Below are 112870 nucleotides of genomic sequence, written 5' to 3' on the forward strand. Positions count from 1 at the left end.
CAAGCGGCGGCACCATCGCGACGAGTGCCGCCGCGTCGATCGCCACGTGGCCCGATACATGGGCCAGCAATGAAAACAGCATGTCCTGCGGCGCCCAGATCAACAGGCCGGCCAGCAGCCATCCCCACACTTCCCGACGGCGCAACCTGTTGCCGAGATGCACGAGCGCCAGCATCCAGACCGACGCGCATTGCACCGTCGCGCCCATCAGCGACATCCACCAGATCTGCTGCGCACGCGCCGGTTCGGGTGCCGTTCCGGCCCAGAAATGCTGTTCGATGACGCGGTGATACGCATCGAGCCACGGCGCGCCGGCAACCCAAGGAATGGCGATGCCGACGAGCAGGTGTGCGATCGCGGCGCCGTACATCCAGGTCACGACGTTGCGTCGCGCAGCGTCACCCGCCGGACGATGTGCCGTGGGTGCGGCGGTACGGTCGCGACCGCTACCGCACGCCGCCCCATCGCACGGCGCTTTGGCGCGATAGCCGAGCCAGCGCGATACCGCATGCCGGTTGCGCGCGAAGCGGCGATACAGCGGCGCCAGCGCACGGCGCACGACCGGCACGCGAAGCAGCCGGACGAGCCAGCGGCGGCCGGTCAGCGCATGGGCGGCCAGGATGCTGTCCACGCCGGTCAGCATGCGTCCGTCGGGCAGGCGCGCGTGCAGCTCGCGATTCAGCGCGGGCAGGTCGACGCCCAGCGGCGCGGGATCGAAACCCGGCGCGGCGATATCGACGAAGGCCAGCCGGTGTCGCGCGTCGCGGGCCCCGAGACGCTCGATCTCCGCCACGCATAACGGACATCGTCCGTCGAAGTACAGCACCAGTTCACTTGATTCCATGATTCGTATTCCTTCTTATTACCCGCCGCATGCGTCATGAATCGGTCGACTGCTCTCCGCTGTGCTACAACGCCGCTTCTGCGCAGCGGCGGCAACGCAATTACATCGGCTTGAGGACCATCAGGAAGTAGACGGTCAGCATCGCGAAGAACGCCGGATAGCCGAGCAGTTCCCAGCGCTTCGCGTAGAGCCAGTACCGCTCGGGCAACGCGGCATCGCCATTCGCATGAGCGAGCTTCGCCATCGCGGCCAGTTCGACCTGCAGCCACACGACCGGCAGCCAGCACGCGCCGGCGACCGCATACAGCACGATCGACGCGACGAGCCACGGCGTATCCCACGGCCAGCCGGCCGTGTGCGCGAGCCACAGCCCCGATGCCGGCTGGAAGATCACGGCCGGCGTCGTGAACCACCAGTCCGCGCGCACCACGAGGCGCGACACGGCCGCGATCGCGGGCACCGAGCGCGTGCGGTTCGCGAAGAACAGGTAGAACGCGGTGCCGAACCCCGTGCCGACCAGCAGCACCGAGGACAGGATGTGAAGCGCCTTGATGACGAGATAGGTGTTCATGATTGTTCTTCTTCTGAAAAAAGGATCAACAGGATCGCGAGAATCGGCACGTTCTTGAGCACGGGGCCGAACGGTTCGGCGAGCAGGCCCGGCATCGTGACCGCGATGACCGCCGAATACGCGACGATCAGCGCGGCTTGCGCAGCCCACAGGCGGCGCGACGGCGCGACGACGGTCGCGACGCCGAACGCGAAGTCCAGCGCGCTGGCCGCATAGAGCGCGATCCGCGCGGGCAGCCCCGTCAGGTGCGCAGGCGCAAGCAGCGCGAGGCTCGCATGCAGCGGATGGATGAACGCGCTGGCGATGGCCGTCCAGACCCACACGATCGCCAGCGCACCCAGCAGCAGCGGACGACGCCACATCGCGAGCGCGTCGCGACGCAACGCGGCGGCTTCCGCGCCGATGAAGCCGTCGATCCCGCGCGGCGGCCGGCCGAGCATCGCCGTGGCGGCGGCCGGATCGCCGGTGTTCCCGCCACGCAGCATCGTCCACGTGTCACGCGTGAAGATCGCGCCCGGCAGCGTGCCGAGCAGCACGGCCGCCACACCGGCCAGCGGCCCCGGCAATGCAATGCGAGCGGCCGGCGGAAACCCCAGCGCGGCGCGGTAGCGGGCCAGCATCTCGCGGTATTCGACTTCGTCGGTGCCCACCACGTCGATCACCGGGTGGTCGCCCGCCGGCGCATCGACGCACCGCGCGACGACTTCGGCGAGATCGTCGACGTGCACGGGGCGCAGCCGCTGATGGCCGCCCGCCGGCAGGACCTGCACCGGCAGGCTCGCGAGCATCCGGAAAAAGCGCGCCGACGCGCCGTCCGTGCCGTAGACGAGCGCGGGACGCACGATCCGGAAGTCGATCGGCAGCGTCTGCAGGAAACGGTCGGCCGCGGACTTGCTCGCGAAGTAGCGCGTATCGCCACGCTCGACGCCGAGCGCCGAGATCTGGATCACGCGCCGCACGCCGGCGCGGCAGCACGCGGTGAAGAGCGCGCACGGCGCGGCGCGATGCACGGCGTCGAGCGTCGCGCCGCGCTGATCGGCAAGGATGCCGACCGCATTGATCACCACGTCGACGCCTTGCAGCCGCGCGAGCCACGCGTCCGGGTCGACGTCCTTCGCGAAGTCGATCGCGACGTCGGACGGGCCGGCCGCCTGACGCACGCCGCGCAGCACGCGATGGCCGCCGGCTTCGAGCTGCGCGCACAGTGCCCGCCCGATGAAGCCGTTCGCACCGCACACGAGAACGGTCATGCTGCGCGCCCCGGTGCGGCGATGCGGGCGGGTCGACGGCAAGACGGTGTCCATTTTCATCCTCTATTTACAGTTATTTCTGTATGGACAGAAATAACCACTCCAAAAAAAGCGGGCTGGCTGCCCGCACTGCGTGTCCTGCTTACTTCGACGGCTTGCGCCTGACCGTCTGGCTGATCTTCGCGCCGATGCCGAGCGCCTTCATCAGCGTATCGGGCTTCAACCGTAGCATCTCGTCCGACCAGGTCGTGAGCGTCTCGACGAACTGCAGCGTGTCGCGGATGCGCTGCTCGGTCTCGCGGCTCTCGTTCGCGATCTCGGGATTCGTCAGGCAGTCGCGCAGCACCGTGAGCGTCGGCTCGATCTCGCGCTGCCGCCGCCCTTCGACGATCAGCTTGAACAGTTCCCAGATGTCGGTCGACGTCTCGAAGTGGTCGCGGCGGTCGCCCAGCACGTGCACGACTTTCGCCAACCGCCACGCCTGAAGCTCCTTCAGGCTCGTGCTGACGTTGGAGCGTGCCACGTTGAGCGTCTCGGCGATCTCGTCGGCCGCGACCGGCCGGCCGGCCAGATAGAGCAGCGCGTGGATCTGTGAGACGGTGCGGTTGACGCCCCACCGCGAGCCCATTTCGCCCCAGTGGAGAATGAATCGTTCGGCAATCGGTGTGAGTTCCATGACGTGAAATTTAGGCATTTCAGTTATTTCTGTCAAGAGAGAAATAACCGGACGATCCGCCCGGTTCCGGCGGCGCCCGCCCGCGATCGGCCGCTTCCTTTACAATGCGCGGGATTTTCCCGAATTCAGGCCGTCCCAGCCTTTCTGACTAGAGGTTCCCATGATCATCAAACCGCGCGTGCGTGGCTTCATCTGCGTGACGACTCATCCGGTCGGCTGCGAAGCCAACGTCAAGGAACAGATCGACTACGTGACTTCGCACGGCCCGATCGCCAACGGCCCGAAAAAGGTGCTCGTGATCGGCGCGTCGACCGGCTACGGCCTCGCCGCCCGGATCTCGGCCGCCTTCGGCTCGGACGCGGACACGCTCGGCGTGTTCTTCGAGCGTGCCGGCACCGAGACGAAGCCGGGCACGGCCGGCTGGTACAACAGCGCCGCGTTCGAGAAATTCGCCGCCGAAAAGGGGCGCTATGCGCGCAGCATCAACGGCGACGCATTCTCCGACAAGGTGAAGCAGGTCACGATCGACACCATCAAGCAGGATCTCGGCAAGGTCGATCTCGTCGTCTACAGCCTCGCGGCACCGCGCCGCACGCATCCGAAGACGGGCGAAACCATCAGCTCGACGCTCAAGCCGATCGGCAAGACGGTCACGTTCCGCGGCCTCGACACCGACAAGGAAGTGATCCGCGACGTCACGCTGGAACCGGCGACGCAGGAAGAGATCGACGGCACCGTCGCCGTGATGGGCGGCGAGGACTGGCAGATGTGGATCGACGCGCTCGATGAAGCCGGCGTGCTGGCCGACGGCGCGAAGACCACCGCGTTCACGTATCTCGGCGAGCAGATCACGCACGACATTTACTGGAACGGCTCGATCGGCGAAGCAAAGAAGGATCTCGACAAGAAAGTGCTGTCGATCCGCGACAAGCTGGCCGCGCACGGCGGCGACGCGCGCGTGTCGGTGCTGAAGGCGGTCGTCACGCAGGCCAGCTCGGCCATCCCGATGATGCCGTTGTACCTGTCGCTGCTGTTCAAGACGATGAAGGAAACCGGCACGCACGAAGGCTGCATCGAGCAGGTGTACGGCCTGTTCAAGGACAGCCTGTACGGCGCGACGCCGCACGTCGACGAAGAAGGCCGCCTGCGCGCGGACTACAACGAACTCGATCCGCAAGTTCAGGCGAAGGTCGTCGCGCAGTGGAACCACGTGACGAACGAGAACCTGTACGAGCTGACTGACTTCACCGGCTACAAGACCGACTTCCTGCGGTTGTTCGGCTTCGAGATCGCCGGCGTCGACTACGACGCGGACGTGAACCCGGACGTGAAGATCCCGGGCATCATCGACACCACCGTCTGACGGTACGGCCCGCCACCCACGCTGCCCGAGCAGCGCGGGTGGCAGGTTCGAGATACCGGCGACGTCAACGCGGCGCCGGTTCTTCCAGATAAACGCCCGACGACAACGTGGCCTTCACCTGCCGCGTGAATTCGTCGGTCGACACCTCTTCTTCCCCCGCTTCGATCGCTTCGTACGCCTGGCGCACGACGTCGGCCGGCGTCGCCTTCGGCACGTCGAGGCCGGCCGTCAGGTCGGTATCGATGAAGCCGGCATGCAGCCCGACGACCTGCGTGTGCTGCTCGCGCAGCGAATGGCGCAGCCCGTTGGTCAGCGCCCACGCCGCCGATTTCGACACGCCGTAGCCCGACAGGATCGGCCGGTTCACCCAGCTCGCGACGGACAGGATGTTCAGGATCGCGCCGCCGCCATGGCCGGCGAGGATGCCCGCGAACGCGCGCGACATCGCCAGCATCCCGAACACGTTGGTTTCGAAGTGATCGCGTAGCGCGTCGGGCGCGCCATCGTCCGTCAGGCTGCCGAGCCGCGCGATGCCCGCGTTGTTGATCAGCAGCGTGACGTCGCGTGCGGCATCGGCCGCCGCGGCGACGGCCGCCGGATCGGTCACGTCGAGCTTCACCGGCACGACGCCCGGCAGCGTCACGGTGGCCGGATCGCGCGCCGCCGCATAGACCTTGCGCGCCCCTCTCGCGAGCGCCTGCTTCGCGAACTCGAGCCCGAGCCCGCGGTTCGCGCCCGTGATGAACACCACTGCACCTTCGATCTTCATGTTCGTTCCTTTCGCATGATGAATCGCATGCGCGCCGGCTCGCCGCGCGCGTGAGATCCGGTGGAAAACCAGCCTGCCCTTGCTTACCGAACCGTGACGCCGCCGCCGGCAGACGGCGAGCCGCCCGCTGCCCGTGACCGGGCGGCGCCCAAGACCCCGACCGATTGCCATCCGGTGTCCCGGCAGCGACTTTGCACCCGCCGCCAAGTCGGCTACACTAAATGTCAATGTCGATCACCATTGTCTTTGCGGTGCATTGTGTTCTCGCGCCCCGGGCATGTCAATGGTGATCGCCATTGTGTTTTCCAATCGACGCGATCGACAAAATCAGGGAGGGATCGATGGGCGTGTCAAGACAGCAGGCTGCCGAGAACCGGAGCGCGATCGTCGCGGCCGCCGAGCGGCTGTTCCGCGCGCGCGGCGTCGACGCGGTCGGGCTCACGGAACTGATGAAGGAGGCCGGCTTCACGCAGGGCGGCTTCTACAACCACTTCAAGTCGAAGGACGCGCTGGTCGCCGAGGTAATGGAAAAGGCGATGCAGGACCGCGCGGATTCGCCGAATGCCGGCAGTCTCGACGCGCAGGTGGCGTTGTATCTGTCGGCCGCGCATCGCGACAACGTCGAGGCCGGATGCCCGCTGTCCGGTTTCGCCGGCGATGCGCCGCGCCTGACCGACGCGGCGCGTGCGTGCTATGCGCACGGCCTCGCAACGTATCTCGATCGGCTCGAACGGATGGTGGCCACGGAAGGCGCGACGCCGGCGCAGACGCGTCGCGATGCGGTCGCGGTGTTCAGCCAGATGGTCGGCGCGCTCGTGTTGTCGCGCGCGATCGCCGGCACCGATCCGGCGCTGGCCGACGAGATCCTCGCCGCCGGGCGGGAGACACTCACCGCCGGGCGCGACGATCCGGGCACGCCGGCGTAGCCGTGCCATGACGTCGGTACGGGTCGGCTTGCGCTGTGTGTGGGTGGGTCGACGTGCGCGCCGACGTTTCGGCGTCTTGCCGCTCTATTCGACCGCGCGTGCGGCATCCCACAGCGGCTGTGCACCGCGCGCCGCATTCCAGGCGGCAAAACGCGTGCGCCACGCTTCGAACGGCTCCGCCAGCGGGTGGCGCGGATCGTCGCTGAGCGAATACGCCATCCCTTCGATCAGCCAGCGCGGCCTGGTCGCGACGGCCAGGTTGCCGAGCACTTCGGCCTGCCGGTGATGGATCAGCTCGTGCGCGAGAAAATAGGTCTGCCAGCCGCGCGGTGCGACGACCACGCCGAAATTCCCGAGCGTCAGCGCCGCGCGCTGGCCGAGGCCGAACGCATCGGCGCACGCCCGCGTCGAGCAGAACACGACGCGCGGCGCCGCCTGGAATGCACCGACGGCCGCCGCCGCGCGCGCATAGCCGTCGCGATAGAGCTGCTGCGCGTCGCCGAGCTTCGCGGCATCGTCCGTGCAGATATCGGCGCTCGGACACGACACACCGGGGACCAGCGCGGGCGCGACGACGCGCAACGGCTTGACGAGCGCATACGCGGCAATCGGCAGCGCGACGAGCAGGCCCGTGAGGGCAAAAGCGACATGGGAGCGTTTCATCGGGGCGGTGGTTCCGGGGCGTTCTCGTTCTGCTGAAGTCTTCCTGCGTGAATATATCGGACTGGAGATGTCTCCGGCCCTGCTTGATTCCCGGACGGAGCCCGGCCGCCAGCCTGCGCTCGTCGCGATCAGGGAGACGTTCCGGCGCTTGCCATTGCGATCTGCCGTTTCGTCGAAAGACAAACCTTTTGCGACCTGATGGCCCGCATGGCCTTGAGCCTCGCCAGCCGGCGGCTAACGGGAGAGGCGCCAGCCATCCGACGGCCGAACCCCGCCGCACATGGCTGAAACGAGCCTTGCCAATCAGGCAACATGCCCCGTGCTGGCCTCGCCGGCACCCGTCATCCGGCGGCTCCAGCGCAGACCCAGCCACAAAAGCGCGACACTGCACACGAACAGGAGCGCCTCGACCAGCACGGTATCGACATGCCAGTACCGCGTCAGCAGCACGACGGCGAGGTCGAGCAGGAAATGAAACGCGATCGCATACGCGAGCCAGCGCTTCGTGCCACGGACAAACGTCTGCAGCACGATCAGCGACAGCCCCACATGCGCGGCCATGGCACTCGCGCGCTCGAACAGCGCGAGAAACGGCCACGCGAGTGTCATGCCCGAGAACTGCGACCCGATCAGCGACTGCGCACCTTCAGGCACCACGACGCCCGCTCGCGCGAGCAGGTAGCCGGTACCGAGCGCGATGAATCCGACGCCGACCAGCAGCATTGCTTCCAGTCCGCCGTGCCCGAGCCCGAGCATCACGGCCGTCGGCGCATCATGTCGCTTCGGCAGCAGATACCGGAAAGCGACCCAGCGCCCGCACTCCTCGAAGAGCCCGGCCGTCAGCGCCGCGAACACGAGCATCGGCAGGTGCCAGCGGGGATCGTTCCCGAGCCAGTGGAACAACGGCACCTGCCACGACAGGCGCAGCACCGGCTGGAACACGAGAAAGGTCAGCATGCCGTAGGAAAACACCCGCAACGGCACCTGCGTGCGGCGCCGCCACGCGGCCGCGAGCAACACCGGCGCGATCAGCGCCACGACACCCGCTGCGAGTGTGAGACACAGGAGCGCCGGGGCGACGGGATGCATGACGAATGCCGTTACGCGAGTTGCTTGTGGAAATACGTCGTCGCGCAGAGCGTGCCGTCGGGCATCAGCGCGTAGTTCGGCACGACACCGACACGCTGCCAGCCGGCCCGCTCGTACAGCCGCTCCGCGTCGCCGCCCGTCACGGTATCGAGCACGAGCACGGTCTTGCCCGCGTCGCGCGCGGCCGCATCGGCCGCCGCCATCAGCCGCGCGGCAATCCCCTGCCGGCGCGCACGCCGCGACACGAGCATCTTCGAGATATCGGCGCGATGCGGCTGGTTCTCGGGCTGCGCGGTCACGACCTGCACGGTGCCGACGATCCGGCCGGCCGCGTCCTCGGCAACGAGCAGGATGCGCTCGCCGTTCGCGACGCCGTCGGCGACCTTCGTCCAGAACGCGACGGCGGTCGGCCGCTCGATCGGCAACATGAAGCTGACGGACGCGCCGCCCTCGACGCAATCGATCAGCACGTCGGCCAGTGCTTCGACACAGCGCTTCGCTTCGCCCGCGTCGACGCGGCGGACGGTCACGGATTCGGTCATGCCAACTCCGGTAGTCAGTTGGGCCGCACACGCGGGTTCGGCGTGCGTCCGGATGGGAAGGAACACCGGCCGGCCGTCGCGGCTCGCGCAACGGCGGCAGGCGCGCGGCAACGCCGCACCCGGTCTGCGCGTGTTACCGCCCCATCATCCTACGCGACGAAAAATTCCGTTGCATCGCCGTTCGCCTCTCCTATACTTAGCCGCATGGCTAACTTTCAACCCGGCATCAGCGACGTTTTCCACGCCCTCGCCGATCCGACGCGCTGCGCGATCGTCAGCGCGCTCGGCCACGGCGAACGGACCGTCTCCGCGCTGGCCGAACCGTTCGACATGGCGCTGCCGTCGTTCATGAAGCATGTCGCCGTACTCGAGCGCAGCGGTCTGGTCCGGACCCGGAAAGCCGGCCGCTCGCGCACCTGCACGCTGGTCGGCAGCCGGCTGACCGAAGCCGAGGCATGGCTCGCCGCGCAGCGCGCGCTGTGGGGAGCCCGATCCGATCGTCTCGTCGAATTCGTCGAACGCCGTCACCAGGAGGAGCACGATGTCAGCAAGCCCCGTCGACCCCGTTGAAGCCCACGATCTCGTCATCACGCGCACGCTGCGTGCGCCGCGCCACGCGCTGTGGCGTGCATGGACCGACCCCGAACTGCTGAAGGAATGGTGGTGCCCGAAACCGTGGACCACCGAAGTGCGCGCGTTCGACCTGCGGCCTGGCGGCGCCTTCCACACATACATGCGCGGCCCCGATGGCGGCACCAGCGACAACCCCGGCTGCTTCCTCGACATCGTGCCGGAATCGCGCATCGCGTTCACGTCGATGCTCACGGGCGGCTGGCGGCCGCAGACGCCGTGGATGGGCTTCACCGCGATCATCACGATGGCCGACGACGATGCGGGCAGCCGCTACGAGGCGCGCGTGATGCATCCGGACGCCTCCACGCGCGAACGCCACGAAGCGCTCGGCTTCTTCGAGGGCTGGAACACCTGCATCACGCAGCTCGACACCTTCGCGGCCGCGCTGCGCTGATCCGACCGCGGCCGCATGTGTGGTCATTGCATGCCGCCTCTCGCGCGCCTAGGATTCCTGAAGGAAGCCTGACGACACGCCGGCCGCCGGCGTGCACCGTCGCGCGCGCTCCGCGGGAGGCAACATGTTGCACACGCACACGCATTCGACCCGGGTCAGCCGGCACCTGAACGCCCCGCGCGGCCGCGTCTACCGCGCGCTCCTCGATCCCCACGCGGTCGAACAATGGAAGGTGCCCGACGGCATGACGTGCCGCGTGCATGCGTACGACACCCGCGAAGGCGGTGCGCTGCGGGTATCGCTGAGCTATGACGCGCCGTCGGCCGGCACCGGCAAGACCACACCGCGCACCGATACCTATCACGGCCGCTTCGTCACGCTCGTGCCGGACGAGCAGATCGTCGAGATCGACGTGTTCGAGACCGACGACCCGATGATGCGCGGCGCAATGACGATCACGATCACGCTGTCCGACGAAGCGGGTGGCACGCGCGTGGACGCCGTGCACGACGGGGTGCCGCCCGGCGTCCCGGCCGCCGACAACGAGACCGGCTGGCAGATGGCGCTGGCGCGGCTCGCGGCGCTGGTGGAGGCCGGGTGAGCAAGGGCCGGGCCCGCCGCGGCGCGCGTCAGCCGAGCCGGTAAGCGTGCGTGACCGTGCCGCGAAACAGCGCGTCGCGCTCGTCCGGGCTCGCCTGCGCGGTCAGCCGCTTGAACGCATTCCAGCCGTTCACGAACGAATACGAGCCCTTGTCGACCGGGAAATTGCTCTCGAACATGCAACGCCCGGGGCCGAACGCGTCGATGCAGGTCATCATCCACGGCTTCCACGTGTCGGCGAGCTGCGCGGAAGACGGCGGCCGCTCGCCCTTCTCGAAATCGAAACCGTTGATGCGCATCCCGAGGCCGCCAACCTTCACGTACACGTTCGGCAGTTGCGCGAGCGTGCGCATCGACGCCGACCAGCGCTCGAACACCTCCGGCCGCTTGTCGGCATAACTGGCGATCCGCACGACACCGCCGCAGTGATTGACGATGACGCGCGTATCGGGGTTCGCCTTCGCCAGCTCGAACAGTTCGGGCAGCTGCGGAAAGAACAGCCACGCGTCATACGAAAGCCCGAGCGGCGCGAGCTGCGCGACGCCCGCCCGGTACGCGGGATCGAGCAGCAGCCCGCGCGGCACCGCCGACAGCGGATTGGCGAGCGTCGGATCGGCGTCCCATGTCGTCAGGTGACGAACCCCGCGGAAGCGCCCGCGACCGGCTTCGAGATGCGCTTCGAGCACCTCGCGCACGCGTTCGCCGAGACGCAGGTCCGCGTGGCCGACGATGCCTTTCGCGACCGCCACCGGGCCGTGCTGCAGCGGCTCGGTCACGCCCGCGACGTAGGCCGTCTCGCCCACCGGTTTCAGTTCGGCAGGCCCCGAATCGCGATAGCGCGTCTGCGCCTGCATGTAGACGGACGCCTGGATGTTGTGGCCCGAGCGCGCATCCTGCAGATAGTCGTCGAGCAGGTAGATCCAGCCCGGCCGTTCATAGAAATGATGATGCGCGTCGACGATCGGCAGGTCGGGCTCGAGCGCGGGTTCGAGCGCCGACGCGAGCCAGTCGGGGCGGACCGCGAGATAGTTGCTTTGCGTCGTCATGCGGGAAACTCCTTCCTGGGTGGCCGCGCGCGCTCCGGTGAACGCGGGCAGCGCGAGCGATGCGGCGGCCGCACCGAGCAGCCGGCGTCGCTTGATCGACATCGTCGTATCCATGTCATTCGTTCCGGTCGAACGCATAAAGCGACAGCGTGAGCAGCGTCGTGATCGCCAGCACGATCGCGAGGCCGAGCATGCCGGCGGTAAAGGTGCCGAAGCTGTCCTTCAGGTAACCGACGAGATACGGGCCCGCGAAGCCGCCGAGCGCGCCGATCGAGTTGATCAGCGCGAGCCCGCCGGCCGCGGCCTGGCCGGACAGGAAGCGCGAGGGCAGCGTGTAGAAGATCGTGCGGCCGGCGATCGTGCCGATCAGCGCGAGCGTGATGCCGACGAGTGCCGGCCCGAGCGTCAGGAAGTGCGTCGACACGCCGAGCGCCACCGCGCCGATGAACAGTCCGATCGCCAGGTTCGCCACCGGGCCGCCGCGCCGGTCCACGCGCTTCGCCCACCACAGCAGCGCGATGGTCGCGAAGAAGTACGGCACCGCGGACAGCCAGCCCGTCTGCATCGTCGACATGCCGTGCGCCTTCAGCATCTGCGGCAGCCAGATGCCGATCCCGTAGGAACCCATCGTGAAGCCGAACGAGATCAGCGCGAGCAGGTACACGCGCACGTCGCGCAGCGCGACGCCGAAGCGCTTCTTGCGGCCGGCGGCCGCGCCGTCGCGCTCGAACGCACGCTGCAGCGCCGCACGCTCGTCGTCGGACAGCCACGCGGCATGCGCCGGCGAATCGGACAGCAGCTTCAGCACGAGAAAACCGAGCGCGCACGCCGGCAGCCCTTCGACGATGAACATCCATTTCCATCCGGCAAGCCCGAGCGCACCGTCGAGCTGCAGTAGCCATGTCGACAACGGACCGCCGATCAGCGACGACAGCGGCGTCGACACGGTGAACCACGCCAGCACGCGCGTGCGGTAGCTCGCCGGAAACCACACGGCGAGGAAGAAGATCACGCCCGGAAAGAATCCGGCTTCGCCGATGCCGAGCAGCAGCCGGATCGCATAGAAGCTGGTCGGCCCGGTCGCCAGCGCGGTCGCGGCCGCCATCAGCCCCCACGTGATCATGATGCGGGCGAGCCAGCGGCGCGCGCCGAAACGGTACAGCGCGAGATTGCTCGGTACCTCGAACACGCAGTAGCCGGCGAACATGATCCCCGCGCCCCAGCCGAACTGCGTCGCGGTCAGCCCGAGATCGCGGTTCATCGTGAGCGCCGCGAACCCGACGCTCGTGCGGTCCAGGTAGTTGAAGAAGTACGCGAGCGCGAGCAGCGGGATGAAGCGCCACGCGGCCTTGCGCACGGCCCGTTGCTCGATCGACGCGTCGGTGTCGCGATCGTCGGCCAGTACCGGGGAAGCGGATGTCATGGTTGTCTCCGTGGATGGGGCGGCCGCGCCCGTGCGTGGCACGGCCGGGACGCCTTTGTTCGTTCGGTGGATCTCGGCCGCGCTACGCGCTCGCCAGTTCGTTCGGTGACGGCGCGCTGCCTGGCGCAGCATCGTCTGCGCCATGCTGCCCCGCGACGACACCGGCTTCGATCAGCGCACGCGCGTCGTCCGGCGTATAGCCGAGCTCGCCGAGCAGCGCGCGCGTGTCCTGGCCGAGTGCGGGCGGTGCCGTCCGCAGCCGCAGGCGTTCGCCGGCAAGCGTCAGCGGCAACAGCGCGGTGCGCGTGTCGACCGGCCGCCCGGCGCTGCTCGCGTCGGCCGGCAGCGTCACGGCCTCGAGGCCGCCCGTGGCGAGCAGGTGCGGGTCGTCGAACAGGTCCTGCGGTTTCGTGATCGGCGCGTACGGCAGTCCGTTCGATTCGAAGATCGCGCCGATCTCCGCGGCCGAATGCGGCGCGAGCCGCGCGCGCAATTCGGGCAGCAGCCACTCGCGCGCCTGCACGCGCAGGTTGTTGGTCGCGAGGCGCGGATCGTCCTTCAGCGCAGCCAGGCCGAATGCGTCGCAGAACAGCGCCCACTGCGTGTCCGATACGACCGCGAGAAAGATCTGTTCGTTATCCTTGACTGAAAACACGTCGTAGACGGCCCACGCGGAAATCCGGCTCGGCATCGGCGATGCGGCCTGCCCGGTCACCGCGAACTGCATCATGTGCTGCGCGACGAGGAACACGTTGTTCTCGAACAGCGAGCTCTGCACCTGCTGGCCGCGGCCGGTGCGTTCGCGCTGCGCGAGCGCGGCCATCGCGCCGATCGCGCCGAACATGCCGCCCATGATGTCGTTCACGCTCGCGCCCGCGCGCAGCGGCCGCCCTTCCGGGCCCGTCATGTACGCGAGGCCGCCCATCATCTGCACGACCTCGTCGAGCGCGGTGCGATGCTCGTACGGCCCCGGCAGGAAGCCCTTGTGCGACACGTACACGAGGCTCGGATTCAGCGAATGCAGCGCCGGATAGCCGAGGCCGATCCGGTCCATCGTGCCGCTCTTGAAGTTCTCGCTGAAGACGTCCGCCGTCGCGACGAGCCGCAGCACGATCTCCAGCCCGCGCGGATCCTTCACGTCGACGGCAAGGCTCTTCTTGTTGCGGTTGAACATGCCGAAGAAACCCGCGCCGGAACCGCGCAGCGCGCGCGTGCTGTCGCCCGCGATCGGTTCGATCTTGATGACCTCCGCGCCGAGATCCGCGAGCAGCATCCCGCAGGTCGGGCCCATCACCATGTGCGTCATCTCGATCACGCGCGTGCCTGCATACGGCAGCGCCGAAGCCGGTTGGTGGTCGTTCATTGCGCCACTCCTGTCAGGCATCCTTCCGGTTGCACCGCGGTCGGAGAGCGGCCGTCCGCATAACGAAAGCCCTTCGGCAACCCGGCGTCCGGCACATGGCCGTACAACGCCTCGGCCGGCAGCGCCGCGTGCAGGATCGCGCGCGCGGCGAGCAGCGCGTCGACGTCGATACCCGTGTCGAATCCCATCGACTCGAGCAGGAACACGAGATCCTCGGTGACGATGTTGCCGGTCGCGCCCGGCGCATACGGACAACCGCCGAGGCCGCCCTGGCTCGCGTCGATCGTCGTCACGCCCGCGTCGAGCGCCGCGACGGCGTTCGCGAGCCCCTGCCCGCGGGTGTTGTGGAAATGCGCGCCACCGGCCTTGTCGCCGACTTCGCGCTGAAGGCGCACGAACAGCCGGCGCACCTGCGCCGGATTCGCATAGCCGCTCGTATCGGACAGCCCGATCTCGTCGACGCCGCATTCGGCCATCGCCACTGCCATCGCGATCGTCTCGTCGTCGCTGACGGCGCCCGCGATCGTGCAGCCGAACGCGACCGACACGCCCGCCTCGATCTGCACCGACGGAAACCGCGCATCGCGCAACGCGACGATCGCACGCACCTCGTCGATCATCTGCGCGGGCGTCTTGCGGATGTTCGCCAGCGAATGCGCTTCCGTCACCGAAACCGGCAGCGTCAGCTTGTGCACGCCAGCCTCGAATGCGCCCTCGGCGCCGCGCAGGTTCGGCGCGAGCGCGGCGACGTGCAGCCCGGGAATCGCCAGCGCGTGCGCGACGACTTCGCGCACATCGGCCATCTGCGGCAACAGCCTGGCCGGCACGAACGACCCGACCTCGATCTCGCGCAGGCCAGCCGCGGCCAGCGCGGTGATCCAGCGCAGCTTGCCGGCCGTCGGCATCACGGCCTGGATGCTCTGCAGGCCGTCGCGCGGCCCGACCTCGCTGACCAGCACCTTCGGATATTCGGAAACGCTCATTTGACACTCCATCGTTCTATCTGAAAGAACATCGTTCTGTTTGATAGAACTCTATGCGTGCGCCAAATGGACTGTAAGCGGGGTATACCCGGGAAAATTGCGTTTTTTTGGAACTTGAGTTCTGCCAGACAGAACGATATAGTCGATCGATCATCCTCGGAAGGAAGCTGGCAGTGCCCAAGACTCAAACCGATCACGCTGGCGGCGAACCCGATTCGCCGGTCGAAGAAGCGTCCAGCGGCGTCGCCGTTCTCGATCGCGCGTTCGCGATCCTCCGTGCGTTCGGGCAGACCGACGACCGGCTGTCGCTCGCGGAGCTGTCGCGCCGCACCGGGCTGTACAAGAGCACAATCCTGCGCCTGCTTACGGCGCTCGAACACGGCGGCTTCATGCGCAAGCTCGACGACGGCCAGTACGCGATCGGACACGAGCCGCTGCGGCTCGCCGCGCTGTATCAGCGTTCGTTCCGGGTCGGCCCGGTGGTCGAGCCGCTGCTCGAGACGCTGAGCCGCGAACTCGGTGAAACGGCGTCGTTCTACGTGCGCCAGGGCGACATGCGCTCGGTGCTGTACCGGGTCGAGCCCGCCCGTGCGGTGCGCGTGTCGATTCGTGTCGGCGAAGAGTTTCCGGTGCGCCAGGGCGCGTCCGGGAAGGTGCTGCTGGCGTTCACCGACACGCAGGATGCGCAATGGCAGGAGGTGCGCGAACAGCTGTGGGCCGCGTCGTACGGCGAGCGCGACCCCGAGACGGCGTCGGCATCCGCGCCCGTGTTCGGCGCAGCCGGCGAGTGTGTCGGCGCGCTGACCGTATCGGGCCCGAAATCACGGCTCGCCGACGCACCGGCCATGGCGGCGGCGCTCGCGATGCTGTTGCCGCTCGCGCAGAAGGCGACCGTGGCGCTCGGCGGCTCAGGCGCACGCTACGACGCGGCGGCCGTGCGCGACAGCCTCGCGCGGCTCGCATCGCCAGCCGACCACGACGACGCGGCGTCGTAACCGGCGGCGAGCGCCTGGCCACGCAACACCGCAAAAGGCGGCCGCGTGCGACACTGGCCGCCGATGCATGCATCGCGCGCCGCCTGCGGGCGTGCCGCGCGAGCCCCCGCCAACCGGACACGCTTGAGGGCTGCCACCATGAACGCCGCGCGCACCGCCACCTGGTATTTCGATTTCGTTTCGCCGTTCGCCTACCTGCAGCAGGAGCAATTCGACCGGTTGCCGGCCGCCGCCGCGTTCGAGCCGAAGCCCATCGTGCTCGGCGCACTACTCACGCACTGGGGCCAGAAAGCGCCAGCCGAGATCGCGGCGAAACGCGTCTTCACCTATCGCCACGCGCAATATCGCGCGGACAAGCTCGGCATTCCGTTCCGGATGCCGCCCGCGCACCCGTTCAATCCGATCAAGCCGCTGCGTCTCGCGATCGCGATGGGCAATTCACTCGACGCGATTCAACGAATCTTTCGGCATATCTGGCGCGACGGCAACGACGTGTCGACGCCGGAAGGCTTCGCCGCGCTGTGCGAAGCGGTCGGTTTTCCGGAAGGCGTGACGGCCGTCGACGCCCAGCCGGTGAAGGACGCGCTGCGTGCGAACACCGACGATGCGATCGCGCACGGCGTATTCGGCGTGCCGACCTTCGCACTCGACGGCGACCTGTTCTGGGGCGAGGATGCGACCGACATGTTCGCCGACTGCGCGACGTCGCGCGCATGGCTCGATTCGCCCGAGGTACGCCGCATCAGCGCACTGCCCGAAGGGATCCGGCGCGGCTGACGACACCGTAGCCGCCCGGCGCTCGCGGCACATCCCGCGTCGGAGGTCAGGTATCGCGCCCTTCGACGAGCCCCGGCACGGCCTCGCGCATCATCGCGGCGAACCGCACGAGCCGCGACGGATAGAACTGCGCATGCGGGTAGGTCAGGTAGACGGGCAGCGGCGCGGCCTGCCACTCGGGCGCGAGGTGCACCAGTTCGCCGCGCGCGAGGTCGTCGGCCAGCATCCATGACGAGCCGACGCACGCACCCACCCCCAGCAGCGCCGCACTGCGCAGCGCGTACAGGTTCGCGGTCGTGATGCGCGGGCGAATCGCGATGCGCCGCGTCTCGCCCGTGACCGAATGCGTGAGCGCCAGCTCCGTGCGGTAGTACGTGCGCAGCGCGAGCCACGGCAACTCGGCCAGCGCATCGGGGTCGGCCGGCACGTCGGCGCCGTTCAGCACGGACGGCGCGGCGACCACGAAGCGCGGCACCTTCGAGAGCCGGATCGCGACCACGGCCGGATCGGTCGGCTCACCCACCTGGATCGCGCAATCGATGCCGCTGCCGACGAAATCCCGCACCTCGTCCTGCAGCAACCACTCGACCGACACGCGCGGATAGTCGCGCAGGAACTGCGCGAGCGGCTCGACGAAACGCTCCTGCCCGAACGCGTGCGGCACCGCGACCCGCAACAGCCCGTCAGGCTCCTCCTGCGCGCCGCGCAGATCGGCTTCGAACGCCGCCCAGTTCGCCAGCAGTTCCTTCGCGCGCTTGAAGCAGCGCTCGCCGTCGACGGTCAGCCGCATCGTGTGCGTGGTTCGCTGCAGCAGCCGCATGCCGAGCGAGCGTTCGAGCGCCTGCAGCCGCCGGCTGATCGTCGGCTGCGACGTATGCAGTTGCGCGGCCGCGGCCGACAGGCTGCCGGCTTCGACTATGCGCACGAAGGTTTCCATCAGCTCGAAACGATAGCCGGCGCCGTCCACCGGCACGGCATGAATGCGCGGAGACCCGCCTGCAGCGGGAGAAAAGGGAGATTTTTCGGTCATGCGTGGAGCGTATAACAAATCTGCGCAGGACGGCACTACCGTGGCCGGCCGCATGCCGCCACACTCGCGTCCATTCCTTCATCGCACCCAGGATGCACGCCATGTCCACTCCGTCCCGTCTCGATGCCGCGCCCCGCGCCGCACATGCCCCGGCCCACCCGGCCGAGCATTCGATGCCCGATCGCCGGCTCGTGCTGCTGCTCGCGGCCGCCGCCGGCCTTGCGGTCGCGCCGCTCTACTACGCGCAGCCGATGCTCGGCGCGCTCGGGCCCGATCTCGGCGCGTCGGCACGCGCGATCGGCTTCGTGCCGACGCTCACGCAGCTCGGCTATGCGCTCGGCATCCTGCTGCTCGCGCCGCTCGGCGACCGCTTCGACCGCCGCCGCGTGATCGTGACCAAGGCCGCGACGCTGGTCGTCGCGTTGCTGCTCGCCGCCATCGCACCGTCGCTCGGGCTGCTGCTCGCGGCGAGCTTCGCGATCGGCCTCGCGGCGACGATGGCGCAGGACGTCGTGCCGGCCGCCGCGACGCTCGCGCACGACGCGCATCGCGGCCGCATAGTCGGCACGGTGATGACGGGGCTGCTGCTCGGCATCCTGCTGTCGCGGGTCGTGGCCGGATTCGTCGCCGAAACGGCCGGCTGGCGCGCGATGTTCGCGCTCGCGGCCGCCAGCGTCGCCGTGATCGGCGTCGTGGCCGCACGCGGGTTGCCGCACTTCGAGCCGACCACGCGCCTGCCGTATCGCGCACTGATCGGGTCGCTCGGCGCGCTGTGGCGCCAGCATCCGGCACTGCGCCGCGCCGCGCTCGCGCAGGGGCTGCTGGCCATCGGGTTCAGCGCGTTCTGGTCGACGCTCGCGGTGATGCTGCACGGCGCGCCGTTCCACCTCGGCAGCGCAGCCGCCGGCGCGTTCGGCCTCGCAGGTGCAGCGGGTGCACTGGCCGCGCCGATTGCCGGGCGCCTGGCCGACCATCACGGTCCCGAGCGCGTCACACGCATCGGCATCGGCATCGCGACGGTGTCGTTCGCGTCGATGGCCGCCGCACCGTTGATGTCGGCGCATGCCCAGCTCGCGCTGCTCGCGGTCGCGACGATCGGCTTCGATCTCGGCGTGCAGGCCACGCTGATCGCGCACCAGGCAATCGTCTACCGGATCGACCCGGCGTCGCGCAGCCGCCTCAACGCCGTGCTGTTCGTCGGCATGTTCATCGGGATGGCGGCCGGCGCCGCGATCGGCAGTGTATTGCTCGCGCAACTGGGCTGGAATGCGGTGACCGGGCTGGCCGTCGTGACGTCGCTCGCCGCGCTCGCCGTGCGGATCTGGCGCCGCTGAGTTTCCGCGTCGCACCCATCTGGCGGGCAGGCCCACACGGGCTTGCCCGCCTTTTCTTTTATTTTCGATCGGCGCACGCATGACGCGGCGCAGCCTGGCAGATTCGTGCGCATTCGGCAGGAAAAGCCCCCATCCCGCGCAAGGTCCGCACCCGCTCGAACGAATGTCCAGTTCAACCGATTATTTTTCCGGCGGCCGTGCGCGTCGACGCGAAAACGTCGGACGATTCGATGCGCCCCGCCACGTGGCGCCCGGCCATCCGGCCCCACCGCGCAGCCCCGTTTTATCAGGGGATTCCCGGTATTTTTTCGCATTTTCTTCGAAATAACGGGTGACATACTTGCCCCCCGTTGCGCTCCGGTACGAGCGCGCTTTCCGATCCTGCCGGCCGCATGTCATGCACTGAGCGTTCGCCCGGGTCGCACAGAACATGAATGATTTCGACACCACGATCCAGACCTTCCTCACCCACATCACGTTCGGCCCGCTGATGAATCACGCGATCCGCGTGATCGCGGGCCTGTACACGTTCAAGGGCTTCGTGCTCATTCCCGTGCTGTGCTGGCTGTGGTTCCAGCCGGGCCCGAACCGCGAGCGGCAGCGCGAGCTGGTCGTCGCGACGATCGCGAGCGGGCTCATCGCGCTCGCGATCGGCCGGCTGCTCGCGCAGGTGCTGCCGTTCCGCGTGCGGCCGATCTACAACCCCGACCTGCACCTGCACTTTCCGTCGGCGGGACTCCGCGCAGCCACACTGCAGGCATGGAGTTCGTTTCCGAGCGATCACGCGATGCTGTGGATGGCGATCGCCACCGGCATCTTCATCATTGCGCGCCGCGTCGGTGTGTTGGCACTGGTGTATGCGGTCGTGTTCATCTGCGTGCCGCGCGCGTATCTCGGCTTTCACTATCCGACCGACCTGATCGCGGGCGCCGCAATCGGCATCGCGCTCGCGTGGCTGCTGACGCGCGATGCGATCCGCTCGCGCTTCGCGCCGCAGGTGCTCGCGATGATCGAGCGCTTCCCCGCGCCGGCCTATACGCTCGCGTTCCTGCTGTGCTTCGAGCTGATCACGCAGTTCGACGAACTGCTGACGCTCGCGCAGTCGGCCACCCACACGATGTGACGGGGAGACGCCGCGATGCTGCCGCTGCTCACGTTCCGCCGCCGCCCCGGCACGCGTTGCCGGCCATGCGCAGTGGCGGCGCGCCGCGCGTCGCCCGCGCCGATCAGTCGCGATCAGGCGCACCCAACGGAAAGAACGGGCGAAACGGCCGCGCTTCGTCGACCGCGCGCGCGAACGACGGCCGCGCCAGCAGACGCTGGCGGTACGCCGTCACGTTCGCGAACGACGGATCGATCCGGTGCGTCCAGTCCGCGTAGAACAGGAACGGCGCCGCGCCGCAGTCGGCGAGGCTGAAGCGGTCGCCGGCCGCCCATTCGCGATCGGCCATCTTCTTGTCCAGCCACGCGTACGACGTTTCCAGCATCGCGCGCGCATCGGCCACACTGCGCGCATCGCGCTCGGCCTCCGGCCGCAACGCGTCGTGCACGACCTTCTGCTGCGGCGTCGACACGTAGTTGTCGAAGAAGCGATCCATCGCCCGCACCTCGAGCGCCGCATGCGGATCGTCGGGCAGCAAGCGCACGGGGCCCGGGTGGTTCAGGCCGAGATACTCGATGATGATCGACGCCTCGACCACCGTGCGGCCGGCATCGACGAGCACCGGAAAGCGCTTCAGCGGCCACAGCGCGGCCAGTTCCTGCATCGGCTTCGGATCGTCGTGCGCGAGCACGCGATACGCGAACGGGGTGCCGTTCTCGTACAGCGCGGTCAGTACCTTCTGGCAGTAGGACGAAAAGGGATGGGCGTATAGCGTCGGCATCATCGTGCGGTCTCTCAGGGTTTCGGCGCCGCGTGATGCGGCGCCACGTGATCGGATACCTTGACGACGAACGGCACGCGGCCATTTCGACAGCGATCCGGAATTTTTTTTCATGCACCTTGGGGCGTTACGACCGGCCGTCCATCACGACGCGCCCTTCGGCACGCCAGCGCAGCATCCCGCCGCCGAGATTCGCCACCGTGTCGAAGCCGGCCTTCAGCAGAATGACGGTCGCCTGCGCGGATCGCCCGCCGGCCCGGCACACGGTCACGACCGGCCGGTCGCGTGCGATCTCGCCGGCGCGCGCGGCCAGTTCGCCGAGCGGAATCGGCGTCGCGCCGGGCAGGTGGCCGAGCGGGCCCGTGAATTCGTCCGGCTCGCGCACGTCGACGACCTGCACCGCCGGCAGATGATCCTCGAGCCATTGCGGATCGATTTCCCAGAAGCCGGCGAACGTATAGACGAGCGGCGCCCAGTCGGGCGCAGCCTGTACATCGGGCGCGTTCGCGGCGACGCCGCACTGCAGGTTCGCCGGCACCGCGACGTCGATCTGGCGCGGATGCGCGAGCCCGAGGTTGCGCATGTAGCCCGCGAAATCGTCTTCGCTCAGGTCGCCGCCGAGACGCGGATTGAAGCGCCGCTCCTCGCCGACGCTCGTCACCGTGAGCCCGCGATAATCATGCGCCGGATACAGCAGGCACGCGGCCGGCAGCGTGAAGAGCCGGCCGTGCACCGCGCGATACAGCGCGCGCGGGTCGCCCTGCTGGAAGTCGGTGCGGCCCGTGCCGCGAATCAGCAGGCAATCGCCGGTGAACGCCATCGATTCGTCGTCGAGCACGAGGCTGATGCAGCCGCTCGTGTGGCCGGGCGTCGCGCGCACGGCCAGGTAGCGCGCACCGAACGCGCAGCGATCGCCGTCGTTCAGGTAGCGGTCGGCGCCCTGCGCGCCGCTCGCGGCCGAGATCGCGATCGTGCTGCCCGTGCGCTGCTTCAGCAGCCACGCGCCCGTCACGTGATCCGCATGCACGTGCGTGTCGACGGTCGCGACGAGCCGCAGCCCGAGCTCGTCGAGCAACGCCGCGTCGCGGCGCACCTGCTCGAACACGGGATCGATCAGCACCGCTTCGCGCGACGCGCTGTCGGCAAGCAGGTACGTGTACGTCGACGATTGCGGGTCGAAGAGTTGCCGGAAGATCATCGCGAAGTCGCTCCGTCGCTGGTTGAGGCTTGTTTGATGCGGACCTGATGCTGTCGTCCGGCCCGCGCCGCGACTGTCGCCGTCGCGCGGGCCGCCCCGTCGTGGTCCTGCATGGCCGGCATCCGGCCGGCACGGTGCGTCAACGCGGCTGCGTCACGTAGCGCAGGTACGGCTTCAGCGTCCGGAAGCCGTCGGGATACTTCTGCTTCGCCGCATCGTCCGACACCGACGTCGGAATGATGACATCGTCGCCGGGCTTCCAGTTCACCGGCGTCGCCACCGTATGCTTCGCGTTGAGCTGCAGCGCGTCGAGCAGGCGCAGCACCTCGTCGAAGTTGCGCCCCGCGCTCATCGGATAGACGAGCATCGCCTTGACCTTCTTGTCCGGCCCGATGATGAACACCGAGCGCACGGTCGCGTTGTCGACCGCCGTGCGCGGGCCGCTGCTCGCATTCGGATGAATCATGTCGTACAGCTTCGCGACCTTCAGCTCGTCGTCGCCGATCAGCGGATAGTTGACCGCGTGACCCTGCGTTTCGGCGATATCCGTCACCCACTTCCGGTGATCGCTGACCGGATCGATCGACAGCCCGATGATCTTCGTGTTGCGCTTGTCGAATTCCGGCTTGAGCCCGGCCATGTAGCCGAGTTCGGTCGTGCATACGGGCGTGAAATCCTTCGGATGGGAAAACAGGATCGCCCAATGGTCGCCGATCCATTCATGAAAGCGGATCGTTCCCTCAGTGGTCTCCGCGGTGAAATCGGGCGCGTCTTCGCCTAGTCGAATCGACATGTTCGTCTCCGTGAAAGGGGAATCGTCACGACGCCCGCGCCGCGGCTTGCGCACGACGCGCGATCGTCCGCGCGCGAAGGGCCGGCATGGCACATGCCGGGTTCCGCGCGTTCATATAGCGTAGGTCAAAATGCGCGCGCCACCGGCATGCGGTGAGCGGGATCCGGCGTGCCGTGGCCGATTCCGGCGACGAATGCGGGGCAGCAGGACGCTGCGCCGGGTCCGGCCGCTCGCTGATACGCACTGACTTACACTACCGGCTGTTCTCGTCTTACGTTCACAGGAATTCCACCGGCATGTCGATGACGATCGATCCGAAGCAGGCCGCCGCGCTGCTGGCCGTCGCCGACACGGGCAGCTTCGAGCAGGCAGCCGTGCGCCTGCACGTGACCGCATCCGCCGTCACGCAGCGGGTCCGCGCGCTGGAAGCAAGCCTCGGCACGCCGCTCGTGCTGCGCACGCGGCCGTGCCGACCGACGGTGGCCGGACAGCGCGTGCTGCAGCACCTGCGCCGCGTCGCGCTGCTGCAGGCCGACCTGCAAAGCACGCTCGCGACCGAACGCGAATCGCCGATCTCGGTCACGATCGCGCTCAATTCCGACAGCCTCGGCACGTGGTTTCTGCCGGCGCTGACATCCGTGCTCGCGGGCGAGCGCATCCTGTTCGAGCTGATCGTCGAAGACCAGGATCACACGTTCGCGCTGCTCGAAAGCGGAATGGCGGTCGGCTGCGTGACGACCGAGCCGAAGCCGATGCGCGGCTGCCTCGCGACGCCGCTCGGCACGATGCGCTACCGGCTGCTCGCGGCCGCCGCGTTCGCGGTGCGCTGGTTTCCGCGCGGGCTGAACCGCACGAGCGCGCGCAAGGCGCCCGTCGTCGCGTATTCGCGGCGCGATACGCTGCAGTCGTCGTTCCTGAAGGAGAAGTTCGGATTGCTCGAGGGTGCCTATCCGTGCCACTACGTGCCAGGTACCCATTCGCATTTCGCGGCAGTGCGGCACGGGCTCGGTTACGCGATGGTGCCGGAGCCGCTGATCGGCAGTGCACCGCTCGACACGCAGGGCCTCGTCGATCTCGCGCCCGCGCATCCGACCGACGTCACGCTGTACTGGCACGCGTGGACCGTGCAGTCGCCGACGATGGCGTCGTTGTCCGAGCGGGTCGTCGAAGCGGCGCGGCGGCTGCTCGCGCCGCTGCCGTGACACGCGTGTGAGCGACACCGTCGACGCCGAGTGCGATGCGCAATGCGCGGTGTGCGGCGCGGTACACCTAAACGAGGAGAATCCCCGCCGCGCCGCCTATACTTTTTCCATCGGCCCCGCGAGCGCGCCGCGCGGCCGATTACGCACATCCGGTCGTTCCCTTTCCTGCAAGGAGAACATCATGTCTCGCCGCTACATCGATTGCCGCGAGTTTCCCAGCGCGACGAATTGCTCAGTCGCGATTTCTGCCGACTCCGACAACGAACTGCTGGAGGCCGCCGTGCAACACGCGGTTCAGGTGCACCAGCACACCGACAGCGCCGAACTGCGCACGCAACTGAAAGCGCTGTTCCACGACGGCACACCCCCCGCCGACGCACCCCGGCAAGCATGATCCGCCGGCTCGCCCGATATCGACAGACGGGTTGCCACGTCGCCCCCGTCGCCTCTACGCTCCCTGCTTCGCGCCACATCGGGCCGGCGTCCCCGCCGGCCGGCGCATTCCACCTTACGCGCGGCGCTGCGCGAAATACGCACCGACCGCGTCGATGAATGTATCGATGTCCGCACGCGACACGTCGCAGTGCGTGACGAAGCGCGACGCGTACAGCATCTGCGTGAGAATCCCGCGTTCCTTGAGCCACGCCTCGAGCGGCGCGCAATCGGCTTCGGGGAATTGCGCGAACACCATGTTCGTCGCGTGCGACAGCACCTTCACGGTATCGATGCGTGCGAGACCTTCGGCGAGATGCGCGGCATTCGCGTGATCGTCCGCGAGCCGCTCGACATTGTGGTCGAGCGCATACAGGCAGGCCGCCGCGAGAATGCCCGACTGCCGCATCCCGCCGCCGAGCATCTTGCGCCAGCGCTGCGCGCGCTCGATCAGCGCACGGTTGCCGACCAGCACCGAGCCGACCGGAGCGCCAAGCCCTTTCGAGAAGCAGATCGACACGCTGTCGAACGGCGCGCACAGCTCGGCGATCGACCGGCCCGACGCGACGGCCGCGTTGCACACGCGTGCGCCGTCGAGGTGCAGCGACAACCCGCGGCTGCGCGCGAACGCGGTGGCTTCCTGCACATAGCCTTCCGGCAAAACCTGGCCGCCGATCGTGTTTTCGAGCGCGAGCAGGCGTGTGCGGGCAAAGTGATTGTCGAGCGGCTTGATCGCCGCGGCGATCTTCGCGAGCGGCAGCGTGCCGTCCGGCGCGTTCTCGATCGGCTGCGGCTGGATGCTGCCCAGCACGGCCGCACCGCCGCCTTCGTACTTGTAGGTGTGCGCGAGCTGGCCGACGATGTATTCGTCGCCGCGCTCGCAATGGGCCATCAGTGCGGCCAGGTTGCTCTGCGTGCCGCTCGGGAAGAACAGGCCGGCCTCCTTGCCGGCCCGCTCGGCCGTCACCGCCTGCAGGCGCAGCACGGTCGGGTCGTCACCCCATACGTCGTCGCCGGTTTCGGCGGCAGTCATCGCGGCCAGCATTGCCTGGCTCGGACGTGTCACGGTATCGCTGCGTAAATCGATCATCTTCGTGCCCTGAGTGAACGCGGACCGGATCCGATGCGCCCGGCCCTGCCGAAACGAGACTCAGAGTGTACGCAAATCGTGCGGCACGTGCCGATGGCCGGATGCGCATCACGTCCGGCCATCGGCGGCCGGACCAGATGCCCGGCGACACCGCGCCGCGCGCCGCCGTCTCTGCATCCGCCGCATCGTTCCGATGACGCGACGCGCCATATTGCCGCACGTGCGTCAGACCGCCACGCCGCGGCCGCGCGCGCCGCAAGCAGCCTTCTTGATACGAATCAACGATTTACCCCGGAATCGCGCGCGGCGGGCTGGACATCTGCGACGAGTTGGCGCATTTCGCGGTGCAACATCGCGGCACATACTCCAGCCAACCCCGACGCCCTTCCGCCGGGGTCCGCCGGCACCCGCCGGCGGGTATCGTCAGCCTCGGTCAACTGGTATGGACACCGCTCTTTCGGCCCTCGATCTGGCCCGCCTGCAATTCGCGTTCACCGTCTCCTTTCACATCGTCTTTCCGGCGCTGAGCATCGGCCTCGCCAGCTTCATCGCCGTGCTCGAATATCGCTGGCTGAAAACCGGCAAGCAGTACTACAAAACCCTCTGCCTGTTCTGGTCGAAGATCTTCGCGGTCGCGTTCGGGATGGGCGTCGTCTCCGGCGTCGTGATGAGCTACCAGTTCGGCACGAACTGGTCGGGCTTCTCGAGCTTCGCCGGCGCCGTCACCGGGCCGCTGCTGATGTACGAGGTCATGACCGCGTTCTTCCTGGAGGCCGGCTTCCTCGGCATCATGCTGTTCGGCTGGAACCGCGTGAGCCCGCGCGCGCACTTCGGCGCGACGCTGATGGTCGCGATCGGCACGCTGATCTCGACGTTCTGGATTCTCGCGTCGAACAGCTGGATGCAGACGCCGCAGGGCTTCGAGATCGTCGACGGCCGCGTCGTGCCGACCGACTGGTTCGCGATCATCTTCAACCCGTCGTTCCCGTACCGCCTGTTCCACATGGCGATCGCCGCGTTCATCGTCGCCGCGCTCGTGGTGGCCGCGACCGGCGCGTGGCACCTGCTGAAGGGCCGCCGCGACAAGGGCGTGAAGAAGATGTTCTCGATGGCGCTGTGGCTGCTGCTCGTGCTCGCGCCGCTGCAGGCCGTGATCGGTGACCAGCACGGCATCAACACGCTGAAGCACCAGCCCGCGAAGATCGCCGCGATCGAGGGGCTGTGGGAAACCGAGAAGGGCGGCACCGCGCTGAACCTGTTCGGCATCCCGGACATGCAGGCGGAAACGACCCGCTACGCGGTGAAGGTGCCGCACCTCGGCAGCCTGATCCTCACGCACAGCTGGGACGGCGAGATCCGCGGGCTGAAGGAATTCCCGCCGGAAGACCGCCCGAATTCGACGGTCGTGTTCTGGAGCTTCCGGATCATGGTCGGCCTCGGCTTCGCGATGATCGGCCTCGCCGCGCTCGCCTGGTTCCTGCGCCGCCGCGGCCGCCTGTATGAATCGAAGTGGTTCCAGCGCTTCGCGCTCGTGATGGGCCCGACCGGCTTCGTGTCGCTGCTCGCGGGCTGGGTGACGACCGAAGCGGGCCGCCAGCCGTGGGTCGTGTATGGCGTAATGCGCACCGCGCATGCGGTATCGCCGCTGTCGGTGCAGCAGGTCAGCCTGTCGATGATGACGTTCGTGATCGTGTACTTCCTCGTGTTCGGCACCGGCGTGTACTACATGCTGAAGCTGATGAAGGCCGGCCCCGCGCTGCCCGACGTGAAGCACGACGACACCCCGGACACGCGCCCCGACCACACCGCGCGCCGCCCGATGTCGGCCGTCGACGAGCCGCTCGAGACCGTCTGAGCCCACCCTTTCCGCATACGAGAAAACCTATGGACGTCACCGTAATCTGGGCCGCGATCATCGCATTGGGGCTCTTCATGTACGTCGTGCTCGACGGCTTCGACCTCGGCATCGGCATCGTCTTCCCGTTCTTCCCGGACGAGAAGGAACGCGACCTGATGATGAACACGGTCGCACCCGTGTGGGACGGCAACGAGACGTGGCTCGTGCTCGGCGGCGCCGGGCTGTTCGCGGTGTTTCCGGTCGTCTATTCGACCGTGCTGTCCGCGCTGTACCTGCCGCTGATCTTCATGCTGGTGTGCCTGATCTTCCGCGGCGTGTCGTTCGAGATCCGCGCGAAGGCGCGGCGCACGAAGCAGCTGTGGGATCTCGCGTTCATCGGCGGCTCGGCCGGCGCGACGTTCTTCCAGGGGATCGCGCTCGGCGCGTTCCTGCAGGGCATCAATGTGAAGGACGGTGTATTCGCGGGCGACGCCTTCGACTGGCTCACGCCATTCAGCCTGCTGACCGGCCTCGGCCTGATCGTGACCTATGCGCTGCTCGGCTGCTGCTGGCTCGTCGCGAAGACGGAAGGCGACCTGCAACGGCGCCTGCATCGTGTCGTATGGCCGCTGACGGTCGTGTTGCTCGGCTTCATCGCGGTCGTCAGCCTGTGGACGCCGCTGCAGGATCCGGCCATCGCGCAGCGCTGGTTCGACTCGGGGCTGTTCTGGCGCCTGCTGCCGGTGCCGTTCCTGGTCGCCGGCTGCGCGGTGTGGATGCGCCGCGCGGTGCGTGCCCGGCACGACATGACCCCGTTCGTGCTCGCGCTGGCGCTCGTGCTGCTCGGCTACGTCGGGCTGCTCGTCACGCTGTTCCCGTATGCGATTCCTCAGACGATGACGATCTGGGAAGCCGCGGCGCCGCGTTCCAGCCAGACCTTCACGCTGGTCGGCGCAGCGGTTATTCTCCCGATCATCATCGCCTACACGACGATGGGTTACTGGGTATTCCGAGGCAAGGTGCGCCATGAAGACCAGCATTACTACCACCACTGATTCCGCCGACCGCCAGCCCGATGCGCCGAAGCCGCGCATGCGCGGCTGGATGTGGTTCGTCGTCCTGTGGGCGGGCGGCGTGATCGGCGCCGTCACGCTCGGCTATGCGTTCAAGATCTTCATGAACCTGACGCTGTTTGCGGTGAAATAAGCCGGTCGACCGACCGGCATTCCTTCCCTCCTGACGCCTCGCGCCTCTGTCGATCGACGGAGGCGCCGTTGCCGCGACGCCGGGAATCGCTGTCGCGGCGCGCGCCGCACGACGCCGAGCGTCCATTCCGGCATGGCGAAGTTGGTCCATGGTGTCGCGTCTGCCTGTTCACCAGAACAGTGTCATTTCGGCAGAAATCCATACGAATCGTGCCCATGGAGGCCGGCAATCCATGTAGATCCCTGCCGAAACAGCTACTTCGCGCGCTCGACGGCAGCCTACCGCCGCTCGCCCAACGCCGCTTCGATCTTGCGATCGGTCTTGTACTGGCTCAGCGCATACACCGACCAGATCGCGGCCGGCAGCCAGCCGATGATCGTAATCTGAAGGATCAGGCAGATGATCCCGGCGATCGGGCGGCCGATCGTGAAGAACTGGAACCACGGCAACAGCAGGGCAAGCAAAAGGCGCATCGGGAATCCTCCGGGGGCGTCGTTGAAAGTTCAGGCGCAGACAATATGACGGGCCGCGCGCCTCATTTCAAGTTCGAACCGGCATTCGCCCGCCGACGCAGCCGGCGATCGGCACGCGCGCCATACGACCTACGCCGCGTCGGCCAGCCACCGCGCAACCCGCGCGACGAGCCGATCCGCTTCGTCGAAGCATTCGGCGCCCGCCACGCGCGGCGCGTCGCAAATCGCGAACACCGGCTTGCCCCACTGCAACCCGAGCGCGATCTCGGACAGCGTCCCGAGCCCGCCGCCGACCGCGACCAAGCACAGCGACGCACGCGCGACCAGTGCGTTGCGCGTGATGCCGAGCCCGGTCGGCAGCGCGACGCTCAGATAGGGATTCGCGAGCGTCGCATCGTCTTCCGGCAGCAGCCCGATCGCGCACCCGCCGGCCGCATGCACGCCGCGCGCGGCCGCCTCCATCACGCCCTGCTTGCCGCCGCCGACGATGGCGACGCCCGCCGCCGCGAGCGCATGCGCCACCCGCTCCGCAACCCGCATCTGCTCATCGGTCGCCTCGCGCGGACCGATCACGCCGACCGGCATGCGATGCCGCCGCGTGCCGCGCTGCCGCTGCGCGAGTTGCGCCAGCGCGCCGCACGCCGCTTCCGACCACTCATCCATGACGTCGTTGCCGTACAAGGCCTTCCCCCAATGCAAGAACGCAGGTGCAGATCGCCGTCAGCAGGATCGACAGCACCGCCGCCTGCGAGAAATCGGTTTGCCCGTCCGACAGCTTCAGATACATCAGCAGCGGCAGGATGTTGATCTGCGTGCCGGCCAGCGCGAGCGCCGTGCCGTAGGTGCCGAGCGCGATCGCCGTGACGAGGCACCACGCCGACGCGACCGACGGCCACAGTTCGCGCCACGCGACGTCGAGCCACGCACGCCACGGCCGCGCGCCGAGCGTCAGTGCCGCCTCGAGCGGCCGCCGGTCGAGATTCGCGAGCGCCGGGTAGATCATCAGCGCGACCCGCGGGATCAGGTAATACGCATACGCGACCGCCAGGCCCGGCATCGTATAGATCGCGCCGCCGAGCACGGTCGGGTCCGCGCCCAGCGACGCTGCCAGCGTGGTGACGAAGCCGGCGCGGCCGAACGCGAGGATGAAGCCGTAGGCGATCACCAGCCCGGAGAACGCGAGCGGCACGCCGAGCAGCGCGAGCATCCAGTGGCGGCGGGCGGGCGACTGCCCCGCCAGCGCGAATGCGACCGGCACGCCGACGCCGACCGACAGCGTGCCGGCGCCCACCGCCAGCGCCAGCGAACGTGCGATCGCATCGGCGACGAGCGGATCGCGCAGCACCACGCCGAACGCGCGGCCGCCGTCCGTGAAGGCCGAGCCGACGAGCGCGGCGAGCGGCAGCGCGAAGCACACCGCCAGCAATACCGCCGCCGGCACCGCGCCGAAGCGGCGCAGCGCGCCGCGTTCCGCCAGGGAGGTCTGCATCGTGTGCCCCTTACTGGCCGAGCGTCGCCTGCGACCAGAGCTGGTCGATCTCGGCCTTGCGGGCGGCCGCCTTCGCCACGTCGAGCGGACGCACCTGCGGCGCCTTCGGCAGCTTCGCCGCGACGTCCGGCGCGACCGGCGTGCCGGGCACGGCCGGCCGCACGAAGCCCTGCGCGAACAGCCCCTGCCCGACGTCGCTCATCACCAGGTTCAGCCACAGCTGCGCGGCGGACGGGTTCGGGCCGTTCTTCACGAGGCTCATCGCATACGGTGCCGATACGCTGCCGTCCTGCGGAATCACGACGTCGGCCGCATCACCCATGCCGTCGACGTACTTCGCTTTCAGGCCGTCGTTCTCGTAGCCGATCAGGATCGGAATCTCGCCCTTCACGAACTTCGCGTAAGGCGTCGTGCCTTCGACACGCAGCACGTTGCCCGCACGCTTCAGCTTGCCGAAGAATTCCGCGCCGGGCTTCGGGTTCTCGACGCTGCCGCCGTTCGCATACGCGGCCGCGAACACGGCGACCTGCCCTTGCCCGGTCGAACGCGGGTCGAGATAGACGACCGCGTTGCGATACTCCGGCTTCAGCAGGTCGGACCAGCGCTGCGGCACGTTCTTCACGAGCTTGCGGTTGACGAGGAACGCGATGTTCAGCGAATGCACGGCGAACCAGCGGCCGTCCGCCGAGCGAAACACGTCCGGCAGCTTGTCGAAGTTGACCGGCTTGAACGGCGCGACGACATCCTTGCTTTCGGCGTCGAGCGCCGACGCGGCGAAGTAGTACGCGGTATCGGCCTGCGGACGGCGGCGCGACTTGTCGAGCGAGACCACGGTCGCGGCCGAGCCGATGTCGTTGTAGGTGATCTCGACCTTCGGATAGCGTTTGCGGAACTCGGCGAACAGCGCCTTCCAGTTGGCCCATTCGGGGCCCGTGTCGAACGACACGACGAGCCCTTCGTCGGCGGCCTTCGCATACAGCGCGTCCTCGCCCGGATACAGCGGCGCGGCGTGCGCCGGCGCGACAGCCAGCGCCGCGAACGCGCAGAGCGCCAGCACGCCGGCGCGCATGGTTTTCACAAGAGGGTGGCCTGCAAGCATCGGGGATCTCCGTTAAATGAAAGGGGTCATTGCGCATCCGGCGCGGCCGGCAGCACGAGCAGATGGCGCGGGTCGATCGCGATCCGCCGGGTGGCCGGCACGCGGCCTTCGCACAGCAGCGGGTCGGCCGAGCCGGCGGGAATGAAGTCGTAGCGTTGCGTCGCGCCGAAGTAGCGCACGTCGCCCGGCGCGCCGTCGATGCGGTTCACGCCGTGCGCCGGCGGATCGGCCTCCACGTGCTCGGGCCGCACCAGCACCTCGACCTCGGCGCCCGGCCGGTGCCCGCCGGTCTCGACGCGCAGCGTCGCGAACCGCACGTCGACCGTATCGTGCGCGATCACGCGGCCGCGCAGCAGCGTCGAATGCCCGACGAAACGCGCGACCTGCGCGGACGCGGGCCGCTCGTACAGGTCGCGCGGCGTGCCCACCTGCAGCACCCGCCCACCGTCGACGATCGCGACGCGGTCGGCCATGCTCAGCGCCTCGTCCTGATCGTGCGTGACGAGCAGCGTCGTCGCGCCACACGCGCGCTGCAGCGCGCGAATCTCGTCGCGCAGCTGATGGCGGATGCCGGCATCGAGCGCCGCCAGCGGCTCGTCGAGCAGCAGCAGCTTCGGCTCGATCACGAGCGCACGCGCGAGCGCGACACGCTGCTGCTGCCCGCCGGACAGCATCGCGATGCCGCGCTCCGCATGCGCCGCCAGGCCGACGCGCTCGAGCATGTCACGCGCGCGCCGCCGCCGCGCGTCTGCCGCGACGCCGCGCATTCTCAGCCCGTACGCGACGTTGTCGGCCACCGACAGGTTCGGGAACAGCGCGTAGTGCTGGAACACCATGCCGACCTCGCGCCGCCACACCGGCACACCCGCCATGTCGGCGCCGCCGATCGCGATGCGGCCGCTGCCGCCGTCGAGCAGGCCGGCCGCGAGCCGCAGCAGCGTCGACTTGCCGGACCCGCTGCGCCCCATCACCGCGAGCAGTTCGCCTTGCGCGGCGGACAACGTGACGTCTTCGACGCCGTGTCGCGCGCCGGGATACTGGAAACTGACGTGTTCGAACTCGAGACTCATGACGGACTCACTTCATACGTTGCACGGTGCCGACCGATACGAGCGTCGCGAGCACGGCGAGGACGAGCAGCACGACGGTCGCCGCGCACGCCATCCCCGACGCGCCGTAGAACGCCTGCAGCAGCACGATCGGATAGTTGCGGTAGCGAAAGCCGGCGATCAGGTTCGAGATCTGGAATTCGCCGATCGACAGCGCGGCCACCATCACGAGCCCCGAAAACAGGCTGTGCCGCAGGTTCGGCAGCACGATCGTGAAGAACTGGCGCAGCGGCGTCGCACCGAGGGTCGCCGCGCAGGCCTCGAGGCGCGCGAGCCCCAGGTGGCGCAGATCGCTGAGTAGCGTCTGCAGCAGATACGGCAGCGTCAGCACCGCGTGGGCCCCGATCATCAGCGGCAGCGTGCCGAGCCATGGCAGCGTGTCGCCGCTGAAGATCGCGATATAGCCGAAGCCGAGCGTCAGCGCGGGCACGGCCACCGGCATCAGCATCACGACGCGCGTCGCCATGCCGCGCCCGGCCTGCGCACGGTGATGCAGCGCATACGCGAGCGGCAGGCCGACCGCGGCGTTCAGCGCACAACACGCCAGCGCCACCGTCAGGCTCACGCCGAATGCGCGGGTGAAGCTGCGATTTCCGGCGAGATCGGCGAACCAGTGCCAGGTGAAGCCGGTCGGCAGCAGCGTGTTCGTCCACGACTGGCCCACCGAGCCGATCAGCAGCAGCGCGATCGGCAGCAACAGGTAGAGCCCGAACACCGCGACGAGCGCGTGCAGCAGGAAGCGTCCGGCACTCGGACGCACCGGCCTGTTACGCGAAATCGGAACACCATCGGCCAGGGCCGGGGCGGTAGACGCAGGCATGAAAACACTCGCGAGCAAGAGACGAAGACACCGCGCAACGCCCGCCGGGCAGGGCTGTCACGCGTTTTCTGGATGGCTGGAGTGTGCGGATTCGACATGGCATCGTCATGAAAAAAACGTACAAAGCCCGCATCGATCTGTGCGCCGAAGGAATAGTCGCGATGAAGCACCTGTATCCGAACGTCTCGGAACTGCACGCATTCACCTGTTCTGCGAAGACCCTGAACTTTTCCTACGCGGCCCGCGAACTGGGCCTGACGCCCAGCGCGGTCAGCCGGCAGATCGCGAATCTCGAGGCGCTGTTCGGTGTGAAGCTGTTCGCCCGCGAGGGGCGCACCCTCGTGCTCACGCGCGCCGGGCAGGTGTACCACGCACGCGTTGCCGGCCCGCTGCGCGAGATCGGCAACGCGTCGATCGAACTGCTGAGCGCGCGCGAAAACGGCGACCTGCTGACGATCGCCAGCGTGCCGACGTTTACGACCAAGTGGCTCGTACCGCGGCTCTCGCGTTTCCTGGCCGTCGCGCCGGGCGTCACGCTGAGCTTTCGCCGCCATCTCGCGCACGGCGACATCTTTCCGTTCGGGCTCGACGCGGCGATCCGCTACGGCGACGGCGCCTGGGAAGGGGTGCGAAGCGATTACCTGGACGGGCGAACCTTCGTACCGGTCTGTACGCGTGAATTCGGCGAGCGGCACGCGTTGCGCACGCCCGCCGACGCCGTCACGGCGCCGCGCCTCGTGCACGAGCAGGCGGAAATCGCGTGGTCCGCGTGGGCGGAACGTCATCGCGCGACGCAAATGAACGCGCTCGCCGGGCCGCGCTTCGAGCAGTATTCGGTGCTGATTCAGGCAGCCCAGGCCGGGCTCGGGCTCGCGCTCGTGCCGCGTTTCCTGATCGCGGACAATCTCGCGGCCGGCACGCTCGTCGAACCGTTCGACGCGCCCGTCGAGGTCGACGCGCAGGGGCACTACCTGTGCTATGCGCCGGAGCGCCTCGAGACGAGCGAAGCGTTGCGGCACTTCCGGGAATGGATGCTGGACGAATGCGCGCCGGCGTAAGCCGGCCCGCATACGTCATGCGGCGGGACGCGCTCGGCCGCGCGCCCCGCCTTGCCGGACACCACCGGGCAGCGGCGTCCGGCAACCGTCGTCAGTGCTGACCGATGCCCAGGCCCGGCAGCACGCCGGTATTCTCGGCCACCACCGCGTGCAGCAGGCGCGGGTTCGCGCCGAGCAGCCCGAGGATCGTCGGCGCGACCTGCTTCGTGCCGACCGTGTCGGTCACCGTGCGTGCGCGATGCAGGCCCGGATACGACACGAGCAGGCCGAGGTGGCTGTCGTCCGGCGCGTTGCCGCCGTGCTCCTCGTCCTTCTTCGTGCTCGACGTGTAGATCACGCCCGGATTCGGCTGGACGACGATGTCCGGCGTGCGGCCGTTGGCCGGATCGCCGAAGCGCTCGGCGAGCGCCGCGCCGTACAGGATGTACGCCTGCGAGCCGTCCGCGCAGATCCCCGGTGCGTTGCAGCCCAGGTTCGCCTTCAGTGTCTGCACCACGGCCGTGCGCTGGTTGCGGTCGCGCAGCCAGATCAGGCCGACGTCGTCGGTCTGCACGAAGCCCGTGTCGACCAGGCCCGAACCGTCGTTCAGGTTGCCCGTCTTCGTGTTGTTCTGGCCGAAGTTGCCGTTCGGGTCGATGTAGTTGTTCGCTTCGAGCAGCTTCGTCAGCGTGTCGCCGTTCTTCACGAGCTTCGTGTGATCCGTCGGCGACTGGCCATGCTTCGACGTGACGATCACGGCCGTCGACGAATACAGGTTCGCCTGCTTCAGCGCCGCGACGATATGACCGATCGAGTTGTCGACGTACGTGATCGCGTTCGCGACCTGGCCGTTCGGCGTGAAGTTCGCATCGAGATAGCCGCCGCCCTTCGCGACCGACGCCTTCTGCGCGACGCTGAGCGTCTGGAAGTTGCCGCCGAACAGCGTCGGCACCGGCGCGCTCTTCGTGCCCGTCGAGTCGCGGCCGTTGATCTGGTTGATCAGCGCCTGCACGTGCAGGTTGTCGAACTGCGCGGTATGCGAATAGACGTCGGTGTAGTCCGTCTTCGTCACCGGGTCGATCGAGTTGATCTCGGTGCGCATCAGATCGTCGACGCCGGTGCCCGACGGCCCGTTCAGCCAGTCGTAGCCCCACGCGTGCTTGTCAGCCCAAGCGGTGGTCGCGTTCGGGATGCCGGCCTTCACGGCCTCGAACACGGTGTTGGTCTTCACGTAGTTGTGCGGATAGACCGGCACGCACTTGCCGTTGACCTTCGCGTTCGGGATCGCTTGCGGGTTGAACGCGCCGCCGCCGTCGAGGTGGACCAGCGCGCCGCCGTTCTGGGCATCGATGCCGGTCGTCTCGTCGAACACGACGTTCCAGCCCTGCTTGCCCGAGCAGCTCGTATCGCCCGGTGCGTACAGGTTGCGGTCGTACGACACGTCGTAGAACAGGCCGGCCGTCTTCGGCGAGCCGCCCGTCACGAGCGCGGCGAGGCCCGGGAACGAATCCGACAGGCCCGGCGTATAGGCATTCGTGTACGTCACGCCGTGCTGCGCGAGCACCGCGATGTTCGGGCACGTATTCGCGCCGATGCAGCGCGCGAGATCCTGCTCGTGCAGGCCGTCGACGCTGATCAGCAGCACGTGCTTCACGACGCGGCTCGCGTGGCCGCGGTCCTCGCCCTGACTGTTGCCGTCCTGCTGCGCGGCGTGCGCACCCGCACCGGCGAGCGCCAAAACGCCCGCCACCATCACCACCACCTTCCGCTGCTTACCAAGGAAAGACATGATCACCCCACCTCATCGATTGACGTTGAACTGCGTGACTTGCCATCAGGCGCGCACGAATATGGCTGCGCCGTGGGTCGCTCGCATGAAGCGGGGCTTTCTGTTTTCTATCAAACGTAACCAATCGCAAGTGACACGAATCGGTCGCAAAGCAAGGTGGCCTGGCGCACATTGCGATGGGCGCGCGCACCTGCCGGCACTGCTACGGTGCATCGGTCAACCCGTCCGAAGCGTCACTTGCCACACGATTTTTTTTCCGGCTTGGCGCGCGACTATTGGCGTGTGATAAAGGGTTTTCCCTGACCCGGAGCACGAGTATGTCGACCCTGGAAGCCCTCCGGTTCGTGCTGGACGATGCACGCACCCCCGAAATCATTCGCCACCACGTCGTCGACGCGTTGCAGTACGCGTTGCGCAACTACGGACAGGTGTTCACCGCGAAGGAAGTCGAATGGCTGGCGCAGTGGGACGACGCGCGCCTGCCGCTGGCTGCCAAGAAGGAGTTGGGCAAGCGCGAGGAACCGGCGATCGCCGCGCGCTGAAGGAAACGCGCCGCCGCGCCCGAACGGATGAACGGGCGCGGCGGCGGATGGCCTGCTTACTGCAGGCCGAAGTCGACACGGGTGGTCGCGCCCTTGTCCTCGATGCCCTTCGCGTCGAGCTTCGGCGCGACGACGAACACGCGGCTCGAATCGATCTTCCCGTCGAGGTATTGACGCACGGCCTGCGCGCGCTGCTGCGCGAGCGCACGCAGCGCGTTGTCGTCGGCCGGCGCATGTTCGGCGAGCGCCTTCTTCATGTCGGCGTCGGGCAGCGTCTTCTGCAGGCCGATCACGTTGCGCGGCTTCTTGAAGTCGGCGCCCTTGTACGCGCGCGTCAGGTACTTGCTGTACTCGGCCGGCTCGACCTTCACCGACATCGGATCGATGCTCTCGCCCTGCCCGACCACGTCTCTCAGCTTCTGCTGGCGCACGAGCCGATCGACGTACGCGTCACCCAGCCCCGACGTGTCCTTCGCCGGATCGACGCGGCCGATCAGGTCGAGGCGGATCGACGGCTTCTCGGTCAGCATCTTCACGACGGTGTCGAGCTTCTTCTGCTGCGCGTCGTCGAGCTGGTACGAGCCCGGCGCGAATTCGACGTAGCCGAGATCCTCGCCGCCGCCGCCGAACGCATGCGCGAGCAGCGAGAACGGCGACGTGACGGCCTTCGCGATCAGGTTCAGCACCGCGCGCCAGATCAGCCCGCCGACACTGAACTCCGGATTCGACAGCGAGCCGGACACCGGCAGGTTCACGTCGATCTGGCCGCGCGTGTTCTTCAGCAGCGAGATCGCGAGCTTCACCGGCAGCCTGGTCGCCGTGTCGTTCTCCACATGGTCGCCGAACGTGAGCTGGTCGATGAAGATGTGGTTGTTCGCCTTCAGCTGGTCGTTCGCGAGCTCGTAGTGCAGGTCGACGTTGAGCTTGCCCTTCGTGATCGGGTAGCCCGCGTACTTCGCCGAGTACGGCGTCAGGTTGGTCAGCTCGATGTCGTGCGCGGTCGCGGTGAGGTCGAGCGCCGGCTTCTCGATCAGCGGGTTCACCGAACCCTTGATCGAGATCGGCCCGTTGCCCGCGAGATTCGCGGCGACGTCGACCGGCGCGGACGTCGTCGAATCCGTGCCGAACGCGCCGACCGTGCCCTTGATCGCGACGAGGTTCGCCGTGTAGTTCGGCTTGATGAAGTTGTCGGTGTACGTCACGCGGCCGTTCTGCAGCAGCAACTCGCCGAAATGCATGCGCACCGGGTTCTGCGGCGGCGGCGCGGCCTTCACGACGACCGTCGCCGAGGCGGCGGCCGGCGCCAACGCCTGCTGCGCGGCCGCGGCCGACGCGGCCTGGGCGGCAGCCGGCGGCGTCATGCCCGGCGACAGCGGCACCGGCTCGCCCTTGCTCGCGTCACGCGTGAGCGACTGCGCGGGGCCCGTTTCCTTCGCGACCACGTCCTTCAGGTTCAAACGCCCCTGCGCGTCGAGCAGCACGCGGCCGTAGAAGTTCGAGAACGTCACGCGCGCGGCGTCGACGTCGGTGCCCTTCTCATCGTAGTTCGCCTTCAGGTTCGTCAGCGCGAGCGAGCGCCAGCCCGCGAACGGGTCGGAGGTCGCCTTGTCGAGCATCCGCACGTCGACGAGCGCGACGTCGCCGCGATAGGTCGCGCGCGGCGCGTCCTTCACCTGTGCGAAGGTCAGGTTGCCCTGCGCGTTGAGCAGCGCACTGGCGATCGTCGCGTTCAGCGCGCTGCCGAAGTACGGCTCGAACGCGGCCGCGTCGAGACGGTTGCCGTTGATCTTCAGGCCGAGCTTCAGCGGCTGCGCGGTCACGTCGCCCGTCACGTTCAGCGAACCCTTGCGGTTCAGCGTCGCCTTCAGTTGCACGGGCAGCGGCTTGGTCATGTCGTCGCTGATCTTCTGCACCGACAGGTCCAGCGGCTTGATCGCCAGCTTCACCGGGCGCGGCGTCGACAGATCGGTGAAGTTCGCGGAAGAATCCTTCACGTTCAGCGCGTCGATCCGGTAGTGCCACGACGGCGCGGCGGCCTCGGCCTTGCGCGCGACCGTGCGCTTCGGCACCGACGCCTGCGCGGGTTCGGCCAGCGCCGCGAGGTCGATCTTGCCGTCCTTCAGGCGCTGCACGTCGAGCGCGAGCCCGCTGACGTCGACGCTTGCGATCTCCGCGATGCGCGTGGCCACGTCGACCTTCGCGATCTTCGCGCTCGCGTCGGGCAGCACGATCGCGGGCGCCTTCGCGTCGGGCGCCGCGATCTTCAGCGACTTCAGGCTGACCGTGCTGTCGGCAACCTGCGCGGCGAGCGGCGTCTTGCCCCAGTCGGCCTTCGCGTTGACGGTCGCACCGAGCGTGCCGTCGAGCACGCGCGCACGCGTCGCCTCGCCGAGGTACGGCTGCAGCGCCGGAAGCGCGAGTGCGGCGACCGTCAGCTTGCCCGCGACCTGCTTCTCCGCGAGATTGAACGTGCCTTCGGCGGTCATGTCGCCGCCGCGCGACAGCGACGTCGACAGCGTGTATTTCGCAGGCGTCTTGCCCTGCATCGTGAAGCCGTCGAGCGTCGCGGCGAGCTTCGTGAGCGACAGCGCGGTCGGCGTCGCCGGCACGCGGTCGTCGACGTTGACCGTGCCGCCGTCGATCGCGAAATGACGGATCGTCAGGTCGAGCGGCGGCGCCTCCTTCGTTGCGGCTTCGACCTTCGCGCCGCTGGCGGTGGCTGCGGCAGCGGCGGAAGCGGCGGCGGCGCCCGACGCCGCCGGCTTGCCTTCGGCGGCCTTCGATGCAGCGGCCGGATGCGCGGCGAGCTTCTCGACGTTCAGCACGCCCTGCTTGTCGCGCGACAGGTCGACCACCGGCTGGTCGATCCGGATCTCGTCGAAGTGCATCGCGTTGCGCAGCGGCTCGAGGCTGGCCGCCGCGACGTGCACGCCGCGCGCGGCGAACAGCGGCGCGGACGCGTGGTCGGTCACCTTCGCGTCCTTCAGGTCGACGGTGCCCGACACGCGCAGCGCGGGCGTCTCGCCGCTCATCACGAAATTGACCGCGAGGTCGCTGCTCAGCAGGCCGCTCGTCACGGCCACCGGCAGCTTCGCCGGCACGTACGAGATCAGCTTCGGCACGTCGAGGCCGTCGAATTTCAGCGCGATCTCCGATTCGCGCGACTGCGCGAACGGCTTGGTCTTGCCGTCGATCGCGATCGCGCTGCCGTCGAACCGCGCGCGCAGCTTCGGCTCGACGAAGATGTCGGTCTTCGAGGCCAGCGTCGCGATGTACGGAATGCCGAGCGTCCAGTTGTCGACGACGTGCTTTTCGTTCAGCAGGCGGTCGTCGAAATCGATCCGGCCGTTGTTGACCTGGATGTTCGACACCGAGAACTGCGTCGGCTTGCTTTCGGGTTTCGGCGACGGCGTCGAGAACTTCTCGATCAAGTCGGTGAAGTTGAAGCGCTGCGCGTCGTAGCGGACGACATGAAAACGCGGCGAGTCGAGGCGGACTTCATTGACGATCGGCGCGCCGCGGAACAGCGACGACCACGACGGCCGCACGACGAGCTTCGCGATATCGATGAAGTCGCCCTGGCCGCCTTTGTCGGCGAGATGGATGCCGTCGGCTTCGAGGTTCAGCGTGTAGGGGTTCAGCGCGATGCGCTGGATCGTGGCGGGCCGGTCGAGCTGCTTGCTCAACTGCTGTTCGGCGATATGGCGGATCAACGGCGGCGCCGCGAAGAACCCGAGCAGTCCGAATAAAACGATGAAGATCAGCAGGCCGATGCCGATGCGCCGCGCCCGGCGCGAGCGTGCAACGCCACCGAGGGCATGGAGGGAGGTCGAGGGTACGGTTTCTTTGTCTGCGCTTGCCATGCTTGAATGCCTCGGGATGGAATGCTGGTCCGCGCCGGACAACCGGGCGGCCGCGCACGCTATCCCGAAAGTATAGGCTCAGGAGGTGACGGGTCGGGGTTCGGGCGCCGTCGCGCCCGCCGGTCGGACAGCACCGCCGGTCATCCGTTCATTTCCGGACGACGACGGGCGGCATCCACGAGCCGTCGCTCGCCTGCGGCTTCGGCGCATACAGGCGCAATGCGAGTGCGAAATCGGCGCGCGGCGCCGGCAGCCAGTTGGCCGCATGCGTGCCGCCCGGCGACGCCGACACGACGATGTCGATCGAGCCGTCGTGGTTGCGGCGCAGGCGGTCGCGATCGCCGAGCGAACGACGCGCCGACCCGACGTCGGGCAGCGCGCCGTTCGTCGAATAGGGTGTCAGCGTCCAGAATGCGCGCACCGGCGGCAGCGCGCCCGGCGCGAAATGCAGCACGTAGCGGTTCGCGCCGTTCAGCGGATGGCCGTCGCTGTCGACGCGGACGACCGCGAGCGTTTCGTCGTCGCGCGTCGCGGTGCCGAACTGCGTGTAGGCCGCGTACGCGCGCAGCGTATAGTCCTGACCGTACTTGCCGGCCGTATCGCCGATCCAGCTCCAGCCGTTCGCGTTCAGCAGGTTCGACGGCGGGGTCGAGAGCCGTGCGCGTGCCTCCGCGACGCCGGCCGTCGCGGCCGTGAGGCGGTCGCCCGTCCACAGCACCGGGTAGCCGGCCGACACGCCGATGTCGCCGAGCAGTTCCTGTGCGTGCGCATCGTCGGCCGGCGCCGGGTTGTCCTGCAGCGCCTGCGCGAAGCGCGTGAAGAACGCCTTCGGATCGAGTGCGGCCACCTGCTCGGCCGGCGTGCCGCCGCCCACCGCTTCGGACGGCGCGCTGCCCGCATGCACCGCGACCGACGCGCCGCGCGCCGCGCCCGTGTAGACGGACAGCGGCACCACGCGGATCGCGCGCTGCAGTTTCTTTACGTTCGTGAGGTCGCGCCCGCCGCTCGTCTGCAGCCGGACTTCGAGCCACGCATTGGCCGACGGCACGTCGATCCGGACCGCGCCCTTCGGCAACGTGCCCTGCCAGTCCTTCGCGGCAAAGGCAATCGTTTGCGATCGCGCGCCGCCGCGTGCGGCCACGCTCGACGACGACCACAGCACGTTCGTCCACATGTCGAGTGCGCGCGCATCCCAGTAGCGGCCGCGCGTGTCGGGCAACGTGACGATCACGGGTTCGGTCGCGACGTCGAGCCAGCCGGTCGAGTCGAGCGTGTCGACGCCCGGCAGCGGCGGATTGACCGCGCCGACGGGCGGCAGCGCCTGCGCATGGCGCAGCGTGTTGAGCGGCGCCTGCCCCGGTTGCGCGCCGTCGCCGCCCGTCGCCGCTTCCTTCGCGACGTCCATCAGCACGAGCGGATACGCGTAGACGTAGGAGTCGGCGACTTCCGCGCGCATCCAGCCGGTCTTCCGCTGGATGGCGTCCGGTTGCGACGCGCACCCCGCTAGCAACGCCGCGATGGCGAGCGACGCGCACGCGCGCCGCAGAGAAACTGATTCCTGCTGGTTTTCAATCATCGATTACTGGCCGAATATCGTTCTTTTCAGTCAACGCCTTGTTCGACTTGCGAATGGCGAAAGCAAGGCACCCCAGCCTGCCCGGACAACCGTCTCGCTACGGTTCATAACGGTGGGCGCTGATGTCAGGCCGGTATCATAGCGCCTCAGGGCATCCCCCAATATGCCGATTAGCGGGTGGCGCGTATCCGCGGGCCGACCGGTCCCGAATGTTTCGCCGGATCTTCAGGGAAATTGGGGCGGCATCGAGGCGGTTTCGGCCGGCTTCGGATCGGTCTCGGCGGCGATCGAGTTGCCATCTGGATTGACAAGTGGTGTCACTATTGACACCATTCAGCATGGCAAGCGATTGGAAGATCCTCGAGCAAATGAGGCGCGAGCCCGCGAATGTGCGATTCAGCGATCTGTTCAAGGTCTGCGAGACACACTTCGGCCAGGCCCGCCAATCCGGTTCAAGCCATGCCATTTTCAAGACACCGTGGCAAGGCGATCCTCGAGTGAATATCCAGAACGATCGCGGGAAAGCCAAGGCCTATCAGGTGCGGCAGGTTCTCGACGCGATCGACCGACTGAAGGAACAGAAATCATGACTCAAGACCACTTTACGTACCGCGTAACGTGGTCCCCGGAGGACGGGGAGCACGTCGGCCTGTGCGCGGAGTTCCCGTCTCTTTCGTGGCTCGACGCGACGCCGGAAGGCGCGCTCGCCGGGATCCGCCGGCTCGTCGCCGATGTCGTGCGCGACATGACCGCGAACGGCGAAAAGGTGCCCGAACCGATCGCCGACCGAACCTACAGCGGTGAATTCAAGGTCCGCATCCCGCCGCAAGCCCACCGCGCGCTGGTGATCCAGGCCGCCGAACAAGGCGTCAGCCTGAACCGTCTCGCGAGCGCCAAGCTCTGCGCGTAACCACACGATCGCGTGCAAGCACGTGGCGCCCGGCTTTCCTCGCAGAAGCCGGGCGTTCGCTTTTTCCGGGCCGTGGCACCCTGTGAACAGGGATGGCCTTGAGCCGATCCGCCCGCCTTGCCTCGCATGCATCGCGCACCGCTTGACCTTACCATCATGGGAATGTTGATACTGTGATCATTGGCGGCATGAGCCGCGCATTCAGGGAATCCGACATGACTGAATCACTTGCCTCCGCAGCGCTGCATACGATCGAGCTGAGCATCGACGGCATGCATTGCGGCGGCTGTACCGGCCGCGTGCAACGGGCGCTGGCCGCGGTACCGGGCGTCGTCGAGGCGGCTGTTGACCTCGACACGCACACGGCGACCGTGACTGCGCAGGAAACGGTAGAAACCGCACAACTCTTGGAGGCGGTCGGCGCAGCCGGCTACCGCGCCGCCGTGCGCGGCCCGCTGCTCGAAGACGCCACGACGCCGCATGCCCATCCTGCCGAAGCATCGCCCGCGCCGATGGCCGCAGCCGCTTCCACTACCCGCCAGCCGCTTCCGGCCGACAGCACCATCATCGAACTCGATATCGACGGGATGACCTGCGCATCGTGCGTGTCGCGCGTCGAAAAGGCGCTGGCGAAGGTGCCGGGCGTCACGCGCGCGTCGGTCAACCTCGCGACCGAGCGCGCCACCGTCGATGCCGCGGCGAACGCTTCCGCCGCGCAACTGGTGGACACCGTGAAGCAGGCCGGCTACGGCGCGACGCCGACGGTAACGGATGTCGGCGTCGCCGCGTTCGCACCTTCGTCGCCTGCCGCGCCTGCCGCGCCTGCCAGCATCGAACTCGACATCGACGGGATGACGTGCGCGTCCTGCGTGTCGCGCGTCGAAAAGGCGCTGGCGAAGGTGCCGGGCGTCACGCGCGCGTCGGTCAACCTCGCGACCGAACGGGCCACCATCGACGCCGCGTCCGACGTGACCGCAGCCCGGCTCGCCGAAGCCGTGAAACAAGCCGGCTATGGCGCGACGCCGGTGGCCGGCGCCGCGATCCCGCCGGCAGCCGCCACCGCCCCCGCCGATCTCGAACTCGACATCGACGGGATGACTTGCGCGTCCTGCGTGTCGCGCGTCGAAAAGGCGCTGGCCGCCGTGCCGGGCGTCGCGCGCGCTTCCGTCAACCTCGCGACCGAGCGTGCGTCGGTGCACGGCGCCGGCGCGCTCGATGCCGCCACGCTGATCGCTGCCGTCACCACAGCCGGCTACCGCGCGTCGCTCTCCGCCACATCATCAGCCGGTGCCACCGCCGGGGCTGACGCGCAACCGACCAGCCCCGCGCAAGACCCCGACGCCCGCAAGCGCCTCGAAGCGATTCGCGAACGCGATCTCGTGATCTGGTCCGCCGTGCTGAGCGCGCCCCTCGTCGCCCCGATGCTCGTCGCGCCGTTCGGCATCGACCTGATGCTGCCCGGCTGGCTCCAGCTCATGCTCGCATCGATCGTCCAGTTCGGCTACGGCGCGCGCTTCTATCGTGCGGCCTGGCATGCGGTGAAGGCGCGCACCGGCAACATGGACCTGCTCGTCGCGCTCGGCACGTCGGCCGCGTACGGGCTGAGCCTGTGGATGCTGCTGCGCGCCCCCCTGCATCCCGGCCACCTGTATTTCGAGGCGTCGGCCGTCATCGTCACGCTGGTGCGCTTCGGCAAATGGCTCGAATCGCGCGCGAAGCGCCAGACCACCGATGCGATCCGCGCGCTGAACGCGCTGCGTCCGGACCGCGCGCGCGTCATCGAGCACGGCGTCGAGCGCGACGTGCCGCTGGCGCAGGTACGCGTCGGCACCCGCGTCAGCATCCGTCCCGGCGAGCGCGTGCCGGTCGACGGCCGGATCGTGTCGGGCCGTTCGCACATCGACGAATCGCTGATCACCGGTGAAAGCCTGCCCGTGCCGAAGGACGACGGCGACCCCGTCACGGCCGGCTCGATCAACGGCGAAGGCGCGCTCGTCGTCGAAACCACCGCGATCGGCGCGGAGACGACACTCGCACGCATCATCCGCCTCGTCGAATCCGCGCAGGCCGAGAAGGCGCCGATCCAGCGGCTCGTCGATCGCGTGAGCGAGGTGTTCGTGCCGGCGATCCTCGGCATCGCCTTGCTGACGCTGGTCGGCTGGCTGATCGCCGGCGCCGGCACGGAAACCGCGATCCTCAACGCGGTCGCGGTGCTCGTCATCGCGTGCCCGTGCGCGCTTGGCCTCGCGACGCCCGCCGCGATCATGGCCGGCACGGGCGTCGCAGCCCGGCACGGCGTGCTGATCAAGGATGCGCAGGCGCTCGAACTCGCGCAGCGTACGACCGTGATCGCGTTCGACAAGACCGGTACGCTGACCGAAGGCAAGCCGTCCGTGACCGCGTTCGAAGCGGTCGGCGTGCCGCATGACGAAGCGCTCGCGCTCGCGGCGACGGTGCAGCGCCAGAGCGACCATCCGCTCGCGCGCGCCGTGGTCGCCGCGCACGAAGCCGACATCGCCGCACGCGGCGGTGCGGTGTCGTCGCCCGTCGCCGCCGATGCGCGCGCGGTGGCCGGACGCGGCGTGGAAGCACGTGTCGGCGGACAGTTGCTCGCGCTCGGCAGCACGCGCTGGCGCGACGAGCTCGGCATCACGGTGGCGCCCGCGCTCGACGCACGCGCAGCGGAGCTCGAGCGCGCGGGCAACACGATCTCGTGGCTGATGCGCGCCGATGCGCCGCGCGCGTTGCTCGCGCTGATCGCTTTCGGCGACACCGTGAAGCCGGGCGCCCGCGACGCGATCGCGGCGCTGTCGGCGCGCGGCGTCGCGAGCGTACTCGTGACGGGCGACAACCGCGGCAGCGCGGCGGCCGTCGCGGCGTCGCTCGGCATCGGCGAGGTGCATGCGCAGGTGCTGCCCGACGACAAGGCGCGCGTCGTCGCCGAGCTGAAGCGCACACACGGCGGGATCGTCGCGATGGTCGGCGACGGGATCAACGATGCGCCCGCGCTCGCTGCGGCCGATGTCGGCATCGCGATGGCGACCGGCACCGACGTCGCGATGCACACGGCCGGCATCACGCTGATGCGCGGCGACCCGGCGCTCGTCGCCGACGCGATCGACATCTCCCGACGCACATACCGGAAGATCCAGCAGAACCTGTTCTGGGCGTTCGTCTACAACCTGGTCGGCGTGCCGCTCGCGGCGCTCGGCTGGCTGAACCCGGTGATCGCGGGCGCGGCGATGGCGTTTTCGAGCGTCAGCGTCGTGACCAACGCGTTGCTGTTGCGGAGATGGAAGGGGCGCGCGCGGTGATGTGTGGCGGTGATGTGTGCCGAACGGCCGGATGGCCGCTCGGCGCTTGGCGTTCGGCGCTTGGCGAGCAGGAAGGATCGTGAGGTCGGCCGGCATTGGCCGATCGCGGCGAGTCGAATCGCTAGCGCACGACGACGCGGCACCGGCCGATGGCTTCAATCCGAAATAACTGGCTTGATCAAAGTCGTCGTGATCGGCACGAAGCCGCACGCACGATACAGCGCACGGGCCGCCGCGTTGTGATTGAACACCGACAGCCCGATCTCGGTGACGCCGTACCGGCGTGCCTCCGCATCGAGCGCCTCGAGCGCACGCGTGGCCCAGCCCTGGCGGCGCCGGGACGGGGCGATGTCGAGGTCGTAGATGAACAGCGTGCGGTTCGGCCCTTCGGGCACGATCGCGTACCAGAGGTCGCCCACCGCGTCGCCGCTGGCGCCGTCGATGAGCACGACGAGGGTCTGGCCGGAGGTACGCAGGCCGTCCGGCAGCAGCGTGTCGAAACAGGCGCGCGCCCGGCTGGCCGCGTCTTCGACAGCATTTTGTCCGGATGAAACGAGATCGCTCGCGTAGCCGTCGATGGCTCGCGTGCGGTACGCATGGAATTCGCTGGCCGTCATCGGCCGCATCTGCAGCATGGCCCGGTCACCGTGAACGGAATCGGACTTCCAGTGTAGCGGGACGGTCGCGCCGGCGCGTGATGCAGCGGCGGAAAGCGGACAGGCAGGTGCGGCGGGCGCCGCGCTGACAGCGAATCAGCGAATCAGCGAATCAGCGAATCAGCGAATCAGCGAATCAGCGACGGTACAGGACGATCGGCACGAGGTGCGCACGGCGCACGCGCTCGGCTTCGGCACGACGCGCAGCGTACGAGTATTCGGCGTCGAGCGGCAGGTGCGGGGACACGAAAAGGTCGTCGATCTTTTGCAGCAGGGCGAGGATGAAGCTCATGTGAGACTCCTGACAGATGTGGCTAGGGTTTTCCCTTAGATGGACTCCATTCTAAGGGTTTTCCCTGAACTCTGCCAGCGCACAGCATCAGTTCGCCGCATGCGCGCGACGGCCGATCGCCGATACATCACGGCGATCCTTGCTCCGTCTGGCTCCCATGATAGGGTCGAAACGATTAACGCATGCGGCGAGCACGCTTCGCGACGGCCGCCTCGCGGTTCGCGTTGCGCTGAAGCCGGTCGACCTGCGACAGAAGCGCCTCGTGATGCTCCTCGAGCGTCATCAGCGTTGCCTGCTGCGTCGACAGATCGGCCGCGAGGCGATCGATCCGCTGCTGCTTCGCGGCGACGTCCTGCTTCAGGTGCGCGATCTGCCGCGTCTGCATCACCAGCGCGACGAGCCCGGCCAGCACGACGACGGCCAACGCCAGCAGCAGGCGGTTGACGCGGCGCATCTCGCGATCGGCCGTACGCGTCAGGCCGTCCACATCGGCCTGCAGTGCGGCCAGCCGGTCGGTCAGCGGGCGCAGGTGCGTATCCGGATCGAAGGCCGGCGTGGGCGGTTGCGTGCGCTCCGCCGACGGCTTCGTGACAAAGGAGGCAGCGGAAGCCTGCGGCTGGGTGACGGGGGATACGGTGGCGTCGGCCCGCGGCGCGGCGTCATGGGACTTCGCGGTGTTGGCGGTGTTGGCGGTGTTGGCGGTGTTGGCGGTGTTGGCGGTGTTGGCGGTGTTGGCGGTGTTGGCGGTGTTGGCGGTGTTGGCGGTGTTGGCGGTGTTGGCGGTGCCGACCGTGTTCGCGGCAATCACCGGCTTGGCCGGCTGCGCCGACGTCTGCGGCTCGACCGTCGTCACCGGGTCCGACACGGGGCTCGCCCCGGCCGCCGTCGGCGCCGTGTCAACGCTCGTCACGACCCGCGCGGATTGCTCCGTTGTCGCGTCGCTTGCGCCGGCAGCCGTCCGGCGTTTGCCGCCCGACGACGCACGGCGTTCCTTCGCAGCGTCACCGGAGGACCGCCCTTCGCGGGATTTAACGGCGGCGGCAGCCACAACAACAGCCTTCTCGACTGCACCATCAGCCGCTTGAGATCCGGTCGCCTTCGCCGCAGCACCATCGGCTGCTTGCAGCTTGGTCGCCACCGTTGCGGCGCCATCGCCCGCAGGCACGTCGGCGGCTTTCGTTGCAACGCCATCGGCCAGGGGAATATCGACTGCCTTCATCGCAGCCGCGCCAGAAGCCGGCACGACATCGACGTTTGCGTCACCACCACCTTCAGGCGATGAAACGCCATGCGCCACCGTCGCGTCTTCAGGCGTCACTGCACCTTCTGCCGCTTCCACATGTCCTGCCGCGGCCACCCCCTCCGGCGCACTGAACCCGTCCAGCGCAGCCTGCCGCCCGGACGCCACATCGTCCGCGACATCGACTGCCGCCTCGGCTTGCGCAACCGCGTCGTCACGCGCCGCGGCCGGCACGCGCTCACCCGGCTCGAGCACCGGATCGCCGAACAGGTCGAGCGTCCGTTCGTCCCGCGACGCGTCGCCGGCCGGCGTACTGCCGGACCGCACCGTTGCCCTCGCGGACGTACTGCCCGCGGCAGCAGCGGAACGCGGGCGCGAACGGGCCGACGAACGATTGGAACGGGAGCGGGAGCGAGGCGAGGAAACAGATTCGGTCATGTCTGCCAAATTAAAGTCCGGGAACATCCATCAAAATCCAATTTTCATCAAGAAATTCAATAGCTTGCAACACCAAACCATCCAATTTACTCTAACACCATCCGGCCCTATCCAGCGATTCCCATGTCTTTCCCAAGCTCGGTCACCGTAAGCTCGATGCGATTAGCCCCGGTGACTGTGCAGACATCCTGCGCCCCATCTGGCTGACGAAGACTGCTACAGCCCGCCGCACTCGTCAACGCATGCAGCAGTGATGCAGTGGGCTTGGGCACACGGGCACATCGTTGCGAATCCCGTCATGGCGGTCACATTCTTCCCGAACAGTCGACCAAGACGACACACCCGCCCGCAATGCCGTGGAGCCATGTGCCGCGATGCGTCGAGAGTCACTTGGCAAAGCACACGCCTGGCGACAGCACGCGTGCTGCCTTGCTGTTCCTGATACTTACCGCAGCCCGCGGCGGTGAGGTACGAGGCGCGACGTGGAACGAACTCGATCTGGCTGAGTGTGTTGGGAACATTCCGGCCGCACGCATGAAGGCCAAGGAACCGCATCGCATCCCGCTGTCCGAGAAAGCGCTAACGCTGATCAAAATGCTAAAACGACATCAACTACATGAAACTCTGGTCTTTCCTTGCCCCCGTGATCAGGTCGAGGCCGCTTATCATCGGACCGACCTACTGGAACAGCGACGGCCGCTGATGGAAGCGTGGGCGCAGCACGTCTACGCCGGCTGAACGAATCACGCGGACGAGGGAGCGCCCATACGATGACGGTTCGTATACGCCACAGCGTTTCGTGTCTTCTGGCAACGCTGGCCGCGCTAGCCGCGCTCCTGATTCCGGGATACCAGCTTTCCTTCCCCAGCAAGTCATCGATCAAAACACCGATGCCGCAAAGTGTTGATATCCTGGTAGTTGACCGTAAGAATCAATTCCATTTTTAATATAACGAGAATATCGAATTTCATGGATACCAAGGACAAAAGAAAACTTGAAGCACTTTGGGTCGAGCATCGTGAGGGAGATGTCTGGCCAAGTACAGTACCAGCGTTTGAAGCTCGGTTAAGAGAAATCCAGCAGGTGCATCAAGATTTTCCCGAAGAAAGGAAACAGAGCGACTTTGAACGGGCCTATGCTGCCAATGGACAGCTCCAAATTCTCGGGAAAGAACAGGCTCGATCGTTCTTCGATGACACCTGCGCCACCCACGGCTTTCCCATCGACGTCGATTATCTTCTATCGATCGGCATCTATCGTGCATTCCATGAGGCCGATATGAGCTTGCTCAAGGATGCTTTGCACACGTGGAACCGACTGAAGTTTGGAAATCGCCTACACACCCCCACCGGTAGTCACGGCTATCATTTCCGCGAACTCATGTACGCTATGGCCGATTGCGACATCGGCTTGGTGAAGCAATACATTCCGAGAGAACTTGGGTTGGCAGAGCGAGACTGTTTCCCTTTCTTCCGAGTCGGAAGCAACCTCGTTGCAGTGATGGTATACGACAACCCAAGGCAAACCGCTGTGGAAAAATCACTAGCACTCGCGGAGACCTATGTGGGTCGGAAAGGTAGTCCCAAGGGCAACGTACTTGTCGTCCGCTACTTGATGGCCTTGCTTAACGGGCAAGTGGACGAGGCGTCCCATTACCTGCAATGTATTGCTAACGAATACAGAAAAATGACATGGCTGGTTGAATTCCATGAATTTCTGAAGTATTTCGGCGCCTTCGTGCATGGCTTGTATAACCTTGCGCACTACGTATTGCCGGAAGCACATTTTGCGCTTTTAAAAACCCCAGAGCACAGTGTGTTCTGGGGCGACTTTGATCGCTTGACCAAGGAGCGAAATTTCGGGACAGGCGCGTTGATCAAAGGACTTAATCTGACGGACAATCTGGGCGGTTTGCGGCGCTTGCTCGTTGACCTGCCATAGGAAACAAGACGCCGGGATCATTTGCGTTAACTCGGACAAGAGCGCTCGTGGATGCTAGCCCGGTAATAACGAGCGGACAGCAAGCAGGGTGCCTGCGTTGCATCGCGCCGGTCAGCGAAGCGACGCTGAAGACCCATTGCAAGCGACTCGCCTCCTGCGTCGTGGCGTGAACAGCGCTCTGTCTTCGTTATGAACAGCATCGCAACTGAGCAAGCACCCGTCGCTCCTTCCCCGGACATTAATCCGAATCGCTCAAGAGCTGGCCTCTCGCATCCATCGCAATCGTCTTGTCAGGCCCAACGAGGAATGCAGTCCGCTCCTCAGACCATTCCAGCGAATGCCACTGCGGTGCCGATAACCACTGACCGCTTGCAAGCTCCATCAGCCCCCACTGCTCTCCCGAGCGCATCGCGGCGGAAACGCCCCAGCAAATATCGCCTATCTCTTCATATTTCGGGGGCACCGACCATTGACCATCCTCACCCAGAAAGCCGTAGCCCTTGCCCACGGCCGCCCACGCATACCCTTCCTCATAGTCACTGCACTCATCGAGGCAAGGCTCAAGCAACCAAACACCATCCACACCAATCAGGCCGATTTTATCGCCAACTTGTACGAAAGCAGTTCGACCTTCAAAGTACCAAAAATCATCGAAAGTGGGCTCGCAAATGGTGATAACGCCCGTTTCTTCAGGGCGAATCAGACCATATTTTCCATTACGCTTCACCCAGCACAAGAAATAAGTAGCATCCCCTCTCTCTTGCCACATGCCGTCCCATGTCGCCTCTTGAACGATACGCCAATTTTTCTCGTCGGCATATTGAACGCCCCAGCGCCCCTCCGAATGAAAGCTGTACAAGCCATAAGCCAATTGATGGCCCAACTTACCACCCGATGTTGCCATGAAATCTTTAAAGGCTACCGTCCTCGGAGCCTCCCCATAGGCACGATTGAAATAAGCATGATCGAAACCACTCACGCCGAATGTCCAGGCCCAATAATCCCAAGTTACCGGCACCGAGCAATCAACGCGAGTAACTTCCGCCTCCAGTAGAAGTTCTCTCACGCCAACCGTGTCTCTTTTAGACATACTAACCTGCAACTGCCCCCATAAGGCATTGCATTTCCCAGCCTCCCTTCTGATAAATTCGTCAGAAGCGTCTGCAAAGTATCGCCCGGAATATTCATCATCCGATGCAAGCTCTTCGTCAAAATCCGAGAAACCTTCCAGTGCAAACAACTCATCCAGGTTTGCCGAAAAATCAGGCACGCCATACTCGGCCAGATCGTCCACCTCATTCTGCAAATAATGGATTGCAGCATCAAGCTGACGAACAAGCTGGCTTTCTTCGTCACTGAGATGAGGTGGTTTGGCAATAAAGCGCGTAAACACGTTGCCAGCAGGCTTCGCGACAGGATTACGCTCAAGATAACTCAACAAGGTCCGCAAACGATCCAGCGCGGCTCGGGCATCACTGACGAGATTATCAGAATTGGCATCACCAAACACGCGCTGATCTCTAATTGCCTCACCCGCGGCACTTGATGCCAACAAGATTCGCCACAAGGTCGGAAAGTTATTGTTCGCGTCGGCAACCTCAATTGTTTTGGCTTCTTCGCCCGAGCCGGCTTGAATATACAGAAATGAACGATTTCCCAAAGAATGCCCCCTAATTATTTTTCAGAAAACAACCTCGAAACGACACGCCCTCACCACCCCGAATAAATTCATCTGCAGCCTTCTCAAACCGACTACCCGAAGATCCCTCGGAGTTTTATCGAGACACTCCGTTTACATCAAGTGCGCGACTCTACGGCAACCGATAAATTGCGACATTATCACCACGTCTACCGGAATCTTTTCGGGCAACCACCATACCTCGACGTTGATCATCCCATCCAAGAATCTCGGTTGAGTAGGATTCCTCGCCCGATGAAATTGGCAAGACGAACGGAATCCAATTTTTCCCCTGATCCTTGCTGTAAAAATAGGCTTGCGCCGACGACATACCGCAATTGCGTGTGTTTCCAAAATAAGGTGGCATATAACAGGCCACAACATTCCATATTGTCTGGCCACTGGCCTTAATGATCCAGATACCATTTCCCAGCCATACGCCATCGTGGTAAACATTGCTGGAGACTCCATGAATCTCTGGAATGGCAATTTGGGCCCACTGCTTGGTCGTCGGATCGAGGGCGTACAAACCTCCGTTGTACGACAACAGGGCCTCCCCGGAAGCATTGCTGACGATCTCAAAGTTGGACAAGCTGCGCTTACCCCAATCAGGTGCGGCGGAGACATTGCGGACGACAACCTGCTTGCCGCTGAAGTCCAGTTCGAAGCGACGGGATTCCAGGAATTTTTGGCTTTTCTCATTCCCCTCGTCGTCGATCACAATCGAAGTCAGCGATGACCAGCCTAGCGCATTTCCAGCAGGACCAGGCAGAACGGTCCAACTCGCATCGAGTACCTCGTTCTCACGCTCCTGCCGATCCGACCAGACCGCCTTGCGCAGGTCCATGCTCTGCCACGATTGGCCATGATCTCGCGTCACCCAGATTTTTTCTTTATCGGAGCGTTCGGTGGCCCCTTTATCCAGAGTGAACGCATTGTTATTCGAGAGCCGGCCTTGAAACTCAGTCCAACGAGACACTTTTGTCTTGGGATCGAATTTCCATGTGCTCCCCCCATCAAGGCTGACGAATGCGATCTCGTTCGGGCCAATCCGGGCGTTATTCTCCTCGCGTTCATCGGAGTCAAACGCAAGCCACTTGCCTCCGGGCGCTGTCATCAGATGCGGATCGGAATCACTCTCGATCGGAGCCTGAATAGTCGCCAAAATATTGATCTTGCCTCCATCCTCCATTCGAGCAATGAATTGCCGCGTCTCTTGGCGAGACAGGAAGTTGAGCAGAGTCTGTGCTGCCAGCTCTTGATGGCCGGCGACGATCATGGTCGAGGCCGATGCTGCCGCCATCCGTTTTTGTTGCTCACGCAAGTGCTCAGCCCGGGACGGAACCTGCAGGTCCAGCACCATACCCGGTAGTGAAGTCGTGTCGTCTTCTTTTCGGCCGTCCAAGAGCTTACCGGTCAAGAGGCTTACGCCATGATCATTGACCCATTTGATGTCAGTGATTCCAAAGGGAACGTTCCCATCAATCTTGAATATCTGCTCTGGCGCGGAAAGTGTCTCCCCCAGCGGGCGCAACTGCCGCTGGTCGATCACTGTGATCACCCCAGCCAGCACCGCAAACCCGGCCCCTGCAAGCAGCAAGAAATACTTGTTTTTCGATTTCATTTTTTTCCGAATTCCATTTCGCGGCACGGAACAACTAACAGACTTTTGAGGCACTTTGCCGTTCGGGAGACAAAGGCGATGATCCCGAACAGAGAAAACGACACGGCGATACGGCGCGTGCAAACACTTGATGAAAAGCCGAGTGTCTATGCTATCGCGACGAGGTTAGGCAAGCGTCGAAGTCTACCGGAGCGCTGGCAACGCTTCGATTGTCGTCGACGTGACGCTCTTTACCGAATATCCGAAACCAGTCGGCATTTGATTATTTTTCGTCGCCGAAAAATTGCTGATGCATCTTCGAGAATGCAGTAGGGTTGGGTCACCTTTTCAACCATGTCAGTACGGACTTGCCGCAATCAAGTGCGCCTGACAATGACGTGTCCACGATGTAATCGTAGTGCCGGTCAGCATGAATCGAGTCGAATTGCGACTTGGCCAATCCGATCTTGCGGTTACCACGGGCAAGCTCGCGCTCGATCAAAATGTCGAGCGAACAAAAGACACCTACGATAAAGACCGGGAAACCGACCAAGTCTTCGAGCATGTAGTACCAGACATCGGATGAAAGGACATGATCAACGATCACCGGCTGACCGTGCCTGGAAAAAGTGGCGGCAGTGGCATTGATTGCTCTGCATAGGGCGGCCACCCGAACCTGTGCCACAGGTTTCTCGACTTCCCAGTAGTTTGCGGGCTCCATGCTTCGGAACACATCCAGCTCGATGTGCAAATGATGCTCAATCAATTGCTCGCACAAATATCTGCCAAGCGTACTTTTGCCGGCACTGCTCGGACCGTTGAGCACAATAATGGTCCCGTATCGCAGATGCGGAATTTCCGTGATCGGCATCGAGGTACCCGTCGGTGGTCTGCCAATGAAGGAGGCGGCTCGATCGTCGTCGAACTGACACTCGATGTCTAACGGAATCGGCGGTCGGCCATTGTCGCATGCCCCGTCGCCGATTCCGCCTATTCGTCGCCCGACAACCCGTTGCCCTCTTCGAAACGCGTGACGCCCTTCAGCGCGCGCAGCTTGTCGCAGATCGCCCGGTATTCGAGTTCCGATACCCGCGCAAGCGCGATGCGCACCTCGTCGTGCTCGCCCGTGTCGTCGGCGCGCTGCACGATGAACTGCTTCACCCGCGCACTGTCCGGGCCCAGCGCCGCATGCAGCGAATCGAAGTTCAGCGTGCCGCCCACGACCGTCAGCGCGAGCTGGCGCCGCTGGCGCACCGTGAAGTAGCGCCGCTCCAGCGGCTTGATGCCGGCCAGGATGATCAGGATGATGATCGTCGCCGAAATCGACGCGACGTAGAGCCCGCCGCCCACCGCGAGGCCGATCGCGGCGACCGACCACAGGCTCGCGGCCGTCGTCAGCCCCCGCACGATCTCGCCGCGCAGCAGGATCGAGCCCGCGCCGAGGAAGCCGATGCCCGACACGACCTGCGCGGCGATCCGCGACGGGTCGAGCACGATGTGCTCGCTGCTGCCGAGCACGTCGGCGAACCCGAACGCCGACACGATCATGATCAGCGTCGAACCGACACAGACGAGCATGTGCGTACGCAGGCCCGCCGCCCACGACAGACGCTCGCGCTCGAAGCCGATGACGCTGCCCAGCGCCGCCGCGAGGACGAGCCGCATCACGAGTTCCAGGTTGCTCAGCATGCGATTTATCTCCTTTTCTGGTGCCGGCCGTGCGGAATGTTTTATCCTTGGCCCCGGCCGCGCCGATCCTCCGGGCCGCGCCGACACGTTTCGAACCTAGCGCTCAACCCCGTCATGTCCGTTTCCGACTCCGCTTCCGCCCAGGCCGCCCAGCTGCGCCACCATTTCGCGCACGTCGTCTTGCCGATCTGGCGGGGTTCAGGGTTCGACCAGACATTACAGTTGCCGTTCGAAGCCGTCGATCCGGCCACCCACGCGCCGCTGCCCGTGACCCGTTATCGCGCAATGGCCTGCGCACGGCAACTGTTCGTGTTCGCGCAGGCCGGCGACACCGCGCACGCCGCCACGCTGTTCGACGCGCTGGGCCGCCACTTTCGCGACCCGCGCCACGGCGGCTGGCACTACAGCGTGGACGCGCAGGGCGCACCGCTCGACACGACCAAGGATCTCTACACGCACGCCTTCATCGTGTTCGCGTGCGCCGCGTGGTATGCGGCATCGGGCGACGCCGCGGCGCGCCAGGCGGCCGAAGAGACCGCCGCGCTGATTCAGGACCGTTTCGCGCCGCACCGCGGCGACGCGCTGCTCGACGCGGCGCGCCACGCCGATTTCTCGTCATCCGGCAGCGGGGCGCTGCAGAATCCGCTGATGCACCTGACCGAAGCGTGGCTCGCGGCGGCGGCTGCATTCGGCGACACGGCGTTCGACGACGCGCTCGCGCACACCGCGCAGGCCGTCGAGCGCACGTTCGTCGACGCGGCAACCGGCTGCGTGGCCGAGCTGCCGCTCGGCGCGGCCGACAACCGTTTCGAGCCCGGCCATCAGTTCGAGTGGTTCTATCTGGTCGATGCGGCCGGCGCGCGGCTCGCGCAGACCGGGCTCCCCGGCGCGCTGGCGCGCGCGTTTGTGTTCGCGGAGCAATACGGCGTCGATCCGCAGACGGGCGGCGTCTGCGCGGCGCTCGACGCGCAAGGCGCGTGCATCGACGGCACGCAGCGGATCTGGGCGCAGACCGAATACCTGCGCGCGCTCGCGACGCACGGCGGCACGCCGGCCTCCGCGCCGCTCGCGCGGCAGATCGAACGCTTCGCCGCGCGCTTCCTGCATCCGCGCGGCTGGTTCGAGTGCAAGACGGCGGACGGGCAGGTGGCGCGCGCCGACATGCCGTCGACGACGCCCTACCACCTCGAGACCGCCTACGCGGCGCTGCCGGCCGGCGCGTAACCCGCGTCGTCGAACGACGGCGCCGCGTGCTCGCCGCGTGCGGCGCGGCCGTCGCCGAGTTCGAACACCGACACCGCCTGCATCAGGTGCGCGGTCTGGTCGTTCAGCGACGCGGCCGCCGCCGCGACCTCCTCCACCAGCGCCGCGTTCTGCTGCGTGAGCTGATCCATCTGCGTGACGGCCTGGTTCACCTGCTCGATCCCGACGCTCTGCTCGACCGACGCCGCCGTGATCTCGGACATCGTCTGCACGACGCGCGTGATCGACGCCGACACCGTCCGCATCGCATCGCCGGCGCGCTCGACGAGCTCCGCGCCGCCGTTGATCTGCGAGACCGAATCCTCGATCAGCGCCTTGATCTCCTTCGCCGATTGCGCGCTGCGCTGCGCGAGCGAGCGCACCTCACCCGCGACGACCGCGAAGCCACGCCCCTGTTCGCCTGCGCGGGCGGCTTCCACGGCCGCGTTCAGCGCAAGGATGTTGGTCTGGAACGCGATGCCGTCGATCACCGAGATGATCTCCGCGATCCGCCCCGAGCTCTGCGCGATGCCGCGCATCCGGTCGATCACGCTGTCGACCACGCCGCCGCCGTGGCTCGTCGCCTCGAGCGCCGCGTCGGCCAGCGCGCTCGCCGCACGCGCGCTGTCGGTGTTCTGCCGGACGGTCGCCGTCAGTTCCTCCATGCTCGCGGCCGTTTCCTCGAGCGACGCGGCCTGCGTGCCGGTGCGCGCCGACAGGTCGGCGTTGCCGCCCGCGATCTCGCCCGCGCCGAGGTGGATCGCGTCGGACGCCTGGCGCACCGTGCGCACGGTGCCCGCGATGCTCGTCTGCATCGTGGCGAGGCCGCGCAGCATCCGGTCGATCTCGAACACACCGCCTGCCCGCACGACTTCATCGAGTCGGCCTTGCGCGATCCGCTCGAAATGGCGGCCGGCTTCTTCCAGCGGCGCGACGACCGCGCGCCGCGCGGCCACGTAGATCGCCGCGCTCGCCACGAGCATCGCCACCAGCAGCACGATGCCGACCGACTTGAACCAGAGCATGCCGCCGTCGATCGTGTCGAACGCCGTGCGGCTCGATGCGCCCCCATAGTCGGTGAAGCGACGCAGCTCGGCGATATAGGCGTCCTGGATGCTCTGCGTCGGCTGGTCGAGGAAGGCCTGGATATTGTCGGCGTCGAGGAACTGCACGAGTTCGCCCAGCGCGCCGCGCAGCGCGCGATAGCGCTCGGCGAGCGCCGCGACGCGCGCGCGGTTGGCATCGTCGACCGGCTGCGCGGCCGTCAGCGCGGCGAACGCCTTGTCCGCCTCCGCGAGCGACGCGCCGGCATGGCGGATGATGTCTTCCGGCTTCGGGCCGCCGCGCACCATCCGCGTGCCGGCGCGCGACAGGTTGATGCGCGCGTCGAGCAACTGCTGGGTCGCCTGGCTGGCCGCTTCGACCTGCGTGATCGCGATGTTCGACAGATCGTCGACGCCGCTGCGTGTCGACTTGAGCGCCCAGAAGCCGAGCGCCTCGATCGCGAACAGGAAGAGGCAAAACACGGTCAACACGCCGAGCAGACCCGACGCGAGCTTGATTTTTCCGAACATGGGGGAGATTCCTGGAAAGCGGACGATGAGGCAATGCCCCGGCATTAGCGGCATTTCTTCGTCGGACTTTAGGTGCGGACGGCAGCGAAATTCACGTTGCCCGCGCATTCCAGCGGAATCATCCGCAAACAGGGAAATCTACGGCATTCGACGCAATAATCGCGTCGCATCGCGCTGGAGATTGCATGAAATGCGGACGAATTTCCTTGCTTATCCGCAGCCCCCTTCCTAGAGTTCAGCGCAAGCGGGCACTCATTTCGAGGAAAGTCGATGACCGACATCACGGACCACGCGCGCGGCGCATTGCGTGCGCAACCGTTCAGCATGCTGCTGGGCACGGAGCTGATGCATATCGGCGACAACGAAGTGTCGCTGTGCCTGCCCGTGCGTGAGGAACTGCGGCAGCAACACGGTTTCGTGCACGGCGGCGTCATCAGCTACCTCGCGGACAACGCGCTGACGTTCGCCGGCGCGCTCGTGCTCGGCCCGCGCGTGATCACGGCCGAATACAAGATCAACTACCTGCGGCCGGCCGTGAACGGCACGCTCGTCGCCCGCGCGAAGCTCGTCTACGCGGGCCGGCACCAGGCGACCTGCCAGTGTCATGTGTTCGTCATCGACGGCGATCACGAGCGGCTCGTCGCGATCGCGCAGGGCACGATCAATCGGGTCGGCGACGGCAAGATGCCGGATGCGCCGGAGGAAACGGCGTGAGCGGTTCTCCGCACCTGAAGGACCGCCCGTCCTTCCAGAAGACGATGAGCGCGTAGCGGAGCCAAGCGTCAGACATGCGGAAAGCTTGCCGCTCCCATGTGCGGCGCATCGGGATCTAACGCTTCATCGCGGCAAGATAGACCGCATCGCGCTCGCGTCGACCGACCGCCACGACCAGTACGAGCACTTCCGAATCGCGCACTTCGTAGGCGAGCCGATAGCCGACGCTGCGCAGCTTGATCTTGTAACGATCCGGGTGACCATGCAACTTTGCAGACGGAATCCGAGGATTCTCGAGCCGCTCGGCGAGCCGGGATTTGAACTGGTCGCGAACGGTGCGATCGAGCTTCTTCCACTCTTTCAACGCAGGTTCGAGGAAGGCAAGCTCAAAGGTCATTCAGCTTGACCTTGACGACCTTCTCCTTGGCGCGCTTGTCGGCGAGCGCGTTGTCTTCGATATCTTCAAGGCGTTCGACCATCGCCTCCCACGTCTTCGCCGGGATGCAATAGAACGCGGGTTCATTGTGATTCAGGATCGCGACCGGGAAACCCTCTCCCGCCGCGACCGTGCCCATCGGGTTCCGCTTCAGTTCCGAAACACTCGCGGTAACGCTGGCCAGGATGGTATGAGGCATGCCGACTCCTTCTTCAACAGGAGATCGATTGTACTCTATTTAATACCAAATTCAGCACCAATATTGGCACCAAATATTCTCACAATCTTTCGTTAAAGTGCATTTCGCCACTGGTTCAACGACCTCGACATGCTGGCGTTCCTACTCTGCCCCGTCCCCCGCCAGCGGCAAAAACCGCGGCGCCACGCGCGCCCGCACGTTGCCGTTCTCATCCGTCCGATAGATCCCACGCGCCGCGTTGTGCGGATGTGCAGCCGCGTCGGCCACGCTCAGCAGCGGCGCGAAACACGCGTCGGTGCCTTCGAGCAGCGCACGCCAGTGCGCGGACGGCTGCTGCGCGAACACGTCGGCGAAACGCGCTTTCAGCGCGGGCCAGCGCGCCCGGTCGTACTGCGACGCCGGATCGACGTCGGTCAGCCCGAGCCGTTCGACCAGCAGCGCATAGAACGGTGGCTCGAGCGCGCCGATCGTCACGCATTCGCCATCCGCGCAGCGATACACGTCGTAGAACGGCGCATCGTGAAAGAGGCTCGGCTGCGCGCCGTCGAGCTGTCCGTTCGCGCGCGCCCACAGCGCGAGCGAGCCGAGCATCGACACGATGTCGACGATCGCGCCGTCGACCACGCGCCCCGGCCCGCCGCCACGCACATCGAGCAATGCGCAGACGATCCCGAACGCGAGCCCGAGCGCGCCGCCCGCATCGCCGACGACGGTCGGCGGCACCCCCGGCCGGCCGTCGCGCGGCGCGGACAGCGACAGCAGCCCCGTCAGCGCGACGTAGTTCAGGTCGTGTCCGGCCGCGGCCGCGAGCGGGCCGTGCTGGCCCCAGCCGGTCATCCGCCCGTACACGAGCGTCGGTTTGCGGCGTGCGCAATCGTCGGGCCCGAGGCCGAGCCGTTCCATCACGCCGGGCCGCAGCCCCTCGATCAGCGCATCGGCCTGCGCGACCAGGTCGAGCGCGGCGTCGCGGCCGGCCGGCGACTTCAGGTCGAGTTCGACGATCGTCTTGCCTTCGCGCAGCAGGTCGCCGTCACGGGCCTGCAACGCATCCGGCGCGCTCGTGCGGCCAGACGGGCGCGCGATCAGCGTGATCCGCGCGCCCATCCCGGCGAGTATCCAGCCCGCGAGCGGGCCGGGGCCGAGACCTTCGAATTCGACGATGTGGATGCCGGAAAGCGGCGCGTTCAATGGCATGACGACCTCGCTGAAATGCAACCGGGAAAGGCGCGGCAAAACGTTCCGATTCTATGCGAATGCGTGCGCACGCCAGCGTCGCACGACCAAGGTCCGGTCACGCTGACAACGGGCTTGCGCGGGCCCTAGCGCTGCCCGTCCCCCGCACGTTCGGCCAGCGCCGCCCGCATCGCCCGCACGATCGCGTCCCGATGCGGGTCGATCCGCTCGACGGGCCCGGCCACGCCCATCGCCAGCGGCAGCCCGTTCCAGCCGTCCGCGATCACCATCGAGATCATCGCGGCGCCCTGCGTCACCGTATGCGCCGAATACGAATAGCCGAGCCGGCGCGTCTGTTCGACCTTGTCGAGCACGACGTCCTCGTCGATCGTCCTGCCCGACTTCCCGAGCCGGCGGATGCTGCGCGACACGAGCCGGCGGATCGTGCTGTCCGGCTGGAGGCTCAGCAACGCCCAGCCGAGCCCCGACATGCAGATCTCGCGACGCGTGCCGATCGGCGCGTAGAACTGCACCGGAATCGAATGCGAGCCTTCGACCGCATCGATGTACTGCACGTACAGGTCGCTCTGCACCGCGATCACGACCGCCTCGTGCGTGCGCGCCGCCAACCGCTTCGCGACGGCATGCCAGTGCCGCCGGCTGCCGGCCGCCGAGTCGACCAGCGCTTCGCCGAGATTGACGAGCCGCGCGGTGGGCGCATACGCATGCGTGGCGTCGTCGTACGCGAGATAGCCGAGCGTCTTCATGCTGGTCAGCAGCGCGGCCGCGCTCGACCCAGGGTAACCGCAGCGCGTGGCGATCTCGCGCACGCTCAGCGGCCGCTGCAACGCGCTGAAGAGTTCCAGCACCTCGAACACGCGCGCCGCGCTCTTGACCACGTTTCCGCTCATCCCGCCCTCTCCGCTACGACCGGCACGGGCCTTCCACGTATGTGGAACGGAATTTCCCGCCGCCAACCGTCATGACGATACTAGGCTTCGGCCCGCGGCGTGAAGTCCCGCGGCACGAACACACGGAGACACCATGGCAGCTTTCCTGACCCGTGAACGGCAAGGCTCGATCCTGACCGTCACGATGAATCGTCCCGACACCCGCAACGCCATTTCGGATACCGATGCAATCGACGCATTGACCGAATGCTGCGACGAAGCGAACCGCGACGAATCGATCCGCGTGCTGATCCTGACCGGCGCCGGCCCGACGTTCTCGTCGGGCGGCAACGTGAAGGCGATGCGCGCGTTCGTGGAATCGGGCCCGCCCGACCCTGCCGCGATCCGGACCAGCTATCGCCGCGGCATCCAACGGCTCGCGCACGCGTTCCAGCACCTCGAAGTCCCGGCCATCGCGGCGGTCAACGGCCCCGCGATCGGCGCCGGCACCGATCTCGCATGCATGTGCGACATCCGCATCGCCGCCGACAGCGCGCGCTTCGCGGAAAGCTTCATCGCGCTCGGCCTCGTGCCGGGCGACGGCGGCGCATGGTTCCTGCCGCAGATCGTCGGTGCCGCGGTCGCCGCGGAAATGTCGTTCACCGGCGATGCGCTGGACGCGCATGCCGCGCTGCGCTGCGGGCTCGTGTCGCGCGTCGTGCCCGATGCCGACCTCCTCGCGCATGCGCACGAGCTGGCCGGCCGCATCGCCCGTCACTCGGGCACCGCGTTGCGCCTGACCAAACGGCTGCTGCGCGAAGGCCGCCACGCGAGCCTCGACACGCTGCTCGACCTGTCGGCGTCGTACCAGGCGTTCGCGCACGCCACCCCCGAACATCGCGCGGCAGTCAACGCGCTGTTCGCCGCGCGCGGCTGACCCCGCGACGCACCGCGGCCGCGTGCGAGCCGGCGCCCATGCCGGCCCGCGGGCCCGTCGAATCCACATCGAAGGAGACATCGTCATGACCAGCAGCAACGAAGGCGCACTCGCGGGCGTGCGCGTGGTGGACCTGAGCCGCGTCTATGCGGGGCCGTTCTGCGCGCAGACGCTCGCCGACCACGGCGCGGACGTCGTCAAGATCGAACCGCCGCAGGGCGACGAAACGCGCGACTGGGGCCCCGCGATGCCGAGCGGCATCTCCAGCTACTACTGGGGGCTCAACCGCAACAAGCGCAATCTCGCGCTCGACCTGTCGCATCCCGACGGACGCGACGTGCTGTTCCGCATGCTCGAGACGGCCGACGTGCTGATCGACAACTTCAAGCAGGGCACGCTCGAACGCTGGGGCATCGGCTACGAAGCCTGCCTGCGCGAGCGCTTTCCGCGCCTCGTGCACTGCTCGATCTCCGGATACGGTACCGACGGCCCGCTCGCGCGATTTCCGGGCTACGACGCGGTCGCGCAGGGCCTCGCCGGCTTCATGTCGATCAACGGCGAACCGGGCGGCATGCCGCTCAAGGTGCCGTTTCCGGTCGTCGATCATGCGGCCGGCCTGAGCGCCGTCTCGAGCATCCTGCTCGCGCTGGTCGAACGGACGCGCTCCGGCCTCGGGCAACACGTCGACATCGACCTGTTCAGCACCGCGCTGTCGATGCTGCATCCGGTCAGTACGACGTGGATGGCGACCGGCGACGTGCCCGTCGCGACCGGCAACGTGTATGGCTCGATCGCGCCGTACGGCGTCTATCCGTGCAAGGACAAGCCGATCTCGACCGGCGCGGGCAACAACCGCACGTTCGCGCGGCTCGTCGACGCGCTCGGCGTACCCGAACTGGCGCGCGATCCACGGTTCGCGACCAACGCGCAGCGCGTCGCGCATCGCGACGCGCTCGACACGCTGCTCGGCCAGCTGACCGCCGAACTGCATGCCGACGACGTCGTCGAGCGGCTGCTGAAGGCCGGCGTCGCGACGGGCCCGGTGAACACCGTCGCCGATGCGTTCGGCCATCCGCAGGCGGCGCGCAACGCGATGTTCGTCGATACCGAGACGTACACCGGCGCGGGCATCCCCGCCAAACTGTCCCGCACGCCGGGCTCGATACGCCGGCCGCCCAGGCCGTTCGCCGCGGACACGGATGCCGTGCTCGATGCCTTCGGGATCGACGCGGCGCGCCGCGACGCGTTGCGGCAGGCCGGCGTGCTGCACGACACGCGGGCGGGTGCCGCCGGGAGCGCGTCATGACCACCCAGCGCTCGTTTTCTTCGCTGACAGGCGACGACGCCCGGTCGATCCTGCGCGACGACGCCGACGGCATCGCGTGGCTGACGATCCATCGCCCGCACGTCGCCAACGCACTGTCCGCCGAAGCGATTCGTCGCCTGTGCGACGAACTCGTCACGCTCGACGACAACCCCTCGATTCGCGTCATCGTGATTCGCGGCGCGGGCGAACGCGCGTTCAGCGCAGGCGTCGATCTCGGCGACCCCGAGATACGCGGCATGCAGCCGATGCGCGGGCTCGCCCGCAACGTGCACGAGCTGATCCTGGAGCTGCGCAAGCCGACCATCGCGGCCGTCAACGGCTACGCGGTCGGCGGCGGCTGCGAAATCGCGCTCGCGTGCGACCTGCGAATCGCCGCCGATCATGCGAGCTTCGCCCTGCCCGAAGCGCTGGTCGGCATGGGCGCGAACTTCGCGAGCGTGCTGTTGCCGCGCCTGTTGCCGCGCGCGATCGCGATGGAGCTGCTGTTCACGGGCCGCCGGCTCGACGCGGACGAAGCGCAGCGCGTCGGCCTGCTGAACCGCGTCGTGCCCGGCGCCGCACTCGACGACGCCGTACGCGAACTCGCGCAGACGATCGCGGCGAACGCACCGCTCACGATCCGCCGCATCAAGGAAACGGCGACGCGCAGCCAGGGGCTGCCGGTGGCCGCCGCGCTGCGGCTGGACGTCGGCCCCGACGTCTACGCGAGCGAGGACCGGATCGAGGGCGCCCGCGCGTTTCTCGAGAAGCGCAAGCCGGTGTTCAAGGGACGCTGAGTCCGGCGCGGCATCGCAGCACCCGGCGCGTACCGCTCCCAGAACGCGGGCGCCCAAAAAACATGGACGGAGACACCTTCATGCAACGGAAAGCATTCCTGGTCGGCGCGTGCGTGCTGTATGCCACGTCGGCACACGCGTCGTCGGTCACGCTGTACGGGATCGTCGACAGCTACGTCGAGTTCGACCGCATCGGCAGCCTGTCGAGCCTGCGGCAAAGCGGCGGCGGCGCGTCGACGAGCCGCTTCGGACTGACGGGTATCGAAGCGCTCGGCGGCGGCACGTCGACGAAATTCGTGCTGGAAAGCGGCTTCTCGCCGGCCGACGGCTCGTTCCAGGGCGGCACGCTGTTCTACCGGCAGGCATACGTGTCGCTGCAGAACACGCGCTACGGCGACGTGCGGCTCGGGCGGCAATACACACCCGCGTTCTACGTCGTGTACGAAGGCGATCCGTTCGGGCTCAACGAACGGATGTCGCCGCTCGCGCTGCTCGCGACGTCGACCGACACGATCACGAGCAACACGACGCAGCCGATTCCGCGCTTCAACCAGGCGGCGTCATACCTGAGCCCGGACTGGAACGGCCTGCGCGTGATGGCCACGTACGGCTTTCCGACGCCGAATGCGCTGTCCACGCAGGCCGGGCGCAACTACGGCGCCGGGCTTCAGTACCGGCTCGGCGGGCTCCATGTCGGCGCCGGTTTCCAGGGCGACACGTCGGCCGGCAGCCTGGCGCCCGTCGTCGCCCCGTCGACGACCCGCCACTACGTGTTCGCGGCCAACTACGCGTTCGCCCAAGTCAGGCTGTATGCCGCATTCCTGTACGGCGTCGGCACGGCGGCGCACCTGCCGGCGTTCTCGACCGCGAGCGTAGGCGCGTCGATCAGCGTCGGCGCGCTCGATCGCGTGCTCGTGTCGGTCGTGCGCCGCGACGTGAAGGGCTCGGCGAACGACGCGACCGCGCTCGGCGTCGGCTACGACCATCCGCTGTCGAAGCGGACCTCGCTGTACGCACGCTATCTCTACATGAAGAACGGCGGCGACGCCCGCAACACGGTCGTCGTCGGCCTGCAACCGCAACCGGGCGGCACCGGGCAGGTGTTCGCGCTCGGCATCGCTCACCGCTTCTGACGGAATGCCCATGCCCCCGACCCTTTCGACCCACCCGGCCGCCGTCGACGATGGCGCGACGCAGGCGCTCTACCGCCGGATCTCGCGCCGGCTGCTGCCGTTCCTGATCCTCTGCTACACGCTGTCGTTCATCGACCGGATCAACATCGGCTTCGCGCACGCGCAGATGGCTGCCGAACTGCACTTTTCCGATGCCGTCTACGGGCTCGGCGCGGGCATCTTCTTCATCGGCTACATGGCGTTCGAGATTCCGAGCAACGCGTGGCTTGCACGGACGGGCGCGCGCCGGACGATCGCCCGCATCATGGTGCTGTGGGGCCTCGGCTCGGCCGCGACGATGTTCGTCACGACACCCGCGCAGTTCTACGCGTGCCGCTTTCTGCTGGGCGTGTTCGAGGCCGGCTTCTTCCCCGGCATCCTGTTCTATCTCGGTGCGTGGTATCCGCCACGGCAGCGCGCCAAGGCGTTCGCGCTGTTCATGACCGCGCTCTATCTCGCGGGGTTGATCGCCGGCCCCGTGTCGGGCGCAATCCTGTCGTACTTCGACGGCGTGGGCGGCCTGCGCGGCTGGCAATGGCTGTTCGTCGTCGAAGGGCTGCCGAGCAGCGCGCTCGGCCTCGTCGCGCTGCGCTTTCTCGACGACCGGCCGGACGACGCACGCTGGCTGTCGGACGCCGACAAGGCCGCGCTGCGCGCTGCGCACGCGCAGGCCGAAGCCGACGCGCCGCATGCCCATGCGGCGCGGCCCTTGCTCGCGCATCGCGATTTCTGGCTGCTGTGCGCAGCCAATTTCGCGATCGCGGCCGCCGGCTACGCACTCGTGTTCTGGATGCCCGTGATCCTGCATCGCGGCGGCCTGCATGGCGCGATGCAGATCGGGCTGCTGTCCGCGCTGCCGTACCTGTGCGGCATCGCCGGCATGCTCGCGATGGGCTGGCGCACCGGGCGCCGGCGCGAATGGCGCAAGCACGGGGCAGTCGCGATGCTCGCGTGCGCGGCGGCGCTCGCCGGGCTCGCGAGCACTAGCGGCACGTCGCACCTGATGATCGCGCTGTGCATCGCGGTCGCCACGCACGCCGCAGCGCTGCCGGCGTTCTGGGTGCTGCCGGGGCTCGCGCTGCCGAAGCGCTCGATGGCGGTCGCGATCGCAGCGATCACGATGACCGGTGCGATCGGCGGCTTCGCGAGCCCGTTCCTGATGGGCGTGCTGAACACGGCCACCGGGTCGATGCGCGGCGGGCTCTATTTCAATGCCGCGCTGCTCGCGGCCGGCGCGATCGCGTTGCTCGGCACGCTGCGCGAGCGTGCCGCACCGCGCGCCGACGTCGGCTGACGGCGCGCGCTCCTTCCCTTCTGAATGGACCACCCTCATGAATTTCGAACTCGAACTCGAACACCGGATGATCCGCGACCTCGTCGCGCGTTTCGTGAAGGACGAACTGATTCCGCTCGAAGCCGCGGTGATGGCACGCGAGGCCGACGGCCAGCGCTTCGGGCTGCTCGCCGACGAACGTACGCGACTCGACGAGCGTTCCCGGCAGCTGGGCCTGTGGGGACTCGACGCGCCGCTCGACGCGGGCGGCTCGGATCTGCCGGCCGTCGCGATGGTCGGCGTGAACGAAGCGATCGGCACGACCGTGACCCCGTACATCCTGCCGCCCGATTCGCCGAACCTGCGGATGCTGTGCGACGCGGCCGACGACGCGCAGCGCGCGCGCTATCTCGACCCGTACGCACGCGGCGCCACGCGTGCGGCGATGGCGATCTCCGAACCGGGGGCCGGCTCCGATCCGGGCGCGCTGTCGACGACCGCCGTGCGCGACGGCGACGGCTGGGTGCTGAACGGCCGCAAGATCTGGATCAGTCACGCGGCCGAAGCCGACTGGACGATCGTGATGGCGCTGACCGATCGCAGCAAGGGCAAGCGCGGCGGCATGTCGGCGTTCATCGTCGAGCGCGACACGCCCGGCTTCGTCATCGAACGCCGGATTCCGATGATCGCCGGGAGGTCGACCTACGAAATCGTGCTGGACGACTGCCGCGTTCCCGCCGCGCAACTGCTGGGCCGGGAAGGTGCCGGCTTCGCGCCGATGCAGGCGCGGCTCGCGAACCGGCGGCTGGAGATGGCCGCGTGGTGCATCGGCCGCGCCGAGCGCGCGGTCGCGCTCCTGTGCGACCATGCGAAACAGCGCACGACCTTCGGCGTGCCGCTCGCGGAGCGCCAGGCGGTCCAGTGGTGGGTCGCCGACGCGCTCACGCAAATCCACGCGTGCCGCCTGATGACCTACGAAGCGGCCGCGCGCGTGGATGCCGGGCAGGATGCCCGCACGCAGATCTCGATGGTCAAGGTGTTCGCGACCGAAATGGCGTCGACCGTCATCGATCATGCGATGCAGACGCTCGGCGCGATGGGCATGACGAAGGAAATGCCGTTGCAGCAGATGGCCAGCGAGGCGCGGCTGATGCGCATCTTCGAAGGCCCGACCGAGGTGCACCGCTGGGTCGTCGCACGCAGCGTGCTCTGACCGCGGCGCACCGCACACTTCCATGATGGAGCCCTGCGTTGAACACCCTGCATCTCGTCGATCCCGAAATCCGCCCGCTGCTCGAGACCTGGCCGACCATCACGCTCAGTGCCGACAATCTCGCGCAGTCGCGCCAGCGGGTACTGCCGCTGCCGCCGCCCGACCCGGCCGGCAGCACGCTCGAACACCGCACGGTACCCGGCCCTGCCGGCGCGCCGGACGTCCCGGTACTCGTCTATTTGCCTGATGGCCACGCGCGCCCGCTGCCGGCGATCGTTCACATGCACGGCGGCGGCTACGTGCGCGGCGCGGCGAAGGATCTCGAAGCGGTGCACCGGTCGCTCGTGACGCAGCTCGGCTGCGCGCTGATCTCGATCGACTACCGCCTCGCGCCGGAAACCGTGTTTCCCGGCGCGATCGAGGACTGCTACGCGGCGCTCGCATGGGTCTTCCGCCACGCGGGCCCGCTCGGCATCGACACCGCGCGGATCGGCGTGGCGGGCGAAAGCGCGGGCGGCGGGCTCGCCGCCGCGCTGGCGCTCCTCGCCCGCGATCGCGGCGAATTCCGGCTCGCGTTCCAGCACCTGATCTATCCGATGCTCGACGATCGCACCTGCACACGCACGCCGCATCCGCATGCCGGCGAATTCGTCTGGCACGCGGCCAACAACCGGTTCGGCTGGACCGCGTTGCTCGGTCACACGCCGGGCATCGACGGCGTGTCGCCGTATGCGGCAGCCGCGCGCGCCACGCGGCTCGACGGCCTGCCGCCCACGTTCCTGTCGATCGGCTCGCTCGACCTGTTCCTCGACGAAAATCTCGACTATGCGCAGCGCCTGCTGCGCGCGGGCGTGCCGACCGAGCTGCACGTGCTGCCCGGCGGCGTACATGGTTTCGACATCGTGCCCGGCGCGCGGATCGCCGAAACGGCGCGCCGCCTGAGCCACGACGCGCTGCGCCGCTTCCTGCACGGCTGACGAAAACGACGCGGGCGGCCGCAGCCGCCCGCATCCGCACCGCCACAACCGGCAACGCTCAGAACGCGTCGCCCGGCACCCTCACCCAGCCTTCCATCAACACGCGCGCACTGCGGCTCATGATCGCCTTGGTGACGGTCCACTCGCCGTTCTCGAGCTGCGCTTCCGCGCCGACGCGCAGCGTGCCCGACGGATGCCCGAAGCGTACCGCGTTGCGTTCGCCGCCGCCCGCCGCCAGGTTGACGAGCGTGCCGGGGATCGCCGCGGCGGTGCCGATCGCGACCGCCGCCGTGCCCATCATCGCGTGGTGCAGCTTGCCCATCGACATCGCGCGCACCAGCAGGTCGACGTCACCCGCGTTCACGCGCTTGCCGCTCGATGCGACGTAGTCGGCCGGCTTCGCGACGAACGCGATCTTCGGCGTATGCTGCCGCGTCGCGATTTCATCGAGCGTGTCGATCAGGCCCATGCGCAGTGCGCCGTGCGCACGAATCGTCTCGAACTTCTCGAGCGCCTTCGCATCGCCATTGATCGCGTCCTGCAGCTCGGTGCCCGTATAGCCGATCGCTTCCGCTTCGACGAAGATCGTCGGAATGCCCGCGTTGATCATCGTCGCCTTCAGCGTACCGACGCCCGGCACCGCGAGATCGTCGACGAGGTTGCCGGTCGGGAACATCGACCCGCCCGCGCCTTCTTCCTCGGCGGCCGGATCCATGAACTCGAGCTGCACTTCGGCGGCCGGGAACGTGACGCCGTCCAGTTCGAAATCGCCCGTCTCCTGAACCGCGCCGTTCGTCACCGGTACATGCGCGACGATCGTCTTGCCGATGTTCGCCTGCCAGATCCGCACGGTCGCGACGCCGTCGCGCGGCACGCGCGCCGGATCGACGAGCCCGCCGCTGATCGCGAACGGGCCGACCGCCGCCGACAGGTTGCCGCAGTTGCCGGTCCAGTCGACGAACGCCTTGTCGATCGACACCTGGCCGAACAGGTAGTCGACGTCGTGGCCGGGCCGCGTGCTCTTCGACACGATCACCGTCTTGCTGGTGGACGACGTCGCGCCGCCCATCCCGTCGATCTGCTTGCCGTACGGATCGGGGCTACCGATCACGCGCAGCAGCAGCGCATCCCGCGCGGCGCCCGGCGCCTGCGCGGCGTCCGGCAGGTCCTGCAGCCGGAAGAACACGCCCTTGCTGGTGCCGCCGCGCATGTAGGTCGCGGGAATCCTGATTTGAGGAGTGTGAGCCATGTGTGCGTTATCCCTGTGTGACGCGATCAAGCCGCCTGCGACGATTCGAGGAAGTCCTGCGCGAAGCGCTGCAGCACGCCGCCCGCTTCGTAGATCGACACTTCCTCGGCCGTATCGAGCCGGCACGTCATCGGCACCTCGACGCGCTCGCCGTTCCTGCGGTGAATCACGAGCGTCAGGTCGGCGCGCGGCGTACGCTCGCCGATCACGTCGAAGGTCTCGGTGCCGTCGATGCCGAGCGTCGTCCGGTTCGTGCCCGGCTTGAACTCGAGCGGCAGCACGCCCATGCCGATCAGGTTCGTGCGGTGGATCCGCTCGAAGCCTTCGGCGGCAATCGCCTCGACGCCCGCGAGCCGCACGCCCTTCGCCGCCCAGTCGCGCGACGAGCCCTGGCCGTAGTCGGCGCCGGCCACGACGATCAGCGGCTGCTTGCGATTCATGTACGTCTCGATCGCCTCCCACATCCGCATGACCTTGCCTTCCGGCTCGACGCGCGCGAGCGAGCCCTTCTTCACCGCGCCGTCGACGATCGCCATCTCGTTGATCAGCGTCGGGTTCGCGAAGGTCGCGCGCTGCGCGGTCAGGTGGTCGCCCCGGTGCGTCGCGTACGAGTTGAAGTCTTCTTCCGGCAGGCCCATCTTCGCGAGGTATTCGCCGGCTGCACTGTCCAGCAGGATCGCGTTCGACGGCGACAGGTGGTCGGTCGTGATGTTGTCGCCGAGCACCGCGAGCGGGCGCATCCCCTGCAGCGTGCGCTCGCCGGCCAGCGCGCCTTCCCAGTACGGCGGACGGCGGATGTACGTGCTCTGCGCGCGCCACTCGTACAGCGGCGCCGCGCGCTCGCCGGCATCGGCGCTACGCGCGAACATCGGTTCGTAGACCTTGCGGAACTGCTCGGGCTTCACGCTCGACGCGACGATCGCATCGATCTCCTCGTCGGTCGGCCAGATGTCCTTCAGCGTGACGGGCTGGCCGTCCTGATCGTGGCCGAGCACGTCCTTCTCGATGTCGAAGCGGATCGTGCCGGCGATCGCATACGCGACCACCAGCGGCGGCGACGCGAGGAACGCCTGCTTCGCATACGGGTGGATGCGGCCGTCGAAGTTGCGGTTGCCGGACAGCACGGCCGTCGCGTACAGGTCGCGATCGACGATCTCCTGCTGGATCTTCGGATCGAGCGCGCCCGACATCCCGTTGCAGGTCGTGCACGCGAACGCGACGATGCCGAAGCCGAGCTTCTCGAGTTCGGGCAGCAGGTTCGCTTCTTCCAGATACAGCTCGACCGCCTTGGAGCCCGGCGCAAGCGAGCTCTTGACCCACGGCTTGCGCGTGAGGCCCTTCGCGTTCGCGTTGCGTGCGAGCAAGGCCGCGGCGATCACGTTGCGCGGGTTGCTGGTGTTCGTGCAGCTCGTGATCGCGGCGATGATCACCGCGCCGTCGGGCATCTCGCCCGCCTTCTCTTCCCACTGGCCGGCGATCCCGCGTGCGGCGAGATCGGACGTCGGCAACCGCTTGTGCGGGTTCGACGGGCCGGCCATGTTGCGCACGACGCTCGACAGGTCGAACGTCAACGTGCGCTCGTATTGCGCGTTGGCGAGCGTATCGGCCCACAGGCCGGCCGCCTTCGCGTAGGTCTCGACGAGCTTCACCTGCTCGTCGCTGCGGCCGGTGAGGCGCAGGTAGTCGGTCGTCTGGCCGTCGATGAAGAACATCGCGGCCGTCGCGCCGTATTCGGGCGCCATGTTCGAGATCGTCGCGCGATCGCCGAGCGTGAGGCTCGCCGCGCCTTCACCGCGGAATTCCAGGTACGCGCCGACCACCTTTTCCTTGCGCAGGAATTCGGTCAGGGCGAGCACGACGTCGGTCGCGGTGATGCCGGGCTGGCGCTTGCCGGTCAGCTCGACGCCGACGATGTCGGGCAGGCGCATCCACGATGCGCGGCCGAGCATCACGTTCTCCGCTTCGAGGCCGCCGACGCCGATCGCGATCACGCCGAGCGCGTCGACGTGCGGCGTGTGACTGTCGGTGCCGACGCAGGTGTCCGGATAGGCGACGCCGTCTTGCGCCTGGATCACCGGCGACATCTTCTCGAGGTTGATCTGATGCATGATGCCGTTGCCCGGCGGGATCACGTCGACGTTCTCGAACGCCTTCTTCGTCCACTCGATGAAGTGGAAGCGATCCTCGTTGCGGCGATCCTCGATCGCGCGGTTCTTCGCGAACGCATCCGGATCGAAGCCGCCGCATTCGACCGCGAGCGAGTGGTCGACGATCAGCTGCACGGGCACGACCGGGTTCACCTTGGCCGGGTCGCCACCGCCATCGGCGATCGCGTCGCGCAGGCCGGCGAGATCGACGAGCGCGGTCTGCCCGAGGATGTCGTGGCACACGACGCGCGCCGGGAACCACGGAAAATCACGTTCGCGCTTGCGCTCGATGATCTGCTTCAGCGAATCGGCGAGGATCGCCGGATCGCAGCGGCGCACGAGGTTTTCGGCGAGCACGCGCGACGTGTACGGCAGCGTGTCGTAGGCGCCGGGCGCGATCGCTTCGACCGCGGCACGCGCGTCGAAATAGTCCAGCGACGTGCCGGGCAGGGGTTTGCGGTTGGCGGTATTCATGGTGTGGGGAACTCGGGTATGGCGTCCGGCGCACACCGGCCCCCGTCACGCGGGAGGCCGGTGTGCACGGTGGGCATGTCAGCGCTTTTCGATCGGCACGAACTGCAGGTCTTCCGGACCGGTGTAGTTCGCGCTCGGGCGGATGATCTTGTTGTCGATGCGCTGCTCGATGATGTGCGCGCTCCAGCCCGACGTGCGCGAGATCACGAACAGCGGCGTGAACATCGCGGTCGGCACGCCCATCATGTGATATGACACCGCGCTGAACCAGTCGAGGTTCGGGAACATCTTCTTCGCTTCCCACATCACCGATTCGAGGCGCTCGGCGATGTTGTACAGCTTCAGGTCGCCCGCTTCCTTCGACAGCTTGTGCGCGACGCCCTTGATCACCTTGTTGCGCGGATCGGAGATCGTGTAGACCGGGTGGCCGAAGCCGATCACGACTTCCTTGTTCTCGACGCGGCGGCGGATGTCGGCTTCGGCGTCGTCCGGCGAGCTGTAGCGGCTCTGGATTTCATACGCGACTTCGTTCGCGCCGCCATGCTTCGGCCCGCGCAGCGCGCCGATCGCGCCGGTGATCGCCGAGTAGATGTCCGAGCCCGTGCCCGCGATCACGCGGCCGGTGAACGTCGACGCGTTGAATTCGTGCTCCGCGTACAGGATCAGCGACGTGTGCATCGCCTCGACCCACGACTTCGACGGCGTCTTGCCGTGCAGCAGGTGCAGGAAGTGGCCGCCGATCGAGTCGTCGTCGGTTTCCGTCTCGATGCGCTTGCCGTTGTGCGAGAAGTGATACCAGTACAGCAGCATCGAGCCGAGCGATGCCATCAGGCGGTCGGCGATGTCGCGCGCGCCCGGCAGGTTGTGGTCGTCCTTCTCCGGCAGCACGGTGCCGAGCACCGACACGCCCGTGCGCATCACGTCCATCGGGTGCGCGGACGCCGGGATCTGCTCGAGCGCCGCCTTCAGCGCGTTCGGCAGGCCGCGCAGCGCGCGCAGCTTCGCCTTGTACGCGGCCAGTTCGGTCAGGTTCGGCAGCGTGCCGTGAACGAGCAGGTGCGCGATTTCCTCGAATTCGCACGATTCGGCGACGTCGAGAATGTCGTAGCCGCGATAGTGCAGGTCGTTGCCGGTCTTGCCGACCGTGCACAGCGCCGTGTTGCCGGCCGTCACGCCCGACAGCGCCACCGACTTCTTCGGCTTGAATGCGCCTGCGGCGGCCGGTGCTGCTGCGTCTTTCGTCTCGCTCATGTTTCCTTTCTCCAATGGGTATCGGGGGTGCGGGCGCGTTACTTCTTGCCCTGCGCGAACAGCTCGTCGAGCTTGCGCTCGTATTCGTGATAGCCGAGGAAGTCGTACAGCTCGGCGCGCGTCTGCATCGTCGGCACGGCGGCCTTCTGCGTGCCGTCGCGGCGCAGCGTCTCGTAGAAGTTCAGCGCGGCCTTGTTCATCGCGCGATACGCGCCGCAGCAGTACAGCGCGATATCGACGTTCGCCTCGCGCAGCTCGTCGACCGTGAACAGCGGCGTCGAGCCGAATTCGGTCAGGTTCGCGAGGATCGGCACCTTCACGGCTGCCTTGAAGCGGCGGTAGTCGTCGAGCGTCTTCATCGCTTCCGGGAAAATCATGTCCGCGCCGGCTTCGACGTACGCGACCGCGCGTTCGATCGCCGAGTCGATCCCTTCCGCCGCGGCCGCATCGGTGCGCGCCATGATCACGAACTGGTCGTCGGTACGCGCATCGACCGCGGCCTTCACGCGATCGACCATTTCGTCGATCGGCACGACTTCCTTGCCCGGGCGATGGCCGCAGCGTTTCTGGCCGACCTGGTCCTCGAGGTGCACGGCCGCGACGCCGGCGTTGATGAACGAGCGGACCGTGCGCGCGATGTTGAACGCGCCGCCCCAGCCCGTGTCGATGTCGACCAGCAGCGGCAGGTCGGTCGCGTTGGTGATCCGCGTCGCGTCGATCAGCACGTCTTCCATCGTGCTGATGCCGAGGTCGGGGATGCCGAGCGAGTTCGCGGCGACGCCGCCACCCGACAGGTATACGGCCTTGAAGCCGACGGCCTGCGCCATCTTGGCTGCGTAGGCGGTGATCGCGCCGACCACCTGCAGCGGCTGCTCCGCCGCGACTGCCGCGCGGAATTTCGCGCCGGCGCTCTGAAGATGCGTATTGCTCATGAACGGCCTCCTGAAGGAACGACCATTAACAGCAAGGACCGGGCCAGCTCGCGCCACGTCGCTAACCCACTGATTCTTAAGCATCCGGCAAGGGCGAAGCCGCGTCCGACGATTTCAATTTGGCAATTTCATGTTTCAAAAATGAAATCGCGCGCGCATAATCGACTGCCATGGACCTCTCCTCGACCAAGCCCGTCGGCCCGGCCGATCGCGCGGCGCGCCCGCGCATCTGGGCGATGGGCATCAGCCGCCTGCGCGACCTGTTTCGCGAGATCGCCGGCGAATTTGACGAACGCGCCGACGTGCGCATCGTCACGCGCGCCTATGAGGATGCGCTCAGCGCGATCGCCGAGGCCGCCACCGCACGGCCCGACGTGATCGTCGCGGCCGGCTCGAACGGCGGCTTCCTGAAAACGCGGGCGCAGGTGCCGGTGGTGGTCGTGTCGCCGACCGGCTTCGACGTGATGCAGGCGCTCGCGCGCGCCCGGCGCGATGCGTCGCGGATCGCGCTCGTCAGCGCCGGCGAAACGCCGCCCGAAGTGCGTCGCTTCGTCGCCGCGTACGGCCTCGACGTGCAGTTTGCGTCATATCAGTCCGCCCAGGAAGCGGAAGCCTGCGTGCACGACCTGCACGACCGCGGCATCGAGACGATTGTCGGTCCGGGCCTCGTCACCGATCTCGCGGCCAGCGCCGGCATGGGCGCGGTGTTCCTGTATTCGCATGCGTCGGTGCGCAAGGCCGTCGAGACCGCGCTCGAAGTCGCGTATGCGACGCACGCCGAGGCTTTTCGCCGCCAGCGGCTCGACACGCTGCTGCAGCACCTGCGCGACGGCGTGGTCGCGCTCGACGCACACGGCCGCGTCGAAGCGATCAACGAGCGGCTCGCGTCGGCACTCGGGGTCGAACCCGCGGCGGCCGTCGGCCGCGCGCTCGTCGACCTGCGGCCCGAGCTGCGCACGCTGCGCGGCGAGGACGGTGATGCGCTCGCCACCGTGCGCGGCGTGCGCTACGTCGTGCATCGCGGGCCGCTCGTCGATCGCGGCGTCACGTCGGGCAGCGTGCTGACGTTTCAGGAATCGCGCGCGGTCGAACGGCTCGACCGCGCATTGCGTTCGCAGCCCACCACGCAGCAGTTCGCCGCGCGCTACGCGCTCGACGACGTGGTCGGCGCATCGGCGCCGATGGCGCGCGTGCGCGATCTCGTGCGCCGCTACGCGAAATCCGACGCAACCGTGCTCGTGCTCGGCGAAAGCGGCACCGGCAAGGAAATGATCGCGCAAAGCCTGCACGCGCTGTCCGCGCGACGCAGCTACCCGTTCGTCGCGGTCAACTGCGGCGCGTTTCCGGAAGCGCTGCTCGAAAGCGAGCTGTTCGGCTATGAGGAAGGCGCGTTCACCGGCGCGCGGCGCGGCGGCAAGACCGGCCTGTTCGAAGCCGCGCACCGCGGCACGCTGTTTCTCGACGAAATCGGCGAAATGCCGCCGTCGCTGCAGAGCCGGCTGCTGCGCGTGCTGCAGGAGCGCGAGGTGATCCGCCTCGGCTCGACCGAGCCGATCCGCATCGACGTGCGCGTGATCGCCGCGACGCACCGTCCGCTGCTCGCGGCCGTCGAGACCGGCACGTTCCGCGCGGATCTCTATTACCGGCTCAACATCCTGAACGTCGGCCTACCGCCGCTGCGCGAGCGCGCCGCCGACATCCCCGCGCTCGCGGCCACGCTGCTCGTGCAGGCCGCACGGCGCGAGCCGCGGCTCGCCGAACGCCTGCGCGACGCCGCCGATGCCGCGCGCGTGCTCGGCGCGACACAGGCCGCGCTCGCGCGCTACCGATGGCCCGGCAACGTGCGCGAACTGCAGAACGTGATCGAGCGGATCGCGGTGGAACTGGCCGAGGAAGCCGACGAAAACGATCCGGCCGCCGCATGCGGCACGCTCGATCCCGACGCGCTGCAGGCGATCGCGCCCGAGCTGTTCGCGGCGCCATCCGATGCGGCCGACGCCGACTCCGACGATGCGCAGACGCTGCACGCGCGCCGCCGTCGCGCGGAAGCCGACGAGATCCGCGCGGTACTCGACGCATGCGGCGGCGACCGCGACCGCGCGTGCGCGATGCTCGGCATCAGCAAGACGACGCTGTGGCGAAAGTTGTCGGTGAAGTAGGGTAGGCGGCAGCGCAGTGAACGGGCCGACCGTCAGTCGGCCTTGTGATAGTGGCGGTACGCCTTCGCGCGATTGCCGCACGACGACATCGAACACCAGCGGCGGCTGCCGTTCTTGCTGTCATCGATGAACAGCCACTGGCAGGCGTCGTTCGCGCAACGCTTGACCTTCGCGAGCCGCGCACCGCCGAGCAGATCGATCGCCGACCACAATACCGGGCTCAGCAGCCCCGCCAGCGTCGCACGCCCCTCCCCGATCCGCCACGCATAGCCGCCATCGATGCGCGCCAGCGCGACGCGCGACGCCGCTTCCGCCAGGAAGCCGCCAAGCAGCGCGAGATCGTCGGCCTGCGGCTCGCGCTGTTCGGCCTGCGCAAGAAAGAGCCGATACAGCGCCTCGCGCAACGCGAGCGCGTGCGCGAGCATGGCCGGTTCACCCACCTCTTCACCATACGCACGGCACGCGTCCACCAGGCCGGCCGGCACGCTTGCCTGCTCGCGACACCACGCCAGCAGGTCGTCCATCGTGCCGAAGGTTTCCGTCGGCGGATCGCTGCCGCGCCAGTACAGCGTGTTCGCGAAATCGATGCTCAGGGTTTCGGGCGGCGCCGGAATCAGGCAGTCCATCGTGACGGAAGGTTGCGTATCGCTCATGCCCGGATCGTATCTAACCACCATGCCGGTTGACAAGCCCACAGGCGCTTCCTAACATAACCGGCATGGTGGTTAAAACAACGTTGCCGCACCGAAGTCCCCTCTCAGTCCAAGGAGCCAACAGATGATCGATCACCTATCGTTCGGCGTTGCACACGTCGGCCGCAGCCAAGCCTTCTACGACAGCACGCTCGGCGCACTCGGCTACAAACGGCTGCACACCGACGACGAATCCATCGGGTACGGCGCAACCGAGCCGCAGCTGTGGTTGCAATATGCACCCCGCCCTGTCGCCCCCGATCCCGACTCGGGGATGCACCTGTCGTTCAAGGCCGCTTCGCCCGTCGAAGTCGACGCGTTCTACCGTGCCGCACTCGAGCACGGCGGCCGCGACAACGGCGGGCCCGGCAAGCGCGAACACTACGGCCCCGGCTACTACGCAGCGTTCGTCGTCGATCCCGACGGGTATCGGCTGGAAGCGCATTGCGAACTCGACAACGTCGTGTAATCGCGCTCGCATACCAAAGACAAGGGCCCGATTCCGCGCAATGCGGAATCGGGCCCTTGTCATTGAACTGCCGGTGGCGGTCGGTCGACGGAATCGCCGGGTGCGTGGCTATCGCGCGTCGCGCGTGCGCTGCAGTTGCTCGCCGAGCCCTTCGACACCGAGGCGCACCATCTGGCCGGCCTTCAGGAATACCGGCGACGGCTTGATGCCCATGCCGACGCCCGGCGGCGTGCCGGTCGTGATCACGTCGCCCGGCTGCAGCGTCATGCAGCGCGACAGATAGGCGATCAGCTGCGCGACGGTAAACACCATCGTGCGCGTGTTGCCGTTCTGATAACGGTGGCCGTCGATTTCGAGCCACAGGTCGAGACGCTGCGGATCGGGCACCTCGTCGCGCGTGACGAGCCACGGGCCGATCGGGCCGAACGTGTCGAAGCCCTTGCCCTTGTCCCACTGGCCGCCGCGCTCGATCTGCCATTCGCGCTCGGACACGTCGTTGACGACGCAGTAGCCCGCGACGTAATCGAGCGCGCGCGCTTCGTCGACATCCTTGCAGGCCGCGCCGACCACGACGCCCAGCTCGACTTCCCAGTCGGTCTTGACCGAGCCCTTCGGGATATCGATGCCGTCGTTCGGGCCGCAGATCGAGCTCGTCCACTTGCCGAACACGACCGGCTCCTTCGGCACCGGCATGCCGGCTTCGGCCGCGTGATCGGCATAGTTCAGGCCGATGCCGATGAACTTGCCGACCTGCCCGACGCACGCACCGATGCGCGGCTCGCCTGACACCAGCGGCAGCGTGGCCGGATCGATCGCGCGCAGCCGCGCGAGACCCGCGTCGGACAGCACGTCGCCGGACAGGTCCGGCACATGCGCGGACAGGTCGCGAATCCGGCCGTCCGCGTCGAGAATCCCGGGCTTTTCCTGGCCGGACGGGCCATAGCGAAGCAGTTTCATCGTGATCAACCTCTGTTGTCGAATGGGACAGGATACCGGCCGACGCGGCCCTTCACGGCCGCGCGCCGGACTGATTGTCGATCGTCGATTGCACGCGTCGGTACCGAATCCGGCATGCCGTTCGACGCGCGAGGGTCGCGCGGGCGCAGCGATCGTGGCGCCGCACGGGAAGTACGGCGCGCATCGAACGGGCAGCCGCCGGTCTGCGCATCGGCGACGACGGCCCGGCACCCGCGACATGGTCCGGCCCATACCGGCCGGCTTCATGCGCGGCCGCACCGTCGCTGGCCCGCCAGTCTTTGTACCATCGGCCGCGCGCCGCGAAATGACGCGCGACGGATACCGACTATTGGTGCGCCCGCAGACGCTGCGGCGCAGCATCGCGGGCAGCGCCGCCGTCCGATTTCCTTTCGAATACCTTGAACCGGTGCCACCTGTCATGAATACCGGGTATTCGGGGCTTCCCTGTCATCCTGAAAGTGAATCGATCCGTTCTTGTTCGGTAACGATCGGTAAAAAGACGCTGCATTGCACACTAAATGTTTGTTGTTAAGCTCAAACGGATGGCGTTCGTCGCCACACGCGGGCTCGACACAAGCGTGTTGCAGAATCGGCCAGCGTGCGTCGCCAATCGATCGACAGTAATCCCCCAACTTCACACCGACAATGCAAACAACCAACGACCTGCTTCCCGGCTGCGACGCACGGGAATCGATGGGCGCAATCGACCGCTATCGCGCGCCCGCGCTCGACAAGGGTCTCGACATTCTCGAACTCCTGTCGGAGCAGAAAGAAGGCCTCACCCGCACCGAAATCACGAAGGAACTCGGCCGCAACGCGAGCGAGATCTACCGGATGCTCGAACGCCTCGTCGCGCGCCGCTACGTGATGCGCTCGACCGGCGGCGACCGCTACACGCTCAGCCTCAAGCTGTTCTCGCTCGCGCACCGCCATCCGCCGATGAGCCGGCTGATCGCCGAGGCGTTGCCGCCGATGCAGCGTTTCGCCGATTCCGCCGAGCAATCGTGTCACCTGTCCGTCTGCGATCGCGGCAACCTGCTCGTGATCGCGCAGGTCGACGGGCCCGGCCCGTGGGGCGTGTCGGTGCGGCTCGGCTCGCGTGTCGGGCTCGCCGATACGGCATCGGGGCGCGTGATGCTGGCGTTCCAGGGTGCCGAGCAGCGCGCGCACATGCTCGCCGAGCACCGCAAGGTCAAGGGCGAAGCGCCATTGAACGAGCAGGAACTCGCGTATGCGTGCCAGTCCGTCCGGCAGGACGGCTACCTGCGCCAGGACAGCCGCCAGGCGTACGGCGTGACCGACCTGACCGCACCGATCCTCGGGCCGTCCGGCCATGCGATCGCGGTGCTGACCTGCCCGTACATGCGCCGGATCGATGCGCATATGGCGCCGCCCGTCGACACGGTCGTCGAAGGGTTGCGCGAGACGGCCGCCCATCTGTCGATGTGCCGCGACGAGACCTGCTGACGCGCAGGCCCGGCGGAGCGCACCGGGGGCGGCGCAATCGCGTCGCCCCCGGTCGCGTGTAACCCCTCTGCGGAACGCGATGCACGGTGCCATATCGTGTGCCCACGGCGCTACGCTAAAATAGCGGCCCTCTCAAAAACTACGGCGGCCGGTTGTCGCGGCCGTCGTGTCCGATGGATGTCATGGCCAAACTTCTGAACGATCAAGAATTCCAGCGTTTCTCCGAACTTCAGCAGAAGCAGGCAAGCTTCACGATCACGCCCGAAGAGGCGGACGAGCTGCGCGATATCGTCGCGCGCGCGCAGAAGAAGCGCGACGATCGTACCGCTGCAATGCAGGCGATCGAGAGCTACATCGAGCAGTTCGACATCACGCCCGACGAACTCTTCTCGCCCGAGCAGATCGGCGACGCGGCCCGCACCTACGGGCTCATCACGGCGACCAAGAAGGAACGCACGCTGCCGCCGTCGATCACGTTCAACGGCAAGCCGTACCAGTGGACCAAGACGCTCCCGGACGACGTGCGCAGCGCGCTGTTCGAAGCATTCACGTCCGGCGAGTCGGTCAAGCGCTTCATCGCGATGCCGAAGGACACCGCACGCTGTGCACTGACGATCGCCCGCCTCGAGCGCGAAACCGGCGCGGTCTACGCCGATCCGCACCTCGAGGAACTCGCGATTTCGCGCGACCAGGTGAACGACGCCGCGTTGAAACTCGCTGCCTGAACGTAGCCACGGGCACGGTTCGTGCGTGCCCGCACCCTGCATAACGCCGGCCCAGGCCCGCGTTGCGCTTGCGGGAAACGTGCATCCGGACGCCCCCGAAAAGCCTCACCTTTGTGTCCCGCAAGCGCTCACCTATCCCTCCCGAAAAAGCTCACCCAGGCTCCCGAAGACCCTCACCCAGGGCTCCCGGATGTCCTCACCAATACGTCCCGCAGACCCTCACCGATGCGCCCCGGAAAGGCTCACCGGCGCCTCCCGCAGACCCTCACCGGCCACTCCCGGGAAGGCTCACCGAGTGCCCCCGTATCGACTCACCAAGCGCTCCCGTATCGGCTCACCCCAAGCTTCCCGGAGAAGCTCACCGACAGCTCCCGAAAAGTCTCACCTTTGGGGCAACTTCGAATTTTCGAGGGGGAATACGGCGGTAAATGCGTGCGGACGCCTTGCGGAAAACAGCGACGCGGAACGGATATCGCGGCAAGCAGCACCCTTCTGGCGGTGCCGAATCAGCGTCGATATTTCCGTTGCAAACAGGCGCCGGCTCGTTCGCGGTTGCTTCCCTCAGGCGAGAGGTTCCAATGCTCTGTATTCCTGAATTGAATCATCCGTAACATGCCGGAAGGCCGGAGACGTCCACTGCATGCAACGTCGCCTCGCGTCGCGCAGCTGACGGGCGCTACGGCTGCAGCTTCATCCTGAAGCCGACGACGCCCGGCTCCTCCGTCGTCGACACGGCAAACCCGCACGCCTTCGCCAGCGAGATCATCGCCGAGTTCTCGCGCAGCGCCTCGCCGATCATCCAGGCGGTTCCGCGCGAGCGCGCGTAGTCGATGATGCGCGTCATCATCAGCCGTCCAAGCCCCTTGCCCTTCTGATCGGGTCGTACCGCGATCGCGAACTCCGCCGTCTCGTTGTCGGGATCGGCCACCGCGCGCACCACCGCGAGCGTGTGGTCGCGCCCCGACACATCGGTGAACGACACGATGAAGGCCATCTCACGGTCGTAGTCGATCTGCGTCATGCGCGCGACCTGCGAATGATCGAAGCTGCGCACCGCGCCGAAGAAGCGCATCCGCAGATCGTCCGGTGTCATCGCGCCGAGCAGTTCGTTATGCGCAGCCTCGTCTTCCGGACGGATCGGGCGGATCGTCACCGTCTCGCCGCGCCACTCGAGCGTCTGCTCGAGGTGGCGCGGATACGGCATGATCGCGAGCCGGCTGCGCCCCGCGGCCAGCGTGATGCGCGGCGCGATCACGTGCGCGCGGTCGGACAGCACGCGCAGCGTGACCGACATCGCGACAACTTCGCGCACGTCGCAGACGACCTGCGACAGCGCCGTCAACGCGTCGAGCGTCGGCTCGATGGGCGTGCTGCGTGCATACGGCGAGCGCTCCATCACCGCGCGAGCAAGCACGGTGTTCAGCGGCGGCAGGCCATAGACGACGAACGGCGCCGATACGCCGTCTGCGGGCGGCACGGCATAGCGAAACACCGGACCGAAGTTCGTGTCGTCGTACATGTCGACGGTGACATCGACGACTTTCTTTCCGACCGGCTCGACGGCCGGCTCGCCCTGCAGGCCAAAATGAGACAGCCAGCGCAGCGCGGCTTCGCCGGCCAGTTCATGCTGGCCGGCTTCGACCATCCGGCGCGCGTCGGCCTGCGCGGATGCCACGCACTCGGCCGGCTGCAGCGGCGTACCCTCGGGCGTTTGCATCAGCAGTTGCCGCCCGAGGTTGTAGTCGACGAGACGCGCATACGCGCGCGCGAGCCGCTGCGGCGTGGTGTGCACGGGAATGCCGTTCGCGTGCAGCGCATCGCGCGTCGCCGCATCGACCGCGCCGAAGAAACACGCGAGGATGCCGCGATGCGCGTACTGCCGTGATTCGATCAGCGTGTGCGCAACCGCATCGGCCGGCGCGCTGTGGGAAGTCGAATGGACGACGAACAGCGTGCCCGTTTGCGGGAACGGCGCGAGCGCCTTGACCGCCGCGGCAAAATGCTCGGGGCGCGCATCGTCGCCCAGCGTCAGCGGATTGCCGGGCGATGCGAGATGCGGCAGCGCGGCCGACACGGCCGACGTGGCCGCGGGCGACCAGTCGGTCAGCACGTCGCGCACCTCGGCCACCGCATCGACCGCGAGTTTCGCGACGCCCGCATCGCTCGTCACAAGCGTGGCCGCGCCGCGCGCCGTGACGCGGCCGACGCCGAGCGTCTCGATCTCGTCGAGCAGATCGTCGAGCGCATCCACCCGCACCATCCCCGCGCGCTGGAACGCCGCCGTATAAAGCGCGTCGCCGGGATCCGCGCGGCCGGTGCGCAAGGCGAGCACCGGCTTGTTGCGTGCGGCCGCGCGCGCGGCCGACATGAACTTGCGCGCGGCGCGCACGGTATCGAGTTCGAGCAGGATCGCGCGCGTACCGGGATCGCTCGCGAGATAGTCGAGCACGTCGCCCGCATCGACGTCGGACTCGCCGCCGAGCGCGACGACATGCGAAAAGCCGAGGCCCCGTGCATCGGCCCAGCCGAGCACCGCGTTCGTCAGCGCATTCGATTGCGACACCCACGCGACGCCGCCCGATCGCGCCGTATAGGCCGGCGCGCCGAAATGCGCATGCCGTGCAGGCGACAGCACGCCGAGGCTGCCCGGACCGACGATACGGAGGACGAACGGCTTCGCCGCCTTCAGCGTGCGATCGAGCGCGGCGCGATCGGCATCGGTGCGCGCCTCGCCGACGATCACCGCAACGCGCGTGCCGAGCTCGCCGAGCTTGCGCACGATGCCGGCCCAGGTCGCGGGCGGCGTGCAGATCACGGCCACCGATGGTGGCGCGGGCAACCGGTCGACATCGGCAACGACCGGATGCCCATGCAGGTCACGATACTTCGGATTGACGGGCCACACGGGCCCCTCGAATGCACCGTCGAGCACGCGCGACCACACCATCGCGCCGATACTGCCCGCGCGCGACGACGCACCGACGACCGCGACGGACTTGGGCTGGAACAATGCATCGAGATGGCGAACGGTCACATCGGCTCCCTGCGGTAACGAAAGACGACCCGATCGGCATGCGGCACGGACAGGCCACACGCCGATCGACGCGAACCCCAAGCATAGGCGAAGCGCATGCGGCTGCCTATATGCCGAACGGCCGACTGTTCGACCCACGTCAACGCTCGCAGCATGGTGCCTGCAACACGAGCATGGAAGCCGTCGCCACGCGCCGGCCGAGCACATTCGCCCGGCGCACACGGTGCAGGCGTGCAGCGCGACGCTGCGTCCGCTTCGTCAAAGGTGAGGATTTACAGGAGCCATGGTGAGACTCTTCGGGAATTGCACGGCGCCACGCGCCAATACACGAAAGGTGATCGGAATTCGCCGCACGCGTGCACCACGAGAATGGCGCAGGCCAATGCGCATGTGCTGCGCAATTGCACGGCTGTTTACCGGAATTCGCCGCGATATCCCGTCGAATCGCAGCGAATTCGCAAAACGTGATCCGTTAATTGCGCGGCGTCGCCGATCAATACGCCATCGGGAATCGCGCCGGGCATGCACGAAAACAAAACGGTGCGACGGCCGCATGGCCGTTCGCACCGTCAGTCAGTACGCGAAAGGTGAGGTTTTTCGGGAGTCAGTCCTTGATCAGGAAACGCTCGCGATTCTTGCCGAGCCACGTCGGCGAGCGCCCGCGGCCACTCCAGGTTTCACCCGTCTTCGGGTTCAAATATTTCGGCGGCGACACACGCTTCGGCTTGGCTGCGCCAGCGGCCGCGCCTGCCGGACGAAACCCGAGCTCTTCCGGCGTAATGTCGTATTCCTCGATTTTCGCGCGGATATCGGCAATCGCATCGGCAATCGCCTTTTCACGCTCCTTGTCGATCTTTTGCTGAAGCCGTTCGAGCTGCGCGCTCAGTTGCCTGTAGGTCGCCATATGGATGGGACTCCGTGAGTGTTATTCGTGAAAAATAGATGACTCTCAGCCAACAGAAAAACGCTTCGCCCGATCGTGGTCGCCACAGCCGGTTATCTCGGGATCAATAACCGCTCTTTTTCTTGCACGCGAAGAGAAGATTTCGCGTGGCGTCATCGCGCGATTGCTGAAGCACTTCGAAATCGCCGTTGCAGATCGCCCGGGCGTTGTCCGTGCAATTGCTCCAGTCGCTGCCGGTGCATTGCACCTGGGTGGTCGGACGCCCGTCCGAAGTGAACAGCGGCGCGCTGCCGCCACACCCGCCGAGCCCTGCAACCAGAGCCAAGACAACGGCTGCCCGAGGCCACCGACAGACCGACGCAAGCATGTGTTTCATTGTTGTTCCCGTCAACCTTTTTTTGAATGTCGCGAGTATGCCATGCGCGGCCCTTCGGCCGTCAGTTCGGCGTACGGCCGGGTTGCCCGCGCGCCTTGTACGGCAAGCGCTTGCGCGGATCGTCGGTGATGCGAACGAACACCTGCTCGACGTCCGGGAGCGCCTCGAGTTCGCGCTGCAACGCCTGCTGATCGAACGCCGTATCCGCACATCCTTCGACGTAGATGAAACGTCGCTGCACGGTGATCCACAGGCTCGTGCCATGCAGCCGATCCGAGCCGGCGAAGTGCGCCTTCACGGCGTCGGCGATCGGTGCGTCGTACAAATAGGAATTCGGCTTCGTGCAGCGATGCGCGAGCCAGCAGGTGGTGCCGCGTTCGGCGCGGTAATGCGCGTCGTCCGTCATCTCGGCCCGGGTCATCCACGGGCCGAGCGGCAACGGGCATTCGGCCACGTCCCGCGACAGCGCGATGAACGGATCGTTGTACCAGTTGCGCCGCGCCTCGGGTGCATCGGTGTCGCCGGACTGCGCGAACGCAGAGGTCGCCAGCAACATGGTCAGCCACCGTGCGATGCCGATCCGTTTCATCGTGATCTCCTGTTCGATGCTTCACGTCCGAGCGCGTCGGCTTGGCCGTCTGGCTTACCGGTCGATGCCCAGCGCTGCCAGTTTCTTGTACAGCGTCGCGCGGCCGATCCCGATGCGCGCGGCCGCTTCCACCACCTTCCCGTCGCAGGCCGCCAGCGCATCGGTCAGGAACTGGCGCTCCCACGCCGCCAATGCATCGGCATACGAAGCGGCCGGTGCAGCAGGCTGCTCGCCCGCACGCCGTTCGACCAGTGGCACGGCCGGCGGCTGCGCCGGTGCGGCACCGTCCGTCGATACGCGCACCGGCCCAAGGAACGGCGCGAGCGCGCGCGCATCGATCACCGACCGGTCCGACAGCATCAGCGCGCGTTCGAGCGTGTTGCGCAACTCGCGCACGTTGCCCGGCCACGGATACGCACACAGCATCCGCAGCGCATCGTCGGTCAGCTCGCAATGGGCGGCGCGCCCGTGCTGCGCGGCCAGCTCCTCGAGCGTCGCGTAGACGAGCGCCGCGATGTCGGACGCGCGCTCGCGCAGCGGCGGCGCATGGATCGTCAGCACGTTCAACCGGTAATAGAGATCCGCGCGAAAACGCCCGGCCGCGACCAGCGCCGGCAAGTCGGCGCTCGTGGCCGCGATGATCCGGACATCCGCGCGCACGATCCGGTTCGAGCCGACCGGCTCGAATTCCTTGTCCTGCAGCACGCGCAGCAGCTTGCCCTGCAGCGGCAGCGGCATGTCGCCGATCTCGTCGAGAAACAGCGTGCCGCGATCGGCCAGTTCGAACTTGCCGATGCGCCCCTTGCGATCGGCGCCCGTGTACGCGCCGGGCGCCGCGCCGAAGAATTCGGTTTCGAGCAGCGTGTCGGGAATCGCGGCGACGTTGACGGTCACGAGCGGCTGGAGCGCGCGCGCCGACGCCGCGTGAATCGCATGCGCAAGCAGTTCCTTGCCGGTGCCCGTCTCGCCGAGCAGCAGCACCGGCGAATCGACCTGCGCGGCACGGCGCGCCTGGCGCTTGGTTTCGAGGCTCGCGGCGCTCGTGCCGACGAAGCTCGCGAACGTGTATTTCGCGCGGCGTGCCTGCGCGAGCGAACGCTGCGTCGCGATCAGCTGCTGCTGAAGCTGTGCGTAGCGGGAAAAGATCGGCGTGAGCGTCTTCAACTGGTCGAACAGCGCGAAGCCGATCGCGCCGACCGTCTCGCCGGCCTCGTTCTTCAGCGGCAGGCGCGTGACGACGAGCGGCTCGCGGCCCGTCTCCATGATGTCGAGCAGGATCGGCTGCCCGGTCGACACGACCTCGCGCATCAGGCTGTTCGGGATCACGGCCTCGCAGTCGAGGCCGACGGCCTGCTGCGGATCGGCGAAACCGAAGCGCGCCGCGTACCGCTCGTTCATCCACACGACGCGCGCATCGCGATCGACGACCACCGTGCCCGCGCTCGAATCCTCGAAGGTCCGGAACAGCGACTCGGCGGCGCGCCGCAGCACGTCGCCGTAGTTGACGGGCAGGCGGGCCCAGTCGTTCATCATCGTGTCGTCGTCTCCGTGTATTTTTGGGCCGGCTGTCTCCGGAACGAGACGGATTATCTCACTCTGGAGACACGCCGCAATGCGTTGTCCGGGAAAGCCCTGCCCGATTCCACGGGCTGGCCGGACGGCCATTTCGTCTCCGGATGGAGACGTTTTATGTAGAATCGTCAGACAACGACCGGCGCGGGCCCGCCGGTCTCCGGCGGACCCACGTCCGGCGGCGCAATCCGGCCGATGGCACGAAACCTGCACGAACCTGAGCCGGTCCGCGGCGCGTCGCGCGAACCAACAACAACCAAAGCCATTAGGAGACTCCCTTGTCTTTCGTGATCGTCCTCGCCGCGCTGGCGTTCCTGATGTTTGCCGCGTATCGCGGCTATAGCGTGATCCTGTTCGCGCCGATCGCCGCGCTCGGCGCGGTCCTGATGACCGAACCCGCCGCCGTCGCACCGGTCTTCTCCGGCATCTTCATGGAGAAGATGGTCGGCTTCGTCAAACTGTATTTCCCGGTGTTCATGCTCGGCGCCGTGTTCGGCAAGGTGATCGAACTGTCCGGGTTCTCCGAGTCGATCGTCCATGCGGCGATCCGCTACATCGGCCGCTCGCGCGCGAATGCGGTGATCGTCGCGGTGTGCGCGCTGCTCACCTATGGTGGCGTATCGCTGTTCGTCGTGGTGTTCGCTGTCTATCCGTTCGCGGCCGAACTCTATCGCCAGAGCAACATCCCTAAACGGCTGATGCCCGGCGCGATCGCGCTCGGCGCGTTCTCGTTCACGATGGATTCGCTGCCCGGCACGCCGCAGATCCAGAACATCATCCCGACCACGTTCTTCAAGACGACCGCCTGGGCCGCGCCGGTACTCGGCACGATCGGCTCGCTGTTCATCATCGTCGTCGGCCTCACGTATCTCGAATGGCGTCGCCGTTCGGCGATGGCGAAGGGTGAAGGCTACGGCACGTCGCTCGTCAACGAGCCGGAACGCGTCACGGCCGAATCGCTGCCGAGCCCGTTCCTCGCGATCCTGCCGCTGATCCTCGTCGGTGTGTCGAACTTCGCGCTCACCAAGCTGATCCCGACGTGGTACGGCGCTGCGTCGTACACAGTCGCGCCCGACGTGCTGCCGGGCGTGCATACGCCGGTGACGACGTCGATCAAGACGGTCGTCGCGATCTGGTCGGTGGAGGCCGCGCTGCTGCTCGGCATCCTGCTCGTCATCGCCACCGCGTTCAAGCGTGTCAGCGAACACTTCGCGGCCGGGTCGAAGGCGGCGGTGGGCGGCGCGCTGCTCGCCGCGATGAACACGGCGTCCGAATACGGCTTCGGCGGCGTGATCGCCGCACTGCCGGGCTTCCTCGTCGTCGGCGATGCGCTGAAGAGCATTCCGAACCCGCTCGTCAACGCGGCCGTGTCGGTCAGTTCGCTCGCCGGCATCACGGGCTCGGCGTCGGGCGGCATGAGCATCGCGCTCGCCGCGATGTCGGACCTGTTCATCAAGGGCGCGCAGGCCGCGAACATCCCGATGGACGTGCTGCACCGGGTCGTCGCAATGGCGAGCGGCGGCATGGACACGCTGCCGCACAACGGCGCGGTGATCACGCTGCTCGCGGTCACGGGCCTCACGCACCGCCAGTCGTATCGCGACATCTTCGCGGTCACGATCATCAAGACGCTTGCGGTGTTCTTCGTGATCGCCGTGTACTACACGACGGGGCTCGTGTAACACCCCCGCAGCGGCCCGTCCCCGGGCCGCCGCCCGCCGGCCGCGTCGATGCGGCCGGCTTCTTCCCCACTCCTCCCCCCCTTTTGCCGCACGCCGCCCAGGCGCGCTCGCCGGCTCGCGCATTGTTGTCCGCAGCAGAACACTACGTTGGTCGCAGCGGCATTTTTCGCGCGGCGGGCGCGGCCTACACTGCTTTCGACGGTCACCGCATGCGATCGGCACCGTCGAAAACCTGGAGGTATCCGCTCATGAACCCGCTCATCCGCACCATCGCCCTCGCTGCCGCTTTCGCCGCGCCCCTCGCCGCGTACGCGCAAACCAGCCAGCCGCTCACGCGCGCCGAAGTTCATGCCGAAGTGGTTGCACTGAGAAAAGCCGGCTTCCAGCCGAGCGACTGGTTCTACCCGGCCAGCATCCAGGCCGCCGAGGCGAAGATCGCGCGGCAGCAGGGTGCGCCGCGGGCCGCGGGCGCCGACTACGGCAATCGCGGCGCGTACTCGCCGGGTCAATAGTCCGGTTTCGAATCCGCCGGCCGTGCGCGCATCAGCGCCACGTTCCCGGCCCGCGCAGCGCGCACCGCACCACCCGCTCAGCGCGGCTCGATGCTCGCTTTCGCGTAGGACTCGCGTTCCAGTTCGAGTATTTCCGCGCTCAGCTGCAGGTGCGTGCCGGGCGGCGCAACGACGTGCCGCTTCAGTTCCGCCAGCACCTGCTCCGAAACTTCACGTTTGACGTCGGTCGTCCGGCCGCTCAGCACCGCGAGCTTCGCGTGGACGAACGCGCGCGGCGCCGGCGACGTGCCGACCGCGAACGTATCGAACCGCAGCGCGCGGCTCTTGATGTCGAGTTCATTGAACTGGCCCGACGCGGCAAGCGCGGCATTGAGCGCGCGCAAGGTCGCGCCGGCGTCGAAGCCGTCGAGGTTCGCGGAATATTCGAGCGTCAGGTGGGGCATGGTGTCGGTGGCCTCGTGGGTATCGGGAAAAGCGCCGGAAGGCATCCCGAAAGCGCACGCAGTGCCACCGGATGCTATGCCTTGACCGGCTGGATCAAGCGCGCGCAGGCACTTGCCTGCGGATCGCCGGCGGGCAGTTTCCCACAGATGCCGTCGAACTGCTTCGCGATCGATTTGACCGAGGCATCGTGTGCACCGCTGCCGCGCCAGCGATTCAACTGCGTGACGACCTTGGTCAGCGCGCGCAGGTTCGCGCCATAGAATGCGTCCCGCGTCTTGTCGGCCTGCGCGAGCACGCTCGCGGCAATCCCTTCGATGCGCGCCGAATCGTCCGGCGCCAGTTGGACCGCATTCGCAAAGTAGGTTGCGCCCCAGCGCAGCTTCGTCGCCGGCCCGCTCGCCGAGTCATATGCCTTGCGGTACCAGTCGAGCGCCACGGCCTTGTCGCCGCGCGCCTTCGCATTCGCAGCCAGCCCGGACATGAAGTAGTACGGCGTGGACGAACGCGTCAGCTCGGTCTTCAGCAACGCATCCGACTCGTCGTACAGCCCCGCGTCGGTCAGCGTGTCCGCGCCTTCGCTGACGAGCGCCTGCCGCTCGTAGGCATTCGCGGCGGCCTGCACCGACGCGGCGATCTGCTTGCGCGCCGTGTCGGCCAGCGCCGGCGCGGCCAGCGGTGCGCCCTTGCCTGCATCGCCGCGCGCGAGCAGCACGCGGCCGTGCAGCGCCATCAGCCGGTCGATCGACGACAGCGTGGTATCGGTCGACAGGCGCGCGAGGGCCGTGTCATATGCGCCGCGCAATTTCGCGCGCTGCGCGTCGTCGCCGCCGAGATACGCGACCACGCGCGCGGGCGCCGCAACCAGCACGTCCGAGTCGGCGCGCGACAATACAGGATCCTGCAGCACCGCGCGCAACGAATCGGCAAGCGCCGCCTTGTCGAGCGCGCCGGCCTGCGCCGGATCGTCGGACGCGGCGACCACGGCCGACTTCAGCGCGAAGCGCGCCGATTCGCCCTTCGCGCCGGCCGCACGTGCGCGTTGCGCGAGCGACTGCAGCGTCTCGGCGACGCGATCGGCCGCCACCGGCAGCGCACCGTCCGTATCCCACGAATAGTCGGCCAGCAGGCGCCATTCGTCCGGCGTCAGCGATGCGCCATTCTTCAGCGCGGTCGTGAGCGTCTGACGCACCGGGTGCGCGGCCGTCATCCCGAGCGACAGCGCCTGCATGTAGCGATCGAGATCGGCTTCGCCCGGCAGCCGCGTCACTTCGGTGCCGTCGGGACGGAACAGGATCATCGTCGGGTAGCCGTGCACCTTGAAACGCTCGCCGAGCTTCTGCGCGCTTTCGGTATCGCCGTCGAGATACACGGGCACGAAGAACGACGAACGGGTCTTGAATGCCTGCTGGCTGAAGATCGTCGACTTCACCTGGTTGCACGACGGGCACCACACCGCGCCCCAGTAAAGCAGCAGCGGCTTGCCGGTGCGCTTCGCCAGCGCGAAGGCGGCGTCGACGTCGCCGTGCTGCCACGCGATGCCGGGCGGCAGGTGCGCGCCATCGGGCGCGGCGCTCGCCGCCGGGGCGCCCGTGGGCGTGGCAGCGGCAAGCGCCGCACCCGCGGCGGCAAGCAGGCAGGCGGCAGTCAGATTCCGGAGAGCAGTTTTCATCGAAGCGGGTCCGTTGAAAGAGACGGTTGCGGAAAGGTGCGGTGCGCAAAGCGATGGCTGTGAGTAACAGCCATGAAGCGACGACGATGAAGCCAGCCTACGTGCAACGCCGCGCATGATCGTTTCGGAAAAGCGCACGCCGGCCGAGGCGGCCGGCAAATCCTTCGACGATACGACGGGTACAGCCCGGAGAAAACGAACGAATTCTCGAATGAATATGACGCGCGGCATCGCGGCCGCGCGTGCTGTCAGATAGGCGTCGGCGGAGCCTTCACTGCCGCGCCTTGATCCGCGCCATGTGATACACGGACTCATGCACGCCATCGCGCAATGCATAGCCCGGCGACTCACCCTCGACCCGGAAGCCATGCTTCTCGTAGAGCGCGACGGCCGCGCGGTTGTCGGTGAACACGGTCAGCTCGAGACGCGTGATGTTCAGCCAGTTTTCCGCGAGATCGATCGCGGCCGCGAGCAACCGGCTGCCGACGCCGCGCCCGTGGTGCGTCGCGTCGACCATCATGCCGAGCCCTGCCGCATGGCGACGGCGCGGATTCTGTTCGGGATGCAGGCCGAGATGGCCGACCACCACGCCGTCGATTTCGGCGACGAGGCTCACGCCGTGCTCGCGCACGCCGTCGAGCCGCTTCTGCCATTTCTCGAGCGACGGAAACGGCTGCTGCAACGTATTCGCGTACACCGCGGGATGCGCGGCGATTTGCCGGATCGCGTCGACGTCGTGCGTCTCGCTGTGCCGGATCGTGATGTCGGTCATGGGTGGCCCGGTTCCGAAAAGTCGCGCCAGTCGCGCGGGCTGCGCACATGCGCAGCAACGTGTCGAGCTTATCCGATTTCACGCATTTGAAACATGGACGTCATGCGATGCCGTTGCACTCGCAACGATGCGCGAGCACACCCCTCCATCGCGAACCGGAAAAATCTGACCGATTCCTCACACCGCGATCGGTAATTCCTGACCCGTTCCGTCGTGCATCGCTTTCCGATCGATCGTTGCGCACGCAACGTCACGCGCACGACATGCGATGTCATGTCTTCATCACGTCGGCGTCACGCCGCCTCCCTAGACTGGGCGCCGCCCAACCCGGCATGCGCCGGGCCGGTGTGTGCCGACGTCCTGGCCCGCGCATCACGAGCGCGCGTTGCACAGGATCGCGGCGACGGCCAAGGCATCCGCGCGACACCACGCATCGCGCGCGATGCGCGCACCTCCGCCACGCGCGGCCGATGCACTCGAACGCACACGCCGCGCGAATCGTCCCAGGGGGGCGATGCACGGGCGCCTCCAGACGAAGTCACGAACGCTCCCATCATCACAGGACCCGAACGCCATGACGTCACGCCGCAAATTCCTCCAGCAAACCGCCACTTCCGGCCTCGCCGCCGCCGCGCTGTCCGCGTTTCCGCCGAGCATCCGCCGCGCGCTCGCGATTCCCGCGTTTCACGAAACCGGGACCATCAAGGATGTGAAGCACGTCGTGTTGCTGATGATGGAGAACCGCGCATTCGACAGCTACTTCGGCACGTTCAAGGGCGTGCGCGGCTACGGCGACCGCTTTGCGGTACCGTCGCCGAACGGCCGCAACGTGTTCTACCAGACGTACACGAAGCCGACGCCCGCCACCACCGTCACGCCGTATCACCTCGACGCGAGCCAGGGCAACGCACAGCGCGCGGGCGGCACACCGCACACGTGGGCCGATTCGCAGGCCGCGTGGGACCACGGCCGGATGAACCGCTGGCCCGACGCGAAGACGCCGCTGTCGATGGGTTACTACGACGCGGCGGAAGTGCCGTTCCAGCGCGCGCTCGCCGATGCGTTCACGCTGTGCGACCACTACCACTGCGGGATGCACACGGGCACGATCGCGAACCGCCTGTTCTACTGGAGCGGCACCAACGGCCCGAACGGCATCAGCCCGGCCGACGGCAGCCGCGTGAAGATCGCCGCGCTGAACAACCAGTTCAACGGCGGCAACGACATCGGCCCGTCGAGCCAGGGCTGGACCTGGACCACCTACGCCGACCGGCTGCAGCAGGCCGGCGTGAACTGGAAGGTCTACCAGAGCCTGATCGACAACTTCGGCTGCAACGAGATGATGAGCTTCCGCCACTGGCGCGCGGCGATCGAGCAGATGCCGCCCGCGCGCCGGCCCGCGTACGTCGCGTCGACGGACATCACGCAGCCCGTGACGGCGGCCGGCGCGTTCTACGATCCGGCGATCGACGATCCGCTGAGCCCGCTCGCGAAGGGGTTCGGCAACACGATGCCGTACGGCTTCCTCGAATCGTTCCGCGACGACATCCGCAACGGCACGCTGCCCGAGGTGTCGTGGATCATCCCGCCGTCCGTGTACAGCGAACATCCGGGGCCGTCGAGCCCTGCGCAGGGCGGCTGGTACGTGCAGGCCGTGCTCGATGCGCTGACGGCAAACCCGGAGGTGTGGAGCAAGACCGTGCTGCTGGTGAACTACGACGAGAACGACGGCTTCTTCGATCACATGCCGTCGCCGGCCGTGCCGTCGCGCAACGCCGACGGCACGCTCGCGGGCGGCCATACGCTGCGGGAGGCCGACGTCGCCGCCGAGTACCACGACTTCACGCCGGCCACGTCGAGCCAGCCGGCGATCGACGGCCGTCCGTACGGCCCGGGCCCGCGCGTGCCGATGTGGGTCGTGTCGCCGTGGAGCCGCGGCGGCTGGGTCAACTCGCAGGTGTTCGACCATACGTCGACGCTGCTCTTCCTCGAAAAGCGCTTCGGCGTCGCGGAGCCGCAGATCAGCCCGTACCGCCGCGCGGTGTGCGGCGACCTGACGAGCGCGTTCAACTTCCGCTCGCCGAACAACGAACCGCTGCCGACGCTCGCGGGCCATACGACGAAAAGCCAGGTCGACGCGCTGAGCACCGCGCAGCAGGCCGCGCCGAAGATCGTGCCGCCGGCCGCCCCGTCGCTGCCCGCGCAGGCGACCGGCGTGCGCCCGTCGCGCGCGCTGCCTTACGAACTGCATGCCAGCGCGCGTGCCGACGCCGGCAACGGCACGGTCACGCTGAAGTTCGCGAACACGGGCCGCGCCGCCGCCGTGTTTCACGTCTATGACAAGCTGCACCTCGACCGCCTGCCGCGGCGCTACGTCGTCGAACCGGGCAAGACGCTGCACGGCGACTGGGCCGCGCGCGCCGACAACGGCGGTAAATATGACCTGTGGGTGCTGGGCCCGAACGGCTATCACCGCCGCTTCACCGGTGACCTCAGCCGCCTGGCCGGTGCCCGCGCGCCGCAGCCGGAGGTTCGCGTCGGCTATGCGGGCGCGAGCGGCAACCTCCACCTGAAGCTGCGCAACCACGGCGGCGGCACGGTGCGCTTCACCGTGCAGTCGAACCAGGTCTACGGGCCGCTGTCCGGCCGCGGCGCGCACGACGATCGCGGTCACATCCAGGGCAACGAGGACGGCAGCAGCCAGGGTCACGGCCACGGGACCGGTACCACGTGGACGGTCACGGTGCGCGCCGGCGACCAGGCCGAGCTGCACTGGAACCTCGACTCGACCGGCCACTGGTACGACTTCATCGTCACCGCGGACAGCGACGCGAGTTTCTCGCGCCGCGTCGCCGGCCGCGTCGAAACCGGCCGCCACTCGGTCAGCGACCCGGCGATGGGGCTCGCCGACCGCTTCTGATGCCGCCGCGGCGACCCGCGCTGTGCCGCGTGTCGCCGCCCGGGGCGGCCCGGCCGCGAACGGCGGTCAGGCGCCAGCCGCGGCTGCGCCCGATCCGGCGCAAACGCCCGCCCCGCGTGGCTCAAACATCAGAAGGATCAATGGTTCAGCCCTCAATTCACCCCAACGAAATTGCTCCGAATTGCGGCCCGTTCGCGTTAAACTGCGCCAAGCTGTATTCAACAAAGACATCTTCGCCACTTTGGCATCCACGATACGAGGATAGGTTCGATGCGCACTACCGGCTCATCCGGGGCAATGACCCTGCTCACCGAACACGACGCGGCCGACGGTCGCGAACTGCGCTCGCTCCGGCTCGAAGCAACCGGCGACGGCAAGAGCGTGCTACTGATCGAGATCGACGAACGCAAGCCCGGCATCCACCGCGAAGTCCGCTACGAGATCACGCCGGCCGAACTGATCGCGGCGATCCGCTCGCACGGCGCCGAGCTCCCCGGCGAAAACCACGGCGCCGCGTCGCTCGCCCGCACCTCCTCCTGATTTCGAACGGTGAGCCGCGCGCAACGCGCCGGCTCACCGCGCCCCGCCGCCGTCAGGCACTGTGCGTTATTCCCGCCGCTGACTTGAAAAAGGCCGATAATCGGCCCATCTGCGTGCTTTCCGCGCGCGTTTCCTTTTCGGCCAGCCGTCATGCTCCTCCGCGACCTCGTCGCCCAATACGGGCCGCTTCTCGTCTTCGCCAACGTGCTCGCGGCGGCCATCGGGCTGCCGGTGCCCGCGATGCCGACGCTCGTGCTGTTCGGCGCGATGTCCGCGATGCATCCGGCGATGATCGGCTCGCAACTGGTCACGGTGGTCGCGCTGTCGGTGCTCGGCGCACTGATCGGCGACACCGTGTGGTACCTCGCCGGCCGGCGCTTCGGCGGCACGACGCTGAAGACGATCTGCCGCCTGTCGCTGTCGCGTGACAGTTGCGTGAAGAAAACCGAACGCTTCTTCGGCCGCTACGGCGTGCGCGTGCTCGCCGTCGCGCGCTTCATTCCGGGGCTGTCGCTCGTGTCGGTGCCGATGGCCGGCGCGTTCGGCACGCGCTATCGCACGTTCCTCGGCTACGACGCGCTCGGCGCCGCGCTGTGGACGATCGTCGGGCTGATGGTCGGGCTGATGTTCGCTCGCCAGATCGACTGGCTGTTCGCCGGTGCGGGCCAGCTCGGCCGCGTGGCGCTGCTGGCGGCCGTCGCGGTGCTGGCCGTGTACGCGGCGATCCGCTGGATGCGCCGCCGCGCACTGATCCGCCAGCTCGCGAGCGCGCGGGTCGGCGTCGACGAGCTCGACGCGATGCTGCGCGATACCACCGCGCCGGTGGTCCTCGACGTGCGCTCGCCCGAGCACCGCAAGCTCGATCCGTTCACGATTCCCGGTGCACAGTTCGCCGACGAACGCCAGATCGGCGACATCGTCGCGCGCTATCCGATCACGCAGAAGTTCGTCGTGTATTGCTCGTGCCCTAACGAGTTCACGGCCGCGCTGATGGCGAAGCGCCTGCTCGACGCCGGCTTCACCGATGCGCTCGCGCTGCGCGGCGGCCTCGATGCATGGCGCGATACGGGCCGCCAGCTCACGTCGCTCGTGGAAGACATGCCCGCTGCGAACGATCCGGTCGCGGGGCTGCACAAGCCGGCCTGATCGTTTCGATCGAAGGCCGGCCGTGCGATGCGGGGGCGCCTGCGCCCCCTGCGATCAGAACGCGTGCAGCGGCAGGTTCACGACCAGACGGTACTCGGTGTTCGTCGCGTCCGAGTAGTGTGCCGAACCGGCGTGCCACATCGCGATGAACGTGACCTTCGTGTCCTTCAGCTTGCCGCTCTGGAACGTGTAGGACGGGATGAAGCCGAACTCGTGGTGACGGCCCTGCACCGGCGCACCGTTAGCCCAGTAGATGCTCGACTTGCTCGGGTCGTTCGCCGCACCCGCGCTGCCGTCCGCACCCCAGCCCGTCACGCCCCAGACCATCGCCTTGAAGCCCGGCAGGCCCGCTTCCTTGCCGTAGAACGTATAACGCAGCTGCAGCGACTTTTCGTGCGGCGCGTTGTAGTCGACGTCCATCGAGTTGGTCAGGAAGATGCCGTTCGTTTCGTTCAGGTAATCGAAGAACTGGTCGCCGAGCACCTGCTGGAAGCCGAGCAGCAGCTCGTGCGGGCCGTGCTGCGCGGCCAGCGACAGGCTGTATGCGTTGTTGTTGATCTTGCCTTGCAGCGCATCGCCGGTGTCGTGCGTCGAGTAGACGTTGCCGAAGCCCGTCCACTTGATCGTCTGCGGGCTGCCGATGCTGTGCTTCACCGACGCGTAATATTGGTGCCACACGTCGTCGGCCTGGTTCGCGTACAGCGCGACTTCGCCGTTCGGCGAGTAGTCCCACGTGCCGCCGACGTACGACAGGCGGTTGATGCGCGTGCCGCCGTATTGTGTCGTCAGGTTGGTGAGCGTCGTATGACCACGCGCGTCGGTCTTCGTGAAGCTGCCGGCCTCGAGCATCACGTTCTTGAATTCATTGCTGACGAGGGTCGCACCGAGGAACGTCGGCGGCAGCGCACGGTTGTCGTGCTGTTCCATGAACGGGTTGTCGACGGCCTGCAGACCGTACTTGACCACCGTGTTCGAGATGCGCGCCTTCACGTCGTAGATGCCGGGATAGGCCCAGGCGAGCTGGTTGCCGCCACCGCCGCCCTTCGCGATGTGCACCATGCTGCCGGCGCCCTTGCCGCCGTCGAGCTTCAGCGCCGCATACAGCGATGCGTCGAAACCGATGCCGATCAGGCCCGTCGTATAGCCCGACTCGAAGTTCGCCATCGCGCCCTGGACCCACGCGTGGCGATGCGGCCCGCCCTTGGCGTCGAGCACGTCCGCATAGTTGCGGAACAGGAAGTTGAGATGGCTGTCGGCGATGAAGCCCTTCGACTGCGACTGCGCCGACGGCTCGTCGGGCGGCGTGACGGCCTGGTTCGCTTCGGCGTTGATGACGGCGTTCGGGGTCGTTGCCTGCGCAACGGTCGTGCCCGGTGCGGCCTGCGCGACCGTCAGCGGTGCGGGGGCCGCGTCGTCGGCGTGCGCGACGCCCGTCAGCGAGACACCGGCGAGCGCCGGCAGCCCCCAGGCCAGCAGCATTTTCGATGCCGTCCCGATCGTCTTCTGTTTTTTCATCGTAATTCTCGTCTTGTGTTGATATCGTCCACGCCGGTTGCGATCCGCTCCCGGCCCCCCGGCGCGCCCGATCAAGGACGCGCCTGTACCCGCGGCGCGAAGATCGTTCGCGCCGCACCTACCCCTGTTGACCTGCCTTGGTTATGTTTGCTGCGTCACTTCAGCTCACGCCACACCCGCGCGGATGCACGCGACACGCGCGGCCGACCCCTGCCGAACTTCCGGCAGCGGCACGTCCTGCGCGCACGCTTCGATCGCGACCGGGCAGCGCGTGCGGAACGCGCAGCCGGACGGCGGGTTGAGCGGCGAGGGCATCTCGCCCGCCAGCAGCATCGGACGGCGAGCACGCTCGCGCGCCGGCTCCGGCGTCGGCGCCGCGTCGAGCAGCGCCTTCGTGTACGGGTGCTGCGGCACGCCGTACACGTCATGCCGCGTGCCGAACTCCATCACGCGGCCGAGATACATCACGAGCACACGCTGGCTGATGGCCTTCACCACCGCCAGATCGTGCGCAACGAACAGATAGGACAACGACAGTTCGCGTTGAAGGTCGCGCAGCAGGTTCACGATCTGCGCCTGGATCGACACGTCGAGCGCCGATACGGGTTCGTCGCAGATCACGAGCTTCGGCTCGCCGATCAGTGCGCGTGCGATGCCGACGCGCTGGCACTGCCCGCCGGAAAATTCGTGCGGATAACGCAGCAGGTGATGTGCGTTCAGGCCGACGCGCTCGAGCATCGTGACGACGCGGCGGCGCACCTCGGTGCGGCCGAGGCCGGCCTGGTGCGTGACGAGCGGCTCCGCGACGACCTGTTCGATCGTCATGCGCGGATCGAGCGACGCGAGCGGATCCTGGAAGATCATCTGCACTTCGCGCCGCATCGTGGTGCCGCGCAGATGATCGGGCGCCACGGCTTCGCCGCGCCATTTCACCGTGCCGGCCGTCATCGGCACGAGGCCGATCAGCGCACGCGCGAGCGTCGACTTCCCGCAGCCCGATTCGCCGACGAGCCCGACCGTCTCGCCGCGCTTCACGTCGAACGACACGCCGTCGACGGCGCGCAGCGTCCCCTTCGGCGACCACGGATAGCCGCCGAGCGGCACGCGGAAATGCACTTTCAGACCTTCGACGGACAGCAGCGTGTCGTCCGTCGCGCCGGCATTCTGGCGTTCATCGACGCTCATCGCAGACCTCCCGTCAGATCGGCCACGGGACGGTGGCACGCGCGCACCGCGCCCACGGCGCCATAGGTTTCGAGCGCGGGGCGCGCCGCGCCGCAGCGTTCTTCCGCATACGTGCAGCGCTTCGCGAACGCGCAGCCGGCCGGCGCGGTGCCGGGCATCGGCGGATTGCCGGGAATCGCGACGAGCGGCGCATCGTCCGCGTCGGTCAGGCGCGGCAGCGCGTTGAGCAGGCCGATCGTGTACGGATGCGACGGCGCCGCGAAGATCGATTCGGCCGGCGCGTATTCGACGGTGCGGCCCGCGTACATGACCATCACGTCGTCCGCGAGGCCCGCGACCACGCCCATGTCGTGCGTGATCAGCACGATCGCGGTGCCGCGCTCGCGGTTCAGCTCGCGCAGCAGGTCGATGATCTGTGCCTGCACGGTCACGTCGAGCGCGGTGGTCGGCTCGTCGGCGATCAGGATTTCCGGCTCGGACAGCAGCGCCATCGCGATCATCACGCGCTGGCGCATGCCGCCCGAAAACTCGTGCGGATACATGCGGATGCGGCGTGCCGCATCGGGGATGCGCACCGATTCGAGCGCCTCGATCGCGCGCTTCGTGGCGTCCTTGCGCGACAGCTTGCGATGCAGCTGCAGCGTCTCGGTCATCTGCCGCTCGATCGTCAGGAACGGATTGAGCGACGTCATCGGATCCTGGAAGATCATCGCGATCCGGTCGCCGCGCACCTTGTTCAGCGCGCGCGCATCCATCTCGAGGAGATTGTCGCCGCGATAGCGTGCGGCGCCGGTGGTCGAGCCGTTGCCGGCCAGCAGGCCGAGCATCGCCATCACGGTCTGGCTCTTGCCCGAGCCCGATTCGCCGACGATGCCGAGCGTCTTGCCGGCTTCGAGCGAGAACGACACGCCGCTCACGGCGTCCACTGGCGGCGCGTCCTTGCGCGTGAAGCGCACGCCGAGGTTGTCTACTTCAAGCAGTGCCGACATCTTTAGCGATCCTTCGGGTCGAGCGCGTCACGCAGGCCATCGCCGACGAAGTTCACGCAGTAAAGCGTCACGCACAGCATGACGGCCGGGGCCAGCAGCAGCCACGGCATCGATTCCAGTTTCTGCGCGCCGTCCTGGATCAGCACGCCCCAGCTCGTCATCGGTTCCTGCACGCCGAGGCCGAGGAACGACAGCACCGATTCGGTCAGCACGATGCCCGGCACCGAGACCGTCGCGTACACGACGACCACGCCGAGCAGGTTCGGCACGATGTGGCGCCGCACGATCGACGCCGGCGATACGCCGATCGCCCGTGCCGCATCGACGAACTCGCGGCTGCGCAGCGACAGCGTCTGGCCGCGCACGACACGCGCCATGTCGATCCACGAGAACGCGCTGATGGTCAGCACGACCAGCATGAACGAGCGGCCGAACAGGGTCATCATCAGGATCGCGATCAGCAGGTACGGGATCGCGTACATCATGTCGACGATGCGCATCATCACGGAATCGACGCGACCGCCCGCGAAGCCCGCGATCGCGCCCCATGCGACGCCGAACAGGCCCGACACGAGCGTGCCGAGCAGGCCGACCTCGATCGACACGCGGCCGCCGATCAGCGTCCGCACCAGCAGGTCGCGGCCGAGCTCGTCGGTGCCGAACCAGTGCTGGTTCGCCCAGGTCGGGGGCAGGCTGATGGAGCCCCAGTCGCTCGCGGCGGGATCGGCCGCGAGCAGCCACGGGCCGACGAAACAGGCGAGCGTGATGAGCGCGAGCAGCACGAGGCTGAACACGGCCGCACGGTTGTGAAGGAAGCGCGCCATCGCAAGCGCGAGCGGCGAGCGCGAACGCGGCGGCGAGTCGGTCTGCACGGGCAGGCCGACGACGGGAGTAGTCGGAGTCATCGCTGTGCCTCGCTCAATAACGGATGCGCGGATCGAGCCACGCGTAAGCGAGGTCGACCAGCAGGTTGAACAGCACCGCGCAGACGGTGGTCAGGACGACGAGGCCGAGCACCAGCGTGTAGTCGCGGTTGATGGCGCCGTTCACGACGAGCTGCCCGAGGCCCGGCAGCGCGAACACCGATTCGGTGACGACGGCCGCCGTGATCGACGAGATGCAGACCGTGCCGAACAGCGACACGACCGGCATCAGCGCGGGCTTCAGCGCATGGCGCAGCACGATCGTCGAGCCCGGCAGGCCCTTTGCGCGCGCGGTGCGGATGTAGTTGCTCGACAGCGTCTCGATCATCGAGCCGCGCATCACGCGCGCGAGCAGCGACATGTTGATGAAGGTCAGCAGCACGATCGGCAGCAGCCGGTACTGCCAGCCGCCGTCGCCCCAGCCGCCCGCGGGCAGCCAGCCGTTGCCGGACGACGTCTTCAGCAGGATCGCGAAGATCCACACGAGCACGGGACCGAGCACGAACGGCGGCACGACATTGCCGACGTTGCCGATCAGCATCACGACGCGGTCGATAAAGCTGTCGCGGCGCACCGCCGCGACCGTGCCGAGCAGCACGCCGAACACGATCGAGATCGGGATCGACACGCCGCCCACGCCGAGGCTCACGGGCAGCGCCTTCTTCACGAGATCGTTCACCGACCAGTCGACGTAGCGGAACGACGGACCGAGATCGCCATGCAGCAGCGAATCGAGGTACATCAGGTACTGCTTCCACAGCGGCTGATCGAGGTGGTACTTCGCGTTCAGGTTCGCGAGCGTCGCAGCGGACAACTGCTTTTCCGTATCGAACGGACCGCCGGGCGTGAAGTGCAGCAGCAGGTAGCAGACGGTGACGACCGCGAGGATCGTCGGCACCGCCCACAACGTGCGCCTCAATGCGTAGGCCAGCATGATCGCTCCGCTCAGTGCTTGATCAGGTACATGTCCTGCGAAGCACGCATGTCGATCACGTTCTTCAGCGAGTAGCCGCCCACATAGGGCTTCACGAGACGATCGGCCGAGTACTGGAACAGCGGCACCATCGGCGTGTCGCTCAGCGCCATGTCGTGCGCCTGCGTGAGCAGCGCGGCGCGTGCCTTGTCGTCGAGCTTCTGGTTGCCTTCGTCGACGAGCGCGTCGGCCTGCTTGTTGCAGTAGCCGACGGTGTTCTGCGCGCTGCCGCAGCGCAGCAGGTCGAAGAACGTCATCGCGTCGTTGTAGTCGGCGAACCAGCCGTCACGGGCGATCTGCACCTTGCCGTCATGACGCTCCTTCATCAGCACCTTGAACTCGACGTTCTCGAGCTTCGTATTGACGCCGAGCTTGGTGCGCCATTCCGACGCGGCGAACAGCGCGACCTTCTTGTGCAGGTCGTTGGTGTTGTACGTCAGCGTGAACGACAACGGCTTCGCATCCGAGTAGCCGGCCTGCTTCAGCAGGTTCTTCGCGGTCTCGACGCGCTTGGCCATCGGCCACGACGCCCAATCCGGCGTGAACGGCTGCACGCCCTTCGTGCCGCTCGGCATCAGGCCGTACATCGGCTTCTCGCCGGCCTGCGTGAGCCGTTGCGTCAGCACGTCGCGATCGAGCACCATCGACAGCGCCTGGCGCACGCGCTTGTCCTTCAGCGCCGGATCGCTGTTGTTCAGGTAGTAGTAATAGGTCGCGAGCTGCAGGCCCTGGCGCAGTTCGCCGCCGAACTGCTTGCTGACCTGCTGGAAGATCCCCGACGGGATCGAGTAGCTGTAGTCGATCTGGCCGGCCTGGTACATGCGCATCGCCGTCTCGTCGCTCTCGATCGGCAAGTACGTGACCTTGTTGATCACGACCTTCGGCGCGTTCCAGTACTTCGCATCCTTCGAGATCACGATGCGGTTGTTCGGCTGCCAGTCGACGAGCTGGTATGCGCCGTTGCTGACGATGTTGCCCGGGCGCGTCCATGCGTCGCCGAGCTTCGTCACCGTGTCCTTGTTCACCGGCGCGAGCGGCACCATGGCCGTCAGTTCCGGGAAGAATGCAACCGGCACGTCGGTCGTCACTTCCAGCGTGTACGGATCGATCGCGCGCACGCCGAGCGTCGACGGCGCGGCCTTGCCTGCGATGATGTCCTTCGAGTTCTTCACGAACTCGACGAGGATCGTGTACTTCGAGCCCGTCTTCGGATCGACGAGGCGCTGCCACGAATAGACGAAATCGGCGGCCGTCACCGGCTGGCCGTTGCTCCACTTCGCGTCATGGCGAAGCTTGAAGATCCACGTCGTCGGCGTCTTGCGCTCCCACGACAGCGCAACGCCCGGCACGACCTGGCCGGCCGCATCGATGCGGGCCAGCCCTTCGAACAGGTCGAGGCCGATCGTGTTGCCGGTCCACGATTCGATGTGCGCGGGGTCGAGCGACTCGATTTCGGCGGGCACCTGTCGCGTCAGGTCCTGTTGGGGAGCGAGCGCGACGTTCGACGGGACGGTAACGGCGTGGGCAACAGGCGTCGTCAGGGCGAGCGCGGCCAGCACGGCCGACATGGCATGCAAGGATTTCATCGTGGCAGTCTTGAGAAGGTTTGTTCGGTGAGCGTCGCGCGGCGGATGCCGCGGCTTACGCGTGAGACGCTGACGGGTGCAGCGATTGAGGAGGCCCGTGATTCTCGTGTAGCATTTTAGTATTCCTTACGTTTCTTTCGACAGGTATTCCGTCTTCGAAACGAAGGAATACCTGTGCGTTAGAACAGCCTCGGTGTCCCGACCCAGACCACCACCGACTCGATCTTCGCGGTGTTGACCCAGCTGTGCGGGACCGTCGACTGATAGTGCGAGCTGTCGCCGGCCTGCAGGACGAACGTCTTGCCTTCCAGCGTCAGCGACACTTCCCCTTCAATCACATACAGGAACTCCTCTCCTGCATGTGTCGTCACCTCAGACCGCTTCTGCCCCGGCGGCATCCTCACGAGGATCGCCTCCAGCTGGCGCCCTTCGGATACGTTCGTCAGCCTCGCGAACAGATTCGCCGAATCGGCAAACCCGAAGAAGCGCAGCTGCTCGCCTCGGCAAACCGAGCGTTCCTCGCTCGGCGTATCCACAAAGTACTGCACCGTCACACCGAGCGCGTGCGCGATACCGGCCAACGATGTCAGCGACGGCGACGCGAGCCCGCGTTCGACTTGAGACAGAAACGGCTTCGAAATCCCCGCGGCGGTAGCGGTGTCGTCGAGCGTGCGCTTGAGTCGTTGGCGCAACGCGCGAATCTTGCTGCCCAGCGCGGCAGCATCTGCAGCCCGCGAGTTTTCAGTGGGGGGAACCATAGCAGGCCGAAAAGTGATCGTCAAAAAATGTTTGATGGAAAATAACTAAGTTAGAACGATATAGCTTAGTCTTCGGGTTCGCACACGTCTTCGGTGTCAAGCCCGGTGCACTAAACGGGACACGAAGCGAGCGAAACGACGCGCTATCTTGCCAGACTCGCCGGCTTCACAGGCAAGCTGCAAGCGGCTCTCCGGGAATCTTCGGAGAGTCGGCACGAAAGCTTACAAATAGATGATGAGACGAATGTTCCTGAAAGCTACTGCCACATTAGGAGTTTCCCTAGGTGGCAGGTACGTGACGCACCGGACCGGTAGCCGCTACCATGCGCGCGCCGGTCGGGGCCCCTCCCCGCCACACCAGGCGGAGTCAGACCCCGGCCCGGGCTAACCGCCCGACTGTTCCACCGCCAGCACGAAGCCTACCCGGCCCCATTGTGCACCGGCGCCAGTTCGACCCCAAAAAGACGACGCGTGATCCGTGCCGTCCGTTTCAAACGAGATTGATGATGCAACCACCCGTTTCACAAACCCGATCGTTCACGACGGTCTTCCTCATCGAAATGTGGGAGCGCTTCGGCTACTACGGCATGGCCGCGCTCCTGGTCCTCTTCATGGTCGACCGGCTCGGTTTCACCGACAGCCATGCGAACCTGACCTGGGGTGCGTTCACCGCACTCGTCTATGCGGCGCCGTCGATCGGCGGCTGGATCGGCGACAAGGTGCTCGGCGCCCGTCGCACGATGATCATCGGCGCGTCCGTGCTGTGCGCCGGCTACCTGATGCTGTCGGTCCCGAACGATCACCTGACGTACATGTACGCGTCGCTCGGCGTGATCGTCGTCGGCAACGGCCTGTTCAAGGCCAACGCGGCCAACCTCGTGCGCCGCATCTATGAAGGCGACGACGCGCGCATCGACAGCGCGTTCACGATCTACTACATGGCGGTCAACATCGGCTCGACGGTGTCGATGCTCGCGACGCCGTGGATCAAGGATCACTGGGGCTGGCACACCGCGTTCGCGGTCTGCTGCGGCGGCATGCTGCTCGCGATCCTCAACTTCATGCTGATGCATCGGACGCTCGCGCACGTCGGCTCGCTGCCGGACGACCAGCCGATCCGCTGGAAGCGCCTCGGCGCGGTCGCGCTGGGCGGTGTCGGGCTCGCGCTGATCACGCTGTACGTGCTGCAGCACAAGCAGCTCGCCGTCGCCAGCGTGTGGACGGCAGCGTTCGCGATCCTCGCGATCTTCGCGTACATGATCGCGAAGTCGGAGCGCTCGGAGCGCGCGGGCCTGATCGCGGCGCTCGTGCTGATCGGCCAGGTGATCCTGTTCTTCATCTTCTACGTGCAGATGTCGACGTCGCTGACGCTGTTCGCGCTGCGCAACGTCGATCCGCGCTTCATGCTGTTCGGCACGACGCTGTTCACGTGGAGCGCCGCGCAGTTCCAGGCGCTGAACCCGATCTGGATCATGCTGCTGAGCCCGGTGCTCGTGTGGGTCTACAACGCCGTCGCGAAGGGCGGCCGTGACCTGCCGGTCGCCGCGAAGTACGCACTCGGCTTCGGCGCAGTGGCCGCAGGCTACCTGGTGTTCACGATCAGCGGCCGCTACGCGGTCGACGGCCGTGTGTCGTCGTGGTTCATGGTGTGGGGCTACGGCCTCTACTCGCTCGGCGAACTGCTGGTGAGCGGCCTCGGCCTCGCGATGATCGCCCGCTACGTGCCGGCGCGCATGAGCGGCTTCATGATGGGCGCGTACTTCGTCGCGACGGGCGTGTCGCAGTATCTGGGCAGCGTCGTCGCGAACTTCGCGCAGATGCCGTCGCACGAACTGCCGGCCACCGAATCGCTGCCGCTGTACCTGTCGCTGTTCGAGAAGCTCGGCTGGCTCGCCGCGATCGGCATGCTGCTCGCGCTGCTGCTGCTGCCGCTGATGAACCGCCTGTCGCGTCAGCACCAGCGTTGTGCGGACGAGCGCCGCGAAGAAGCCTTGCAGGCGCAGGGCGTCGCTGCCGCGCAGTAAGTAATATCCCTCGGCGTGCGGCGTGCACGCCACATTCTCCCGCCAGGCACGCGAACGCGTCCTACACTGGATGCACGAAGCGCATCCGCTTCGCGAGATGCGCACTGGCGGGAGAAGACGATGAAAAGCAGAACAACGCGGCTCTTGAGGATACTGTCGGACATCCGGCACGCTCAGCGCTGCACCGCGATACGTGCCGCGCACGCCGCGGCCGAAGCCGACGCGGTACTCGCGGAACGCGACGATCCGGCGCCCGACGAACGCGACGACGCCGAATCCGACGACGCCACCACCGTTCCCCGCTCCCGTATCGGCTCACCTCACTGACGCCGCGCGGCACAGTCCGTGCCGCACGCGCCGCCTCCCGCGCCGCTCACGCGGCCGCGCTGCGCCACCGCGCGATCCACGTTCCCGAACCGGCCACGGCCATCATCAGCCCGAGCGCGCACGCGTCGGCCACGACGCCTACGCCGACATGCCGCAGATCCGCGCTGCGCACGACCGGATGCAGCAGCGAATCGATGACGAGCGAGATCGCCGCGCCCGCGACGAAGCAGATGAGCCCGCGCTGGCCCACGGCCACGACGGGCCGCACACCCTGCGCAATTCGCGCGATCCAGCCGAAGCGCACGCAATCGGCCATCAGCCACGCGATGGCCACGAAGCTCACGACGCGCGGCAACGCGAGATCGCGCTTGAACACGCCTTCCGGCAGCGGCAGCCCCGAGAACAGCTTGTAGCTCGCGCAGCCGAGCACGACCGCGCACGCGAGCCCGGTCGCGGCGGCCCCCCAGCGTCCGAGCGCGATGCGCCGGTAGAACGGCTGGCAGCGCGCGAGCACGCCAGCGACGAACATCAGTTGCCACGCGAACGGATTGAAACTCCAGCGAAATCCGTCGGCATCCAGCAGCTCGGGGCCGAGCCAGCCCGCCGTCAGCCACGACGCGATGCTGAGCGCAACCAACAGCCACGGATGCCGGCGCGCGAACGGCACGAGCACCGGCGACGCCAGCGCGAACAGCACGTACATCGGCAGCACCGACGCGAGATAGGGCTGGCGCTGGAACGTCAGCAGCTCGGCTGCGCCCGTGAGCGGCGACGCGAGCATCACGCTGACGTCGTCGAGCGCGAGGTTCGGCGCATCGATCCCGTAGTGATCGAGCACGGCCGACACGACGAGCATCAGCGTCGAGGTCGCGAGAAACGCGCGGTAGATCTGCATCGCGCGGCGCACGAACCGCTTTTGCGCGGCGCGCGCGCCGTGTCGCTCGGCGATCGCGCCATAGGCGCTCGCGGTCGCGAAACCGCCGAGAAAGACGAAGACCTCGGCCGCGTCGCACAGCGCGAACGCGTGCAGCGTGACGCGCGACAGCACGCTCGCGCCGATGTGATCGACGACGATCATCAACAGCACGATGCCGCGGAAGAAATCGACTTCGATCAGGCGGCCGCTGCGCGACGGTGGAAACGTGGCGGAAGGCGGCGGGCTCAACGACATGAGCCCACCTGCACGACGGCGGTGCGGCACGCACCGGAGAATGGATCGAGGAGCGGAAGGCGAGCGCGATCAGCGGCGATGCGCGTATGCCCGCATCGCGCCAACCCGGCCGGCCAGGCACGGAGATGACCGTTCATTGAAAGGCTGCATACGAAGGGAAGTCGGTAAGGCCAGTCTAATGGCCGATCCGGGGAGACCCTAAGTAACAAAGTGCAACCGAATCTTCGGTTCGATTACAGGCGCGGGCCTTGTCGGGCAAGGCAGGCAGCGTCGCCAGACTCGCGTCAGCGCGACGCCAGTTTGCGGTCAGCATCGATGCGTTCGACCGCCGCGGCGTGGTGGTTTTGCGGTGCGCGACGCGGCCCGCCGCATGCAGCCGCCGCATCGCGATCGACGTTTATCCGCGCACGGGCAGGCGCCGCATCAGCATCGCGCTGTGCCACGCGGTGAGCGCGACGGCGACCCAGATCGGCCCGTACGTCGCGAGCTTCGCGATGCTCAGCGTCTCGCCGAGCAGCAGCAGCGACACCGCGACGAGCAGCACGGGTTCGACGTAGCCGAGAATCCCGAACAGCGCCATCGGCAGCATCCGGCTCGCCTTCAGGTAGCTCGCGAGCGCGAGCGTGCTGAGCACGCCGAGGCCCGGCAGCAGCACGGCCCACAGCACCGGATGGCCGGCCACGTGCGTCGTGCTCGTCACGACCATCGCGAACGCGATCGGGCACAGCAGCACGATCTCGACCGCGAACGCGGCGAGCGAATCGGCGTTGATCCGCCGGCGCAGCACGAAATACGGCGGATAGCCGAGCGCGACGACGAGCGTCGGCCACGCGAACGCGCGCGTCGCCCACACTTCGTGCGCAACGCCGAGCGCGGCGCACGCGACCGCCGCCCATTGCAGCGGATCGAGCCGTTCGTGATAGTAGAAGCGGCCGACGAGCACCATCGTCAGCGGCAGCAGGAAATAGCCGAGCGACACTTCGAGCATGCGGCCGTGCAGCGGCGCCCACAGGAACAGCCACAACTGCACGCCGAGCAGCGCGGCGCTCACGGGTAGCGCAATCAGCAGGCGCCAGTCGCTCACGCCGCGCCGCAGGAGGTCGACGAGCGCGGGCCAACGGCCGCGCAGCGCGATCAGCGCGAGCGCCCCCGGCGCGGTCCACAACACCCGCCACGCGAAGATGTCGAGCCCCGTGAGCGGCGCCAGCAGTTTCGCGTAAGCGGACATCAGCGCGAACAGCGTCGACGCCATCACCGACAACACGAGGCCGCGCCCGGCCTCCGGATACCCCGTCATGATCGTTCCGCGCCTCTTATTGCTGCTGGAAGCGCTCGAAGCGTTTCTCGGTCTTGCGTTCCTCGAACGTCACCTCGGTCACGCGCGCGGCCGGCGGCCCGTGGCGTAGCCACGCGAGCATCCGGTCGATCTGCGCGCCGGTGCCCTGGATCATCGCCTCGACGGTGCCGTCCTCGAGATTCGCGACCCAGCCGCGCAGCTTCAGCGCATGCGCCTCGCGCACCGTCGCATGACGGAAACCGACGCCCTGCACGACGCCGCGCACCCGCACGTAGTAGGTCTCGATCCGTTCGTCCAGTTCATTGCGGCTCATCGCGTCGCCCTCCCGTTGCATTCAAGCCCGGCATTGTAGTCGCGTCGGCCGCTTCGCACACGGGCCGGAGCCGGTTCACGCCCGTCACGGCCTGGCGTCGTCGCACGCGCCGACCACGTACAATCTCGCCGATGCTCAACCGCCGCGCCGCCCGCGCGCGGCCCTGAAGGAAACGCATGACTGATACCTCCCGCGATCTCGTTCTCGTCACCGGCGCATCCGGCTTCGTCGGCTCGGCCGTCGCGCGCATTGCGCAGCAGAAAGGCTATGCGGTGCGCGTGCTCGTGCGCCCGACCAGCCCGCGCACGAACGTGGCGGATCTCGACGCCGAGATCGTCACCGGCGACATGCGCGACGAGGCGTCGATGCGCGCCGCGCTGCGCGGCGTGCGCTACCTGCTGCACGTCGCGGCCGACTACCGGCTGTGGGCGCCCGATCCCGACGAGATCGAACGCGCGAACCTCGAAGGCGCGGTCGCGACGATGCGCGCGGCGCGCGCGGAAGGCGTCGAGCGGATCGTCTACACGAGCAGCGTCGCGACGCTGAAGGTGACGAGCGCCGGCGATCCATCCGACGAAAACCGGCCACTCACGGCCGAGCAGGCGATCGGTGTCTACAAGCGCAGCAAGGTGCTCGCGGAGCGCGCGGTCGAGCGGATGATCGCCGACGAAGGGCTGCCGGCCGTGATCGTCAATCCGTCGACGCCGATCGGCCCGCGCGACGTTAAGCCGAC

At 67.2% G+C, this 112870-nt stretch carries 105 protein-coding genes and 1 pseudogene (2 of these 106 only partly in view); 43 read left to right on the forward strand and 63 right to left on the reverse strand.

The window, feature by feature from the left end:
• The 4 genes from CFB50_RS32080 to CFB50_RS32095 all read right to left on the reverse strand — a co-directional run.
• Positions 1 to 844: the 5' portion of a thiol-disulfide oxidoreductase DCC family protein gene (locus CFB50_RS32080; RefSeq protein WP_089448565.1), read on the reverse strand. 29 nt of this gene lie to the left of the window's left edge; the window shows 844 of its 873 coding nt (coding positions 1-844); its start codon is at positions 842 to 844; its stop codon lies off the left edge, out of view.
• 100 nt (positions 845 to 944) lie between these two features.
• Positions 945 to 1415, reverse strand: a complete 471-nt coding sequence (locus CFB50_RS32085) for a DUF2269 family protein (protein WP_069252647.1) — start codon at positions 1413 to 1415, stop codon at positions 945 to 947.
• Positions 1412 to 2719, reverse strand: a complete 1308-nt coding sequence (locus CFB50_RS32090; RefSeq protein ID WP_089448566.1) for an SDR family oxidoreductase — start codon at positions 2717 to 2719, stop codon at positions 1412 to 1414. Before CFB50_RS32090 ends, CFB50_RS32085 begins: the two co-directional genes overlap by 4 nt.
• Positions 2720 to 2807: 88 nt before the next feature.
• The gene (locus CFB50_RS32095; RefSeq protein WP_006480371.1) at positions 2808 to 3341 is read right to left on the reverse strand and encodes a GbsR/MarR family transcriptional regulator; all 534 of its coding nucleotides are present in this window, start codon (positions 3339 to 3341) and stop codon (positions 2808 to 2810) included.
• 160 nt (positions 3342 to 3501) lie between these two features.
• On the opposite strand from CFB50_RS32095, the gene fabV reads away from it, so the two are divergent.
• Positions 3502 to 4704 (forward strand): enoyl-ACP reductase FabV, encoded by a 1203-nt coding sequence (gene fabV / locus CFB50_RS32100; RefSeq protein ID WP_089448567.1) that lies wholly within the window; start codon positions 3502 to 3504, stop codon positions 4702 to 4704.
• 64 nt (positions 4705 to 4768) lie between these two features.
• On the opposite strand, the gene CFB50_RS32105 is transcribed toward fabV, so the two are convergent.
• Positions 4769 to 5473, reverse strand: coding sequence for an SDR family oxidoreductase (locus CFB50_RS32105; RefSeq protein ID WP_047851292.1), 705 nt, complete (start codon positions 5471 to 5473; stop codon positions 4769 to 4771).
• A gap of 341 nt (positions 5474 to 5814) precedes the next feature.
• On the opposite strand from CFB50_RS32105, the gene CFB50_RS32110 reads away from it, so the two are divergent.
• Positions 5815 to 6399, forward strand: a complete 585-nt coding sequence (locus tag CFB50_RS32110; RefSeq protein ID WP_089448568.1) for a TetR/AcrR family transcriptional regulator — start codon at positions 5815 to 5817, stop codon at positions 6397 to 6399.
• An 84-nt stretch (positions 6400 to 6483) separates the two neighbouring features.
• Here CFB50_RS32110 and CFB50_RS32115 read toward each other — a convergent pair whose 3' ends face one another.
• The 3 genes from CFB50_RS32115 to CFB50_RS32125 all read right to left on the reverse strand — a co-directional run bounded on the left by CFB50_RS32115 (position 6484) and on the right by CFB50_RS32125 (position 8693).
• Positions 6484 to 7062, reverse strand: a complete 579-nt coding sequence (locus CFB50_RS32115; RefSeq protein WP_069252651.1) for a hypothetical protein — start codon at positions 7060 to 7062, stop codon at positions 6484 to 6486.
• 303 nt (positions 7063 to 7365) lie between these two features.
• Complete coding sequence (locus CFB50_RS32120; protein ID WP_089448569.1) at positions 7366 to 8151, reverse strand: YhfC family intramembrane metalloprotease; 786 nt, start codon at positions 8149 to 8151, stop codon at positions 7366 to 7368.
• An 11-nt stretch (positions 8152 to 8162) separates the two neighbouring features.
• The gene (locus CFB50_RS32125) at positions 8163 to 8693 is read right to left on the reverse strand and encodes a GNAT family N-acetyltransferase (RefSeq protein ID WP_089448570.1); all 531 of its coding nucleotides are present in this window, start codon (positions 8691 to 8693) and stop codon (positions 8163 to 8165) included.
• A gap of 204 nt (positions 8694 to 8897) precedes the next feature.
• Here CFB50_RS32125 and CFB50_RS32130 point away from each other — a divergent pair, with 204 nt between their 5' ends.
• From CFB50_RS32130 to CFB50_RS32140, 3 genes are all read left to right on the forward strand, one after another.
• Positions 8898 to 9263 carry an ArsR/SmtB family transcription factor gene (locus CFB50_RS32130; RefSeq protein ID WP_089448571.1) on the forward strand — a complete coding sequence of 122 codons (366 nt, stop codon included), beginning with the start codon at positions 8898 to 8900 and terminating at the stop codon, positions 9261 to 9263.
• Entirely contained in the window at positions 9235 to 9720 is a 486-nt protein-coding gene (locus CFB50_RS32135) for an SRPBCC family protein (RefSeq protein ID WP_089448572.1), read from the forward strand. Before CFB50_RS32130 ends, CFB50_RS32135 begins: the two co-directional genes overlap by 29 nt.
• A gap of 124 nt (positions 9721 to 9844) precedes the next feature.
• A complete protein-coding gene (locus CFB50_RS32140; protein ID WP_089448717.1) occupies positions 9845 to 10321 on the forward strand; it encodes an SRPBCC family protein in 477 nt (158 codons plus the stop codon).
• Between the two features lie 28 nt (positions 10322 to 10349).
• Here the strand turns inward: CFB50_RS32140 and CFB50_RS32145 are convergent, their stop codons facing one another.
• From CFB50_RS32145 to CFB50_RS32160, 4 genes are all read right to left on the reverse strand, one after another.
• Positions 10350 to 11480 (reverse strand): amidohydrolase family protein, encoded by a 1131-nt coding sequence (locus tag CFB50_RS32145; RefSeq protein ID WP_089448573.1) that lies wholly within the window; start codon positions 11478 to 11480, stop codon positions 10350 to 10352.
• 1 nt (position 11481) lies between these two features.
• Positions 11482 to 12789, reverse strand: a complete 1308-nt coding sequence (locus tag CFB50_RS32150) for an MFS transporter (protein ID WP_089448574.1) — start codon at positions 12787 to 12789, stop codon at positions 11482 to 11484.
• 82 nt (positions 12790 to 12871) lie between these two features.
• Entirely contained in the window at positions 12872 to 14152 is a 1281-nt protein-coding gene (locus CFB50_RS32155; RefSeq protein WP_089448575.1) for a CaiB/BaiF CoA transferase family protein, read from the reverse strand.
• Complete coding sequence (locus tag CFB50_RS32160) at positions 14149 to 15135, reverse strand: hydroxymethylglutaryl-CoA lyase (RefSeq protein ID WP_089448576.1); 987 nt, start codon at positions 15133 to 15135, stop codon at positions 14149 to 14151. The genes CFB50_RS32155 and CFB50_RS32160 overlap by 4 nt, the downstream gene beginning before the upstream one ends.
• A 173-nt stretch (positions 15136 to 15308) precedes the next feature.
• Between CFB50_RS32160 and CFB50_RS32165 the strand changes: the two genes are divergently transcribed.
• On the forward strand, positions 15309 to 16130 hold the full coding sequence (locus CFB50_RS32165) for an IclR family transcriptional regulator (protein WP_089448577.1): 822 nt from the start codon (positions 15309 to 15311) through the stop codon (positions 16128 to 16130).
• A gap of 138 nt (positions 16131 to 16268) precedes the next feature.
• Positions 16269 to 16907 carry a 2-hydroxychromene-2-carboxylate isomerase gene (locus CFB50_RS32170; protein WP_069252662.1) on the forward strand — a complete coding sequence of 213 codons (639 nt, stop codon included), beginning with the start codon at positions 16269 to 16271 and terminating at the stop codon, positions 16905 to 16907.
• 46 nt (positions 16908 to 16953) lie between these two features.
• Here CFB50_RS32170 and CFB50_RS32175 read toward each other — a convergent pair whose 3' ends face one another.
• Positions 16954 to 17937 carry a LysR family transcriptional regulator gene (locus CFB50_RS32175; protein WP_089448578.1) on the reverse strand — a complete coding sequence of 328 codons (984 nt, stop codon included), beginning with the start codon at positions 17935 to 17937 and terminating at the stop codon, positions 16954 to 16956.
• Positions 17938 to 18038: 101 nt separating this feature from the next.
• On the opposite strand from CFB50_RS32175, the gene CFB50_RS32180 reads away from it, so the two are divergent.
• Positions 18039 to 19271 (forward strand): MFS transporter, encoded by a 1233-nt coding sequence (locus CFB50_RS32180; protein ID WP_089448579.1) that lies wholly within the window; start codon positions 18039 to 18041, stop codon positions 19269 to 19271.
• Positions 19272 to 19701: 430 nt separating this feature from the next.
• On the forward strand, positions 19702 to 20394 hold the full coding sequence (locus CFB50_RS32185; RefSeq protein ID WP_089448580.1) for a phosphatase PAP2 family protein: 693 nt from the start codon (positions 19702 to 19704) through the stop codon (positions 20392 to 20394).
• Positions 20395 to 20497: 103 nt separating this feature from the next.
• Here the strand turns inward: CFB50_RS32185 and CFB50_RS32190 are convergent, their stop codons facing one another.
• The 3 genes from CFB50_RS32190 to CFB50_RS32200 form a co-directional block, all read right to left on the reverse strand.
• Positions 20498 to 21157 carry a glutathione S-transferase family protein gene (locus CFB50_RS32190; RefSeq protein WP_089448581.1) on the reverse strand — a complete coding sequence of 220 codons (660 nt, stop codon included), beginning with the start codon at positions 21155 to 21157 and terminating at the stop codon, positions 20498 to 20500.
• Between the two features lie 124 nt (positions 21158 to 21281).
• On the reverse strand, positions 21282 to 22352 hold the full coding sequence (locus CFB50_RS32195; RefSeq protein ID WP_089448582.1) for a rhodanese-like domain-containing protein: 1071 nt from the start codon (positions 22350 to 22352) through the stop codon (positions 21282 to 21284).
• Positions 22353 to 22491: 139 nt separating this feature from the next.
• A complete protein-coding gene (locus CFB50_RS32200; RefSeq protein ID WP_089448583.1) occupies positions 22492 to 23145 on the reverse strand; it encodes a peroxiredoxin in 654 nt (217 codons plus the stop codon).
• Between the two features lie 296 nt (positions 23146 to 23441).
• On the opposite strand from CFB50_RS32200, the gene CFB50_RS32205 reads away from it, so the two are divergent.
• Together CFB50_RS32205 and CFB50_RS32210 are read left to right on the forward strand one after the other, a co-directional pair.
• Positions 23442 to 24347, forward strand: coding sequence for an HTH-type transcriptional regulator ArgP (locus CFB50_RS32205; protein ID WP_089448584.1), 906 nt, complete (start codon positions 23442 to 23444; stop codon positions 24345 to 24347).
• Positions 24348 to 24528: 181 nt separating this feature from the next.
• Entirely contained in the window at positions 24529 to 24741 is a 213-nt protein-coding gene (locus CFB50_RS32210) for a DUF1059 domain-containing protein (protein ID WP_069252668.1), read from the forward strand.
• Positions 24742 to 24855: 114 nt separating this feature from the next.
• Here the strand turns inward: CFB50_RS32210 and ltaE are convergent, their stop codons facing one another.
• Complete coding sequence (ltaE, locus tag CFB50_RS32215; RefSeq protein ID WP_089448585.1) at positions 24856 to 25869, reverse strand: low-specificity L-threonine aldolase; 1014 nt, start codon at positions 25867 to 25869, stop codon at positions 24856 to 24858.
• A gap of 442 nt (positions 25870 to 26311) precedes the next feature.
• On the opposite strand from ltaE, the gene CFB50_RS32220 reads away from it, so the two are divergent.
• From CFB50_RS32220 to CFB50_RS32230, 3 genes are read left to right on the forward strand one after another with little or no spacing between them, the layout of a single operon-like run.
• Positions 26312 to 27724: a cytochrome ubiquinol oxidase subunit I gene (locus CFB50_RS32220; protein ID WP_089448586.1), complete on the forward strand. Its 1413-nt coding sequence runs from the start codon at positions 26312 to 26314 to the stop codon at positions 27722 to 27724.
• 29 nt (positions 27725 to 27753) lie between these two features.
• Positions 27754 to 28761: a cytochrome d ubiquinol oxidase subunit II gene (cydB, locus tag CFB50_RS32225; protein WP_039364378.1), complete on the forward strand. Its 1008-nt coding sequence runs from the start codon at positions 27754 to 27756 to the stop codon at positions 28759 to 28761.
• Complete coding sequence (locus CFB50_RS32230; RefSeq protein ID WP_089448587.1) at positions 28733 to 28912, forward strand: hypothetical protein; 180 nt, start codon at positions 28733 to 28735, stop codon at positions 28910 to 28912. Before cydB ends, CFB50_RS32230 begins: the two co-directional genes overlap by 29 nt.
• Before the next feature lie 278 nt (positions 28913 to 29190).
• On the opposite strand, the gene CFB50_RS32235 is transcribed toward CFB50_RS32230, so the two are convergent.
• The 6 genes from CFB50_RS32235 to CFB50_RS32260 all read right to left on the reverse strand — a co-directional run bounded on the left by CFB50_RS32235 (position 29191) and on the right by CFB50_RS32260 (position 33902).
• The gene (locus CFB50_RS32235; protein WP_060317401.1) at positions 29191 to 29385 is read right to left on the reverse strand and encodes a YqaE/Pmp3 family membrane protein; all 195 of its coding nucleotides are present in this window, start codon (positions 29383 to 29385) and stop codon (positions 29191 to 29193) included.
• A gap of 129 nt (positions 29386 to 29514) precedes the next feature.
• A complete protein-coding gene (locus tag CFB50_RS32240) occupies positions 29515 to 30048 on the reverse strand; it encodes a TIGR00725 family protein (RefSeq protein WP_089448588.1) in 534 nt (177 codons plus the stop codon).
• The gene (locus CFB50_RS32245) at positions 30041 to 30874 is read right to left on the reverse strand and encodes an ABC transporter permease (protein ID WP_089448589.1); all 834 of its coding nucleotides are present in this window, start codon (positions 30872 to 30874) and stop codon (positions 30041 to 30043) included. Before CFB50_RS32245 ends, CFB50_RS32240 begins: the two co-directional genes overlap by 8 nt.
• 10 nt (positions 30875 to 30884) lie before the next feature.
• On the reverse strand, positions 30885 to 31973 hold the full coding sequence (locus tag CFB50_RS32250) for an extracellular solute-binding protein (RefSeq protein ID WP_069252675.1): 1089 nt from the start codon (positions 31971 to 31973) through the stop codon (positions 30885 to 30887).
• A 26-nt stretch (positions 31974 to 31999) separates the two neighbouring features.
• Positions 32000 to 33043, reverse strand: a complete 1044-nt coding sequence (locus CFB50_RS32255) for an ABC transporter ATP-binding protein (RefSeq protein WP_089448590.1) — start codon at positions 33041 to 33043, stop codon at positions 32000 to 32002.
• Positions 33044 to 33050: 7 nt separating this feature from the next.
• Positions 33051 to 33902 carry an ABC transporter permease gene (locus tag CFB50_RS32260; RefSeq protein ID WP_089448591.1) on the reverse strand — a complete coding sequence of 284 codons (852 nt, stop codon included), beginning with the start codon at positions 33900 to 33902 and terminating at the stop codon, positions 33051 to 33053.
• Positions 33903 to 34063: 161 nt separating this feature from the next.
• Here CFB50_RS32260 and CFB50_RS32265 point away from each other — a divergent pair, with 161 nt between their 5' ends.
• Positions 34064 to 34960 carry a LysR substrate-binding domain-containing protein gene (locus tag CFB50_RS32265; RefSeq protein WP_089448592.1) on the forward strand — a complete coding sequence of 299 codons (897 nt, stop codon included), beginning with the start codon at positions 34064 to 34066 and terminating at the stop codon, positions 34958 to 34960.
• A 91-nt stretch (positions 34961 to 35051) separates the two neighbouring features.
• Here CFB50_RS32265 and CFB50_RS32270 read toward each other — a convergent pair whose 3' ends face one another.
• Positions 35052 to 36728, reverse strand: coding sequence for an alkaline phosphatase family protein (locus CFB50_RS32270; RefSeq protein ID WP_373452983.1), 1677 nt, complete (start codon positions 36726 to 36728; stop codon positions 35052 to 35054).
• A gap of 317 nt (positions 36729 to 37045) precedes the next feature.
• Between CFB50_RS32270 and CFB50_RS32275 the strand changes: the two genes are divergently transcribed.
• A complete protein-coding gene (locus CFB50_RS32275) occupies positions 37046 to 37270 on the forward strand; it encodes a hypothetical protein (RefSeq protein WP_027790361.1) in 225 nt (74 codons plus the stop codon).
• Between the two features lie 56 nt (positions 37271 to 37326).
• Here the strand turns inward: CFB50_RS32275 and CFB50_RS32280 are convergent, their stop codons facing one another.
• Together CFB50_RS32280 and CFB50_RS32285 are read right to left on the reverse strand one after the other, a co-directional pair.
• Positions 37327 to 41133 (reverse strand): DUF748 domain-containing protein, encoded by a 3807-nt coding sequence (locus tag CFB50_RS32280; protein WP_089448594.1) that lies wholly within the window; start codon positions 41131 to 41133, stop codon positions 37327 to 37329.
• Between the two features lie 148 nt (positions 41134 to 41281).
• A complete protein-coding gene (locus CFB50_RS32285; RefSeq protein WP_089448595.1) occupies positions 41282 to 42709 on the reverse strand; it encodes a DUF1254 domain-containing protein in 1428 nt (475 codons plus the stop codon).
• Positions 42710 to 43047: 338 nt separating this feature from the next.
• Between CFB50_RS32285 and CFB50_RS32290 the strand changes: the two genes are divergently transcribed.
• The 3 genes from CFB50_RS32290 to CFB50_RS32300 all read left to right on the forward strand — a co-directional run bounded on the left by CFB50_RS32290 (position 43048) and on the right by CFB50_RS32300 (position 46933).
• Positions 43048 to 43299 carry a toxin HicA gene (locus CFB50_RS32290; RefSeq protein WP_089448596.1) on the forward strand — a complete coding sequence of 84 codons (252 nt, stop codon included), beginning with the start codon at positions 43048 to 43050 and terminating at the stop codon, positions 43297 to 43299.
• On the forward strand, positions 43296 to 43619 hold the full coding sequence (locus CFB50_RS32295) for a type II toxin-antitoxin system HicB family antitoxin (protein ID WP_060074480.1): 324 nt from the start codon (positions 43296 to 43298) through the stop codon (positions 43617 to 43619). The genes CFB50_RS32290 and CFB50_RS32295 overlap by 4 nt, the downstream gene beginning before the upstream one ends.
• A gap of 215 nt (positions 43620 to 43834) precedes the next feature.
• Positions 43835 to 46933: a heavy metal translocating P-type ATPase gene (locus CFB50_RS32300; protein WP_089448597.1), complete on the forward strand. Its 3099-nt coding sequence runs from the start codon at positions 43835 to 43837 to the stop codon at positions 46931 to 46933.
• A 155-nt stretch (positions 46934 to 47088) separates the two neighbouring features.
• Here the strand turns inward: CFB50_RS32300 and CFB50_RS32305 are convergent, their stop codons facing one another.
• The 3 genes from CFB50_RS32305 to CFB50_RS39170 all read right to left on the reverse strand — a co-directional run bounded on the left by CFB50_RS32305 (position 47089) and on the right by CFB50_RS39170 (position 49559).
• Positions 47089 to 47568: a GNAT family N-acetyltransferase gene (locus CFB50_RS32305; RefSeq protein ID WP_069252683.1), complete on the reverse strand. Its 480-nt coding sequence runs from the start codon at positions 47566 to 47568 to the stop codon at positions 47089 to 47091.
• Positions 47569 to 47725: 157 nt separating this feature from the next.
• A complete protein-coding gene (locus tag CFB50_RS39715) occupies positions 47726 to 47881 on the reverse strand; it encodes a hypothetical protein (RefSeq protein WP_006481665.1) in 156 nt (51 codons plus the stop codon).
• Positions 47882 to 48056: 175 nt separating this feature from the next.
• Positions 48057 to 49559, reverse strand: coding sequence for a flagellar hook-length control protein FliK (locus CFB50_RS39170; protein ID WP_179254263.1), 1503 nt, complete (start codon positions 49557 to 49559; stop codon positions 48057 to 48059).
• 161 nt (positions 49560 to 49720) lie between these two features.
• On the opposite strand from CFB50_RS39170, the gene CFB50_RS40560 reads away from it, so the two are divergent.
• From CFB50_RS40560 to CFB50_RS32325, 3 genes are all read left to right on the forward strand, one after another.
• Complete coding sequence (locus tag CFB50_RS40560; protein ID WP_373452986.1) at positions 49721 to 49813, forward strand: hypothetical protein; 93 nt, start codon at positions 49721 to 49723, stop codon at positions 49811 to 49813.
• A gap of 136 nt (positions 49814 to 49949) precedes the next feature.
• Positions 49950 to 50297: a tyrosine-type recombinase/integrase gene (locus tag CFB50_RS40295; protein ID WP_256979369.1), complete on the forward strand. Its 348-nt coding sequence runs from the start codon at positions 49950 to 49952 to the stop codon at positions 50295 to 50297.
• 231 nt (positions 50298 to 50528) lie between these two features.
• Positions 50529 to 51500, forward strand: a complete 972-nt coding sequence (locus CFB50_RS32325) for a hypothetical protein (RefSeq protein ID WP_144020728.1) — start codon at positions 50529 to 50531, stop codon at positions 51498 to 51500.
• Between the two features lie 238 nt (positions 51501 to 51738).
• Here CFB50_RS32325 and CFB50_RS39175 read toward each other — a convergent pair whose 3' ends face one another.
• The 5 genes and pseudogenes from CFB50_RS39175 to CFB50_RS32350 all read right to left on the reverse strand — a co-directional run bounded on the left by CFB50_RS39175 (position 51739) and on the right by CFB50_RS32350 (position 56470).
• Positions 51739 to 53160, reverse strand: coding sequence for a WG repeat-containing protein (locus CFB50_RS39175; RefSeq protein WP_144020729.1), 1422 nt, complete (start codon positions 53158 to 53160; stop codon positions 51739 to 51741).
• A 151-nt stretch (positions 53161 to 53311) separates the two neighbouring features.
• Positions 53312 to 54802, reverse strand: a complete 1491-nt coding sequence (locus CFB50_RS32340; protein ID WP_089448603.1) for a hypothetical protein — start codon at positions 54800 to 54802, stop codon at positions 53312 to 53314.
• Positions 54803 to 54854: 52 nt separating this feature from the next.
• Positions 54855 to 54933 (reverse strand): annotated as a pseudogene (locus CFB50_RS40565) (hypothetical protein); the annotation flags it as partial.
• A 188-nt stretch (positions 54934 to 55121) separates the two neighbouring features.
• Complete coding sequence (locus CFB50_RS32345; RefSeq protein ID WP_089448604.1) at positions 55122 to 55652, reverse strand: chloramphenicol phosphotransferase CPT family protein; 531 nt, start codon at positions 55650 to 55652, stop codon at positions 55122 to 55124.
• A gap of 119 nt (positions 55653 to 55771) precedes the next feature.
• On the reverse strand, positions 55772 to 56470 hold the full coding sequence (locus CFB50_RS32350; RefSeq protein WP_089448605.1) for an MgtC/SapB family protein: 699 nt from the start codon (positions 56468 to 56470) through the stop codon (positions 55772 to 55774).
• 114 nt (positions 56471 to 56584) lie between these two features.
• Here CFB50_RS32350 and CFB50_RS32355 point away from each other — a divergent pair, with 114 nt between their 5' ends.
• The gene (locus CFB50_RS32355; protein ID WP_089448606.1) at positions 56585 to 57694 is read left to right on the forward strand and encodes an AGE family epimerase/isomerase; all 1110 of its coding nucleotides are present in this window, start codon (positions 56585 to 56587) and stop codon (positions 57692 to 57694) included.
• On the opposite strand, the gene CFB50_RS32360 is transcribed toward CFB50_RS32355, so the two are convergent.
• On the reverse strand, positions 57667 to 59286 hold the full coding sequence (locus CFB50_RS32360) for a methyl-accepting chemotaxis protein (protein ID WP_069252692.1): 1620 nt from the start codon (positions 59284 to 59286) through the stop codon (positions 57667 to 57669). The two genes, CFB50_RS32355 and CFB50_RS32360, sit on opposite strands and share 28 nt — an antisense overlap.
• Before the next feature lie 270 nt (positions 59287 to 59556).
• On the opposite strand from CFB50_RS32360, the gene CFB50_RS32365 reads away from it, so the two are divergent.
• Complete coding sequence (locus CFB50_RS32365) at positions 59557 to 60000, forward strand: PaaI family thioesterase (RefSeq protein ID WP_011353771.1); 444 nt, start codon at positions 59557 to 59559, stop codon at positions 59998 to 60000.
• Between the two features lie 115 nt (positions 60001 to 60115).
• Here CFB50_RS32365 and CFB50_RS32370 read toward each other — a convergent pair whose 3' ends face one another.
• The 4 genes from CFB50_RS32370 to CFB50_RS32385 all read right to left on the reverse strand — a co-directional run bounded on the left by CFB50_RS32370 (position 60116) and on the right by CFB50_RS32385 (position 62719).
• The gene (locus CFB50_RS32370; protein ID WP_089448607.1) at positions 60116 to 60397 is read right to left on the reverse strand and encodes a type II toxin-antitoxin system RelE family toxin; all 282 of its coding nucleotides are present in this window, start codon (positions 60395 to 60397) and stop codon (positions 60116 to 60118) included.
• Positions 60387 to 60635, reverse strand: coding sequence for a type II toxin-antitoxin system Phd/YefM family antitoxin (locus tag CFB50_RS32375; protein WP_089428849.1), 249 nt, complete (start codon positions 60633 to 60635; stop codon positions 60387 to 60389). The genes CFB50_RS32370 and CFB50_RS32375 overlap by 11 nt, the downstream gene beginning before the upstream one ends.
• A gap of 141 nt (positions 60636 to 60776) precedes the next feature.
• Positions 60777 to 61829: a CaiB/BaiF CoA transferase family protein gene (locus CFB50_RS32380; RefSeq protein WP_089448718.1), complete on the reverse strand. Its 1053-nt coding sequence runs from the start codon at positions 61827 to 61829 to the stop codon at positions 60777 to 60779.
• A 125-nt stretch (positions 61830 to 61954) separates the two neighbouring features.
• The gene (locus tag CFB50_RS32385; protein ID WP_069252693.1) at positions 61955 to 62719 is read right to left on the reverse strand and encodes an IclR family transcriptional regulator; all 765 of its coding nucleotides are present in this window, start codon (positions 62717 to 62719) and stop codon (positions 61955 to 61957) included.
• A gap of 133 nt (positions 62720 to 62852) precedes the next feature.
• Between CFB50_RS32385 and CFB50_RS32390 the strand changes: the two genes are divergently transcribed.
• From CFB50_RS32390 to CFB50_RS32420, 7 genes are all read left to right on the forward strand, one after another.
• Positions 62853 to 63635 (forward strand): crotonase/enoyl-CoA hydratase family protein, encoded by a 783-nt coding sequence (locus tag CFB50_RS32390; protein WP_069252694.1) that lies wholly within the window; start codon positions 62853 to 62855, stop codon positions 63633 to 63635.
• A gap of 85 nt (positions 63636 to 63720) precedes the next feature.
• Positions 63721 to 64941: a CaiB/BaiF CoA transferase family protein gene (locus CFB50_RS32395; RefSeq protein WP_089448608.1), complete on the forward strand. Its 1221-nt coding sequence runs from the start codon at positions 63721 to 63723 to the stop codon at positions 64939 to 64941.
• The gene (locus tag CFB50_RS32400) at positions 64938 to 65738 is read left to right on the forward strand and encodes an enoyl-CoA hydratase/isomerase family protein (protein ID WP_089448609.1); all 801 of its coding nucleotides are present in this window, start codon (positions 64938 to 64940) and stop codon (positions 65736 to 65738) included. Before CFB50_RS32395 ends, CFB50_RS32400 begins: the two co-directional genes overlap by 4 nt.
• 80 nt (positions 65739 to 65818) lie before the next feature.
• Positions 65819 to 66871, forward strand: coding sequence for a porin (locus CFB50_RS32405; RefSeq protein WP_089448610.1), 1053 nt, complete (start codon positions 65819 to 65821; stop codon positions 66869 to 66871).
• 10 nt (positions 66872 to 66881) lie between these two features.
• Positions 66882 to 68204 (forward strand): MFS transporter, encoded by a 1323-nt coding sequence (locus CFB50_RS32410; RefSeq protein WP_089448611.1) that lies wholly within the window; start codon positions 66882 to 66884, stop codon positions 68202 to 68204.
• A gap of 37 nt (positions 68205 to 68241) precedes the next feature.
• Positions 68242 to 69396, forward strand: a complete 1155-nt coding sequence (locus CFB50_RS32415) for an acyl-CoA dehydrogenase family protein (protein WP_089448612.1) — start codon at positions 68242 to 68244, stop codon at positions 69394 to 69396.
• 38 nt (positions 69397 to 69434) lie between these two features.
• On the forward strand, positions 69435 to 70373 hold the full coding sequence (locus tag CFB50_RS32420) for an alpha/beta hydrolase (protein WP_089448613.1): 939 nt from the start codon (positions 69435 to 69437) through the stop codon (positions 70371 to 70373).
• A gap of 58 nt (positions 70374 to 70431) precedes the next feature.
• Here CFB50_RS32420 and prpF read toward each other — a convergent pair whose 3' ends face one another.
• From prpF to prpB, 4 genes are all read right to left on the reverse strand, one after another.
• Positions 70432 to 71622, reverse strand: coding sequence for a 2-methylaconitate cis-trans isomerase PrpF (gene prpF, locus CFB50_RS32425; RefSeq protein WP_089448614.1), 1191 nt, complete (start codon positions 71620 to 71622; stop codon positions 70432 to 70434).
• Positions 71623 to 71648: 26 nt separating this feature from the next.
• Positions 71649 to 74243, reverse strand: coding sequence for a Fe/S-dependent 2-methylisocitrate dehydratase AcnD (gene acnD / locus CFB50_RS32430; protein ID WP_089448615.1), 2595 nt, complete (start codon positions 74241 to 74243; stop codon positions 71649 to 71651).
• 78 nt (positions 74244 to 74321) lie between these two features.
• On the reverse strand, positions 74322 to 75494 hold the full coding sequence (prpC, locus tag CFB50_RS32435; RefSeq protein WP_027790338.1) for a bifunctional 2-methylcitrate synthase/citrate synthase: 1173 nt from the start codon (positions 75492 to 75494) through the stop codon (positions 74322 to 74324).
• 38 nt (positions 75495 to 75532) lie between these two features.
• Positions 75533 to 76426 carry a methylisocitrate lyase gene (prpB, locus tag CFB50_RS32440; protein ID WP_006480320.1) on the reverse strand — a complete coding sequence of 298 codons (894 nt, stop codon included), beginning with the start codon at positions 76424 to 76426 and terminating at the stop codon, positions 75533 to 75535.
• A 170-nt stretch (positions 76427 to 76596) separates the two neighbouring features.
• Here prpB and prpR point away from each other — a divergent pair, with 170 nt between their 5' ends.
• Positions 76597 to 78585, forward strand: a complete 1989-nt coding sequence (gene prpR / locus CFB50_RS32445; RefSeq protein WP_089448616.1) for a propionate catabolism operon regulatory protein PrpR — start codon at positions 76597 to 76599, stop codon at positions 78583 to 78585.
• A 32-nt stretch (positions 78586 to 78617) separates the two neighbouring features.
• On the opposite strand, the gene CFB50_RS32450 is transcribed toward prpR, so the two are convergent.
• The gene (locus tag CFB50_RS32450) at positions 78618 to 79238 is read right to left on the reverse strand and encodes a CGNR zinc finger domain-containing protein (protein ID WP_256979370.1); all 621 of its coding nucleotides are present in this window, start codon (positions 79236 to 79238) and stop codon (positions 78618 to 78620) included.
• A 124-nt stretch (positions 79239 to 79362) separates the two neighbouring features.
• Here CFB50_RS32450 and CFB50_RS32455 point away from each other — a divergent pair, with 124 nt between their 5' ends.
• Entirely contained in the window at positions 79363 to 79746 is a 384-nt protein-coding gene (locus CFB50_RS32455) for a VOC family protein (RefSeq protein WP_069252704.1), read from the forward strand.
• A 108-nt stretch (positions 79747 to 79854) separates the two neighbouring features.
• On the opposite strand, the gene CFB50_RS32460 is transcribed toward CFB50_RS32455, so the two are convergent.
• Positions 79855 to 80703, reverse strand: coding sequence for an ureidoglycolate lyase (locus tag CFB50_RS32460; protein ID WP_089448719.1), 849 nt, complete (start codon positions 80701 to 80703; stop codon positions 79855 to 79857).
• Between the two features lie 666 nt (positions 80704 to 81369).
• On the opposite strand from CFB50_RS32460, the gene CFB50_RS32470 reads away from it, so the two are divergent.
• Complete coding sequence (locus tag CFB50_RS32470; RefSeq protein WP_089448618.1) at positions 81370 to 82191, forward strand: IclR family transcriptional regulator; 822 nt, start codon at positions 81370 to 81372, stop codon at positions 82189 to 82191.
• A 173-nt stretch (positions 82192 to 82364) separates the two neighbouring features.
• Positions 82365 to 82916: a hypothetical protein gene (locus CFB50_RS32475; protein WP_069252706.1), complete on the forward strand. Its 552-nt coding sequence runs from the start codon at positions 82365 to 82367 to the stop codon at positions 82914 to 82916.
• A gap of 676 nt (positions 82917 to 83592) precedes the next feature.
• On the opposite strand, the gene CFB50_RS32480 is transcribed toward CFB50_RS32475, so the two are convergent.
• The 5 genes from CFB50_RS32480 to CFB50_RS32500 form a co-directional block, all read right to left on the reverse strand.
• Entirely contained in the window at positions 83593 to 85950 is a 2358-nt protein-coding gene (locus tag CFB50_RS32480) for a GNAT family N-acetyltransferase (RefSeq protein WP_089448619.1), read from the reverse strand.
• A gap of 604 nt (positions 85951 to 86554) precedes the next feature.
• Complete coding sequence (locus CFB50_RS32485) at positions 86555 to 86854, reverse strand: H-NS histone family protein (protein WP_069252708.1); 300 nt, start codon at positions 86852 to 86854, stop codon at positions 86555 to 86557.
• A gap of 103 nt (positions 86855 to 86957) precedes the next feature.
• Positions 86958 to 87230 carry a hypothetical protein gene (locus tag CFB50_RS32490; protein ID WP_089448620.1) on the reverse strand — a complete coding sequence of 91 codons (273 nt, stop codon included), beginning with the start codon at positions 87228 to 87230 and terminating at the stop codon, positions 86958 to 86960.
• A 61-nt stretch (positions 87231 to 87291) separates the two neighbouring features.
• The gene (locus tag CFB50_RS32495; protein ID WP_089448621.1) at positions 87292 to 87819 is read right to left on the reverse strand and encodes a BON domain-containing protein; all 528 of its coding nucleotides are present in this window, start codon (positions 87817 to 87819) and stop codon (positions 87292 to 87294) included.
• Positions 87820 to 87873: 54 nt separating this feature from the next.
• Positions 87874 to 89352, reverse strand: a complete 1479-nt coding sequence (locus CFB50_RS32500) for a sigma-54 interaction domain-containing protein (RefSeq protein ID WP_089448622.1) — start codon at positions 89350 to 89352, stop codon at positions 87874 to 87876.
• A 317-nt stretch (positions 89353 to 89669) separates the two neighbouring features.
• On the opposite strand from CFB50_RS32500, the gene CFB50_RS32510 reads away from it, so the two are divergent.
• Together CFB50_RS32510 and CFB50_RS32515 are read left to right on the forward strand one after the other, a co-directional pair.
• Positions 89670 to 91073, forward strand: coding sequence for a GntP family permease (locus CFB50_RS32510; protein WP_069252711.1), 1404 nt, complete (start codon positions 89670 to 89672; stop codon positions 91071 to 91073).
• A gap of 248 nt (positions 91074 to 91321) precedes the next feature.
• A complete protein-coding gene (locus CFB50_RS32515) occupies positions 91322 to 91585 on the forward strand; it encodes a DUF4148 domain-containing protein (protein ID WP_089448623.1) in 264 nt (87 codons plus the stop codon).
• Positions 91586 to 91662: 77 nt separating this feature from the next.
• On the opposite strand, the gene CFB50_RS32520 is transcribed toward CFB50_RS32515, so the two are convergent.
• The 3 genes from CFB50_RS32520 to CFB50_RS32530 form a co-directional block, all read right to left on the reverse strand.
• Positions 91663 to 92028, reverse strand: a complete 366-nt coding sequence (locus CFB50_RS32520; RefSeq protein WP_069252712.1) for a 5-carboxymethyl-2-hydroxymuconate Delta-isomerase — start codon at positions 92026 to 92028, stop codon at positions 91663 to 91665.
• 74 nt (positions 92029 to 92102) lie between these two features.
• Entirely contained in the window at positions 92103 to 93698 is a 1596-nt protein-coding gene (locus tag CFB50_RS32525; protein ID WP_089448624.1) for a thioredoxin family protein, read from the reverse strand.
• A gap of 271 nt (positions 93699 to 93969) precedes the next feature.
• Positions 93970 to 94470 (reverse strand): GNAT family N-acetyltransferase, encoded by a 501-nt coding sequence (locus CFB50_RS32530; protein ID WP_089448625.1) that lies wholly within the window; start codon positions 94468 to 94470, stop codon positions 93970 to 93972.
• Between the two features lie 574 nt (positions 94471 to 95044).
• On the opposite strand from CFB50_RS32530, the gene CFB50_RS32535 reads away from it, so the two are divergent.
• The 3 genes from CFB50_RS32535 (at position 95045) to CFB50_RS32545 (ending at position 99076) form a co-directional block, all read left to right on the forward strand.
• Entirely contained in the window at positions 95045 to 97390 is a 2346-nt protein-coding gene (locus tag CFB50_RS32535) for a phosphocholine-specific phospholipase C (RefSeq protein WP_089448626.1), read from the forward strand.
• Positions 97391 to 97660: 270 nt separating this feature from the next.
• Positions 97661 to 97930, forward strand: coding sequence for a hypothetical protein (locus CFB50_RS32540; RefSeq protein WP_089448627.1), 270 nt, complete (start codon positions 97661 to 97663; stop codon positions 97928 to 97930).
• 150 nt (positions 97931 to 98080) lie between these two features.
• Entirely contained in the window at positions 98081 to 99076 is a 996-nt protein-coding gene (locus tag CFB50_RS32545; protein ID WP_089448628.1) for a DedA family protein/thiosulfate sulfurtransferase GlpE, read from the forward strand.
• Positions 99077 to 99130: 54 nt separating this feature from the next.
• On the opposite strand, the gene CFB50_RS32550 is transcribed toward CFB50_RS32545, so the two are convergent.
• From CFB50_RS32550 to CFB50_RS32580, 7 genes are all read right to left on the reverse strand, one after another.
• Positions 99131 to 100591, reverse strand: a complete 1461-nt coding sequence (locus CFB50_RS32550) for an OprD family porin (RefSeq protein ID WP_089448629.1) — start codon at positions 100589 to 100591, stop codon at positions 99131 to 99133.
• Between the two features lie 165 nt (positions 100592 to 100756).
• On the reverse strand, positions 100757 to 101776 hold the full coding sequence (locus CFB50_RS32555) for an ABC transporter ATP-binding protein (RefSeq protein ID WP_179254259.1): 1020 nt from the start codon (positions 101774 to 101776) through the stop codon (positions 100757 to 100759).
• Positions 101773 to 102765, reverse strand: a complete 993-nt coding sequence (locus CFB50_RS32560; protein WP_089448631.1) for an ABC transporter ATP-binding protein — start codon at positions 102763 to 102765, stop codon at positions 101773 to 101775. The genes CFB50_RS32555 and CFB50_RS32560 overlap by 4 nt, the downstream gene beginning before the upstream one ends.
• 2 nt (positions 102766 to 102767) lie before the next feature.
• Positions 102768 to 103670 (reverse strand): ABC transporter permease, encoded by a 903-nt coding sequence (locus CFB50_RS32565; protein WP_089448632.1) that lies wholly within the window; start codon positions 103668 to 103670, stop codon positions 102768 to 102770.
• Positions 103671 to 103683: 13 nt separating this feature from the next.
• The gene (locus tag CFB50_RS32570; protein ID WP_089448633.1) at positions 103684 to 104622 is read right to left on the reverse strand and encodes an ABC transporter permease subunit; all 939 of its coding nucleotides are present in this window, start codon (positions 104620 to 104622) and stop codon (positions 103684 to 103686) included.
• An 11-nt stretch (positions 104623 to 104633) separates the two neighbouring features.
• Complete coding sequence (locus CFB50_RS32575; RefSeq protein WP_089448634.1) at positions 104634 to 106247, reverse strand: peptide ABC transporter substrate-binding protein; 1614 nt, start codon at positions 106245 to 106247, stop codon at positions 104634 to 104636.
• A gap of 179 nt (positions 106248 to 106426) precedes the next feature.
• The gene (locus CFB50_RS32580) at positions 106427 to 107005 is read right to left on the reverse strand and encodes a cupin domain-containing protein (RefSeq protein WP_069252724.1); all 579 of its coding nucleotides are present in this window, start codon (positions 107003 to 107005) and stop codon (positions 106427 to 106429) included.
• Positions 107006 to 107508: 503 nt separating this feature from the next.
• Here CFB50_RS32580 and CFB50_RS32590 point away from each other — a divergent pair.
• Together CFB50_RS32590 and CFB50_RS32595 are read left to right on the forward strand one after the other, a co-directional pair.
• Positions 107509 to 109029: a peptide MFS transporter gene (locus CFB50_RS32590; protein ID WP_089448635.1), complete on the forward strand. Its 1521-nt coding sequence runs from the start codon at positions 107509 to 107511 to the stop codon at positions 109027 to 109029.
• A 120-nt stretch (positions 109030 to 109149) separates the two neighbouring features.
• Positions 109150 to 109356, forward strand: a complete 207-nt coding sequence (locus CFB50_RS32595) for a hypothetical protein (RefSeq protein ID WP_089448636.1) — start codon at positions 109150 to 109152, stop codon at positions 109354 to 109356.
• Positions 109357 to 109402: 46 nt separating this feature from the next.
• On the opposite strand, the gene CFB50_RS32600 is transcribed toward CFB50_RS32595, so the two are convergent.
• From CFB50_RS32600 to CFB50_RS32610, 3 genes are all read right to left on the reverse strand, one after another.
• Positions 109403 to 110527, reverse strand: coding sequence for an OpgC domain-containing protein (locus CFB50_RS32600; protein ID WP_089448637.1), 1125 nt, complete (start codon positions 110525 to 110527; stop codon positions 109403 to 109405).
• Positions 110528 to 110924: 397 nt separating this feature from the next.
• Positions 110925 to 111824, reverse strand: coding sequence for an EamA family transporter RarD (rarD, locus tag CFB50_RS32605; protein WP_089448638.1), 900 nt, complete (start codon positions 111822 to 111824; stop codon positions 110925 to 110927).
• Between the two features lie 16 nt (positions 111825 to 111840).
• A complete protein-coding gene (locus tag CFB50_RS32610; RefSeq protein WP_089448639.1) occupies positions 111841 to 112137 on the reverse strand; it encodes an acylphosphatase in 297 nt (98 codons plus the stop codon).
• 176 nt (positions 112138 to 112313) lie between these two features.
• On the opposite strand from CFB50_RS32610, the gene hpnA reads away from it, so the two are divergent.
• Positions 112314 to 112870, forward strand: partial view of a hopanoid-associated sugar epimerase gene (gene hpnA, locus CFB50_RS32620; protein ID WP_011353724.1) — the 5' portion only. It continues 451 nt past the right edge of the window; 557 of the gene's 1008 nt are visible here — the first part of the coding sequence; its start codon is at positions 112314 to 112316; its stop codon lies off the right edge, out of view.

Origin of the sequence: Burkholderia sp. AU33423 (assembly GCF_002223135.1) — a bacterium.
In the GTDB taxonomy this organism is placed as follows: domain Bacteria; phylum Pseudomonadota; class Gammaproteobacteria; order Burkholderiales; family Burkholderiaceae; genus Burkholderia; species Burkholderia lata_D.

Excerpts from the sequence above, each read along its gene's own strand:
- CFB50_RS32600 (WP_089448637.1), bottom strand. The coding sequence starts at position 110,527 with ATGTCGTTGAGCCCGCCGCCTTCCGCCACGTTTCCACCGTCGCGCAGC.
- fabV (WP_089448567.1), top strand. The coding sequence starts at position 3,502 with ATGATCATCAAACCGCGCGTGCGTGGCTTCATCTGCGTGACGACTCAT.
- CFB50_RS32175 (WP_089448578.1), bottom strand. The coding sequence starts at position 17,937 with ATGACCGAAAAATCTCCCTTTTCTCCCGCTGCAGGCGGGTCTCCGCGC.
- CFB50_RS32090 (WP_089448566.1), bottom strand. The coding sequence starts at position 2,719 with ATGGACACCGTCTTGCCGTCGACCCGCCCGCATCGCCGCACCGGGGCG.
- CFB50_RS32520 (WP_069252712.1), bottom strand. The coding sequence starts at position 92,028 with ATGCCCCACCTGACGCTCGAATATTCCGCGAACCTCGACGGCTTCGAC.
- CFB50_RS32170 (WP_069252662.1), top strand. The coding sequence starts at position 16,269 with ATGAACGCCGCGCGCACCGCCACCTGGTATTTCGATTTCGTTTCGCCG.
- CFB50_RS32185 (WP_089448580.1), top strand. The coding sequence starts at position 19,702 with ATGAATGATTTCGACACCACGATCCAGACCTTCCTCACCCACATCACG.
- CFB50_RS32120 (WP_089448569.1), bottom strand. The coding sequence starts at position 8,151 with ATGCATCCCGTCGCCCCGGCGCTCCTGTGTCTCACACTCGCAGCGGGT.
- CFB50_RS32485 (WP_069252708.1), bottom strand. The coding sequence starts at position 86,854 with ATGGCGACCTACAGGCAACTGAGCGCGCAGCTCGAACGGCTTCAGCAA.
- CFB50_RS32245 (WP_089448589.1), bottom strand. The coding sequence starts at position 30,874 with ATGCAGACCTCCCTGGCGGAACGCGGCGCGCTGCGCCGCTTCGGCGCG.
- CFB50_RS32590 (WP_089448635.1), top strand. The coding sequence starts at position 107,509 with ATGATGCAACCACCCGTTTCACAAACCCGATCGTTCACGACGGTCTTC.
- CFB50_RS32580 (WP_069252724.1), bottom strand. The coding sequence starts at position 107,005 with ATGGTTCCCCCCACTGAAAACTCGCGGGCTGCAGATGCTGCCGCGCTG.
- CFB50_RS32110 (WP_089448568.1), top strand. The coding sequence starts at position 5,815 with ATGGGCGTGTCAAGACAGCAGGCTGCCGAGAACCGGAGCGCGATCGTC.
- CFB50_RS32220 (WP_089448586.1), top strand. The coding sequence starts at position 26,312 with ATGGACACCGCTCTTTCGGCCCTCGATCTGGCCCGCCTGCAATTCGCG.
- CFB50_RS32515 (WP_089448623.1), top strand. The coding sequence starts at position 91,322 with ATGAACCCGCTCATCCGCACCATCGCCCTCGCTGCCGCTTTCGCCGCG.
- prpF (WP_089448614.1), bottom strand. The coding sequence starts at position 71,622 with ATGGCTCACACTCCTCAAATCAGGATTCCCGCGACCTACATGCGCGGC.
- CFB50_RS32300 (WP_089448597.1), top strand. The coding sequence starts at position 43,835 with ATGACTGAATCACTTGCCTCCGCAGCGCTGCATACGATCGAGCTGAGC.
- CFB50_RS32275 (WP_027790361.1), top strand. The coding sequence starts at position 37,046 with ATGTCGACCCTGGAAGCCCTCCGGTTCGTGCTGGACGATGCACGCACC.
- cydB (WP_039364378.1), top strand. The coding sequence starts at position 27,754 with ATGGACGTCACCGTAATCTGGGCCGCGATCATCGCATTGGGGCTCTTC.
- CFB50_RS32085 (WP_069252647.1), bottom strand. The coding sequence starts at position 1,415 with ATGAACACCTATCTCGTCATCAAGGCGCTTCACATCCTGTCCTCGGTG.
- CFB50_RS32455 (WP_069252704.1), top strand. The coding sequence starts at position 79,363 with ATGATCGATCACCTATCGTTCGGCGTTGCACACGTCGGCCGCAGCCAA.
- CFB50_RS32595 (WP_089448636.1), top strand. The coding sequence starts at position 109,150 with ATGAAAAGCAGAACAACGCGGCTCTTGAGGATACTGTCGGACATCCGG.
- prpR (WP_089448616.1), top strand. The coding sequence starts at position 76,597 with ATGGACCTCTCCTCGACCAAGCCCGTCGGCCCGGCCGATCGCGCGGCG.
- CFB50_RS32210 (WP_069252668.1), top strand. The coding sequence starts at position 24,529 with ATGTCTCGCCGCTACATCGATTGCCGCGAGTTTCCCAGCGCGACGAAT.
- CFB50_RS32280 (WP_089448594.1), bottom strand. The coding sequence starts at position 41,133 with ATGGCAAGCGCAGACAAAGAAACCGTACCCTCGACCTCCCTCCATGCC.
- CFB50_RS32470 (WP_089448618.1), top strand. The coding sequence starts at position 81,370 with ATGCAAACAACCAACGACCTGCTTCCCGGCTGCGACGCACGGGAATCG.
- CFB50_RS32180 (WP_089448579.1), top strand. The coding sequence starts at position 18,039 with ATGTCCACTCCGTCCCGTCTCGATGCCGCGCCCCGCGCCGCACATGCC.
- ltaE (WP_089448585.1), bottom strand. The coding sequence starts at position 25,869 with ATGATCGATTTACGCAGCGATACCGTGACACGTCCGAGCCAGGCAATG.
- CFB50_RS32500 (WP_089448622.1), bottom strand. The coding sequence starts at position 89,352 with ATGATGAACGACTGGGCCCGCCTGCCCGTCAACTACGGCGACGTGCTG.
- CFB50_RS32380 (WP_089448718.1), bottom strand. The coding sequence starts at position 61,829 with ATGCCATTGAACGCGCCGCTTTCCGGCATCCACATCGTCGAATTCGAA.
- CFB50_RS39715 (WP_006481665.1), bottom strand. The coding sequence starts at position 47,881 with ATGAGCTTCATCCTCGCCCTGCTGCAAAAGATCGACGACCTTTTCGTG.
- CFB50_RS32555 (WP_179254259.1), bottom strand. The coding sequence starts at position 101,776 with ATGAGCGTCGATGAACGCCAGAATGCCGGCGCGACGGACGACACGCTG.
- CFB50_RS32570 (WP_089448633.1), bottom strand. The coding sequence starts at position 104,622 with ATGCTGGCCTACGCATTGAGGCGCACGTTGTGGGCGGTGCCGACGATC.
- CFB50_RS32450 (WP_256979370.1), bottom strand. The coding sequence starts at position 79,238 with ATGAGCGATACGCAACCTTCCGTCACGATGGACTGCCTGATTCCGGCG.
- CFB50_RS32345 (WP_089448604.1), bottom strand. The coding sequence starts at position 55,652 with ATGCCGATCACGGAAATTCCGCATCTGCGATACGGGACCATTATTGTG.
- CFB50_RS32195 (WP_089448582.1), bottom strand. The coding sequence starts at position 22,352 with ATGATCTTCCGGCAACTCTTCGACCCGCAATCGTCGACGTACACGTAC.
- CFB50_RS32490 (WP_089448620.1), bottom strand. The coding sequence starts at position 87,230 with ATGAAACACATGCTTGCGTCGGTCTGTCGGTGGCCTCGGGCAGCCGTT.
- CFB50_RS39170 (WP_179254263.1), bottom strand. The coding sequence starts at position 49,559 with ATGACCGAATCTGTTTCCTCGCCTCGCTCCCGCTCCCGTTCCAATCGT.
- CFB50_RS32295 (WP_060074480.1), top strand. The coding sequence starts at position 43,296 with ATGACTCAAGACCACTTTACGTACCGCGTAACGTGGTCCCCGGAGGAC.
- CFB50_RS32125 (WP_089448570.1), bottom strand. The coding sequence starts at position 8,693 with ATGACCGAATCCGTGACCGTCCGCCGCGTCGACGCGGGCGAAGCGAAG.
- CFB50_RS32525 (WP_089448624.1), bottom strand. The coding sequence starts at position 93,698 with ATGAAAACTGCTCTCCGGAATCTGACTGCCGCCTGCCTGCTTGCCGCC.
- CFB50_RS32250 (WP_069252675.1), bottom strand. The coding sequence starts at position 31,973 with ATGCTTGCAGGCCACCCTCTTGTGAAAACCATGCGCGCCGGCGTGCTG.
- CFB50_RS32265 (WP_089448592.1), top strand. The coding sequence starts at position 34,064 with ATGAAGCACCTGTATCCGAACGTCTCGGAACTGCACGCATTCACCTGT.
- CFB50_RS32150 (WP_089448574.1), bottom strand. The coding sequence starts at position 12,789 with ATGACATCCGCTTCCCCGGTACTGGCCGACGATCGCGACACCGACGCG.
- CFB50_RS32530 (WP_089448625.1), bottom strand. The coding sequence starts at position 94,470 with ATGACCGACATCACGATCCGGCACAGCGAGACGCACGACGTCGACGCG.
- CFB50_RS32140 (WP_089448717.1), top strand. The coding sequence starts at position 9,845 with ATGTTGCACACGCACACGCATTCGACCCGGGTCAGCCGGCACCTGAAC.
- CFB50_RS32135 (WP_089448572.1), top strand. The coding sequence starts at position 9,235 with ATGTCAGCAAGCCCCGTCGACCCCGTTGAAGCCCACGATCTCGTCATC.
- CFB50_RS32350 (WP_089448605.1), bottom strand. The coding sequence starts at position 56,470 with ATGCTGAGCAACCTGGAACTCGTGATGCGGCTCGTCCTCGCGGCGGCG.
- CFB50_RS32560 (WP_089448631.1), bottom strand. The coding sequence starts at position 102,765 with ATGTCGGCACTGCTTGAAGTAGACAACCTCGGCGTGCGCTTCACGCGC.
- CFB50_RS32230 (WP_089448587.1), top strand. The coding sequence starts at position 28,733 with ATGAAGACCAGCATTACTACCACCACTGATTCCGCCGACCGCCAGCCC.
- prpC (WP_027790338.1), bottom strand. The coding sequence starts at position 75,494 with ATGAGCGAGACGAAAGACGCAGCAGCACCGGCCGCCGCAGGCGCATTC.
- CFB50_RS32160 (WP_089448576.1), bottom strand. The coding sequence starts at position 15,135 with ATGAGCGTTTCCGAATATCCGAAGGTGCTGGTCAGCGAGGTCGGGCCG.
- CFB50_RS32550 (WP_089448629.1), bottom strand. The coding sequence starts at position 100,591 with ATGAAAAAACAGAAGACGATCGGGACGGCATCGAAAATGCTGCTGGCC.
- CFB50_RS32235 (WP_060317401.1), bottom strand. The coding sequence starts at position 29,385 with ATGCGCCTTTTGCTTGCCCTGCTGTTGCCGTGGTTCCAGTTCTTCACG.
- CFB50_RS32405 (WP_089448610.1), top strand. The coding sequence starts at position 65,819 with ATGCAACGGAAAGCATTCCTGGTCGGCGCGTGCGTGCTGTATGCCACG.
- rarD (WP_089448638.1), bottom strand. The coding sequence starts at position 111,824 with ATGACGGGGTATCCGGAGGCCGGGCGCGGCCTCGTGTTGTCGGTGATG.
- CFB50_RS32105 (WP_047851292.1), bottom strand. The coding sequence starts at position 5,473 with ATGAAGATCGAAGGTGCAGTGGTGTTCATCACGGGCGCGAACCGCGGG.
- prpB (WP_006480320.1), bottom strand. The coding sequence starts at position 76,426 with ATGAGCAATACGCATCTTCAGAGCGCCGGCGCGAAATTCCGCGCGGCA.
- CFB50_RS32365 (WP_011353771.1), top strand. The coding sequence starts at position 59,557 with ATGACCGACATCACGGACCACGCGCGCGGCGCATTGCGTGCGCAACCG.
- CFB50_RS32575 (WP_089448634.1), bottom strand. The coding sequence starts at position 106,247 with ATGAAATCCTTGCATGCCATGTCGGCCGTGCTGGCCGCGCTCGCCCTG.
- CFB50_RS32095 (WP_006480371.1), bottom strand. The coding sequence starts at position 3,341 with ATGGAACTCACACCGATTGCCGAACGATTCATTCTCCACTGGGGCGAA.
- CFB50_RS32495 (WP_089448621.1), bottom strand. The coding sequence starts at position 87,819 with ATGAAACGGATCGGCATCGCACGGTGGCTGACCATGTTGCTGGCGACC.
- CFB50_RS32200 (WP_089448583.1), bottom strand. The coding sequence starts at position 23,145 with ATGTCGATTCGACTAGGCGAAGACGCGCCCGATTTCACCGCGGAGACC.
- CFB50_RS32395 (WP_089448608.1), top strand. The coding sequence starts at position 63,721 with ATGACCAGCAGCAACGAAGGCGCACTCGCGGGCGTGCGCGTGGTGGAC.
- CFB50_RS32240 (WP_089448588.1), bottom strand. The coding sequence starts at position 30,048 with ATGGATGAGTGGTCGGAAGCGGCGTGCGGCGCGCTGGCGCAACTCGCG.
- CFB50_RS32130 (WP_089448571.1), top strand. The coding sequence starts at position 8,898 with ATGGCTAACTTTCAACCCGGCATCAGCGACGTTTTCCACGCCCTCGCC.
- CFB50_RS32540 (WP_089448627.1), top strand. The coding sequence starts at position 97,661 with ATGCGCACTACCGGCTCATCCGGGGCAATGACCCTGCTCACCGAACAC.
- CFB50_RS32460 (WP_089448719.1), bottom strand. The coding sequence starts at position 80,703 with ATGAAACTGCTTCGCTATGGCCCGTCCGGCCAGGAAAAGCCCGGGATT.
- CFB50_RS32285 (WP_089448595.1), bottom strand. The coding sequence starts at position 42,709 with ATGATTGAAAACCAGCAGGAATCAGTTTCTCTGCGGCGCGCGTGCGCG.
- CFB50_RS32155 (WP_089448575.1), bottom strand. The coding sequence starts at position 14,152 with ATGAACGACCACCAACCGGCTTCGGCGCTGCCGTATGCAGGCACGCGC.
- CFB50_RS32385 (WP_069252693.1), bottom strand. The coding sequence starts at position 62,719 with ATGAGCGGAAACGTGGTCAAGAGCGCGGCGCGCGTGTTCGAGGTGCTG.
- CFB50_RS32610 (WP_089448639.1), bottom strand. The coding sequence starts at position 112,137 with ATGAGCCGCAATGAACTGGACGAACGGATCGAGACCTACTACGTGCGG.
- CFB50_RS32255 (WP_089448590.1), bottom strand. The coding sequence starts at position 33,043 with ATGAGTCTCGAGTTCGAACACGTCAGTTTCCAGTATCCCGGCGCGCGA.
- CFB50_RS32475 (WP_069252706.1), top strand. The coding sequence starts at position 82,365 with ATGGATGTCATGGCCAAACTTCTGAACGATCAAGAATTCCAGCGTTTC.
- CFB50_RS32375 (WP_089428849.1), bottom strand. The coding sequence starts at position 60,635 with ATGCCTCATACCATCCTGGCCAGCGTTACCGCGAGTGTTTCGGAACTG.
- CFB50_RS32355 (WP_089448606.1), top strand. The coding sequence starts at position 56,585 with ATGTCCGTTTCCGACTCCGCTTCCGCCCAGGCCGCCCAGCTGCGCCAC.
- CFB50_RS32270 (WP_373452983.1), bottom strand. The coding sequence starts at position 36,728 with ATGTCTTTCCTTGGTAAGCAGCGGAAGGTGGTGGTGATGGTGGCGGGC.
- CFB50_RS32565 (WP_089448632.1), bottom strand. The coding sequence starts at position 103,670 with ATGACTCCGACTACTCCCGTCGTCGGCCTGCCCGTGCAGACCGACTCG.
- CFB50_RS32370 (WP_089448607.1), bottom strand. The coding sequence starts at position 60,397 with ATGACCTTTGAGCTTGCCTTCCTCGAACCTGCGTTGAAAGAGTGGAAG.
- CFB50_RS32190 (WP_089448581.1), bottom strand. The coding sequence starts at position 21,157 with ATGATGCCGACGCTATACGCCCATCCCTTTTCGTCCTACTGCCAGAAG.
- CFB50_RS32290 (WP_089448596.1), top strand. The coding sequence starts at position 43,048 with ATGGCAAGCGATTGGAAGATCCTCGAGCAAATGAGGCGCGAGCCCGCG.
- CFB50_RS32145 (WP_089448573.1), bottom strand. The coding sequence starts at position 11,480 with ATGGATACGACGATGTCGATCAAGCGACGCCGGCTGCTCGGTGCGGCC.
- CFB50_RS32390 (WP_069252694.1), top strand. The coding sequence starts at position 62,853 with ATGGCAGCTTTCCTGACCCGTGAACGGCAAGGCTCGATCCTGACCGTC.
- CFB50_RS32415 (WP_089448612.1), top strand. The coding sequence starts at position 68,242 with ATGAATTTCGAACTCGAACTCGAACACCGGATGATCCGCGACCTCGTC.
- CFB50_RS32205 (WP_089448584.1), top strand. The coding sequence starts at position 23,442 with ATGTCGATGACGATCGATCCGAAGCAGGCCGCCGCGCTGCTGGCCGTC.
- CFB50_RS32410 (WP_089448611.1), top strand. The coding sequence starts at position 66,882 with ATGCCCCCGACCCTTTCGACCCACCCGGCCGCCGTCGACGATGGCGCG.
- CFB50_RS32260 (WP_089448591.1), bottom strand. The coding sequence starts at position 33,902 with ATGCCTGCGTCTACCGCCCCGGCCCTGGCCGATGGTGTTCCGATTTCG.
- CFB50_RS32360 (WP_069252692.1), bottom strand. The coding sequence starts at position 59,286 with ATGTTCGGAAAAATCAAGCTCGCGTCGGGTCTGCTCGGCGTGTTGACC.
- acnD (WP_089448615.1), bottom strand. The coding sequence starts at position 74,243 with ATGAATACCGCCAACCGCAAACCCCTGCCCGGCACGTCGCTGGACTAT.
- CFB50_RS32305 (WP_069252683.1), bottom strand. The coding sequence starts at position 47,568 with ATGCTGCAGATGCGGCCGATGACGGCCAGCGAATTCCATGCGTACCGC.
- CFB50_RS32535 (WP_089448626.1), top strand. The coding sequence starts at position 95,045 with ATGACGTCACGCCGCAAATTCCTCCAGCAAACCGCCACTTCCGGCCTC.
- CFB50_RS32545 (WP_089448628.1), top strand. The coding sequence starts at position 98,081 with ATGCTCCTCCGCGACCTCGTCGCCCAATACGGGCCGCTTCTCGTCTTC.
- CFB50_RS32340 (WP_089448603.1), bottom strand. The coding sequence starts at position 54,802 with ATGAAATCGAAAAACAAGTATTTCTTGCTGCTTGCAGGGGCCGGGTTT.
- CFB50_RS32325 (WP_144020728.1), top strand. The coding sequence starts at position 50,529 with ATGGATACCAAGGACAAAAGAAAACTTGAAGCACTTTGGGTCGAGCAT.
- CFB50_RS32400 (WP_089448609.1), top strand. The coding sequence starts at position 64,938 with ATGACCACCCAGCGCTCGTTTTCTTCGCTGACAGGCGACGACGCCCGG.
- CFB50_RS32115 (WP_069252651.1), bottom strand. The coding sequence starts at position 7,062 with ATGAAACGCTCCCATGTCGCTTTTGCCCTCACGGGCCTGCTCGTCGCG.